Origin of the sequence: Aeromonas sp. SG16, assembly GCF_024436135.1 — a bacterium.
Lineage (GTDB): Bacteria > Pseudomonadota > Gammaproteobacteria > Enterobacterales > Aeromonadaceae > Aeromonas > Aeromonas jandaei.
In genome coordinates, this window is the sequence record NZ_JANFNW010000001.1 from 634707 (window position 1) to 749654 (window position 114948).

Below are 114948 nucleotides of genomic sequence, written 5' to 3' on the forward strand. Positions count from 1 at the left end.
TCTGCTGGTGGCCAACACCCACGACACCATTCTGTGCTTCTCTACCCGCGGCAAGGTCTACTGGCTCAAGGTTTACCAGCTGCCGGAGGCGTCCCGTGGCGCCCGTGGTCGTCCGATCATCAACCTTCTGCCGCTGGAAGAGGGTGAGCGCATCACCGCCATTCTGCCGGTCAAGGAATATGATGCCGAGAAGTATGTCTTCTTCGCGACCGCCAACGGTACCGTGAAGAAGACCAGCCTCTCCGACTTCAGCCGTCCGCTCTCCTCCGGTATCCGTGCCATCAACCTCAAAGAGGGTGATGAGCTGATCGGGGTGGATATCACCGACGGCAGCAACGAGATCATGCTCTTCTCCGATGCGGGCAAGGTTGTTCGCTTCGCTGAAGGCAGCGGTCGCGCCGATGCGGATGCCAGCGATGAGGTCGACACCGACGACGATGCCGGCAACGACGATGATGGCAGCGACAACGGCGAAGGCACTGAAAGCAAGGGTACCTTCAAGGGCGTGCGTCCGATGGGCCGTACCGCCGCCGGTGTCCGTGGTATCAAGCTGGCCGCCGGTGACAAGGTGGTTTCCCTCATCGTTCCGCGCGGTGAAGGTGCCATCCTCACCGCTACCGAGAACGGTTACGGCAAGCGTACCGCACTCGATGAGTACCCGACCAAGAGCCGTGGTACCCAGGGCGTTATCTCCATCAAGGTGGACGATCGCAACGGCAAGGTCATCGATGCCATCCAGGTTGAAGAGACCGATCAGATCATGCTGATCACCAACGGCGGCACTCTGGTGCGTACCCGTGTGGCCGAGGTGAGCATTATCGGTCGCAACACCGGTGGTGTGCGTCTGATCCGTACCGGTGAAGACGAAACCGTAGTCGGTTTGCAGCGCATCGCCGAAAGCGATGAAGACGAGAACGATGCAGTGGTTGCTGAGGGTGAGGTGTCCGAAGGCACTGATACCGCAGCTGACGCCGCCGGTTCCGTTGATGGCGAGGCGGGTGACGAGTAATCGTTCCTCCTTGCTGCAGCAGATAAAAAGAGCGACCTTGTGGTCGCTCTTTTATTTTCTTCGCCTGGGTATTTTTTTACCTGGGCCCGAGATGCCGGGGCATCATTACTCCTGCAGCCACATTCTGGCGCTGCGCGCAGGGATCGCCAGCCGTACCCACTGACTCTGCACATTGACTACCGCATTCTGATCGAGCACATCCCGGTAGTTGCGATACCAGTTCATCTCGTATCTGGTTGTATCGAGCCAGTACTCCTGCTCCTGCCCGCATTTGTTGATGCCAACCAGTCCCTGCTTGCCGCGTTTGAACAGTACAAAACAGTTATCGCTGCCGACCAACTGCATCGGTTGCCCTTGTACTGCATTGTGGAAGCGGATCATCCCCTTGAGATCGGCGCGCAGGTAGTAGTCCTGCCAGCGCAAGCCATCCTTGTCTCGGGTTTCGCCATGATCGGAGTAGACCAGTGGCGAGCCACCATCGCGCCCGAGCAGGTAGGCATAGGCCAGCGACTCGTCTGTCTGGTTCAGGATCTGGTAGCGGAAGCCGTCATTGGTGGGGATGTCGTGGGTGACCGCGAAGGTGACCGCACGGCTGCCAGGCAGTGCCTGCCCATAAGCACCCGGATCGGCCAGCAGGTTCATGCTGCCACCGTAACTGAAGGCGCCGCGCAGGGAAGCAAAGAGCGGGAAGTCGTAGGCGCCCTGACCGCTACTGTCGAGGTAGGGCTTGAGGAAGTTTTCATAGTCGCTGTTGCCGGCGCCCCCCGTGGTGATCACCTCGCCAAAGACGTGCATCCCCTGTTTGATTTCGGGAGTGAAGATGGCGTTGATCTGGTAATCACTCATGTGCTTGACCGCATCGACCCGAAAGCCTTTGATCCCCATCCCCTTGAGTGCCTGCAGGTAGGCCTGCTGCTGGCTCACCACCCAGTTGTTGGGGTCAAGATCCGGCAAGCCCTTGTCACCGGGTCCGCCGCACAGCCGCCAGTACTGGACATGGCCCGGATTGTTCCAGTCGGTGATGCACCCTTCCGGATGAAAATCCTGGCCGGAGAGGAAGTTTTGCCCCAGATCGCCAAACAGTTTTTGGAGCTCGAAGTAGCTGGGGTTGCTGGTGTAGCTCTGCAGCAGCTCGTTGCCGGGATAGTTGAGATCGCTGCGTTTCCAGCTTTCATTGGCCATGTGGTTGAGCACCACATCGGCGTAGACGGCGATACCTCGTGCCTTCATGGCGGCGATCAGCTGCTCGAGATCCTGCTTGTTGCCAAGGGGGGAGTCGACAAGGCGCAGATCCTGGGGTTGGTAACGGGCCCACCACTCGTTGCCCGAAGACTTCAGTGGCGGTGAGATGAGAACCTGTTTATAGCCGGCACTCTTGATGAGATCAGCTTTGGCAGTCACTTCACTGTACTTCCAGTTGAAGGCGTGCAGTATGACATCGGCGTGCGCCAAGGGGGTGATCAGCATACCTGCGATCGCCAGCATTCCCGCTGTGTGTTTCATTGTTATTTCCCTTTCTTGTTGTTGTCACTATGCCTGAAATGGGCAGAGCAGCTTTGGCACAATCAGGGTCAATCGCAATCGCATCCCGGTGGATTTGTGATGGATTTCAAGGTGAGTTCGCTGAAGTTGTGAGCAGTTTCAGATTTCGATGGTTCTGGTTGCTATGCTGCCGAGGTGACGTTTTTTAGTAATTTGTTTGTCACTGGCGTGTCATCACAGCGCGTTATCTTGTCCGGCGAGTGATGCATCCTGACATCACACTCAGCGTGGTTCACATTGACCGTACAGGAGCTGCATATGACCAGTTGGATAACCTGGGAGATCTGGTGGAGTCGGGTATGGGGTGAAGTGGAGTTGCCAACCCGTGGTAACGAGTCGCTGGAAGTGGCCCATGAGCCGTCACGACTCCCGGCAGAACTGTTGGAGCAGGGCAGGGATGAGCGCGCACCCTGAAGGCTTGCATGTTACATCGCAGCCTTTGGCTTTTTAGAAGAGTGTCAACTGTTCGCCCGGGCGGATAAAGAGATCCTCCCTTAATTGAACATGGCGCTTGCCAAGACCCAGCCGCTTGCTGATCAGGCGAAAGCGCTGGGACAACAGGTCGGCAAAGTGTCCCTCACCACGCATACGCGTGCCAAAGGCGGTACTGTTGAGCCCGCCACCGCGGCTGGCCCGCAGCTGGTTCAAAATTGCCTCCTTCTGGCCGGGATAGTGCTCATCCAGCCAGTCACTGAACAGCGGCGCCAGCTCGTGAGGCAAGCGCAGCAGGATATAGTCGGCGCAACAGGCGCCAGCGTTGGCTGCCGATTTGATGATCTGCTCCAGCTCCGGCTCATTGAGCCTCGGGATCATCGGGGCTGCCAGCACACCAACCCGTATCCCGGCGCTGGCCAGCTTCTCGACCACTTTCAAGCGCCCAGCGCCCGTGCTTGCGCGGGGCTCCAGCTGTCGCCGCAGGGTTTCATTCAAGGTTGTCACCGACACCATCACCTGACAGAGCCCCTCTCTGGCGAGTTCGCTCAGCAGGTCGAGATCGCGTAATATCATGGCGCTTTTGGTGATAAGCCCCACCGGATGGCGATGGGCCAACATCACTTCCAGCAGTTGACGGGTGAGACGATAGCGCTGCTCAACAGGCTGGTAGGGGTCGGTATTGGCGCCGATGACGATGCTCTGTGGCTGATACGCCGGTTTGGCAAACTCCCGGCGCAGCAATTCGGCTGCATTGAGCTTGGCAAACAGTTTGGTTTCGAAATCGAGGCCGGGGGATAGCTCCAGATAGGCGTGGCTGGGCCTTGCATAGCAGTAGATGCAGCCGTGTTCGCACCCCTGATAGGGGTTGATGGAGCGGCCAAAAGGCACATCCGGCGAGCTGTTGTAACTGATAATGCTGCGGGCCTCTATTTCGCGTACTTCTGTGCCGGGGGCAGAGGCTGTGAAGGCGGCATCCCAATCGGAAGAGTGCCAGCCATCGTCGACCGTCTCGATCCGCGGGCCGCTGAAACGGTGGTCGATATTGTGGTTGCTGCCTCGTCCGGCCATGAATTTTATCTTTACTGTATGTGTATACAGTTATTCTGTGATCATCGCTCACCAAAGACAAGTCTCTTTCTTACTACCCGACTTTAAATTGCATCGACAGGGCATCTCTGGCTTGATCCGGCGGCTACATTTCGTTTACATAAACAAAATGCGAACTGGATCACGGAAATCGATATGAGCCCAACCACGACTCGCTGGCTGTTCATTGCGCTGATCGCCCTGGTTATCTGGCGGCTTGTTCCGCTCACCACGGAGCAGGAGCTGGCATCGGCCAACCGTGCCTGGCGAACCGGCCATTTTGATGAGGCAACCCGGATCTGGTCGCCGCTGGCCGAGCAAGGGCAACCAAGGGCGCAGGCTCTCATGGGCTGGAGCCATGAAGTGGGGCAGGGGAGCGAGCAGGATATCAGTCGGGCCATCATGCTCTATCGTCAGTCGGCGCAGGCGGGCGATCCCTTTGGCCAATACCGGTTGGCGGATGCCTATTTGCGTGGTGCCGGGGTGAAGCGGGATCTGCGCGAAGCCTTTCACTGGATGGATCTTGCCGCCCGCAATGGCGATGTGCCGGCGATGCTGAAAGTCGGGGTGCTCCATCTGATGGGGGCGAGCGGGCGTGTCGATCTCTCACAGGGGAAACAGTGGCTCTATCAGGCGGCGCAAAAGGGCAACAAACTGGCGCTTCACGTGCTGCAGCAACTGGCCCTGGCCGAGGAGGGCGCCAGCGCTTTTGACTTCAACTGGCAGCCGCTGCTTGGTGAATAGTCGGCAAGCATCTCATTTAACTGTAGAAAATCTCATCAAACCCGATACAGCCACGGTTACTTCTGGTAGCATGGGGCCGTTTTGGCTTGGTTTGTCACCTTGAATCTTTCGTTCGGGTGGCGGGCCGTCTTCGCAAAGTGCTGTGGAGAACCAGAACATCACCTTTTTGAATCTCTTTTCCATCCCGCATGTGACCTTTGGTAGGGGTCACCACTGTATAAGGAAACATATAATGCCAATCATTACTCTGCCTGACGGCAGCCAACGTCAATTTGCCCACTCTGTTTCCGTCATGGATGTGGCTGCGGACATCGGTCCCGGTCTCGCCAAGGCGTGCATTGCCGGTCGGGTAAACGGTGAACTGGTGGATGCGTGCGAGCTGATCGAAGCCGATGCCTCGCTGGCCATCATCACTGCCAAAGACGAAGAAGGTCTGGACATTCTGCGCCACTCCTGCGCCCACTTGCTGGGTCACGCTATCAAGCAACTCTGGCCCCAGACCAAGATGGCCATCGGTCCTGTCATCGACAACGGCTTCTACTATGACGTTGATCTTGACCGTACCCTGACCGATGAAGATCTGGCTGCCCTGGAAGAGCGCATGCTGGCGCTGGTAGCCAAGGATTACGACGTTATCAAGAAAAAGGTCTCCTGGCAGGAAGCGCGCGACGTGTTCGCTGCCCGTGGCGAGACCTACAAGGTCGAAATCCTGGATCAGAACATTGCCCGTGATGACAAGCCCGGTCTTTATCATCACGAAGAGTACATCGACATGTGTCGTGGCCCGCACGTGCCCAACATGCGTCACTGCCACCACTTCAAGTTGCTGAAGATGTCCGGCGCCTACTGGCGTGGCGACTCCAACAACAAGATGCTGCAGCGTATCTACGGTACTGCCTGGGCTGACAAGAAGCAGCTCAAGGCCTATCTGCAGCGTCTGGAAGAGGCCGCCAAGCGCGACCACCGCAAGATCGGCAAGCAGCTCGACCTGTATCACATGCAGGAAGAAGCGCCGGGCATGGTGTTCTGGCACAACGATGGCTGGACCATCTTCCGCGAGCTGGAAACCTTCATCCGCGGCAAGCTCAAAGAGTACGACTATCAGGAAGTGAAAGGTCCGTTCATGATGGACCGCGTTCTGTGGGAGCGTTCAGGTCACTGGGAGAAATATGCCCAGGCCATGTTCACCACCCAGTCCGAGAACCGCGAGTACGCCATCAAGCCGATGAACTGCCCGGGTCACGTCCAGATCTTCAACCAGGGTCTGAAATCCTACCGCGATCTGCCGCTGCGTATGGCCGAGTTTGGCTCTTGCCACCGCAACGAGCCGTCAGGATCCCTGCACGGTCTGATGCGGGTGCGCGGCTTTACTCAGGATGACGCGCACATCTTCTGTACTGAAGAGCAGATCATGGAAGAGGTCTCCGGCTGTATTCGTATGGTCTATGACGTCTACGGTACTTTTGGCTTCGAGAACATCGTGGTCAAGCTCTCCACTCGTCCGGAACAGCGTATCGGCTCCGACGAAATGTGGGATCGTGCCGAGCAGGCACTGGCAGAAGCGCTGGAGCTCAACGGTCTGAAATACGATCTGCAACCGGGTGAAGGTGCCTTCTACGGTCCGAAGATCGAATTTACCCTGCACGATTGTCTTGATCGTGCGTGGCAGTGTGGTACCGTGCAGCTCGACTTTGCCCTGCCGGGCCGTCTGGGCGCCACCTATGTAGGTGAAAACAACGAGCGCCACGTGCCAGTCATGATCCACCGTGCGATTCTGGGCTCCATCGAGCGCTTTATCGGTATCCTGACTGAAGAGTACGCAGGCCTGTTCCCGGCCTGGCTGGCTCCGACCCAGGCAGTGGTCATGAATATCACCGACAATCAGGCCGAATATGCAGTGAAAGTAGCCAAAGCATTGAATGATGCGGGCCTTCGTGCAAAAGCGGACTTGAGAAATGAGAAGATTGGCTTTAAAATCCGCGAGCATACTTTGAAGCGAGTACCTTTCATGCTGGTCTGTGGCGATAAAGAAGTTGAAGCCGGCCAGATTGCAGTACGTACTCGTAAAGGGGCTGACCTGGGCACTTATCCTGTTGAAGAGTTCATCGCTCTGTTGACCCAGGAAGTTCAGACCCGCGGACAAAAGAAAGTGGAGGAATAAGCTATAAAAGGCGGAAAAAAACTGGGCAAGCAACCGCAAGCCCGCGCTCACCGGATCAATGAAGAGATCCGTCTGAAAGAAGTTCGTTTGGCTGGTCTGGATGGCGAAGCACTTGGCATCGTCTCTATCCAGGAAGCACTGAACTTGGCCGCTGAGGCCGAAGTGGATCTGGTCGAGATCAGTCCGAACGCTGAGCCGCCCGTTTGCCGGATCATGGATTACGGCAAATTCCTCTACGAAAAGAGCAAAACCACCAAAGAACAGAAGAAAAAGCAGAAAGTCGTCCAGGTTAAGGAAATCAAATTCCGTCCTGGCACTGACGAAGGCGACTATCAGGTAAAACTACGCAACCTGGTTCGCTTTCTGGAAGACGGGGACAAGGCTAAGGTCACCCTGCGCTTCCGTGGTCGTGAAATGGCACACCAGGAGCTTGGTATCAAGGTTCTGGAGCGCGTCAAGAACGATCTGGAAGAGTTGGCCGTAGTCGAATCGTTCCCGAAAGTCGAAGGCCGTCAAGCTGTGATGGTTCTCGCACCTAAGAAGAAATCTTAAGGCCCACAAGAAATTGACTCATGGGGCTAGCTCCATGAGTCGGTTCGCCTTGCGATTTTGTTGTCACTCACAATGCGGAGTATGAAATGCCGAAGATGAAAACCAACCGGGGCGCCGCAAAGCGCTTCAAGAAGACTGGCTCAGGTCGCTTCAAGTGCAAGCACAACCACCTGCGTCACATCCTGACCAAGAAGAGCAGTAAGCGTAAGCGTCAGCTGGGACCGAAGTTCTTTGTTTCCGCTGCCGACCACAAACGTGTTGTCGCTTGTCTGCCGTACGCATAAGGGGGGATGTGAAAAATGCCAAGAGTTAAACGTGGTGTGACTGCTCGTGCTCGTCACAAGAAAGTAATGAAAGCCGCCAAGGGTTACTACGGCGCCCGTTCCCGTGTTTACCGCGTAGCGGTACAAGCGGTAACCAAAGCTGGTCAGTATGCCTACCGTGACCGTCGCCAGAAAAAGCGTCAGTTCCGTCAACTGTGGATTGCGCGTATCAACGCTGCTGCCCGTCAGAACGGTCTGTCCTACAGCCGTCTGATCAACGGTCTGAAGAAGGCTTCTATCGAGATCGATCGCAAGATCCTGTCCGATATCGCCGTTCACGACAAGCTGGCTTTCACCGCCCTGGTTGAAAAAGCTAAAGCAGCTCTGGTCTAATCCCCAGCTCTGTTATAAAAAATAAAGGAGGCTCAGGCCTCCTTTTTTGTTGGTGTAATATTTAATTTCAGTGTTTATATATATTCACTAGTGAACTAAATCAAGATTGAAAATATTAATTCAAAATTATAAATAAAGTTTCATCTTATCTATCTAGCGTAATAATTTTTCCGAAACGTATAGTTACGCTGTCTTTGCGATTTTCCATCAATGTTTATCTTGGTGCCGCTTCTGGTTATATATAGTTTATATCTAAACTATTCTTTGCATTATTTAATAACTGCTAGGTGTGCAAGTCCAGATTCTACGGGAGCTCGGTATTATATTGTGACTGTAAATCTTTAATAAAAGAACATTGAGGTAAGAATAGATTTTCTATTTGTATTGCAACAGGGATAGATTTATTTTTATTATTATCCTCGTATGCAATAGTATTCTTGTGCAAGAGATGATGTTTGTTCAGCTTTTAGCAAGGTCGAAATTCCTATAATGAAATTTTTGTCTGACCATCAACTGGAAGTTTTATGAAAAAAATTCTTTTGATCCTTGCTGCTATCTTTATGCTTCCCTGCGCTAATGCGGCTCCAGAGTTCAAAGAGGGGGTCAACTATGATGTCCTCAAGCAAACAGCTACTGCTCAACCAGAGGTATTGGAGTTTTTCTCTTACTACTGCCCGCCATGTGCGAAATTTGAACCCATCGTTGAGCAGTTACAACATGACCTCCCCAAAGAGGTAGCTATCAAGAAGAATCCGGTCGCTTTTTTTGGGCGCGATATGGCCCAGGAGATGCAACGGGCTTATGCAACCGCAACACTACTTAATGTTGAAAGCAAGTTAACTCCATCACTCTTTCATAAAATCCAGGTACAGCGCCAAGCTCCACAAAATCGTGATGATATTAAAAAGCTCTTTGTAGAGAATGGCGTACAGGTAGAGGCATTTGATAACACGGTTGATAGCTTTGCAGTTTCATCCATGGTAAGCCAGTTCGATCGTAACACAGAGAAATATAATATTCGTAGTACCCCGACATTTATTGTCAACGGCAAGTATATGATAAAGATTGAGTCTATCAACTCACAAGAGCAGTTCACCCAATTGATCAAATATCTTTTGGCAAAGGATGCATAATTTAATTTACTCGGATATAACGAGAGTTATTAACTCGCTTTGTTATTTTAAATAAAACAATACAAGAGATGATGTTGTCATCGGCATCATCTCTTTTTATTGGAGGTAGATCTCATAGCGTCTCCGACAGATAATCAACGTTGATATTTTGTGGTTTATAGCAGGTCTTTCCCGTGATTGGATTGACGTAGCCAAACAGGGGAGGGGGGATTGATGCGCTTTATAAGCGATTATTGGGTTAACTGTCGGGTTGTATAGTATCTATCACCCTGTTTCGTCCTATGGAGACATCAGCAGTGACCCGCGCCAGCGTCAGAGCCGTGATACAAGACTGCAGATCAGATGTTGTTCACGTTGAGGGTAGTGGGGACTCTATTTGGTATGTGGAGCCTTTGTATTTCTTTGTGTTTGACGGCGATCCATTTGCTTCCACGCTCATGCTCATAAGGTCGGATGGACCTATACGACACGACTTCATAGGGTATACATATGCCAACAAACTTGGTGTTGATAACACTATTTAAAACAAGGGTAGGGGGAACTCGAGACTCACTTGATATAACAAAATGATTTCTAGGGAGAAAAGCGGGCCTTAACTATGGTCAGAGAAGGGGCTTTTTTTGTATTATTCCCCTCTTGACCTTATTTAGCCTAAAGGCTCCTGTACCGGGAGTGGTGACGAGGAAGACATGCAACAGCTTGAAGAAGTAGTCGGCCAAGCCAGAGCCGAAATTGAGGGCGTAAGCGACATCGCCGCCCTCGACGAAATCCGGGTCAAATATCTGGGTAAAAAGGGCTTTTTTACCGAGCAGATGAAGGGCCTGGGTGCCTTGTCTGCCGAAGAGCGTCCCGCCGCGGGCGCCGTGATCAACCAGGCCAAACAGCAGGTTCAGGATGCCCTGAACGAGCGTCGTGAAGCCCTCGAAATCGCTGTGCTGAATCAGAAGCTGGCTGCCGAGACCATCGACGTCAGCCTGCCGGGCCGCCGCATCGAGAATGGCGGTCTGCACCCGGTGACTCGCACCATCGAGCGTATCGAGCGCCTGTTTGGCGAGATGGGCTTCAAGGTTGCCCGTGGTCCCGAGATTGAAGATGGTTTCCACAACTTCGATGCGCTGAATATTCCGGCTCACCATCCGGCGCGTACCGATCACGATACCTTCTACTTCAATCCTGATCTGATGTTGCGTACCCACACCTCCGGTGTGCAGATCCGCACCATGGAGCATCAGCAGCCGCCGATCCGCATCATCGCGCCGGGCCGCGTCTATCGTAACGACTACGACATGACCCATACCCCGATGTTCCACCAAGTCGAAGGCCTGCTGGTCGACGAGCATGCCAGCTTTACCGAACTGAAGGGCATTCTGCACGACTTCCTGCGCAACTACTTCGAGGAAGATCTGACCATTCGCTTCCGTCCTTCCTATTTCCCGTTCACCGAGCCGAGCGCCGAAGTCGACGTGATGGGCAAGAACGGCAAGTGGCTGGAAGTGCTGGGCTGCGGCATGGTGCACCCGAATGTACTGCGTTCGGTTGGCATCGATCCGGAAAAATACTCCGGCTTTGCCTTCGGCATGGGCGTTGAGCGCCTGACCATGCTGCGTTACGGGGTCAACGACCTGCGTGCCTTCTTCGAAAACGACCTGCGCTTCCTCAAGCAGTTCAAGTAAGGGCGAGAGAACATGAAATTCAGTAAATCCTGGGTGATGGAGTGGGTCCGCACCGAGTTGAGTGACAATGCACTGGCCGAGCAGATCACCATGGCCGGTCTGGAAGTGGACGCCGTGGAAGCGGTGGCTGGCCAGTTCAACAATGTGGTCGTGGGTGAAGTGGTCGAGTGTGCCCAGCATCCGGATGCCGACAAACTGCGGGTGACCAAGGTCAACGTGGGCGAGGCCGAGCTGCTGGATATCGTCTGCGGCGCGCCGAACTGCCGTCAGGGCCTGAAAGTGTGCGTTGCCAAAGTAGGGGCGACCCTGCCGGGTGATTTCACCATCAAGAAAGCCAAGCTGCGCGGTCAGCCGTCCCACGGCATGCTCTGCTCCTTCAGCGAGCTGGGGATTGACGTCGAAGCCGATGGCATCATCGAGCTGCCGCTGGATGCGCCCATCGGGACCGATATCCGCGAATACCTTGCGCTCAATGACGTCAGCATCGATGTGGATCTGACCCCGAACCGTGCCGATTGCCTCGGCATCGCAGGCCTGGCCCGAGAAATCGGCGTGCTCAACAGCGTTGACGTGGTCGAGCCGACCTGGACACCAGCTGTTGCCACCATTGATGCAACTTTCCCGATCCGGGTTGAAGCGCCTGCCGATTGCCCCCGTTATCTGGGCCGAGTCATCAAGGGGCTGAACCTGCAGGCCCAGAGCCCGCTCTGGATGCAAGAGAAGCTGCGTCGTGGCGGCATTCGTTCCATCGATGCCATCGTCGACATCACCAACTACCTGCTGCTGGAATACGGGCAGCCGATGCATGCCTTCGATCTGGCAACGCTGGAAGGGGAACTGGTGGTGCGCCGTGCCCACGCTGATGAGCCGATGACCCTGCTCGACGGCAACGAGGTGAAGCTCAAAGAGACTACTCTGGTTATTGCCGATGCCAAAGGCCCTGCCTGTATGGCAGGTATTTTCGGTGGCAATCGCACCGGTGTCTCCGAGGCCACCACCGACATCCTGCTGGAGTGCGCCTTCTTCGCACCGCTCTCCATCACCGGCCGTGCCCGTGCCTACGGTCTGCACACCGATTCTTCCCACCGCTTCGAGCGCGGGGTGGATCCGGAGCTGCAGGCCAAGGTGATGGATCGTGCCACCCGCCTGCTGCTGGATATCTGCGGCGGCGAAGCGGGTCCGGTCATTGAGGTCAAATCCGATGCCCATCTGCCGAAAGCGGCACCCATCAAGCTGCGTCGCACCAAGCTCGACAAGGTGATCGGCATCAGCGTGGCGGATGCTCAGGTGGTCGAGATCCTGACCCGTCTGGGCATGCAGGTAACCGTTGAAGCTGACGGCTGGACTGCGCTGGCACCCTCCTGGCGTTTCGACATCGCCATCGAGGAAGACCTCATCGAGGAAGTGGCCCGTATCTACGGCTACAACAACATCCCTAACCTGAAACCAGCCGCCTCTCTGGCGATGGTAGAGCAGGCAGAAGGGCAGGTGACCTTGAAGCGCGTGCGCGACCTGCTGGTTGACCGAGGCTTCCAGGAAGCGATCACCTATAGCTTCGTCGATCCCAAGACCCAGCAAACCCTGTTCCCGCAGAGCGATGCCATCGTGCTGCCGAACCCGATTTCGGTCGAGATGTCCGCCATGCGTGTCTCTCTGTTCCCGGGTCTGGTGCAAGCCGTTGTTTATAACCAGAACCGTCAGCAGCCGCGGGTGCGTCTGTTCGAGCAGGGCCTGCGTTTCATCAAGGACGAAAATGCCGAGAACGGCATCCGTCAGGAGCCGATGCTGGCCGGTATCATCACCGGCAACCAGAGCGACGAGCACTGGGACATCAAAACCCGCGCAGCCGACTTCTTTGATTTGAAAGGGGATCTGGAAGCGGTGCTGGACTTGACCGCCGAAGGAGCCACCTTTACCTTCGAGCGTGCAGAGCACAGTGCCCTGCATCCGGGTCAGAGTGCCGCCATTCTGCGCAATGGCGTGGTGATTGGCCACATTGGCGTGATCCACCCGAGCCTCGAGAAGAAGTTGGGTCTGAAGAGCCGCGCCGTCATGTTCGAACTGGAGCTGGACAAGCTGACTCCGGCCAAAGTACCGGTTGCTGCCGAAGTATCCAAGTTCCCGGCTAACCGTCGTGACATCGCCGTGGTGGTTGATCGTCAGGTTCTGGCAGGGGATGTTCTGGCAGTAATTAAAAAAGTTGGCGGAAATCAGGTAGTTGGAATAAACTTGTTTGACGTATACCAGGGTGCTGGTATGGCTGAGGACAAGAAGAGCCTGGCCATCAGTCTTGTTCTGCAAGATACCCAGCGCACCCTGGAGGAGAAAGAGATTGCCGAGACCGTAGACAATGTCGTGCGGGCCCTTGGTGAAGAGTTGAATGCATCCTTGAGGGATTGATCTATGGCGCTTACCAAAGCCGACATTGCAGAGCACCTGTTCACCCAGCTCGGGATGAGCAAGCGTGAAGCCAAAGATATGGTGGAAGCCTTCTTTGAAGAGATCAGACAAGCGCTTGAGCGTGGTGAACAAGTCAAAATCTCAGGCTTCGGTAACTTTGACCTTCGTGAGAAGAATCAGCGTCCCGGACGTAACCCCAAGACTGGCGAAGATATTCCTATCAGTGCCCGTCGCGTGGTGACCTTCCGGCCTGGCCAGAAACTCAAGGCCAGGGTAGAAAATGTTGAACCCAACGAGTGATAAAAAGCCAGGCAAATGCCTGGCTTTTACTTATCGATGATAAAAAAATCTCTATTATTGCTGGGAGCCATGCTGGCCATGCCACTGCAGGCCATGATGCTTCCCCTCGATCCGGCAACCCAGGCTTACCTTCGCTCCATCAAAGAGCTCAAGGTGTGCTACCCGGCAGCACTTCCCCCGCCTTATGTCACCCCTGATGGTGGCTTGCTAAAAGATCGCCTGCTCCGTCTTGCCGATATGTTGCCTGTGCCATTGAAGCTCTCCGAGATGGCCGACTGGCAGGCTGCCCGCGCCGCCTTGCAGCGTGGTGCATGCGACATTATCCCCCATATCGGCACCCTGGGTAGAGAGGAGACCGGCCTGCTGGTAAGCCGTCCCATGATGGAGACGGACGCCGCCATTCTCTATCGGGGCGATCTTCGTCAGGCAACGTTTCTGGTCTCTTCCGCCACGGATACCCGCGCAATTTTGCGTGAATTGCATCCGGGGGCTGAGCTTAGAACCCTGAGGAGAGGGGAGAGTATCTACTCAGCTCTTGAGGGGGAGAAGAACTCCGCCTATCTGGGGGACTATCTCCAGCTGCGCTACCTGATGCGCGAATATCCTGCCGATGGCTTGCGTCTGCGCCGTCTGCTGGGTGATGAGCGGGTGGTCAGCTATCGCCTGATGATGCGCAACGATCCCGAGCTGGCCAAGTTTGTCGATACGCTTATTCGTTATATGCCCGCTGGTACCCTCTATACCGACCTGAGCCGCTACATGGATCAGGGGGCGCTCTATATCAACCGGCTCCATTTCAATGACGCCGAACAGGCCTGGCTTTCTGGCAGAAGGCGGGTTGTGCGTCTGGTGATGAACCCGCAGCTGATGCCCTACAGTGGCATCAACGATCAGGGCGAAGCAAAAGGGTGGAGCGCAGATATCCTGAATTGGGTAACTCAGGAGAGTGGCCTCAAATATATGCTGGTACCGGCAGCTACCAAGGCCGAGGCGATAGAGAAGCTGCGCAGCGGTGAGGCCGACATGATGGCCGGTTTGCCGGAGTCTCCCGAGCTTGCCGATGACTTTACTTTTAGCCGGATGATCTCCATCAACCGTTTTGCTCTGATCAGCAAGCACGCCATCAGCGCAGACAAATTCTCCCAGCTGGGCAAACAGCGGATCCTGGTGCCGGAATCGCTCTACGATCCCTCTCTGCTGGCACAGCTGGGTGATCAGGAATGGGTCCGCACCGATGACCTGAGCCAGGGCATCACGTTGCTGCAGCAAGGCAAGGCTGACGCCATGCTGAGCGAGCTGTACCAGTTGCAATATCCGCAGCGCACCCATCTGCTGGAAGGGCTTCAGATCAAGGAGCTGGATGATAGATTCGGACTCGGCTTTGCCATTCGCAAGGATCAGACCGAGCTGGCCGGCGTGATAGACAGAAACCTGATGGCTCTGACCAATACCCAGATCGACGAACTTAACCAGCGTTGGCGCCGTCTGGTGGTGATGCAGCAATCCGGAGTCAGTTATGGTGCCTGGTTTGGCTCCATCGCGCTGGCGCTGCTGATCAGTGGTATCGTGATCGGGGTGATCTGGCGTTCGCGCCAGCAGCTGGCCCGCGAGGTCGCCCAGCGGCAGGCGGCTGAAAAAGCGCTGGCGATCGAAAGTGAGCTGCGCGAAACCATGTTTCAGGCCCTTCCTGTTCCCGTCTATTTGCGTAATGAACAGGGAAGGGTGATCAAATCCAACAAGCAGGGGCACCGGCTTTCACTGCGTTACGGCACGGAACTGCTGTTGCCCGAGGTGCAATCACAAAAGAGCGAAGGGGAGTTGAGCCTTGGCGAGCAGGTGTTTGCCTATGTGCAGCATCCGCTGCGGCTGGAGAAGCAGGCGCCAGCAACCGATCTTATCGCCTTGTCCGATATCAGCGCCCTGCGCCAGCAGGCCCGCATCCTGCGTCAGGCTGAGCGACGGCTGCGTGCTTTGACCAATACCGTGCCCGGGGTGGTGCTGCAATTCCTTCTGGTTCAGGAGAACGTGGGCACCATCGAGTTCATCAGCCGTGGCTGTTACGAGTTGTTGGGGCTGGCCAGCCAGCAGATCCGCCGTGAACCGGCTCGGGTGCTTGACCTGCTGGAGCGCGAAGATTTGCAACTGGCGCGCAGTACCATGTTCGCCATGCTGCATGAGGGCAAGCCCTTCGTCTGTACCCTGCGCTATCACCATCCCGAGCAGGGTCTGCGCTGGTTGCAGCTCTCCGGGCGTGGTCGCAGCCAGCCGCAAGGGTGGCGCATCTATGCGGTGATGCAGGATGTGACGGCGCGGGTTGAACAGGAGCAGGCTCTGCAACTCTCGCATGAAGAGGCACAGCAGGCGGTGCAGGCCAAGGGACGTTTTCTGGCGGCCATCAGCCACGAGATCCGCACTCCGATGAACGCCATTCTCGGCCTGCTGGAGTGGCTCGCCAGCACCCCGCTCTCCCAGGAGCAGGGCTCTGCGCTGGCACGGATCCGTCAGGCCGGGGACGAGTTGCTCGGCCTGCTCAACGACGTGCTCGATTTCAGCCGCAATGAGAACAGCAAATTGTCGCTCTCGCCCCAGCCGACCGATTTCACCGAGCTGTGCGAACACGTGGCGGCGGTGCACTGGACCAAGGCCAGAGCCAAGCAGCTGCAATTGCGTTTGCAGCTTGATCCGGCGATGCCCGCCTTGCAGACCCTCGATCCCCATCGTATCCAGCAGGTTCTGCACAACCTGCTCTCCAATGCCATCAAGTTCAGTCACCGTGGCGAGGTGGTGCTGTGGGCCGAGAGTATGGGCTCGACCCTGCGTTTTGGCGTGGACGATCAGGGGCCGGGTATTACCGACGAGATGAGACCAACCCTCTTCATGCCGTTTGAACAGTTCGCGGTGGCGGGGCAGCTGAGGGCGCCGGGGACCGGCCTCGGGCTTGCCATCTGCAAGCAGCTTATCGAGCAGATGGGGGGGCTCATAGATGTCGAACCCAGAGCGGGAGGCGGCAGCCGCTTCTTCTGCGAGTTGCCGCTCAAACTGCTCAAACAGGCGCATCATTGGCAGCCCAAGGTGCGAGAGCTGGCGCTCTCACTGCCTCCCGATGAGGTGAAGCAACTTGCTCCCTGGTTGGCAAGATTCGGGGTTGAGGTATCTGGCACGGCAAACCGCAGGTTGCAGGCTCAGGTCGATGAGAAGGGATTCTATTACTGGGAGTGGCAGGGGGAACCCTGGGTGCCCGGAACCGTCATCAATCTGTTGCAACCCAGGCTGGATGCCGCAGAGCCCTCTTCGGCAACCCGCCCCGGTCTTGGTATGCGGGTGCTGCTGGTAGAAGATCACGATGTCAATCGGGAGCTGATCAAGCTGCAGCTGGGACAGCTGGGGGCCGAGGTACTGACCGCTGCCAATGGCCAGCTGGCACTCGATGTACTGGCCGATCACGAGGTGGATCTGGTGTTGACCGATCTGCAGATGCCGGTTATGAATGGCGCCGATCTCTGCCGCATGCTGCGTGGCTCGCCTTGCTGGCGCAATCTGCCTGCCTATGTGATTACTGCAGATCTCAGTGAACAGGCGGCTATCGAGCTGCAATCGTGCGGTTGCAACGGGCATCTCGACAAGCCTGTCGCGTTAAGGGAGCTGGCCGCCATGCTGCACCAGCTTGGCAAGAAAGAGGGAAGGATTGCCGAGCCTGCAGCTGCTTCATCGCTGCTCTCAAAAGAGCTGGCACAGCTCTATCTGGATACAACCAGAGCCGATCTGGCGGCTCTGGAGCAGTGTCTGGCAAATAAGGATGAGCAAGGGGTTAATGCCGCTTTACACAAATTGAAAGGGGCCGCCAGAATGGTAGGAGCAACCGCCATCGTCACTGTCATTGACGAGTGGCAGCAATCGAAGCACAGCGAATTGGCTGTCAGGTTAACCCGGGCGCTGGATGGGGTCAGCCAGCATTTGACCAAGAGGGCTGAAGATGATCATCACTGATGAAGAACTGCTGGCGCTGCTTAACTCGGAAGATCCCGGGTTGGCCGGTTTTCGTCCTATTGCGCTCTATGCTCTCGATTGCGCCTCTTACGAGATGGCCAAGCAGGCGACGCTGCCAAATTATGTGGCGCTGCACCGCACCCAGCCTGATGCCTGCTGGCAGTGGGAGGGGCTCTTCTCGGCAGGAGCCATCGCGCTCTATGATCCCGACTCGCACCGTACGGCGGATTACTTTCCTCAGCTCCAGTTGCATAACGGTATCTACGCCATCGAAGAGGATTGGCAGGGAGGTTTGCTATCAAGCTATCAGGCGTGGAGCAACTGGCTTGCTGCCAGCCGGATCCTGCTGCTGGAAGATCACCCGTTTCAGGGGATGCAGTTGCAGCAAACCATCGCCGGACTGGGGCTGACCTGTCACTGGGTGCAGGATGAGCAAGCCTGCCTTGCGGCGCTGGGTGAGGGGAGCACTCGTCTGCTCATCTGCGATCTCAGCCTGGTGGATCAGGATGCCATCAGCCTGCTGATGGGCCAGCCACAGTTGCAGTCAGACGGGCTGCCGATCATTTTGCTCTCCGCCCATGAGCAGACCCTGATCGATGGTGCTCGTCGCCTGCTGCACGATGCCGGCTTCAATATTCTGGCTGCGCTGGCCAAACCGCTCGATTGCGATGAACTGCTCAGGTTGCTGCGTGGTCTCTATCTTGGCCCGCTGCGCCAGCGCCGACTGAGCGGCCAGCGCCGCACCATCACGACCTGGCAGGGTCAGGTACTGGGACAACTCGGCCTGCTCTCTAGCCCCACCACTTCAGCACCGATCTGGCTGGCCGTGAGCGGCTTGCCCCCTCGTTGGGAGCGGCTCAAGGAGTGGCTGGCGGAGCAGTCGCGAACCCCGTCCGAGCTGACGCTGCTTATCCATCGCCGTGATCACCTGCTCAGCAATCCGGATCGTTTTGCGCTGGTGCTGCAGGCCAGTCTGGCGGGGAGCAAGCTGGCGCTACTGCTCGACAACAACCAGCATCTGCCGTTCGATCTGCTGGAGCGGCTGCCGCTGCAATCCTTGCTGCTGGGGCAGGGGATGCTCTCCGATATCGAGTCGTTGAGCGCCGATTCGCTGCTTGGCCGATTTATGGCGCGGGTGCGGGAACTCGGAGTCGACATCTATCTGGATGACCCCTACAACCTGCTTGATGTCGAGATGTGGCAAGAGCGCGGTATCGTGGGGCGCTGGTAGCCCATGCCCCGCTATCTCTGCTGGCCCATGCAGCGGGAGCGTCTGGCCAAAGGGCTGGAGGGGTGGCCTTATCCGGTGGCCCGCTCGGCCCTGCCGATTGAGATGAATCTCTCCGGGGAAGCCTGTCTGCTGCGCGAGCAGCTCGGGGTCGAGCCGGCGCAGATGCTGGCCGCCTATGAGGATCTCAGCGCCCAGAGCATCTATCTGCGCTTCATGCGGGCAAAGAGAACCCCCTCGCCAGAGCTGGTATCACACTTTCTCGACTACAACCCGGAGCAGCAGATTGCCCTGTTGCTGACGGATATGGCGGGACGTCCGCTGGCACAGGCCCAATCCATTCGTCGCCGCCTTCATCCTGATCGGGCTGAGTTTTCCTGTATCGTGGCGGATCACTTTCAGCATCGCGGGGCGGGGCGGCGGATCTTGCTGGCATTGGCGCTGCTGGCCAGAGCTGGGGGGATTGCCGAGTGGACGGCCGAAGTGCTGGCCCAGAATCGCCCCATGTTGCTGATGCTCAAGCGGTTGGGGCTGCCGCTGACTCTGGTGACCGGTCGCGAGATGGTCTTCGCTCGCCTCGATTTGAGCGTGCTGGACGAGTGGCTGCCAGCAGAGGTTGTCCACGCCATTACTAAGACCAAGGGCGAATAGAGCCACTTTTTACCATGTGCTAAGGTCACACCTAATGCGCAGGGAGAGACGGAGCATGTTATGGGGCAGACAATCAAAAATATCGTGATCCTCACCGGAGCGGGGATCTCTGCCGAGTCGGGGATCAAGACCTTCCGCGCCTGCGACGGTTTGTGGGAGGAGCACCGCGTCGAGGATGTGGCAACGCCGGAAGGGTATGCCAGAGATCCGGAACTGGTGCAGCGCTTTTACAACTCTCGCCGCAAACAGCTCCAGCAACCCCAGGTACACCCCAATCCCGCCCACTATGCGCTGGCTCGCCTCGAGCGTCTTTTTCCCGGCACCGTGACCCTGGTGACCCAGAATATCGACAACCTGCACGAGAGTGCAGGGAGCAAGAACCTTATCCACATGCATGGCGAACTGCTCAAGGCCCGCTGTCCCGAGTCCGGTCAGGTGATCGAGTGGCGTGGCGAGCTTCATCAGGAGGAGCTCTGCTCCTGCTGTCAGTTTCCCCAGCCGCTGCGCCCCCACGTGGTCTGGTTTGGCGAGATGCCGATCGGGCTTGATCGCATCTATAGTGCGCTGGCTCAGTGCGATCTCTTTATCTCCATCGGCACCTCGGGGGCTGTCTATCCGGCGGCCGGTTTTGTGCACGAGGCGGGGTTGAATGGTGCTCACACCATAGAGCTCAATCTCGAGCCGAGCGAGGTGGGCAGCCAGTTTGATGAAAAACGCTACGGGCCAGCCTCCCTGCTGGTGCCGGCCTACGTGGATGAGTTGCTTGAAGTGTGTGGCATCCATCAGCCCAGACAGATCGAGGGGCACAACTGGATGGAGATGCGCGACCGCTAGAGGCGGCGGCAAAGAGACAAGGCGACTATGAGTCGCCTTTTTGTTGCTGCTATCGAGCCTGTTACTGCGCCGGTGGCCAGGGGGCGCAGGATTGCCTGATCACCAGGTCAGGGTCAACCGTGATCAGGTGGTCAGCCACAGCTTCGCCGTTTATGCGGGCCAGCAGGCGGGTGACGGCGAGGCGCCCCAGCTCCTCTTTGGGCTGGTTGACGGTAGTGAGTGGCGGCGACATAAATTCAGCCAGCGCCACATTGTCGTAGCCGACAATGGAGAGGTCGCGCGGGATCACCAGCCCCGCCTGATGGGCGGCACTGATAGCCCCCATCGCCATCATGTCGTTGCAGACAAAGAGGGCGGTGGGGCGCTCGGGCAATGCCAGCAGACGGGTCATCGCCTGATGGCCGCTGGCACAGTCAAAGTCCCCCTCCTGAATCCAGTTGGGATTGACAGTGAGCCCGGCCTCCTGCAGCGCCTGCTCAAAGCCTGCCTGCCGCTGGTTGGCGGGGGCGCGGCTGTGGGGGCCAGTGATGCAACCGATGGCGGTGTGGCCGAGCTCAATCAGGTGGCGGGTTGCGAGATAACCGCCATGGAAGGAGTTGTCGGCGATAAGATCCACATCTTCGCTGACCAGCCCCCAATCCATCACCACCACCGGCAGGCTCTTGAGCCAGTCGAGCTGGTTGAACACCTCTTGTTGGCCTTCGCTACACATTATGAGCAGGCCATCGACCCGCTTGCGCAGCATCATCTTGAGGTAGGAGAGGGCGGTTTCCGCCTGACCTTCAGTGTTGCCCAGCATCAGGTTGTAGCCCTGCTCGAAGCAGTAACGCTCCACCCCGCGCACTACCTCGGCAAAGAAGGGGTTGCTGGAGGTGGTGACCAGCATGCCGATACTGTTGGTCTCCTTAACCTTGAGGCTGCGGGCCACCAAGCTCGGGGCATAGTTGAGCTCACGCATGGCCGCAAAGACCCGCTCACGGGTCTCCTCGGCCACAAAGCGGGTCTCGTTGATGACATGGGAGACGGTGGTGGTGGAGACCCCCGCCAGCGCTGCCACCTCCTTGATATTGGCCATCAGTGCCCCTGCGCAGTCTGCTCAAGCAGGAAGGTGTCGACCTCCTGCTTGCTCGGGATGGAACTCTGGGCGCCGAATCGGGTGACGGAGAGCGCCGCAGCCCCGTGGGCAAAGCGCACCGCGCTGTGGAAATCGGCACCGGCCAGTTCCGCCGCCAGCAGGGCGCCGTTGAAGGTATCGCCCGCGGCAGTGGTATCCACCGCCTTGACCCGAAAGCCCGGGATCAGCTGTTGCTGCTGTGCGTTGCTGCAATAGACCCCCTGCGACCCCAGGGTGATCATCACGTCCGCAATCCCCATCTGGTGGAAACGGGCAGCCGCCTCGCGGGCGCTGGCTTCGTCGGTGACTTTGACGCCGGTCAACAGCTCGGCCTCGGTCTGGTTGGGGGTGATAAGGTCGACCAGCGCCAGCAGTTCGCTTGAGAGCGGACGGGCAGGGGCGGGGTTGAGCACCACCCGGGTGCCGTGGGCGCGGGCCAGACGTGCAGCTTCGTGGACGCTCTCCAGCGGCACTTCCAGCTGCAACAGCAGGGTATGGGCGTCGGCGATCATCGCTTCGTGGTTTTTCACCACGGCAGGGGTGATGGCACCGTTCGCCTCTGCGGAGATACCTATGCTGTTCTCCCCCTCATCGCTCACATAGATGATGGCGATCCCGGTCGGGAGCTTGGGATCGAGCTCGACGGCGCTCACGTCAATACCGTCTTTGGCAAAACCGCTCTTCATCTGGTGGCCGATGGCGTCATCACCGATGCGGGCGATAAAGGAGACGGGGGCGCCAAGGCGGGCGGCAGCGACTGCCTGATTAGCCCCCTTGCCACCGGGCACCACCTGATAGCTGTGGCCGGTCAGGGTTTCACCCGGGCGAGGAAAGTGGGGAACGCGCAGCACGTGGTCTGCATTGACACTGCCCAGAACGACGAGACGATTCATGTTGACTACTCCTGATGCATCTTGGCTTGAACACAGTGATTGAGTGAGCACAAGCCGAGAGGCACCTGAACGAGAGGGAAAAGGGGAGGCGAACCTCCCCTCGAGCACTTACTTGCTGACTACTTGCAGCGGTACCGGAATGGATTTCTCGACCGGCTGACCTTTCAGCACCTTGTCGGCAGTCTCGACGCCGATGGCACCGATCAGGGCCGGTTGCTGGGCCACGGTGGCGGCCAGTTTACCCTTGGCAACGGCGGCTTTGCCATCGTCAGTGCCGTCGAAACCGACGATCATCACCTCTTTACCGGCAGCCTGCACCGCGCGGATAGCACCCAGCGCCATCTCGTCGTTCTGGGCGAACACGGCCTGTACGGTCGGATGGGCCGCCAGCAGGTTTTCCATGACGTTCAGACCCTTGGTGCGGTCAAAGTCGGCCGGCTGGGAAGCCAGTACCTGCAGCTTGTTGGCTGCCACGGCCAGGGCAAAACCTTCGCCACGGTCACGGGCGGCGGAGGTGCCGGCAATCCCTTCCAGCTGAATGACCTTGGCACCGGTACCCAGTTTTTCGGTGATGAAGTCACCGGCCAGCTTGCCGCCCGCCACGTTGTCGGAGGCGATATGGGCCTTGACCTCACCCTGCGCGGCGCCGCGGTCCAGAGTCAGTACAGGAATGTTGGCGCGGTTGGCCAGACGGATGGCGTTGCCCACCGCTTCGGAGTCGGTCGGGTTGATCAGGATGGCGTTGACCTTGCGCACGGTGAGATCTTCCATGTTGGAGAGCTCTTTGGCCGGGTCATTCTGGGAGTCCAGCACCACCAGCTCGTAGCCAAGCTCCTTGGCCTTGGCTTCGGCACCCTCCTTCATGGTGACGAAGAAGGGGTTGTTGAGGGTGGAGACCACCATCGCCAGGGTATGGTCAGCAGCCTGGGCGGTGCCCAGCACGGACATGATGGCGGCAGCGAGCAGGGTATTGAGCTTTTTCATCATTTCATTCCTTGTGTGTGGCGTGTTTTACGTTGTTATCGGGTACTTTTGTTGTCGACCATCACGGCAAGCAAGATCACGCTGGCCTTGGCGATCATCTGGTAATAGGAGCTGACATCGAGCAGGTTGAGGGCGTTGTTCAGGAAGCCGATGATCAGCGCACCAATCAGGGTGCCCATGATGCGGCCCTTGCCCCCCATCAGGCTGGTACCACCCAGCACGACGGCGGCGATGGCGTCCAGCTCGTAACCCATACCTGCCGTCGGCTGGGCTGAGGAGAGACGGGAGGTGACGATAAGACCCGCCAGCGCCGAGAGCGCACCGCACAGACCATACACCGCCAGCTTCACCCGATCCACATTGATGCCGGAGAGACGGGTAGCAGACTCGTTACCGCCCAGGGCATAGATGTAGCGACCGAGACGGGTGTGGTTGAGCATGAACCAGGCGAGCAGGAAGACGATGGCCATCAGCCAGATGGGCACCGGCAGACCGAGCAGATAGCCGGTACCCAGCCAGGCGAAGTGATCGGCGCCATCACTGAAACCGGTGGAGATGGGGCGACCCTCGGTATAGACCATGGTGATGCCGCGCAGAGCGGTCATGGTAACCAGCGTCGCGATAAACGCCTGCACCTTGCCCTTGGCAATGATGAGGCCGCTGACGCCGCCAAGCAGGGCGCCGGCACCCAGGGTGAGGGGGACTACCAGCCAGATGGGCAGCTCCATCGCTACCATGGTCGCCGCCAGCGCACCGCACAGGGCCAGCACCGAGCCAACCGACAGATCGATACCGGCGGTGAGGATAACCAGCGTCATGCCGACCGCCATGATGGCGTTGACCGAGGTCTGGCGCAGGATGTTGAGCAGGTTGTCGACGCTGAAGAAGTTGGGATTGAGCGCGGAGACGACACCAATCAGCACCAGCAGGGCGACCAGGGATTTGTTCTCGATCCACCAGGCCTTGTTCATGATGCCGCGGCGGGGAAGGGTTTGGGTTGTCATTGTGCTGCCTCTTGCTCTGCTTGCCACTGTTTACCGACTGCCGCCGCCATCAGCTTCTCCTGATTGGCATCGCGGGTGTTGAACTCTGCGCTGATGCGCCCTTCGTGCATCACCATGATGCGATCGCTCATGCCGAGCACTTCCGGCATCTCGGAGGAGACCAGAATGATGCTCATCCCCTCCTTCTTGAACTGGTTGATCAGCTGATAAATTTCCTTTTTCGCCCCCACGTCGACGCCGCGGGTCGGCTCGTCGAGGATCAGCACCTTGGGCCGGGTCAACAGCCCCTTGGCGATGGCCACCTTCTGCTGGTTGCCGCCGGAGAGCAGCTTTATCAGCTGATCCTGACTAGGGGTCTTGATGTTGAACAGGCGCACATAGTCGCTCACCGCCTGCCGTTCGGCCTTGCCGTCAATCTTGCCGTTGCTGATGAACTCGTCGAGGGCGCAGAGACTCATGTTTTCGCGCACCGACAGCTCCAGCACCAGCCCATCACCTTTGCGATCTTCGGAGATATAGGCGATGCCAGCGGCCAGGCCATCGGCCGGACTGGTTGGCACCAGCGCGTGGCCATCGACCGTGATTTCGCCGCTGCTGACGGGGCTGGCGCCGTAGATAAGCTTCATCAGCTCGGTACGGCCGGAGCCCATCAGGCCGCTAAAGCCCAGAATTTCCCCCTGACGCAGGGAGAAGCTCACCCCGCGCACGCCGGGACCGGCCAGATCTTTCACCTGCAGGCTGACAGGGCCAAGCTCGCGCTCAAGGCGCGGGTACTGCTCTTCCAGCCGGCGGCCCACCATCATCTCGATGATCTTGTCTTCATCGAGATCGCTCACCGCCTTCTCGCCGATCCACTTGCCATCGCGCAGTACGGTGACCCGATCGCAGATCTCGAAGATCTCCTTGAGGCGGTGGGAGATATAGACGATGCCGCAACCCTGCTCACGCAGCTCGCGGATAACCGCAAACAGCTGCTCGGTCTCGGTATCGGTCAGCGCATCGGTCGGTTCATCCATGATGATGACACTGGCATCGAACGACAGCGCCTTGGCGATCTCCACCATCTGCTGTTCGCCGATGGAGAGATCCCCGAGTCGGGTATCCGGCCCATGCTTGACGCCAAGTCGCGCCAGCAGGCCGCTCGCCCGCTCGCGCAGCTGTTTGTGGTCGATGCTGCCAAAACGGGTGCGCGGTTCGCGACCGAGGAAGATGTTGGCGGCAATCGACAACTCCGGCAGCAGGTTCAGCTCCTGATGGATGATGCTGATCCCCTGATCCTGAGAGTCGCGCGGCCCCTTGAAGTGAACCGGTTGACCGCGATAGCTGACGCTGCCCGTATCGGCCTGATAGATGCCGGTCAGCACCTTCATCAGGGTGGATTTGCCGGCGCCATTTTCACCGAGCAGGGCCATCACCTGGCCCGGATAGACCCGCAGACCCGCTTCATCGAGGGCGCGTACACCGGGGAAGGTCTTGACGATCCCGGTCAGCTCCAGAATGGGTGAGAGGGGGGAGGTTGTGCTCATTTGCAGCTTCCTTGAAGAGGCCTTCTTTGAAGGATTCAGAACGCCACACCGGCGCAGAGGATCAGGTTGGCGTAGGGAGTCACCTCGCCGCTGCGCACGATTGCCTTGCTCTGGCGGGAGCGGGTCTTGAACTCCTCGTGCAGGCAGTATTCGATGGCGATGGGTTTGCCCTGGGCGGCGGCGTGGGCCTCAAGCTGATCGACCAGCGCCTGATGGGCGGCGGGACTGATCTGCTTTATCTCGCTTGCCATGATCACCTTCTCCACCACCAGATCGGTGAGCAGGGCGGTCAGCACGGTTTCGAGGCTGGGGGTGCCCGCCATCAACGCCAGATCGATCCGCTCCGGCCCTGCCGGAATGGGCAAGCCTGCATCGCAGACGGTGATCTCGTCGGTGTGACCCATCTGTGCCACCAGAGCACTCAGGGGAGCATTGAGCAGTACGCCTCGTTTCATACAGCACCTCATCAGGCTTTCGCCATCGCAGTTTCTTATCAGGCAACCGGTTACGCAACCGGTTGCGTTATGGCGCAAAGATAGGCTTTTTAGGATGGAAGAGCCATGGCAAAACCACGGAAATGTGAAAACGATCTCAAAGGAGGGGGAGGAGAGAGAAAGAAGGGTGCCAGCAGAGCCTCGGCACCCTTTCTATTGATTTTTTACTTAGTTGGAGAGGGCTTTGTTCACGGCCGGACGGCTCAGCATCCGGCGATAATGATCGGCCACTTTGGGGAATTCACTGATCTCGACCCCATCGCTTTTCAGCCAGCCCGCGACCACGAACAGATAGATGTCCGCCACGCTGAACTGCTCACCCAGTACCCAGGGGCCAGCCAGATAGTGCTGCTCAATCTGGGCAAAGCCATCGCGCATATTGCTGGCAACTTTCTGCTGCATGGCGGCAATGGCCTGTTCGTCATCGGCCCAGCGGCTGCCACGGCGACCGTGGGCGTGGGAGACATGCACGGTGGAGGCGAGGAAGCTGTTGACCTCCTGCATGCGGGCCAGCAGGAACGGATTGTCCAGCGGCGCCAGCTTGGCTGCGGGGAAGCGTTGCGCCACATAGAGCAGCAGGGCTGGGGTCTCGGTCAGGGTGCCCTGCTCGGTGACAAGGGCAGGGACTCGCCCTTTGGGGTTGATGGCAAGGTATTCGGGCGAACGCTGCTCACCGGCAGTCAGATTGAGCTGGCGGGCAGTAAACGGGGCGCCGGTTTCCAGCAGTGCGATTTGGACAGCCATGGCGCAAGAGCCGGGGGCGAAGAAGAGGGTCAGATCGGACATGAATACTCCTGATTGGCTCAGGCCACCCGCGGTACAAGTGAAAAACGTGTTTCTCGTAGTACCACGAGCGGTCATGAAAAAAGAGAGGGGGCAAATTTTGCCCCCTCAACCAATCTACACCCCAGAGGGGCGATGAAAAAGCACAGAATTAATCGGCCTTGGCCACCATGGCTTTAAGCTGCAGGAAGTACTGCTCGTAGAGGCGGGAGGCATCACCCACATCAGACTGGAACTCGCCCTTGCGCTTGATCTCGTCGCTCGGGAAGACCATGGGGTTGTTGCGAAACGCCGGGGTGAGCAGGGGAATGGCATCCTTGACTGGGGTGGGGTAGCCAATCGCCTCGGCCACCTTGGCGGCCACATCGGGGCGCATCAGGAAGTTGATCAGAGCGTGGGCCTCTTTCACATGCTTGGCCTTGGCCGGGATGGCGAGGTTATCCATCCAGAGCACGGCGCCTTCTTCGGGGTAGGTCATCTGGATGGAGGGGTATTCGCGCTGGGCGCCGTAGGCCGAGCCGTTCCACAGCATGCCGATATTGACCTCACCGGCGATAAAGGGGTCGGCCGGGTTGTCGGAGTTGAACGCCTTGACGTTGGGCATCAGCTTTTTCAGGTATTCGAACGCTTCGGCAATTTGCGCCTTGTCCCGGGTGTTGGGGCTGTAGCCCAGCTGCACCAGCGCGATATGGAACACCTCGCGGGCATCGTCCATCAGCAGCAGGCTCTCTTTCCACTCCGGTGCCCAGAGTTGCTTCCAGCTGGTAACCGGCTGCTCGATGATGTCGGTGTTGGTGCCGATCCCGGTTGCACCCCAGATATAGGGGATGGAGTAGCGGTTGTCCGGGTCGTACTCGTGGTTGAGCAGGGTAGGGTCGAGATGCTTGAAGTTGGGCAGCTGGGCGCGATCCAGCGGCTGCAGCATTCCCTCTTTGGCCATTTTCGAGATGAAATAGGTGCTGGGCACCACCACGTCATAGCCGTCGCCATGGGTTTTCAGCTTGGCGTAGAGGGTCTCGTTGGCTTCGTAGGTGGAGTAGATCACCTTGATACCGGTCTCTTCTTGGAACTGCTCCAGCAGGCCGTCCGGCACATATTCCGACCAGTTGTAGAAGTAGACCACCTTGTCGTCGGCCGCGTGAGCGCTCTGGCTCAGCAGCGGGGTGGTGAGGGTGAGGGCGGCTGCCAGCAGGGCGCCGGCCTTGTGTTGGATTGTCATCAACAACTCCTTGGGGTTATGGGGCCTTGCGGCCCACCGTGACAGAGTTCGCCAAAGGTGGCGGGGACGAAACGGGCAGGGTCAACCCTGCCGTTTACGCAGTAACAGTTGTGCCAGCAGCACCATCCCGAGGGAGGCGACCAGCATCAGGGTGGCCAGGGCATTGACCTCGGGAGAGACCCCCACCTTGACCATGGAGTAGATCTTGAGCGGCAGGATCTCGTAGGCCGGGCCGGTCACAAAGGAGCTCACCACCACGTCGTCCAGCGACAGGGTAAAGGAGAGCAGCCAGCCCGCCATCACCGCCGGCAGGGCCAGCGGCAGTATGATGCGGCGCAGGATGATCCACTCGCCAGCCCCCAGATCCCGCGCGGCTTCCAGCATCCGCACATCAAAACCGCACAGCCGCGAGTAGACGGTGATCACCACGAACGGCAGGCAGAAGGTGATGTGGGCGATCAGCAGCGACCAGAAGCCCAGTGCAATGCCGGTTACCACGAATAGGGTCAGCAGGGAGATGGCCATCACGATATCGGGGGACATCATCACCACGAACAGCATGCCGCTGACGTACTGCTTGCCGCGAAAGCGGTAGCGAAACAACGCCACGGCGGTGAGGGTGCCGATCAGGGTGGCTGCGGTGGCGGTGAGGGCGGCGATGGTCAGGGAGTGCTGGGCCGCCTGCATCAGGCTGGCGCTGGCAAACAACTTCTCATACCAGCCAAGGGTAAAGCCGCGCCAGTCGATGCCATATTTCGACAGGTTGAAGGAGTTGGCGATCAGCACCCCGATGGGCACATAGAGATAGCCAAACACCAGCAGCAGGAACAGAGCTTTCAGTGCGCGCATCATGCCAGCTCCCCCTTCTTGCTGAGCAGCTTGCCTGCCCGCCAGTAGCAGTAGACCAACAGCGCCATCAGCACCGTCAACATCACGCTGATGGCGGCGCCAAAGGGCCAGTCACGGCTGTTGAGGAACTGGGTCTTGATCAGGTTGCCGATCAGCAGGTGCTTGGCGCCACCCAGCAAGTCGGAGACGTAGAACATCCCCATGGCGGGCAGGAACACCAGCAGACAACCGGCGATGATGCCGGGCAGGGTGAGGGGCAAAATGATCCGCACCAGCCGCTGCCAGCCATTGGCGCCAAGGTCTCGCGCCGCCTCCAGCAAACGGCCATCCAGCTTCTCGATGCTGGAGTAGAGCGGCAGCACCATAAAGGGGAGCAGTACATAGACCAGTCCGATGATGACGGCCACCTCGGTGTACATCATCTGCAGCGGCCGCTCGATAAGCCCCAGATCCAGCAGCCAGCCGTTGATCAGCCCCCGGGTGCCGAGCAGCACTTTCAGCGCATAGGTGCGGATCAGGGAGTTGGTCCAGAACGGCACCACCACCAGAAACAGCAGCAGTGGGCGGATACGCGCTGGCAGATGGGCCAGCAGCCAGGCAAAGGGGTAGCCCACCAGCAGGCAGATGGCGGTGGCGAGCAGCGCCAGCCAGAGGGAGTGGAGCAGCACCTCGAAATAGAGCGGGTCCAGCAGGCGGCCATAGTTGCTAAGGGTAAAGATCGGCGCGATAAGCTCGGACTCGTCACGGGTCAGGAAGCTGACGCCGATGATCATCAGGTTGGGCAGGAAGACGAACAGCGTCAGCCAGCCGAGGATCAGCGCGATGGCCGTATTGCGAAAGCCGTTGTGGGCAAAGCTGTGCGCTACCCGCAGATTAGTGAGGCTCATAGGGCAGCACCACCTCCCAGCTGTCGACCCAGTGGATCGCCACCTCCTGACCCAGACGGTAGTCAAAATCGGGGTCATCCTCGTCGAAGAACTCGGAGATAAGCAGCTGTTTGCCACTTTCGAGCTCGATCACCGAATCCAGCGTCGCCCCCTTGTAGTTGCGCTCGCGGATGTTGCCCCGCAGCGCACCACTCTGGTCGTCATCCTGATCGAGAATGCGCAGATCTTCCGGGCGCAGCAGCACAAGTACCTTGTCGTCTGGCTGGAACGGCAATGTGGTATGAAGCAGGCATTCACGCCCCTCTACCTCGGCCTGCCAGATACCGGACTCGCGCTGGCTGATCAGCTTGCCATCCATCACATTGATCTCGCCGATAAAGCGGGCCACGAACAGATTGGCTGGCGATTCGTAGATATCGCGCGGGGTGCCGCGCTGGATGATCTTGCCGCCCTCCATCACCAGAATGCGATCAGACATGGTGAGCGCCTCTTCCTGATCATGGGTGACGAAAACAAAGGTGATGCCAAGGCGACGCTGCAGCGCCTTGAGCTCGCTCTGCATCTGCTTGCGCAGCTTGTAGTCGAGCGCCGAGAGGGATTCGTCGAGCAGCAGCAGGCGGGGCTTGTTGACCACGGCGCGGGCGATGGCGACCCGTTGTTGCTGGCCGCCGGAGAGCTGATCCGGGCGGCGGTTGGCCAGCTCGGTGAGCTGCACCATGGCGAGGGTCTCCTCGACCCGCTGGCGGATCTCGCTGGCCGGCACTTTCTGCATCTCGAGGCCAAAGGCGACGTTTTCAAACACCGTCATATGGGGGAAGAGCGCATAGCTCTGGAACACGGTGTTGATGTGCCTGTGTTCGGCGGGGATATGGGTGATCTCGTCACCGGCCAGATGGATGGTGCCACCGTCGACCGATTCGAGCCCGGCCAGCAGGCGCAGCAAGGTGGTCTTGCCGCAGCCGGAGGGGCCCAGCAGGGTGAGAAACTCACCGTCATAGATCTCAAGGTCAAGGTCGCTCAATATCGCCTTGCCGTCATAAAGTTTGCTGATCTTGTTCAGCGCGACAATTACCTGTGGATTGTTCATCATCCGCCAGTCTCACCCCAGCCAGTGGCCATCATGTTGAAAGAGGGCCGCATTCTATGCAGCCAATCCATGAAATTAAAGGCTTTTTGGCCGCAAGTGGTCAGGAAAAACGACTACGAATAGCAGGCCAAGTCGCTATAATGTGCCACCTGATTTGGTCGTTTTCGATGTTGGATAGTCAATTGAGTAACAGAATGCGTATTGGCGGCTCGCTCGAGCAATCTTTGAACAAGGGTTATCGCCTGGACCTGAAAGGGGTCATTCAAGAGGGGTGGCAACAGACCCGCCGTACCGGATTTGGCCTGCTGCTGGCGATTGTCGGCGTCACGGCGATCTGGATCCTGCTCAGCAACATGGTGCTGGTGCCCTATATCGGCGATGACAGCCAGATGAATGTGGCGATGGTCCTGAGCCTGCTGATCACCGTCATCATGGCCCCCATGACCAGTGCCCTCGACATGCTCGGCTTACAGCAGTCGGTCGGCGTGCGCGCCCGGGCGAGTCAGGTGTTCGACTTCTTCCGCCACTTTGTGCGCCTTGGCATGCTGAGTCTGCTCGGCAGTCTGCTCACCAGTCTGTTTGGCCCGCTGTTCGAACTGATTGGGTTGCCGGTGATGTTTTCGTTTATTCCTTCCGCACTGATCGGCATGGGGCTGCTCTTTACCGTGCCGCTGGTGCTGGAGCGCGGCATGACGCCGCCGCAGGCCATTGTGGTCTCTCTCAAGATCTTCTTGCGCGGCTGGCCGAGCCTGGTGCTGTTTCACGGCGTGATGGCTGCGCTCTTCTTTGTGGCCCTGATCCCGATGGGGTTGGGTCTTATCTGGGTGGCACCGCTCTACTTCAACTGCAAGGGGATCCTCTATCGGGATCTCTGCGGGGTGGCGGTAGAGGTTAATGAGGTGGCTGAAGGACCCAACCATTTCAATGCATGATGCAAAAGGACGCTGAATGATCTGTCGATATGGAGTGATCTCTACCGTACGTCGTACCCTGCTGGCCAGCCTGCTGCTGCCGACACTGGCGATGGCTGAGCAACCTGTGCTGGAGCTGCAATATGGCGCCTTCTACAGCCAGATGAAGACCTTCGCCAAGGGCGAGTTTGGCCATGCCAGACTGGGGTTTTATCTGACCGATCCGCAAAATGGCAAGCGCTGTGCGATCGACTCTGCCCGGGTCTCGACGCAAGACAAGGATGTGAAGGGGGAGGTGACGATCGACAGCGAGCTGCGGCTGCCGTTCGATGACGACCTCAATCTCGACAAGGCGGTGGTTGCGGTCACCCTGAAAGAGCCGCACGCGACCTGCGATATGACGGTGCAGGTGATGGCCGACGCACCGGCCGTTCCCGACATGCCACTGGCAGATCTTGCCAAGCGTCAGCAGCAGATGCAGCAGTTGCTGGACAAGATGGCTGGCATGGTCGGCAAGTACTTCTTGCCGAAGATGGAGGGGATCCGGATCGCGCTGGTCGAGCCGCAGGGGACTGCCTACCTTGTCGATGGGGCCCGACAGGAGCCCGTTACGTGGCAGCATGGCCAGTTGCTCTTGAGCAATGCGCAGCTGAGTGCATTTGCGGGCGGTACCTTGCGTCTGCAGGGCGAGGTGCTGCGACTGACCCCCTGGTTGCACAAGGGCTGATGCCGATGGCGCTGCCACGTTGGTAACAGGCAGATCAAGAAAGCAAAAAAGGAGCGATTATCGCTCCTTTTTTATTGTGTGGCGTTTGCCCTGTGAGCGCGGTTTAGCGCACTTCAATCACATCCAGCATGTCCATCTCGTCGATGTCCAGCAGCGGCGCTTTTGGCATCTCGGGTGGATCAAAGGCCTTGTCACCACCATCGATGATGCCGGAGTCGCGGTTGATGCTCTTGAAGTCAAACAGCTTGTGGTCGAGCAGGTGGCTCGGGATCACATCCTGAATGGCGGTGAACATGGTCTCGATGCGACCCGGGAAGCGGCGATCCCAATCCTGCATCATCTGCTTGATGGCCTGACGCTGCAGATTCTCCTGCGAGCCACACAGGTTGCACGGAATGATGGGGAAGGCTTTGACATCGGCGTAGCGGATCAGGTCCTTCTCTTTGCAGTAGGCCAGCGGGCGGATCACCACGTTCTTGCCATCGTCGCTCACCAGTTTGGGCGGCATGGACTTGAGCTTGCCACCGTAGAACATGTTGAGGAACAGGGTCTCGAGGATGTCGTCACGGTGGTGGCCAAGGGCAATCTTGGTGCAACCCAGCTCCTGAGCGGTGCGGTAGAGAATACCGCGGCGCAGTCGTGAGCAGAGAGAACAGGTGGTTTTGCCTTCCGGCACCTTCTCCTTGACGATGGAGTAGGTATCCTCTTCGACAATCTTGTACTCGATGCCGAGGGAGTCAAGATACTCGGGCAGCACGTGCTCGGGGAAGCCGGGCTGCTTCTGATCCAGGTTGACGGCAACCAGATCGAAATGGATGGGGGCACTGGCTTTGAGGCTCATCAGTATGTCGAGCATACCGAAGCTGTCCTTGCCGCCGGAGAGGCAGACCATGACCTTGTCGCCCTCTTCAATCATGTTGAAGTCGGCAATGGCCTGACCTACGTTGCGCCGCAGGCGCTTTTGCAGTTTGTTGAAACTGTATTTTTCTTTGGCGTTCAGCTCTTCTAGCATGCTCGTAAAACCCGGGACACAAATAAGCGCGTTATTATAGCCATGTCCCGGGGGAGGGCAAGGTGCCAGGCACCTTATGATTGATTGCGACGGCTGTCGACCGGGCAGCTGTAGTCGGCCGGTTTGAGGATCAGCAGGTCGCAGGAGAGGCGGTCGATCACATGCTCGGCGGTATTGCCGAGCAAGGCAGCCGAAAGGCCGGTGCGGCCGACGCAGCCCATGATCATCAGATTGGCATCCAGCTCTTCAGCCATGTCCGGCAGCACCTCTTCCGGCAACCCTTCCGCTACCCGGGTCCAGAGATGGCCGATACCGAACTTGTCGGCATGGCTCAGCAGCAGGGTCTCGTGGTGTTTGCGGATAGCCTCGTTGTAGGCGTTGGGATCAAACTCCGGCAGCTCGATGGCCACATTGACCGGGGTTCCCGGATAGGTGTTGACCAGATAGAGGCTCGAGCCGAGCAGCTCGGCGATATCGCCACCTTCCTGGGTGATCCGCTCGTTGAGCAGCTTCTGATCCGGATCGTCGCTGGAGCAGTTGATGGCGGCGATGATATTGCCGCCCCGTTTCCAGTGCCCCTCTTTTACCAGCAGCACCGGACAGGGACACTTGCGCAGCAGATGCCAGTCGGTCGGCGTAAAGATGAAGGTTTGCAGGAAGCTGTGATGGTGGGTGGCCTTGACCACCAGATCGTGACGTTGTTCCAGCACCTCCTGGATGACGGATTCGAAGGGGCGGTTGTGCCAGATCACTTTGACTTCGCAAGCAATCCCTTGCGAGCGGTAGGGGGTGAGTATTTCGTCAAGCCACTCTCGCCGTTGGGAGATGACGCCGTTACGCATCTCTTCGCGCTCCTCGACGGAGAGCATGGCGGTCATTTCATACGAGAAGTCATAGATGGTGAGCAGCAGGGTCAGGCGGGCATTGTCGTCCAGCTCGGCGATCTTGACGGCCCGTTCGAGGGCGATTTGACGCTCCTCTTCTGGATTGATAACTACCAGAATATTCTGATATTTGACCATCTTCTCCTCCTTGGAAAAGTCCAATGACGGCAGAATCTTAGTCATTACAGCTTAGCGCAGGAGGAAGGGGGCTGGAACGTACCGGATCACATTCCAGAGGAAAGGATCCGGCCGGGAAAGCGGAATAAAAGCGGGGTTGTAAGGAGAAAAATCAGCCGCAGGGCGGACGGGTAGCTCCGGCCATCATGCCTAGTGCGACTTGATCCAGCACGGTAATGTATTTGCCTTTGACGCTGATGAGACCGGACTTCTGGAAGCGGCCGAGCAGACGGCTGATGGTCTCGACGGTCAGACCCAGATAGTTGCCGATATCGCCACGGGTCATGGCCAGACGGAACTCCTTGGCAGAGAAGCCGCGTTCGGAGAAGCGCACCGAGAGGTTGTGCAGGAAGGCGGCGAGGCGCTCTTCGGCATTCTTCTTGGAGAGCAGCAGGATCATCTCCTGATCGCCCATGATTTCACTGCTCATCAGGCGCATGATCTGCTGGCGCAGTTTGGGCATCTTGCCGGAGAGATCATCCAGCACTTCAAAGGGGATCTCGCACACCATGGCTGTTTCCAGCGCCTGAGCGAAGGAGGGGTGAGCCTGTTTGTTGATGGCGTCAAACCCGACCAAATCACCAGCCAGGTGGAAGGCTGTGATCTGCTCATCGCCCTGTTCGGTGATGGTGTAGGACTTGATGGTCCCGGAACGAATGGCGTAGAGCGACTTGAACTCATCACCGGCCTTGAACAGCTCCTCACCCTTCTGGATCGGCTTTTTGCGCTCGATGATGCTATCGAGCTGATCAAGCTCGTTGTCGTTCAGGGTGAAGGGGATACAGAGCTGACTGATGCTGCAATCCTGGCAATGAATTGCACAGCCACCGCTCTGGATACGTCTGCCAGGTTTCTTTTCCGGGATCATAGGCTCATACGAATAATTGATTTATATCAAACAAGTTTACCACCAACTCATCCGTTTTGGATAGGGTTTCAAAAGGCGGCTATGCCAACCCACAGGGTATGAACCCCGAACAAAATGAGTAACAGAGCGCCGCCAAGGCGCAAACTGCGCAGGGTTAACCAGTATCTGAGGCGGTCAGCAAGCCCCCCCAGTGCGAACAAGGTTGGCAGGGTACCGAGACCAAAAAAGAGCATGATCAGAGCTCCGCCGCTGGCCGAACCGGCCGCCGCGCTCCAGGTCAGCATGGAGTAGACGAGCCCGCAGGGGAGCCAGCCCCAGACCATGCCAAAGGGGAGTGCCTGCAGCGGCGAGGTGAAGGGGAGAAACTTGCCGGCAAGGGGTTTGATATGGGGCCAGAGTTTGGCGCCGAGGCGCTCCAGCAGCAGGATCCCCTGCCACCAGCCGGCCAGATAGAGACCAAGGGCGATCATCAGCAATGCGGCTACCAGACGCAGCCCTTCGATGGCATGTTTGCCTGCGCCCAGTTCACTGGTGGTGGCGAGTAGGCCGCCCACCAGCGCGCCTGCCAGCACATAGCTCAGGATCCGCCCCAGGTTGTAGTTGAGCAGGTAGCCAAGGCGTCCGCTGAAGTGCTGCTTGTCGGCCGGGATGGCCATGGAGAGGGCTGCAGAGACGCCACCGCACATGCCGATGCAGTGAGCCGAGCCTGCCAGTCCTACCAGCAGGGCACCCAGCAGATCAAGGTTGTGAGTCATGGGAGGAGGGCTTCACCGCTTTTTGTTGGGGTTCATCTTCATCGAACAGGATGTTGGAACCCTGGCGATCGAGATCTTCAAATTGTTCGGAGCGAATGGCCCAGAAAAAGACGACGCCGGCGATGACGACGAAGAGAATGGCGATGGGGATCAGGACAAAAATTATGTTCATGAGAGGTACCTTGACATTCATCCGTGGCAAGCGTTCTCCATGGTAACCCCGTTCGGGAGGAGGGCCAGCCGCTATCGGTCAAAAATGTGGCCTGCATCGGAGGCAGGCCACTATTTCAGCTATTTTCTTGCAGTTTGTTTATCTGTTGAGCCGCATCGAGTTGGTCACCACGATGAGTGAACTGAGCGACATGCCCGCGGCTGCCAGATAGGGAGGCAGCCAGCCACAGGCTGCCAGCGGCAGTACCAGCAGGTTGTAACCGATGGACCAGGTAAAGTTCTCGATGATGATCTTGCGGGTGCGCAGCGCGAGCCTTCTGGCATCGAGCAGACGACTGAGATCATCGGCCAGCAGAATGGCATCGGCGCTGTTTTTGGCCAGGTCAGTGCCGCCCGCCATGGCAAAGGAGGCGTGCGCTCCGGCCAGCACGGGGGCATCATTGATGCCATCACCCACCATGATGCTGATCTCGCCCTCTGCTTCACGGGCTTTGAGATATGCCAGCTTGCCATCCGGCGTCACCCCCTTGACCAGCTCGTCGACCCCAAGGGTTCGGGCAATCTCATCAGCCTGGGAAGAGCTGTCACCAGTCAGAATAGTCGTCTGCAGACCGGCAGCCTTGAACGCTTCGATCAACGCTTTGGCATCCGGGCGCAAGGTGTCATCCAGCTCGAAACGGGCGAGCAGTTGCTGTTCGTCGGCAAGGTAGATGGCAAGACCATGCTGGGTGTTATCGTCACCAAGCCAACTAGCGCTGCCGATACGATAGCGAACGCCGTCTACCAGCCCGGTAATGCCGTGACCGATGACTGGCGTGATTTCGCTTGCTTGCGGCAACTGCCCCACTTCATCGGCGGGTAGCCTGAAAGCACGGGCGATGGGGTGCTCGGACTGGGCCTCCAGCGCCCGTGCGATGCTCAAGCAGCGGTCTGCATCGAGCGTGCCGAGCGCTGTGGTTGCGGACAGGCGGATCTCACCGGTGGTGAGCGTGCCAGTCTTGTCCATCACGATCCGGTTGGCCTTGGTCAATATATCCAGCACATGGCCACGACGCAGCAGGATGCCGTTGCGGGTCAGATTGGCGGTCGCCGAGGTCAGCGCGGTCGGTGTTGCCAGCGAGAGCGCGCAGGGGCAGGTAGCCACCAGCACGGCCAGCGCGATCCAGAATGCCTGTTCCGGTTGGTGGAAGTGCCAGAAGGTCCAGACCGCCGCGGCAATGATAAGCAGCACCAGAATAAAGTGGCGCGACAGCTGATCCGCCATCTGGGCGATGGCCGGTTTGTCATCGAGGGCATGATCCTGCAGGCGCATGATCTGGGAGATGCGCGACTCTTCGATGCGGTGGGTCACCCGGATCTGCAGCGGCGCATCGGTGTTGATGGTGCCGGCATAGACCAGATCGCCGCACTGCTTGAACAGCGGCAGCTGCTCGCCAGTCAGCATCGCCTCGTTGAGGCTTGCCTCTCCCGCCACGATGACGCCATCCGCGGGCAGCGTCGCCCCTGCCAGTACTCGCACCCGATCGCCGACTTGCAGGGTCTTAGCTGCCACTTCACGCTCACCATCCTGGTCGATCAGAGTCGCCATGATGGGCACCAGCCGTGCCAGGTTGGAGCTTGATTCGGAGGCTTTGCGCCGGGCTCGCAGCTCAAGAAAGCGGCCGAGCAGCAGAAAGAAGACGAACATGGTGATGGAGTCGTAGTAGACCTCACCGGTATTGAACACGGTGGCCCACATGGAGGCGATAAACGCGCCGATCAATGCCAGCGATACCGAGACATCCATCGACAGGTGTCCCTGCTTCAGGCTACGCCAGGCGTTGATGTAAAAAGGCTGGGCCGAGTAGATCATGATGGGGGTAGAGAGCAGCAAGCTTATCCACTTGAAGTAGACCATGAACTCATCTTCGACGCTGATAAAGAGGTCCATGTAGAGCGCGACGGCGCACATCATCACCTGCATCGACCCCAGCCCCGCCAATGCCAGCCGGAACATGTAGCTGCGCACCTCTTTGGCGTAGAGGGCTTCCTGCTGATGGGTCTGGAAGGGGTAGGCGCGATAGCCAATCTTGGCGAAGCCCTTGAGAATGTCGCTCAGGGAGAGCTGGGCCGGATCCCATTTGATACGGGCGCGATGGGTCGTGGTGTTGACGTTGATGTAGCGCAGACCGCTTAACGTCATCAGATGGCGCTCGATAAGCCAGGCGCAGGCGGCGCAGGTCAATCCCTCTACCGTCAGCTGGATTTCACGCGTTGTCTCGCGACCCGTGCCGCTGTCGGTGACAAACTCCTGCTGCACTTCCGCCAGATCGTAGTGGGTGAGGGCAGCGAGCTCTTCGGGCACCAGTTCCCCCTTGATGCCGGGGGCGGTGCGGTGGTCGTAATAGCTGGCAAGGCCGCACTCCATGATGGTCTCTGCCACGACCTGACAGCCGGGGCAGCACATGGGCCTGACGATCCCCTTTATCTCGAGGGAATAGCCGCTATTGGCGGGAACCGGCTCGCCACAGTGAAAGCAAGGGGTCATGATTTATGTTCCCCTAAATGCAGAATGCAAGCAGCACGGTTGCTGGCGAGGACCAGCTCACCACAGTGAGAACAGCCGGTCATGACTTAGCGTCCTTTCGGATCGAGTTCGACAGGTGCCTGGGTGGGCAGTTGTACCGTCTCTTGCAGGCGCCACTCGTGGTTGAACGCATCCACCCGGATGTGCCATTTACCGGTGAGGGGCTTGTCGAAGTGGAGGCGATAGGTGCCGCTCGCATCGGCGGTGATCATGTGTTCGCTGTCCAGTCCCGCCAGAGTGGGGTGGAAGAGCGACAGATAGAGGGCCTGACCCGGCGGGATGTCACCGCTGACGGGCTTGAGGGTGAGCTCGTGGCTGTTGACCTCAAGGGCGAAGCGGATATTGAGGGCCTCGGAGCGATCGAACTTGCTCAGATCCTGATTGATCTCTTTCCCTTGTTTGTAATAGTCCTCGGCGACCAGATTGACCCCATCCTTGCTGGCAATGATGGCGGTAGATATGCTGCCGATAACGGCGGCAGTGGGGAGGGCGATGATAAACCAGGGCCAGAATTGGCGATACCAGGGTTTGAATACAGGTTGGGTCATGATGCTACTGCCGTGAAACGAATGATTAACGAGTAAGAGAGCTTTTCTGCAACACAAGATAACAAAAAGCCTCGAGGAGTCGAGGCTTTTTGCTGTGTAATCACGTGTTTATCACATGTTACGACTTATGTAAGCGACCTTTATTTAGCAGGCTGATGGGACAGGCTGTAAACGTAGGAGGCCAGCAGGTGTACCTTGTCTTCACCCAGGATGTCTTTCCAGGCCGGCATCACGCCGTGGCGACCGTGGGTGATGGTCTGCACCACCACTTCGCGGGAACCGCCGTAGAGCCAGGTGTTGTTGGTCAGGTCCGGTGCACCAACGGCGATACCGCCCTTGGCATCAGGGCCGTGGCACGCAGCACAGATGGTGAAGCGTGCTTCGCCCTTCTTGGCTTCGACCAGATCGACCTTGCGACCGGAGAGGCTCAGCACATAGGACGCCACCTCTTGCACACCGTCTTTACCGAGGATTTCACCCCAGGCTGCCATGATCCCCTGACGACCGCCCATGATGGTGGTCTTGATTTGATCAGGTTGACCACCCCATTGCCATTCGCTGTCGGTCAGGTTCGGGAAACCGCGACCGCCGCGGGCGTCAGAGCCGTGGCACTGGGAGCAGTTCTGCAGGAACAGACGCTGACCCACTTTCAGGGCTTCCGGATCTTTGGCGATTTCGGTAATGGCGCGGTAGGTCTTGCCATCAGCCTCATAGGTCAGTTCACGGAACTTGGCGCCATAGATCTCGTCAGCCTTGGCGACCTCACGGTCGTACTCCACGGCGCGACCTTCAGCCTTGGCCGATGCGGTTGCGGCCTTGGATTCGGCCAGCGAGCGCACGTCCTGGTTGGAACTTTGCCAGCCCAGCAGGCCTTTGAAGTTGCCAAGACCCGGGAAAGCGACCAGATAGACCAGACCGGTGACGATGAAGAAGAGGAACATGTAGGTCCACCACTTCGGCAACGGGTTGTTGATCTCCTCGATACCATCGAAGGAGTGGCCCATCGGCTTGCCTTCTTCAACGCCCATCTTGTCCTTGAGGCACCACATCAGCAGCAAGAAGCAGCCAAGGATGGTCCCCAGGGTGATGACGGTTACGAAAATACTAAACAGAGTGCTCATTCTTGTTTCGCTCCTGCGTTCTTTTTATCAGCACCGGCTTGCTCATCATCGGCAAACACCAGATTGGCGGCCTCATCAAAAGAGGTCTTGCGGCGTTTGCTGTAGGCCCAGACGATGATGCCAATCATGATGGCCATCAACAGCAGGGTATACAGACCGCGAAATGTGCCGTAATCCATCTCAGGCTCCTTATTTCAGGGCATGGCCCAGTGATTGGAGATAGGCGATGAGGGCTTCCAGCTCGGTCTTGCCTTTAACTGCTTCCCCTGCACCCTGAATATCCGCATCGGTATATGGCACACCGAAGTGATCGCGGAACAGCGCCAGTTTTTTGCCAGTCATTTCGCCGGTCAGCACATTGGTGTCGAGCCAGGGATAGGCAGGCATGTTGGACTCGGGAACCACATCACGCGGGTTGATGAGGTGAGCATGGTGCCATGCATCGGAGTAGCGACCACCTACGCGGGCCAGATCCGGGCCGGTACGCTTGGAGCCCCACAGGAAGGGGTGCTCCCACACGCTCTCGCCGGCAACCGAGTAGTGACCGTAACGCTCGGTTTCGGCACGGAACGGACGGATCATCTGGCTATGGCAGTTGGTGCAGCCTTCGCGAATGAAGATATCGCGTCCTTCCATCTGCAGTGCGGTATAGGGCTTGAGGCCCTCCACCGGCTCGGTGGTCTGCTTCTGGAAGAAGAGCGGGGTAATTTCAACCAGGCCCCCCAGGCTGATGGCGAAGATAATGGCCACCACCAGCAGAGGAACGTTCTTTTCAAGGATCTCGTGACGGTTATTGTTGCTCATTCTTGGACCTCTTCAATCATGCTGGCTGGGCGACAGGTTCCAGGGAACCTTTGGGCGCAGTGATGGTGCGATAGGCGTTGTAGGCCAACAGCAGCATACCGGTGACGAAGAAGCAGCCACCCAGGAAGCGCACGAAGTAGAAGGGATAGGAGGCCTGCAGCGCTTCTACGAAGCTGTAGGTCAAAGTGCCGTCTTCGTTGACTGCGCGCCACATCAGGCCTTGCATCACGCCGGAAATCCACATGGCAACGATGTAGAGCACGGTGCCCACAGTCGCCAGCCAGAAGTGGACGTTGATGAGCTTGATGCTGTACATGCGGCCCTGACCGAACAGGTTCGGGATCAGGTGATACACCGCACCGATGGAGACCATGGCTACCCAGCCCAGCGCGCCGGAGTGAACGTGGCCTACGGTCCAGTCGGTGTAGTGGGAGAGAGCGTTGACAGTCTTGATCGCCATCATCGGGCCTTCGAAGGTCGACATGCCGTAGAACGACAGGGAGACGATCAGGAAGCGCAGGATGGGGTCATAACGCAGCTTGTGCCAAGCACCGGAGAGGGTCATGATGCCGTTGATCATGCCGCCCCAGGAGGGCACGAACAGGATCAGGGACATAACCATGCCGAGGGACTGGGCCCAATCAGGCAGCGCAGTGTAGTGCAGGTGGTGCGGACCGGCCCAGATATAGAGGGAGATCAGCGCCCAGAAGTGGACGATAGAGAGACGGTAGGAGTAAACCGGGCGTCCAGCCTGCTTGGGCACGAAGTAGTACATCATCCCGAGGAAGCCTGCTGTCAGCAGGAAGCCTACCGCGTTGTGGCCGTACCACCACTGCACCATGGCGTCCATGGCGCCGGAGTACATGGAGTAGGACTTCATGGCACTGAGCGGCACTTCCATGTTGTTGACGATGTGCAGCACGGCGACCGTGATGATGAAGGCGCCGAAGAACCAGTTCGCCACATAGATGTGGGAAGTGGTGCGCTTGATTAACGTACCGAAGAAGACAATGGCGTAGGCGACCCACACCACAGTGATGGCCAGGTCAATCGGCCACTCCAGCTCGGCATACTCCTTGGCGGAGGTGTAACCCAGCGGCAGGGAGATGGCAGCCGACAGGATGATCGCTTGCCAGCCCCAGAAGACGAAGGTCGCCAGCGGGCCACCAAACAGCCGGGTTTGACAGGTGCGCTGAACAACGTAGAACGACGTTGCCATCAGAGCGCTGACGCCAAAGGCAAAAATCACCGCGTTGGTATGGAGGGGCCGCAGACGACTGTAGGTCAGCCACGGAGTGTCGAAGTTAAGAGCAGGCCAGATAAGCTGGGCTGCGATCAGTACGCCAACCGACATGCCGACAATTCCCCAGACAATCGTCATGACGGTAAACTGGCGAACAACGGTGTAGTTGTACTCAGGATGGTTAGTTGTATGGCTCATCGTTATATTCCGCTTCCGATGCTGCTGTTGTTTGGTTTTTTGTCCGGCAAACCGGACGGACTTCATCGCGCTATCTTCAACCACTTGTTAACACCTGTTAACGAAAGGAAAAGTAAAAGATGGCTAAATGAAAACTCCATGGGAATGATACTGAACTGACAGGTAAAATAACAGTATAAACAGTGATATATTTGGCTCCGCCCGGTCTCGTTGACACGCTTGTTTTACCTTGTGCGAGATCAAAAAAAGACCATTTTTATTACATCTTTACAGGGTGTTTTTGATGAAAGAGAGACTGACTGCACAGAAAGTAACGCATCTTGTGCTAGTGCTGGCCGTTCTGGTGGCGCTGGTGAGCTATCGCACCTGGTTTGCAGCCGATAATTCACAAAATCCCGAGCCAAAAAAAGATCAAATTTGTGATCTTTCCCACAGCAGTTGTGACCTATTAATTGGTGAAAAGTCGATGGCAATTGCTATTTCACAATTACCTGTGCGGGCCGAACGCGATTTTATTATTCGGTTGGAGGGCGGGGACCCCGGGATTAAACCGATCAAAGCCTGGCTCGAGGGGCGAGATATGTTTATGGGCACCATCCCTGTCAATTTTGAATCAAGTGGCAATGGCTGGCAGGCAAATGCGCTGGTAGGAAGCTGCACATCCCCCATGATGGTCTGGTTGCTCAATATTGAGTGGAGCAATGGCCAGCGCCAACAGCTGGCACTTTCAGTCGCTCGGGAATAGTGATGTCGTGGCAGGGAAGGGGGACTCTGGAAAAAATATTTGAAATTTTTGTCTCAGAGGTTACCTTCCCTTCAGTCTACAGGGAGTGAAGTGCATTTAATCATGAGTGACAAGAACGCCTTTTATCGTACCCTCAACCGGCAAGCGCAGGCGCTGCTGGAAGGGGAGCCAGATCTGATCGCCAAACTCGCCAACCTCTCCGCCTTGCTCAATCAGGAGTTGACTGGTATCAACTGGGTCGGTTTTTATCTGTTGCAAGGGGATACTCTGGTGCTTGGCCCCTTCCAGGGCAAGCCGGCCTGTGTCCGGATCCCGGTTGGCCGTGGTGTCTGCGGTACGGCTGTTGCCCAAGGCAAGACCCAGTTGGTGGATGATGTGCACCAGTTCGAGGGACATATTGCCTGTGACGGTGCCAGCAACGCTGAAATTGTGATTCCGCTGCGTCGGGGTCACGAGATCATCGGGGTGCTGGATATCGACAGTCCGATTTTTAACCGTTTCGACCAGGAAGACCGGATTGGTCTTGAAGAAACGGTGCAAATTTTGGAAAGCATGCTTTAAGTCATTGCTAGATGGTTCGCAAAAGGCCCCAAGCTCTCTATAATGGGGCCTTTGTTGTGCTCGGGAAGTGCCCGTGCGTTTATTGAAAGCCAAGGTTATACATGGAAAACACTGAGAAGCTGAAGAACAGTAAAGAGATCGTTGCCTACCTGGTCGAGAAATTCCCGGCCTGCTTCGTTGCTGAAGGAGAGGCCAAGCCGCTCAAGATTGGCATCTTCCAGGATTTGGCCGAGCGTCTTGCTGACGATGCCAGAGTCTCCAAGACCATGCTGCGTTCCGCACTGCGTCAATACACCTCCAGCTGGCGCTACCTGCATGGCCTCAAAGCCGGTCAGGCTCGCGTTGATCTGGATGGTAACCCGGGCGAACTGCTGACCGAAGAGCACATCGAGCACGCCAAGCAGGCTCTGAAAGAGAGCAAAGAGCGCGTCTTTGCCAGCCGTCGCACCAATACCAAAGAGAAGGATGAAAAGGCCAAGAAGCCGCGTCGTCCTGCTCCCCGCAAAACCGAAAAAGCTGATGTAGCTGCCAAGCCGAAAGCGCAGGAGAAAGCACCGGTCGCTGAAGCTCCGCTGGTAAAAGTGGATGCCGCTACGCTGAAAGTGGGTCAGGGTGTGCGCGTTGTTATGGGTAAATCCCCGGTTGCGGCCACCATCAAGGAAGTGACCAAAGATGATGTACAGGTCCAACTGCAGACCGGCATGATGCTGCGGGTCAAATCAGAGCACTTGGTTCTCTAAGGAGACAAATGTTGAAGCATGGCGTAATTCGTTTTTCCCTCGTTGCCTGTAGCCTGGCGTTTGTCGGGCTTGCACAGGCCATCGAGCCGGTGCTCAAGGAGAGTGATTTGCCTGTGTTGGCTCAAGAGAGCCAACATGCTACGGCCAGCAAGCGAATTACCAATCTGTTTACCCGCTCGCACTACAAACAGTTCAAGCTGGATGATGCCTTCTCCTCCGTGATCTTCGACAAGTATCTGGAGAACCTGGATTACAGCCGCAACCTGTTTTTGGCCTCTGATATCAGCCGTTTTGAAAAGTACCGTAACGGTTTTGACACCGACCTTGAAAGAGGCCGTCTGGCGCCCGCCTACGAGATGTTCAACCTGAGTCAGCAGCGACGTTATGAGCGGTACGAATACGCCCTCAAACTGCTCGATACTCCTTTTGATTTCACCCAGAACGACAACTATGTGTTTGATCGGGAAGGGGCGGCTTGGCCAAAAGATGAGGCTGAACTCAATGAGTTGTGGCGTCAGCGGGTCAAGTTCGATGCCCTGAGCCTCAAGCTCAGCGGCAAGGAGTGGCCCGAGATCAAGGAGCTGCTTGGCAAGCGTTACAACAACGCCATCAAGCGGATGTCCCAGACCGAGAGCGAGGATGTGTTCCAGCTCTTCATGAACTCCTTCGCTCGTGCCATCGAACCGCACACCAGTTATCTCTCTCCGCGCAGTGCCGATCGTTTCAATACCGAGATGAACCTCTCGCTCGAGGGGATTGGTGCCGTGTTGCAGGCTGAGGATGATTTCACCGTCATTCGCTCGCTGGTTCCCGGCGGCCCGGCTGCCAAGTCCAACCGCCTCAAGCCCGATGACAAGATCACCGGGGTAGGGCAGGACGATGGCAAGATTGTCGATGTGATCGGCTGGCGTCTTGATGACGTGGTCGAGCTCATCAAGGGGCCCAAGGGGAGCAAGGTCAAGCTGGAGATCCAGCGTGGCAAGGGGGCTACCGCCAAGACCGAGCTGATCGATCTGACCCGCGACAAGGTGCGCCTCGAAGATCGCGCGGCCAAGTCAAAGGTGATCACGGCCGAAGGCAAGAAGATCGGTGTCATCGAGATCCCGAGCTTCTACGTCAATCTGCACGATGACGTGATCAAGGAGCTCTCCACCCTCAACAAGCAGAAGATCGACGGCCTCATCATCGATCTGCGCGGTAACGGCGGTGGTGCCCTGACCGAAGCGTCTGCCCTGAGCGGCCTCTTCTTCGGCAGTGGTCCGGTGGTTCAGATCCGTGATCACATGGGTCGTATCACGGTCAATGGCGACGATGATGGCAACGTCTATTACGGCGGTCCCATGACTGTGCTGATCGACCGCTACAGCGCGTCGGCTTCCGAGATCTTCGCAGCAGCCATGCAGGATTACGGCCGGGCCCTGATCTTGGGTGAAAACTCGTTCGGCAAGGGGACGGTGCAGCAGCATCGCAGCCTCGCCAAGGTCTACGACTTCTACGAGCAGCCGCTGGGTCACGTGCAGTACACCATCGCTAAGTTCTACCGGATCAACGGTGGCAGTACCCAGAACAAGGGGGTTGCACCGGATATCAGCTTCCCGACACCGGTTGCACCGGAAGAGACGGGTGAGAGCCGCGAGTTCAATGCTCTGCCTTGGGACAAGATCGCGTCGGCCAAGTATGACAAGCTCGGCAACTTTGCCAGCTTGCTGCCCAAGCTGAAGTCGGCCCACGATGCACGCATCGCCAAGGATCCCGAGTTTGCCTACGTGATGCAGGACATTGCCGACTACAAAGAGGAGAAGGACAAGAAGTCAGTCTCCCTCAATGAAGCGGTACGTCTGGCAGAGCAGGCCAAGCAGGATGAGAAAGCGCTCAAGCGTACCAATGAGCGACTGGCTCGCCTTGGCAAACCGCCGGTGAAGAGCCTGGATGAACTGCCTGCCGATTTTGAGGCCCCTGACGAATATCTGGTCGAAGCGGCCAATATTACGGCAGATCTGGCCAAGACCGGCAAACGCAGCTGATCTGACTGAGATAACGAGAAAGGGCGACGCAAGTCGCCCTTTCTTTTTGTCTGCTGCAAATTGTTTGACCCTGCCAGTTGGTTGTGACAGCCTCTTTCTCGCCTTTAACAAGCGTGGAAGCAGACAATAATGAACGATCACTCCCAGGCCATGACGGCCAAATATCGTCAGGACTATCAGGCACCGCTCTACTGGATCGACACCATCGACCTCGATTTCCAGCTGCTGGAGCCACAGACCCGGGTCACTGCCATTACCCGCATCCGCCGCAACGGCGAGCACAATGCGCCGCTGGTACTGGATGGTGAGCAGCTGACGCTGGAGAGCATCGCCATCGATGGCATCCCCTGCGAACACTACGAGCAGGGCGAAAGCTCCCTGACCATCTTCAATCTGCCCGCCGAGTGCGTGCTGACCATCGTCACCCTGCTGGATCCGGCCGCCAACACCGCGCTGGAAGGGCTCTACAAATCGGGTGATGCCTACTGTACCCAGTGCGAAGCGGAGGGCTTTCGCCGCATTACCTACTATCTGGATCGCCCCGACATTCTGGCGCGCTACAGCACCCGCATCACCGCCGACAAAGCCAAATATCCCTTCCTGCTCTCCAACGGCAACAAGGTAGATAGCGGCGATCTGGGCGACGGCCGCCATTTCGTGCAGTGGCAGGATCCGTTCCCCAAGCCCAGCTACCTGTTTGCGCTGGTGGCCGGTGATTTCGACGTGGAACGCAACCATTACGTCACCAAAAGCGGTCGCAAGGTGGCTCTCGAGATCTTCGTCGACAAAGGCAATCTGGATCGTGCCGGTTTCGCCATGGATAGCCTCATCAACTCCATGCGCTGGGACGAACAGCGCTTTGGTCTCGAGTATGATCTCGACATCTACATGATCGTGGCGGTCGACTTCTTCAACATGGGGGCCATGGAGAACAAGGGGCTGAATATCTTCAACTCCCGTTTCGTACTGGCCAACCCGGCGACCGCCACCGACAACGACTACAACGATATCGAACGGGTGATCGGTCACGAATATTTCCATAACTGGACCGGCAACCGCGTCACTTGCCGCGACTGGTTCCAGCTCAGCCTGAAAGAGGGGCTGACGGTGTTCCGTGATCAGGAGTTCTCCTCCGACCTGGGCTCTCGTGGCGTCAACCGCATCGACAACGTGCGCACCATGCGCGGGCCGCAGTTTGCCGAAGACGCGGGTCCCATGGCGCACCCCATCCGTCCGGATGTGGTGATCGAGATGAACAACTTCTACACCCTGACCGTCTATGAGAAAGGGTCGGAAGTGATCCGCATGATGCACACCCTGCTGGGTGAGACCGCCTTTCAGGCGGGTATGCGCCTCTACTTCGAGCGTCACGATGGTTCGGCGGCCACCTGCGATGATTTCGTGCAGGCAATGGAGGATGCCTCCGGGGTTGATCTCGGCCGTTTCCGCCGCTGGTACAGCCAGTCCGGCACCCCGGAACTCACCGTGACCGACGAATACGATGTTGCGAGCGGTGTTTACCGTCTGCACGTGAGCCAGCACACGCCGCCGACTCAGGATCAACCGCAAAAGCTGCCGCTGCACATTCCGCTCGACATCGAACTCTATGACGAGCAGGGCGCTGTCATCCCGCTGCAGTATCAGGGCAAGGCCATCGGCAACGTGCTCGACGTGCTGGAGTCAGAGCAGACCTTCGTGTTCGATCTGGTGCCGGTCAAGCCGGTTCCCTCCCTGCTGCGGGACTTCTCCGCGCCGGTCAAGCTGCACTTTGATTACAGCGATGAGGCGCTGGCCTTCCTGATGCGCCATGCCCGCAACGAATTTGCCCGCTGGGATGCGGCGCAGATGCTGATCAACAAGGCGGTTATCGACGGGGTAGCCCGGGTCCAGCATGGACAGGGGGTTGAGCTCTCCCAAACCCTGCTGGCAGCCTTTATCGCCATTCTGGAAGATGCCGAACTCGATCCGGCGCTCAAGGCGGAGATCCTGACCCTGCCGGGCGAAGCGACCCTGGCCGAACTGTTTGAGGTGGCGGATATCGATGCCATCCATCAGGTGCGTAACGAGATCACCACCTCGCTGGCGCAAGCCTTTGGCGCCCAGCTGCTGGTGACCTACGAGAGCCTTCATCTGCCGGGTTATCAGGTGGTGCATGCCGACATGGCCAAACGCGCGCTCAAGAGCGTGGTGCTCGGCTATCTGGCGGCCCTCGATGCTGGCAGTGCCGACCTGCTGGTGCGCCAGCAATATGCCGCCGCCGACAACATGACCGACACTCTGGCGGCGTTGCAGGTCGCCAACAGCTATCTGTTACCGTGCCGCTCCGAGCTGCTTGCCGATTTCGAAGGCAAGTGGGCCAAGGATGGTCTGGTGCTGGATAACTGGCTGCGTCTGGTGGGTAGCAAGCCGGCGGAAGATGTGCTGAGCGAGGTGCAGCAGGCGATGGCTCACCCGACCTTCAGTATTCGCAACCCGAACCGTCTGCGCGCACTGGTCGGCAGCTTTGCCATGAACAACCAGGTGCAGTTCCACGCCATCGATGGTCGCGGCTATCGCTTCCTGACCGATCTGCTGATCGAGCTCAACGAGGTCAACCCGCAGGTCGCTTCCCGCCTCATCACCCCGCTTATCCAGTTCAAGCGGCTCGATGAGGGGCGCAAGGCACTGATCCGTGCCGAGCTGACTCGTCTGGCCAACCTCGAGGGGTTGGCGCGGGATCTGTTCGAAAAAGTGAGCAAGGCGCTGCAGCAGTAACATCGACGGGGCAGGGGAGTATCATCCTTTGCCCCGTTTTTTGATCCTCTCTGCTTGCCAGCGGGGTAAAAAAGGCATTTATCGGGAGTAAACGTGAAGCAATTTACCTTTCGGCTGTCGCTGAGCAGTGACGAGGTGATGTTGATGTATCAGGGGCTCGCCAGACGGCTGGTAGTGCGCAGTGAACAGGGGCTGACCATCGAGCTTGGCATCGATAAAATCCGGCCTTTTGTCGCTATCAGCGGGGTACATGGCTATTTTCGTCTCAAAACGCAGGACGATTATCGCTTTATCAGCCTCGAACGCATAAGTTAACAAAAAACGAACAGTTTACCGACTGATTATCTGATTATGCTCACTATCTATCCGGAAAAGTGGCACAAAGGCAGTGGGAATTTCTGTTTTTTTGTCTATTGGCAAAATATCTCACAGTTTAAGCCGTGATCTGCACCTTGTTTTTAACAGTCCGTTAGCATCTTCTCTCGCCTTCCTTGATCCAAGCCATTACACTTCGCAACAACTCTGCACCAGCGGGTAACCAGGGTGGTTGCCTCTGCGTCGGTGGTTAATGTCGTCCGATAAGGAATATAAAAATGGCATTGAAAGACGCCCCTACCTCAGTTCTGCTCGAAAACGTTCTCGGCCTGATCCATCAAAAACTGCCCAAGAAGAGTGCCTCTCTGGTCGAATGCTTCGTGGCCAAGTTTTACGGCAACATGGCGAGCTCCGACATGCATGATCGCAACGACAGCGATCTCTACGGCGCGGCGCTTAGCCTCTGGAATGCCCTCAATCAGCGTAGCGGTACCGAACCCTATATCCGGGTCTACAACCCCGAGCTGACCCGCCATGGCTGGCAGTCCCCCCACACTATCGTCGAGGTGATCCTGCAGGATTCCCCCTTCCTGGTGGACTCCATCCGGATGGCGCTCAAGCGTCTCAATATCACCGCCCACATGATGCTGCACCAGCCGCTGCACCTGATCCGCGGCGAAGAGGGCAAGATCAGCGCCATTCTGGATCTCGACAATACCGACGGGCAGACATCGGTCGAGACCGCTTTCCTCATCGAAATCGATCACCTTACCAGCGAAGCGCAGATGGAAGCGCTGGCAGCCGAACTGAAATCCGTGGCTGGCGAAGTTGCGCTGGCGGTCGGTGACTGGCAGCCGATGCTGGCCAAGCTCAATGAAATCATCGACGAGCTGCCCAAGCGCAACCATCCGGTGAGCCAGGAGGAGGTCAACTCCTGCATCGCGTTTCTAAAATGGGTAGCGGCCCATAACTTCACCCTGATGGGTTATCGCCGCTACGACGTCAAGGCGGTGGAGGGGGATCACGAGATCCTGCCGCAGGCCAGTTCCAGCCTCGGACTGATGAAGAACTCCATCAAGGATGAGGGGCAGCGTCTTGGCAATATGCCGGCCAGCGCCCGTCACGCCGCCCTCAGTCAGGATCTGCTGATCCTCACCAAATCCAACAGCAAATCCCGAGTTCATCGCCCGGCTTATGTGGATTACATCGGCATCAAGCGCTTCGACGAGCATGGCAAGGTGGTGGGGGAAGATCGCTTTATCGGTCTGTATGCCTCCTCCATCTACAACACCAGTGCAACCCAGATCCCGCTCATCAGCCACCGTCTCGAGCGCATCATGGCCTCCTCCGGCCATGAGAAGGGCTCCCACGCCTACAAGGCGCTGCTGAACGTGCTGGAAACCTATCCCCGTGACGAGCTGATCCAGGCCCGCGAAGAGGAGCTGCTGGCTACCGGTCTGGGTGTGCTGGAGATGCAGGAGCGGGACATGCTGCGCCTGTTCGTGCGCCGCGATGTCTATGGCCGCTTCTTCTCCTGCATGGTTTATGTCACCAAGGAGCGCTACAACACCGCGCTGCGGATCAAGACCCAGCAGATCCTGCAACAATATTTCGGCAGCAGCGAAGAGGTGGAGTTCAACGTCTACTTCACCGAGGGCGTGCTGGCACGGACTCACTACATAGTGCGGGTTAACAACAACAACGTGGATGTGGATGTGAACGAAGTACAGAACAACCTGATTGAAGCGGCCCGCAGCTGGGACGACAGACTCGACTCCGTGCTGCTCTCCCACTATGGCGAGGCCCGTGGCAACGAGTTGCGCCGTCGTTTCTGCACCGCCTTCCCCCGCGCTTACAAGGAAGATGTGCTGCCGGGCTCTGCCGTGGCCGACATCATGGCGCTGGACAACCTGAGTGAAGCCGAGCCACTCGGCATGCTGTTCTACCGCGCTCAGGAAGAGGAGAACGATCGCCGGGTTCGCCTCAAGCTGTTCCACCGCACCGAACCTATCCATCTCTCCGACGTGTTGCCGATGCTGGAGAACATGGGGCTGCGGGTTATTGGCGAGACCCCCTATCAGGTGCGTACTCCGGCGGGCGAGCTGTTCTGGATCCTCGACTTCTCCATGCTGCTGCACAGCGATCAGCCGTTCGATCTGGAGCAGAGCCAGCAGCGCTTCCAGGAAGCCTTCGCGGCCATCTGGAACAAGCAGCTGGAAGATGATGGCTTCAACCGACTGGTGCTGGGGGCGGGTCTCACTGGCCGTCAGGTCTCGGTGCTGCGCGCCTATGCCAAATATATGCGCCAGACCGGCGTATCCTTCAGCCAGTCCTATATCGAAGAGACCCTGACCCGCTATCCCGATATCGCTGGCCTGCTGTTTGGACTGTTCGAGCAGCGTCTCAATCCGGCCATGACCCGCAATGCGGAAACCGGGGCCAGACTGCACGAGGAGCTTGCCGCCAAGCTGGATCTGGTGGCCAACCTCGATGACGATCGCATCATTCGCCGCTATGTGGAGATGATTGACGCCACCCTGCGCACCAACTACTACCAGCTGGACAAGGCGAGCAACATCAAGCCCTACATCTCCTTCAAGCTGGCGCCGTCCAGCATCACCGACATGCCGCTGCCGCTGCCGAAATTCGAAATCTTTGTCTACTCACCGCGGGTGGAAGGGGTGCATCTGCGCTGGGGCAAGGTAGCCCGTGGCGGCCTGCGCTGGTCCGATCGCAAAGAAGACTTCCGCACTGAAGTGCTGGGTTTGGTCAAAGCCCAGCAGGTGAAGAACACCGTCATCGTGCCGGTGGGGGCCAAGGGCGGCTTCTACTGCAAGCAGATGCCGGCGGGGGCCCCTCGCGCCGTTATTCAGGAAGAGGGCAAGGCCTGCTATCGCCTGTTTATCCGCGGTCTGCTCGATGTGACCGACAACATCATCGCAGGTGAGGTGATCCCGCCCAAGGATGTGGTGCGTCACGACGAGGATGACTACTACCTGGTGGTAGCTGCCGACAAGGGGACGGCTACCTTCTCCGATATCGCCAACGAAATCAGCCTGGAGTATGGCCACTGGCTGGGTGACGCGTTCGCCTCCGGCGGTTCGGTCGGTTATGACCACAAGAAGATGGGCATCACAGCGCGTGGCGCCTGGGAGTCGGTCAAGCGCCACTTCCGCGAGCTGGGTATCAACTGTCAGACCACCGATTTTACCTGCGTCGGGATCGGCGATATGGCCGGTGACGTGTTTGGCAACGGCATGCTGCTCTCCGAGCACACCCGACTGGTGGGCGCCTTCAACCACATGCACATCTTCGTCGACCCCAATCCGGATTCGGCCAGGAGCTTTGTCGAGCGCAAGCGTCTGTTCGAGCTGCCAACCTCGACCTGGGATGACTACGACAAGAGCCTGATCTCGGCAGGGGGGGGTATCTTCCTGCGCTCGGCCAAGTCCATCAAGCTCAGCCCCGAGATGCAGACCCTGCTCGGTACCGACAAGGGCAGCATGGCGCCGAACGAGCTGATCAAGGCACTGCTTTGCCTGAATGTCGACCTGCTGTGGAACGGCGGTATCGGCACCTATGTGAAGAGCGCCCGCGAGAGCGACGCCGAGGTCGGTGATCGCAGCAACGATGCTCTGCGGGTCAATGGCCGCGATCTGCGGGCCCGCATCGTGGGTGAGGGCGGTAATCTCGGCTTTACCCAGCTTGGCCGGGTGGAGTACGCCAGTCAGGGCGGTCGCATCAATACCGATTTTACCGACAACGTGGGTGGTGTGGACTGCTCCGATAACGAGGTGAACATCAAGATCCTGCTGAACCAGTTGGTGGCAGCCGGGGATATGACCCTCAAGCAGCGTAACCAGATGCTCTTTGATATGACCGACGATGTGGCGCAGATCGTCATCACCAACGCCTATCGCCAGTCCCAGTCCATCTCGGTCACCAGCTTCCGCGGCTCTGAACAACTCAAAGAGCAGCAGCGCTTTATTCAGGGGCTGGAGCGGGAAGGCAAGCTCGACCGTGCTTTGGAGTTCCTGCCATCCGATGAGGAGCTCTCCGAGCGGATGGCGGCAGGGCAGGGGCTGACCCGACCCGAGCTGGCGGTGCTGGTGGCGTACGGCAAGATGGTTCTGAAAGAGCAGCTCAACTGCCCGGAAGTGACCGACGAGCCGTTCCTCGCCAACATGCTGGTGACCAGCTTCCCGCCCAAACTGCAGCAGCAGTTCGGTGCGGCACTGGCCCAGCATCCGCTGCGTGGCGAGATCATTGCGACCCGGGTAGCCAACATGCTGGTCAACGACATGGGGCTCAACTTCGCCAGCCGGATGAAGGACGAGACTGGAGCCTCGGTCGCCGAAGTGGCCTGCTGCTTTGCCATGGCCCGCGAGGTGTTTGGCATGAACCGGCTGTGGCGCGACATCGAAGGGTGCGACAACCAGGTGGGGGCAGAGACCCAGCTCGAGCTGATGTTCTACAGCCGCCGCATTGTGCGCCGCGCCACCCGCTGGTTCCTGCGTGCCCGCAACCGCAGCTGGAGCATCAGCGAGAACATCGCCTTCTTCCGTCCGGCCTTCGAAACCTTGAGTCAGCACCTCTATGAGGTCATGGATGAGAGCGAAGTAGCCGAGCACAAGCTGGCAGTGCAGAAGCTGGTGGAGAAACAGGTGCCGGAGGCCATCGCCCGTCAGGTCGCCCATATGAGCAGCCTCTTCTCGACTCTGGATCTGGCGCAGATTGCCGCGGAGCACAAGACCGACATCCTGCGCGCCGCCAATGTCTACTACCGCCTTGGCGCCAAGCTGGACCTGCACTGGTTCCTCGACCAGATCAACCATCAGCCGGTGGGCAACCACTGGCAGGCGATGGCGCGGGCCTCCTTCCGCGAAGATCTGGACTGGCAGCAGCGCAGTCTCACTTCCGTGGTACTGGAAGGGTGCAAAGATCAGGGAGAATGCGCTACCATACTGGCCGACTGGATTTCGGAGCATGAACAACTCTTGTCCCGTTGGACCCATATGTTGGCCGACTTCAAGACCACCAGCACTCACGAGTTCGCCAAGTTCTCGGTGGCCTTGCGAGAGTTGAACCTGCTCCAGTTGAATTGCCGATCACTGTAATTGCCTGAAAGCATAACAGCGGCATAACACCCAAAGCCCCGGCCAGTTGCCGGGGCTTTCTTTAAGGAGCAAAGATGTTGTACCCCATCGCCAGGCATTTCCTGTTCAAACTCAATCCGGAACAGGCTCACGATCTCTCCATGAAATATTTGCCCCGCCTTCTCGGTACGCCACTCGATTGTTTCTTCCGCCAGAATTTGCCGAAACGCCCCGTCACTGTCATGGGGCTTTCTTTTGCCAATCCGGTGGGGTTGGCGGCCGGTCTGGATAAAGATGGGGAGTGTATTGATGCATTGGGGGCCATGGGATTTGGCTTTATCGAGGTAGGTACCGTTACCCCCAGACCGCAAAGCGGCAATGACAAACCGCGTCTGTTCCGGGTTATTCCGGCAGAGGGGATCATCAACCGGATGGGATTCAACAACAAGGGGGTTGATCATCTGGTGGCGCGGGTCAAAGAGGCCAAATATCAGGGGGTAATTGGCATCAATATCGGCAAAAACAAAGATACCCCCATCGAGCAGGGCAAGGATGATTACCTCTTCTGCATGGACAAGGTGTATGACCATGCCGGTTATATCGCCGTCAATATCTCTTCTCCCAACACCCCGGGTTTGCGTTCGCTGCAATATGGCGAGGCGCTCGATGAATTGCTCGCCGCGCTGAAAACCCGCCAGCAGGAACTTGCCGCCCAATATAAAAAATATGTGCCGTTGGCGGTAAAAATTGCGCCGGATTTGAGCTTCGAGGAAATAGATCAGGTTGCCGCTTCGCTGGTTCGCAATGGTATTGATGGTGTCATCGCCACCAATACCACCCTCGAGCGCGAGATGATTTACGACATGCCTCATGCCGGTGAAGCGGGTGGCCTGAGTGGTCGTCCGCTGCAGCACAAGAGCACCGAGGTGATCCGTCATCTGGCCAAAGCGCTTGATGGGGCTCTGCCAATTATCGGGGTCGGTGGTATTGATAGTGCCATGGCGGCGCGTGAAAAATTGGCTGCCGGAGCCAGTCTGGTACAAATTTATAGCGGTTTTATTTATAAAGGGCCGGGTCTGGTCAAAGAGATTGTGACCAATATTTAAGAAATAGTTGGGGAGCCCTTTATTTGACGTTGCTGATTTCCTGCATATGGAATAAAGTCAACTGGTAATTATCAAGTAAGGGCTCCCGCATGCTTATCCAACCGACCGATAGCTGGCAATGGCACTATGATGCCCAGAATGACCGTCTGATGTTGGACCTGTCTGATAACATGCTATTTGCCACCGAATATAAAGGGCGGCAATTGGTACCCAGTTCATTTACCACCCAGCCTTTTTGTGTCGATGATGCGGCGCTCTATTATCAATTGATGGATAAAGCGGCAGAACTGGCGTGGAGTATTCCTCATCAGGTTCAGTTGGTGCTTAATGCCATCGCAGTGAGCCGTTTTTATAAACCCCTGATGCCACAAAGCTGGTTTTTTGGTGAGCAGCACCCGGTTATATCGCCACAAAATGGCGATCTGGTCTGGATGAATACGCCCCACGGCAGAGGGGAATTTATGGTCATTGAAGCGGGTGATCAGGCGAGTGTCTGCATGAACCTGACCCAAGATTTTGTACTGACAACCAGCAAAACCTTGTCCCGTTTTGGCGTTATCAAGGTGATGAATAACCGGATGACCCCTCGTATTGTCCTGACCGAGCAATATCGTCAGGTCAGCTAAAAGCGGCGCCCTGTCGCCGCTATTTTCAGTTCCATTTATCTGCCTCTATTTCCTCACAGTGTTACCCCGTTATTTGCTTATATTTCAGTTTTCCCGGAGAGTGATGCCGCCGTTGTTTGGCAAATGGCTGGATTGCGTGTCTGGTAATCGAGACGGGCCGTTACCCTGAGTGAAGTTGAAATAAAAAAGTGGCGGGATTGCCCGCCACTTTGCATCTGATCCTGTTTTGAGCCCGTTTTACACCTTGAAGAAGCGGATCCCCTCGTCGAGCTGTTTGATGATATCGGTCAGCTGGGAGGCATCGTGGTTGACGCTCTCGGCGGCCGAGACGTTTTCCAGCGACATCTGGGTGATCTCCTCGACCGACTGGGCGATCAACTGGCTGGCCGCCGCCTGTTCATGCAGCATGGAGCTGATCTCCTGAATAAGGCCCACCACCTTGCGGGAGCTCTGATCTACCTGCGCCATGGTGTGGCTGGAGTTGTCGGTGGTTTCGCGTACCGTGCCCATGCTGTCGGAGCAGGCGTTCATTCCCTTGACCGCGCCGGTTGCTCCCTGCTGGATTGACTGGAGCATCTCGTTGATCTCCTGGGTGGCTTGTGTGGTGCGGGCCGCCAGCGTACGCACCTCATCGGCAACGACCGCAAAGCCGCGGCCCATGTCGCCAGCCCGGGCTGCCTCGATAGCCGCGTTGAGCGCCAGCAGGTTGGTCTGATCGGCGACCCCCTGGATCATCACCGAGATCTGGCTGATGCGAGTGATGTCATCAAACAATCCCTGCACCTGCTTGGCGGAATCGTTGACCGCATTGGTCACGCGCACCACCTCCTGCGACGCCCGCTTGACCTGCTCCTCACCGGCATGAGCGATTTCACCGGACTCCATGACCACGCTGTTGGCCTGATTGGCAAAGGAGGAGAGCTGGGAGACCGATGTGGTCAGCTCTTCAACTGATGCGGCTGTGTTGGCGGTCGCCAGCGATTGCTGCTGGGAGCTGGTGTTGACTTGCTGCGCTGCGGCAACCAGTTGGGAGGAGCTGGCGCTGAGCCCTTCGGCGGCATGCTGCATGGTGGATACGATGTTGCGCAGGCTGCGGCGGGCGTTGCCCATGGAGATCTGCATCTGGGTGATCTCGTCTTGCCCGTCACGATTATCACTGCCAGTGAGATAACCGGCGGCCAATTGTTTCAATTCTTCCATGATGTTGCCAAGCGGCAGGTTGATGCTCTGGCTAAGCAGCCAGCCAAGCACTACCGAGAGGGCGACTGATATTGTGATGACGGTGTAGGTTGCAGTGGAGATATCGGCAACAATCACGTCGCTATCGTCATAGGCTTGTTTAGCCAGCCCCTGGTTGATATCCACCAGCTTGCTGAGCAGGTCATCGGCGACCTGAAACGTCGCGGCTGCTTCCCCCTTCATCAATTTGACGGCGGTGTCGTTATCATTGGCGTAGCTGGCTGCCATCGCTTTTTTGGCCGCCTCTTTGTAAAGGGGCCAGGCGCGATCAAAATCGGCCAGCACCACTTTTTCCGGCTCGGTCAGTTCGGTCGCCCGGTATTGGTTGAGCAGCTCGTTCATCTTCTGCTCGTAGCCATCCATTTTATGAGAGATGGCATCCATGCCCGGTTTGGTTGGCTCAATCACATAATCAAACAGGGAGCGGTTGTGATAAATAGCCTGCATATTGGCGTTGGATAGATCCTTTATCGGGACCAGCATGTTGAGATACATGTCATTCAACATGTCGTTGACGGTTGCAGTATTTTGCTTGCCGTAAAATCCCACCCCGATCAGGATCAGGTTGACGAGCAAAAAGGCGAGCATCAGTCGCATTTTTATCGATACAAGACGGATCAGATTTATCATATAGAGCCTCATGCTGATGTATTTGCATTCCATGCCGAAATTACACGACACCTTAAATTTAAGTTATTTTCCCAATCAGGGTTGGTCTTCCGGATAAATAGCGTTTTTTGCCTGCCATTCGCCGAACCAGTGTGCAATCTGTTCAACCGGCAGCGGGCGACTGATGTAATAGCCCTGGGCTAAATCACACCCCAGCAAGGCCAGCTGATCCCAATCCTCTTCGCTCTCAACTCCCTCAGCGACGGTTTTGAGCCCCAGTTTTTGGCTCATCACAATGGCGGAGGTGAGGATGGCCAGCTTCTTGGGGCTGGTATGGGCATCGTGGACAAACTCCTTGTCTATCTTGATTTCGGTAAACGGGCAGCGGGACAGCTGTTTCATCGAGGAGTAGCCGGTGCCGTAATCGTCCATTGCCACACCGAAGCCACGCAGTCGCAGGCGGGCGAGGGTACCGAGCGACACGGCGAGGTTGGACATGAAGGTGGTCTCGGTGACTTCGATGATAATCGCCTGACAGGGCAGGCGATGGCCCTGCACGACCTCTACCATGGTTTCCACCAGCTTGTCGGTCGTCAGCAGCGAGACCGGCAGGTTGATGGAGCAGCTGAGCTGGCCGGTTTGCAGAGTGAGTTTGTTGAGTGCCTCGCAGGTGGCATGCAGGAAGGCGTAGAAAAAATCGAGCGCCAGCGGCCCCTCTTCCAGATGATGAACAAAACAGACCGGGGGCAGGGTGCCATGCTCGGGGTGATGCCAGCGCACCAGCGCCTCGAAGCCATAGAGGCTGGCATCGCTCATGGTGATCTTGGGCTGCAAAAAGGGAACCAGCTGGCCTTGCTCCAGAGCATGGCGGACATCGTCGCTGGTGAAGGTGAGCTGCATCCATTTGTTGCTCTCCCGATGGACCCGCGGATCGCAGTGCTGCAACATGTTGCGCAGATCCTGGGCTCTGAGCGGTTTGGCCAGTACGCCGATCACCTCCAGCGTGCCGGCATCGGCGATGGAGTGGATAACATCCAGCACATCCCGATCCACGGCGCTCATCACGGCGACAAACATCTGATAGCAGGTGTGCTTCTCCAGCTGGCTGATGAGCTCGACCCCATCCATGCCCGGCATGTTGAGATCGGTCAGCAGCAGATCGACATGCTCCAGTTGCTGCAGCTTGTTGAGGGCATCCTGACCATCGTTGGCCAGATGGATCTGGCCAAAGCCCAGCTCTTGCAGCAGACAGGTCACCTCATACTGCTGGGTACGGGAGTCATCGACCACCAGGGCGCTGCGGCCCTGCCATTGTTCTAGGGACATGGTGGTTCCTCTCAATCGGGACGGCCAAGCGTCTGGGTTATCTGGGCAAGGGACATCACTTCATCGATCCCGCCATGGGCGATTGCCTCTTTGGGCATGCCAAAGACCACACAGCTCGCCTCATCCTGTGCGATGGTGCGAGCGCCGGTGTCATGCAATTCGCGCATACCGCGGGCGCCATCATCCCCCATGCCGGTCATGATGACGCCAAGGGCGTTATGACCGGCACTGACCGCCACCGAGCGAAACAGCACATCGACCGAGGGACAGTGACGAGAGACGGGGGGACCCTCTTTCACCTCAGCCAGATATTGGGTGCCGCTGCGCTGGATCAGCAGATGTTTGCCACCGGGTGCGATCAGCGCCACCCCGGGCAGCAGGCGATCGCCGGTGGCCGCCTCTTTGACTTCGATCTTGGAAAGGCCGTTCAAGCGCTCCGCAAACGAGGCAGTAAAGCGCCCCGGCATATGCTGCACGATGGCAAGCCCCGGGCAGGTGACCGGAAGTCTGGTCAGCAGATATTCAAGGGCCTGGGTGCCGCCGGTGGAGGTGCCAAGGGCGATGATCCGGTCGGTAGTGCGAAATTTGACCCGCTCCGGCGGGGGCGAGAGCATGGCATCGGCGGTGCGTTTGGGAGGGGGAGTAAAACCGGGCTGCTGGTGGTCTGGCAGCAGGTTGCGCAGCTTGGCGTTGACGGCGGTACGGATCTCCTGAATCAATTCGTTGGCCGATTGCTGCAGGAAGCTTTTGATGCCGACCGCGGGCTTGGTGATGATGGAGATGGCTCCGGCAGCCATGGCATCCAGGGTAATGGCAGCCCCCTCTTCGGTCAGGGAAGAGCAGATGATGACCGGCGTCGGGCGCTCGCTCATGATCTTGCGCAGGAAGGTGAGGCCATCCATACGAGGCATTTCGATATCGAGAATGATCACATCCGGCCAGCTCTTCTTCATCTGCTGCATGGCGAAGATGGGATCGAATGCCGCCCCCATCACTTCGATATCGGCGGCCTTGCCCAGCATCTGGGTCAGCACTTCCCGCACCAGTGCCGAGTCGTCCACGATCAATACCCGTATGGTCATGTTTCATCCTTGAAAAGCTGAGGTTGGCAGCGATAGCGCGAAGGGGCCTCCTGCACCAGTGGCAGATCCTGCTGACGGATGATCTCCGAATGGCCGACCAGCAGATAACCACCGGGCCTGAGCAGCTCACACAATTGGGAGAGCACCTGGCCTTTGGTCTCTTCGTTGAAGTAGATAAGCACATTGCGCAAAAAGATGACGTCGAACTCCCGCTCGATAAAGTTGCCGCAGGTGAGCAGGTTGAGGTTGGAGAATGACACTTTTCTCGCCAGCTCGGGTCTCACCCGAACCTTGCCCGCATATTCGTCGTGACCGCGCTGGAAATAGCGCATCCAGAGGTGGGGCGGGACATGCTGGGCCCGCTCCACGGCATAGATGGCACGTTGGGCAAAGGGGATCACCCGGGTATTGATGTCGGTGCCGTAGATCCGCCAGCGCTCGTTGATGCCGAGCTGTTCGGCCAGCACCATGGCGGCGGAGTAGGCCTCCTCACCGGTGGAGCAGGCGGCAGACCAGACTCGCAGTGGTTGATGGCGGCTAGCGAACAGTTGTTCGGCATGGTGTTTCAGCCAGCTGAAGTGCTGTGCCTCGCGGAAAAAATAGGTTTCGTTGGTAGAGAGCAGATTGATGGCGAGCTGTCGCTCCTGCACATTCTGTGGCTGGTTGATCCGTTCCCAGTAGCCGTAGTAGCTGGTGAGATTGAGCGCCCTCAGCCGCTTGGCGAGGCGGGATTGCACCAGCGCCCGCTTGCAGGGGGCGAGATCGATGCCGGCGGCGGTGAAGATAAAGCGCCGGAACAGTTCGAACTCTCTTTGGGTGAGCACCGGCCCCTGCTCCGGGGTGGTGAGGGATGCCGCCACTAATAGCCCCCTTGCTCGCTGTTGAAGAGCTGGCTGGTGGTGGCCTCGGCCATGGCGCTCAGCTCGGCAATAGAGAGAGCCTTGTGCATGTCGAGCAAAATGGCGAACTGCTGAGCGATGGTGACCACCCCCTGGATGAAGTCGCCGCGAATATGGGCGCCAAAGGTCGGGGCCGGCTCTATGGTGTCGGTGGCAATCTCCAGCACCTCGCAGACGGAGTCGAGCAGCATGCCGATCTCCTGCTCTTCGCCATTGCTGTTGGGCAGCGAAAGGATCGCGACACAGGTGGTGGGCTGGATCGGGGTCTGCCCCCGGCCAAAGCGGATCGAGAGGTCGATGACCGGCACCACGGCGCCCCGCAGGTTGATGATCCCCCTGACAAAGCGCGGCATCATGGGCACCGGCGTCATCCCCTCGAACTCGATGATCTCGCGGATGCAGCCGATATCGACCCCGTAGAGCTCCCCTCCCAGCATGAAGGTCACGCAGTGGAAGTGGGAGGTGACAGTATCAGGGGCATGTGTTGTGCGCATTGGGCTGCTCCTAATAGTTGCTGAACTTGCCATCGTCCACTTCCCGCTCCAGATCGTCGTCATGGTGCAGGTGCTGGCTCAGCGTGCTCTTTTTCGGGATGACCGGTCTGGCACTGTAACCGGCGGCATGAAACTGGGTGGACTGACGGTTATTGCCGCCGCGCAGGGTGAACTGCTGCATCAACTCCTGCAGCTGCAAAGCGGTGGAGCTCAGCTCTTCCGAGGTCGAACTCAGCTCCTCGGCCGAGGCAGCGGAGGCCTGCATGCCATCACTGATCTGGGTCACCGCAATATTGATTTGGGAGACGCTGGCTCGCTGTTCACGGGAGGCCGATGCGATCTCCTGCACCAGAGTGGCAGTCTGATCGATCCCCGGCAGCATCTCCCGCAGCAGGGTGCCAGCCTGTTCGGCAACGCTGACCGAGCGGCCAGCCAGCTCGCCAATCTCCTTGGCGGCATTTTGCGAGCGCTCCGCCAGTTTGCGCACCTCGGCCGCCACGGTGGCAAAACCCTTGCCGTGTTCACCGGCGCGCGCCGCTTCAATGGCGGCGTTGATGGCCAGCAGGTCGGTCTTGTTGGCGATGTCGTTGATGACGGTGATGCGCGAGGCGATCTCCTTCATGGCGTGAACCATCTCGCCCACCGCCTTGCCGCTTTCGGTGGCACTGCTGGCCGCCTTGGTGGAGATATTCTCGGTGACCTTGGCATTGTCGGCGTTCTGGCTGACGGTGGCCGCCATCTCCTCGACGGAGGCGCTGGTCTGCTCGACGCTGGAGGCCAGTTCGGAGGAAGTTTGCGACAGCGAGTTGGCGGTGGCGGCGACCTGTTCAGAGGCCGAGCCGATGGCTTCCGACATGGCGCCCACCTCGTTGAGAATATCGGAGAGGCGGTGGGCCATGCTCTTGATGGCAAAGAGCAGGCTGCTGCTGTCATCGCTGCGCAGCTTGACCGGGGTCGAGAGATCCCCGGCGGCAACACGGGAAACCACCTGAACGGTATAGGAGGGATCGCCCCCCAGCTGGCGCAGGATGCTGCGAGTGACCAGCATAGCCAGCACCAGACAGATTACGAAGGCAGAGCAGGAAATGAGGATCAGCAGGCTCAGGTTGTCCTGATAGATATCTTCACTCTCTTGCAACGACTGGGTGGCGAGGCGGTCATTGATATTGACCAGCTCGGTCAGCAGATCATCTGACTTGTCAAAGGCTGGACGGCCTTGCTCGGCCATGATCTGGGCGGCCTTCTGGTTGTTGACATTGTCGCCGGTGTCCGACTGCGCGGTGCGCATGATGATATCGGCATAGGACTTGTAGGTGACCCAGGATTGATCGAAGCGGGCCAGCGCATCGATTTCCGGTTGGGTCAGATAGGTTTTGCGATAGGCATCGAGCAGTTTGTTGAGCTGACTCTCGTAACGCAGGATGTTGCCTGCGTTGAGCTTTCTGCTCTCCTCCTTGGTCTCCAGCACGTAGCGATAGAGAGCCCGGTTCATGTAGATCGCCTGCATGTTGGCGTTGGCCAGATCCCGAATGGGCACCAGTTGGTTGGCATGCATGCTTCTGACAAGCAGTGCCATCGTTTTGGTGGAGTAGTAGCTGGTGACGGTCAAGGTCACCAGCAGCACCATCAAAACGGAAAATGAGAGCACCAGTTTTGTTCTGACTTGCAAGTTGTGAAACCAGTCCATGGTTTTGACTCCGTTAAAGCGGTTGATAACAGTATGTGGTCAATCAGGTTCGGTTGCCGGAGAGGGCATCGGCATGCCGGTGGATCAAGTGCAACTCCCGTCGTCTGGCCAGCTCGATAAGCTGTGGCACATCAAGAATGAGGGCCGGCTGGCCATTGCCCAAAATGGTTGAACCGCTGACATATCGCAGCGTCCTGAACAGCTCTCCGAGTGGTTTGATCACCGCCTGCACTTCACCAATCAGACGATCCACCACAATGCCGGCGCGGTTGTCGGCATAGTCGACGATAACGACAAACTCGGGCTCGTCGGCGGGGGGAAGGGCAAACAGTTCGCGCAGTACGATAAAGGGCACCCACTCGCCGCGGATATTGATCTGGCGCGAGGGGGTATCGAGGGCATCCGGCGGCAGGTCAATGCACTCGAGCATCATGTCGAGGGGGATCACCAGAGAGGAGTGATCCACCTCGATGCGAAAACCGTCGATGATGGCGAGGGTTAACGGGAGCCGCAGGCGAAACGTTGTGCCGCGGCCAGGATGGCTCTCGATAGTGGTCTCGCCCCGCAGGGACTCCAGATTGCGTTTAACTACATCGAGCCCGACACCGCGACCCGAAAGATCGCTGACACCGCTGGCGGTTGAGAAGCCGGGGTGGAACAGGAACTGGAATATCTCCTGCTCGCTCAGGACTTTTCCCTCCTGAGCCATGCCCATCGTCTGGGCCTTGGCCAGGATCTTGTCGCGATCGATGCCGCGACCATCGTCGCTCACTTCAACCACTACGGCGCCTGCGTCGTGATAAGCGTTCAGGGTGATCACGCCGCCAGCCGCCTTGCCAGCCTCAAGGCGCTGCGCCTCATCCTCGATGCCGTGATCGACGGCGTTGCGCACCAGATGCATCAGGGGGTCGGTCAGCTTCTCGACCATGGATTTGTCGATATCGGTTTCGGCGTTGTTGATGTGCAGGCTGATGTTCTTGCCGGTCTGCTGGGAGAGTTCGTGTACCAGCCTCGGAAAGCGGTTGAAGATCTCGTTGATGGGCACCATGCGCAGGGTAAGGGCGTCGTCGCGGATCCCCTCGACCAGGGTATTGACTGCGGCCACCGACTCGACCAGCTCGGCATCTCCTCGCAATCTGGCCTGCAGGGTTGTCGCGGAGGTGGCGATCACCAGTTCGCCGACCCGGTTGATCAGCCTGTCCAGTTTCGCGGCCTCAATGCGAATGTAGTGTCCCTCACTGCGCAGCGGGGCGGGCTTGGGCTGAGGTGTTACCGGCAGTTCCGACTCTGGCTGCGCAGGTTGTGACACTGATGCTGAAGGGGCGGCGGATGCGTTGTCTGGTTCGCTGGGTTGGCCACGGCGATAGTCGCCCCGTTCAATGGCGGCCGCCTCTTCACGGGTCAGGACGTCGGCTGCCTCCCAGCGGGCAAGCTGGGCCGTCAGTGGTTCGTTGCGCCACTGGGCCAGTCGTTCACCTTGCGCAGCAAACTCGGCGAGATCCTGATGAGGCGTCAGCAGGCAGATGATGCTGGCATGAGCCACAAAATCGAAGGTACTGCGGATCCGCTCGGGGGATTCAGCACTGCGCAGGCCAATTTCATAGCCCAGGAAACATTCGGTCGGATCGAGCAATTGAAGGGGGGGCCATTCGTGCCAAACCGGTTCGATGAAGACGATCTCGCCCAGATTGCCGAGATAGCGGATAAAGGCCAGCAGGTCGAAGCCATCTTGATAGAGCGAGGGATAAAAACGTACAGAGAGATGCCAGCGCTTGAGATCCAGCGAAGAAGTTACGTTCTGTGGCGGTACTACGACCGGTTGGGTTGGCAAACTTTGATGGCCCTGCAGTTGGGAAAGCAGGGCCAGGATCTGTTGGGTTTCGGTTTGTGGAAGCTCGGGGTTGTGCTCGGCCCCCTGCAACAGGTCGCGTAGCTGATCATTGCAGGCCAGCAGCAGGTTGATCAGATGCTCATCGAGCTGCAACTCGCCGCTGCGAAGCCGTGCCAGCATGTTCTCCATGGCATGGGCGAAGCGTACCAGCATGGTGAGGCCCAGCATGCTGGCTGAACCCTTGATGGTATGGGCGGTACGAAACATCAGATTGTAGGTTTCGGGATTGGCCGGGTAGCTTTCGCGATCAAGGAGCGCCTGCTCCAGATGATCACACTGCTCGTAGGCCTCCTCGAAAAAGAGGGTGCGCGCTTTATTGACGTCCATCTGGCCCCTCCGCTCTGGTGAGGGAAGACAGCAACCCGAGCTGACCCAGCGCCAGTTCGGCTTCACTGCCATCTCCCGTCTTGATCCGCAGCCGCTTGCCCTGAGAATTGGCCTCTTGCTGGAGGAGGGCGACAAGCTGGGCACCGCAGCTATCGAGCGCCTCAAGCTGGCTCAAATCCAGCATGGCAACAGGAAAGTTGAGCAGGCCGAAGAGATCGTCTTGCAACTCTGCCACCGTCATGATGGTGAACTCCCCCGTGAGAATGGCGGTTGGGGGCGCGTGCATAATATCCAGTTCAAAACTCATACCTTGTGCTCCCGTATCATGGTTGCACCACCTTGTAGACATCATCGATAAGCTTCAGCGGCTCGAATGGCTTGGTCAGCCAGACACGGGCGCCGGCATCGAACCCCTCCTGGCGGATCTCGGGCGAGTCTTCCGTCGTCAGCATGATGAACGGGATATAACGGGTGGTTGCCTGTGCCTTGAGATGGCGCAGCAGTGTCATCCCGTCCATGCCCGGCATGTTGAGATCGGAGATGATGAGATGTACCCGCTGGCCATCGAGGCGGGAGAGGGCCGCGTTGCCATCATCTGCTTCAATCACGCTAAAACCGGCGCTTTGCAGCGTCATGGTAATGGTGGCTCTGATACTGGCGGAGTCTTCCACAACAAGGATGGTTTTGGTCATAAGGGTGACTCGTTCACTGGCGTTATTTGTATCCGGGTGACATGGGTCGAGGCTTTCTAATTGTTGTCCAATAAGTTGATGTGTGTGGATTTTTTAAAACTGGATCGACGTGTGCAGGAGAAAAATCGGGGAAGGGGGGGACTGGCGGTTTTTAAGGTTCTACGGAAAGGGTTCAATAGGCGCTTATTACACCGTATCTCCTGTCATTGTCAGCCACTTTTGCATGCTCAGAGTGACCTGATGAGGTATAATGCGGGACTATTTTTATGGGTTCCCCGTGAGCGTGATGAAAGAATTTTTTGCAACCTGCCCCAAGGGGCTGGAAAACCTGTTGGCCGACGAGCTGACCAATCTGGGTGCAGAGCAGGTCCGTGAGACCGTGGCTGGCGTCCACTTCAAAGGCGAACTGGCGGTGGGCTACAAGGCCTGTCTCTGGAGCCGTCTGGCTTCCCGCATCGTACTGGTGCTCTCCGAATTCCAGATGAACGACGATCTGGATCTCTATCTGGGCGCGCATACCATCCCCTGGGAAGAGCACTTCTCCGGCACCGCCACCATTGCGGTGGACTTTACCGGTACCAACGCCTCCATTCGCAATACCCAATATGGCGCGTTGAAGATCAAGGATGCCATCGTCGATCGCTTTACCAAGCGCGGTCATGTGCGCCCGGACGTGGACAAGAAATCCCCGGATATTCGCATCATGGCGCATCTGGGCAAAGGCAAGGCCAATATCACGCTGGACTTGTCAGGCCCGGCGCTGCATCAGCGTTTCTATCGTCAGGGCACAGGTGAAGCACCGCTCAAAGAGAACCTGGCGGTCGCCATGATTGCTCGTAGCGGTTGGGCAGGCGAGCCCATGATGGACCCGATGTGCGGCTCCGGTACGCTGCTGATTGAAGCGGCCTTTATCGCAGCCGACATGGCTCCGGCCCTGCGCCGTGAGCGCTTCGGTTTTGATCGCTGGCTGCAGCATGATAGCGAGCTGTGGCAAAGCTTGATGATGGAAGCACAAGTACGTGCCAAACGTGGCATGCAGCGCTGCGAGGTGAAACTGTTCGGTTGTGATGCCGATTCGCGCGTGCTGCTCAAAGCCCGTGATAACGCCAAAGCCGCCGGTGTTGCCCATCTCATCACCTTCAAGCAGGCCGATGTCACCAAGCTGGAAAACCCGCTGCCGATGCCGGCTGTGGAAGGGGAGGCTCGTCAGGTCGGTATGCTGATCTCCAACCCGCCCTACGGCGAGCGTCTTGGCGAATTTCCGGCCCTGCTGGAAGTGCATCAAGCCCTCGGCGATGCCCTGCGTCGCAGCTTCCAGGGGTGGAGAGTCTCCATTCTGTCCGCATCTCCCGAGCTGCTCAGCTGTCTGCGCCTGCGCGCGGACAAGCAATATCGCCTGTTCAACGGTGCCCTTGAGTGTCAGCTGCGTAACTACCAGATCGCGCTCGATGCCGTCGCCTCGCAAAAAGAGGTGGCGCAGGACTTTGCCAACCGTCTGCGCAAGAATCTGAAAGCGCTCGAGAAGTGGGCCAAGAAAGAGAATCTCGACTGCTACCGTCTCTACGATGCCGACCTGCCTGAGTACAACGCCGCCATCGACCGCTATCAGGACTATCTGGTGGTGCAGGAGTACGCGGCGCCCAAGGATATCCCTGCCCAGAAGACCCGTCAGCGTCTGCTCGACATGGTGCAGGCCGCCATCAAGGTGACCGGGATGGACGGCGAGAAGGTGATCCTGAAAGTGCGCGAGCGTCAGGAGGGCAAGCAGCAGTACCAGAAGCTCTCCGAAGAGCAGCACCGGATGGAAGTGCAGGAGTATGGGGCCCGTCTGTGGGTCAACCTCTACGACTACCTCGATACCGGTCTGTTCCTTGACCACCGTCAGACCCGCCGCATGCTGGGTCAGATGGCCAAGGGCAAGCGCTTCCTGAACCTGTTTGCCTACACCGGCAGTGCCACCGTGCACGCGGGTCTTGGCGGTGCAAGCGAGACCACCACAGTGGATATGTCGCGCACCTACCTCAACTGGGCACAGGACAACATGCGCCTCAACTCGCTGGTGGGCCGTCAGCACAAGTTTGTCCAGGCCGACTGCCTGAAGTGGCTGTCGGAAGCGGACGAGCAGTACGACCTCATCTTTATCGATCCGCCCACCTTCTCCAACTCCAAGCGGATGGACGAGAGCTTCGACGTGCAGCGTGATCACCTGCTGCTGATGCAGCACCTGAAGCGGTTGCTGGCCGCTGGTGGCACCCTGGTGTTCTCCAACAACAAGCGCCACTTCAAGATGGATCTGGCCGGTCTCGAGGCCATCGGTCTCAAGGCGCAGAACATCACTGGCAAGACTCGACCCAAGGATTTCGAGCGCAACCAGCACATTCACAACTGCTGGATCATCACCCATGCCGATAGCGGGGCAGATGCCTGATGCTGACCCTGTTTCATACCGACGGTTGCCATCTGTGTGAACAGGCGTGGGCGCTGGTGGAGGAGGCGGGGGCAGGCGATGTGACCCGCCGCTGCGACATCATGGATGATGCAGGCTGGCTTGAGGCCTATCGGGTGCGTATTCCGGTGCTGCGGGACGAGGCTGGCCGCGAGCTGGGCTGGCCCTTCACGCTGGTGGAGCTCAAGGGCTGGCTCGCTCGTCAGGGTTGATTTGTGATTTGACGATGAAACGGGGGCAGACCCAGTCTGTTGCCCGTTTTTTCATATGAGATAAGGAACGAACATGGCTCTTTTAACATTGCACGGCGGATGTCTGTCGTTCAGTGATTTTCCGTTGCTCGACAAGGCCGAGCTGACCATCGAGCGAGGCGAGCGCCTCTGTCTGGTGGGCCGAAACGGGGCGGGCAAGTCCACCCTGATGAAGGTGATTGCCGGCGAATTGCCGCTCGATGATGGCCGTCTGGTGTTGCAGCAGGATCTGAAAGTGACTCGTCTTGAGCAGGATCCGCCCACTTCGAGCGAGCTCACCGTGTTTGACTACGCCGCCGAAGGGCTGGCCGGCGTTGGTGAGCTGCTCAAGCAGTATCACCACGTCTCCATGGCGCTGGCGAGTGACCCGTCCGATGCCAACATTCGCAAGATGAGCCAGCTGCAGGAGCAGCTCGATTATCAGAATGGCTGGCAGTACGAGACCCGCATCAATCAGGTGTTGACCCTGCTTGGTCTTGATCCTGACGTGACCCTCGACAGTCTCTCCGGTGGCTGGCTGCGCAAGGTGGCGCTGGCCCGTGCATTGGCCTGTGATCCCGATCTGCTGCTGCTGGACGAACCGACCAACCACCTGGATATCGAGGCCATCAACTGGCTGGAAGAGTTCCTCAAGGATTTCCGTGGCGCCATCGTGTTTATCTCCCACGACCGTGAGTTTATCCATAAGCTGGCGACCCGGATCATCGATCTGGATCGCGGCGTGATCACCTCCTGGCCGGGTAACTATGACGAGTACCAGCAGGGGAAAGAGGAGTGGCTGCGGGTCGAAGAGCTGAAAAATGCCGAGTTCGATCGCAAGCTGGCTCAGGAAGAGGTGTGGGTACGCCAGGGGATCAAGGCGCGCCGTACCCGTAACGAGGGCCGAGTGCGCGCTCTCAAGGCGATGCGCATGGAGCGAACCCAGCGTCGCGAACTGCAGGGCAAAGCCAAGCTGCAACTCGATGAGGCGAGCCGCTCCGGCAAGCTGGTATTTGAGGCGGAAGGGCTGGGGCTCGACTTTGGTGATCGCACCCTGTTCGAAGGGCTGGATCTGCAGGTGCTGCGTGGCGACAAGATTGCGCTGGTCGGCCCCAACGGTTGCGGCAAGTCGACCCTGATCAAGCTGTTGCTGGGCCAGCTAGATGCCACTCGTGGCTCGGTGCGTCAGGGCACCAATCTGGAAGTGGCCTACTTCGATCAGTACCGCGAGCAGCTCGATCCCGAGCAGACCGTGGTGGACAACGTCGGGGAGGGCAAGCAGGAGGTGATGGTGCGCGGTCGTTCCCGCCACATCCTTGGCTACCTGCAGGACTTCCTGTTCGAGCCCAAGCGGGCCAGAACGCCGGTCAAGGCGCTCTCTGGCGGCGAGAAGAACCGTCTGCTGCTGGCCAAGCTGTTCCTTAAACCCAGCAACCTGCTGATCCTCGATGAACCGACCAACGACCTCGACGTCGAGACTCTGGAACTGCTGGAAGAGCTGCTGGCTGACTATCCGGGCACTCTGCTGCTGGTAAGTCACGATCGTCGCTTCATCGACAATACGGTAACCGGTTGTTGGCTATTTGAAGGGGATGGCCGCATCAGTGACTACGTGGGCGGCTATGCCGACATGATGGCGACCCGCGAGCAGCAGCGTGCTCAGCAACAGGCCAAGAGCACACCGGTGAAGGCTCCCGAGCCGGTCGTTGCCGTTGCGCCCGAAGCGCCGAAGAAAGGCAAAAAACTCTCCTACAAGCTACAGCTTGAACTGGATGGTTTGCCGGCGCGTCTTGAGCAGCTGGAAGCGGAACTTGACGCGCTGCAAGGGGAGATCAACCAGGCCGGTTTCTTCTCCCTGCCAAGCGAGCAGACCCAGCCCAAACTGGCCGCATTGAGTGCCGCCGAGACAGCGCTGGAGGAGGCATTTGCTCGCTGGGAAGAGCTGGAAGGACTCAAAAATCAGGAATAAGTTTCCTGTAATTTAAATTTAATTGAGTTCAGTGCCTTATGTCACAGAGGGGGGTTAGCATGGAAATTTTTGTTTGACCCTCCCTCCCTGCTGGGGTAAAGATGAAAGCGACCGATGAAGAATTGGTCGCTTTTTTTGTTCCACGAAGAGGGTCGTAGATGATGAAGAGACAGAAACGGGACCGTCTGGAAAGAGCTCGTGCTCGTGGTTATCAGGCTGGCGTGGTCGGCAAACAGAAAGAAGCGTGTCCGTATCAATGTCTGGATGCCCGTGGGCACTGGCTTGGTGGTTGGCGAGATGCCATGGAAGGGCGGGGCTCAGGCCTCTTCATGAAGTAAGTTACTTCATTACACTCATTACAAAAGGAAAGGGGCCGTCGTGGCCCCTTTGCGTTGTGGCTTTCGCCACATTCAGGTTCGCATCAATCAGAATGCGGTGGTGTCCTGGAACAGGCCCACTTTCAGGTCAGTTGCGCTATAGATGGGGCGACCGTCAACTTCAACGACACCATCGGCAATGCCCATCACCAGTTTGCGATTGATGACCCGCTTGAAAGTGATCTTGTAGGTCACTTTCTTGGCGGTCGGCAGGATCTGGCCGGTAAATTTCACTTCACCGACACCCAGCGCACGGCCTTTGCCCGGGCCGCCTTTCCAGCCGAGGAAGAAGCCAACCAGCTGCCACATGGCATCCAGACCGAGACAGCCCGGCATCACGGGATCACCCGGGAAGTGGCAATCGAAGAACCAGAGATCGGGGGTAATGTCGAGCTCTGCCAGGATCTCGCCCTTGCCGTGCTCGCCACCGTTGTCATTGATCTTGACGATGCGATCCATCATCAACATGTTAGGGGCGGGCAGCTGACTGTTACCCTCACCAAAGAGTTCGCCACGGCTGCAAGCCAGCAGCTCTTCACGGGTAAAAGAGTTCTTGCCCTGTTCACACAGGGAAAGGCGGGCTTCCAGGGTCGAATTGTCTACGGTCACGCTGAGTTTCCTTCAAATGAGTAAAGCTGCGCCAATTTAGCGTACAGATGTGCGCTAAACAACTCCGATCACTTCATTAGCGGCCAAACAGCCGATCAAGAAGGGCGCGCAGCAGCCCGACTTTCGCCGTGCTGCCGTTCAGCTCATCCAGTCGCTCCTGAATGCGGCCGAACAGGGTATCGGGCATGTCAGGCTCACCAGCCACACAGCCAGTTAGCAGCTCGATAGCCTCTTCCACATGATCCACCGGGTGGATATGGAACTGACCCGCTTCGACGGCGGCGATCACCTCATCAGAGAGGTTAAGCTGTTGGGCGTTGGTGCCGGGCAGCAGGATGCCTTGTTTGCCGGTCAGACCGTGGATCTTGCACACCCGGAAGAAGCCTTCGATCTTCTCGTTGACGCCGCCAACGGCCTGTACATTGCCAAACTGGTCGACCGCACCCGTTACCGCAAAGTGCTGGTAAATGGGCTGGCGGGCGAGGGCAGAGAGCAGGGCACACAGACCGGTCAGCGAAGCGCTGTCGCCATCAATTTCGTGATAGGACTGCTCGAACACCAGGTTGGCAGAGAGAGGAGAGGGGTTCTCGGCGCCAAACTTGTTGGAGAGGTAGCCGTGAATGATCATCATCGCCTTGGCATGGATGTGGCCGGCCAGTTCTGCCTTGCGTTCGATATCCGCCACATCGCCATCACCCAGGTGAACGGTGGCGGTCAGGCGTACCGGTTCGCCAAAGTCATAGGGGTGACCGGAAACCTGAATGACCGAGAGGCCGTTGATCTGGCCAATCTCTTCACCATCGGTCTGCAGCAGGATCTGCCCATCGATAACCCCCTGATCGGACTGTTCGACCAGATAGTTGAGGCGGTAATCCTGCTCCTCAAGCGCGCCGCGGATATGCTCGTCGGTGACGACGTCAGCTTCCAGTTCGCGTGCCAGACTATCAGCCATCCGCATGATGGCGGAGAGCTGCACCTCGGAGAGGGAGAGCCACTCCTGATGATCGCACAGACGGCTGGCGTGACGGCATAGCGCGGCGAGGGCGGCAGGAGTGAAATCCAGCAGTTCCCAACGTTCGCGCAGCCAGGCGAGATATTGCAAAAACTCCTGCAGATCTTCTTCGATGTTCACTTCAGAGACCAGGTCTGCGCGCAGGAAGATACGCTCGGACATATCCCGATCCAGCATCTGGAACTCGGCCACATCGAGACGATCACCCACCAGAATGAGCTTGAGCTTGATGGGGGTCGCTTCCGGCGTGAAGAAGGGAGTCAGCGTCTTGCCTTCCTGATAGGCGTTCCAGTCCAGCTCGCCTTTTTGCATGGCGTTTTTGAGCTTGAACCAGAGATGGGGCTGATCGAGCAGTTCATCCAGTTGCAGGATCAGATAACCGCCGTTGGCCTGACGTAGCAAGCCGGGCTCCAATAGGTGCTGGTTGGCATAGACTGAGCCTTGCTCGGTCTGGTAGTTGATGGAGCCAAACAGGGTATCCCAGTTGAGGTCACGGCCGTAGATCACCGGCGCTTCCTGCTCTTCGTGATGAATGAGCAGATTGATCAGCACCGGATGCTGGAACTCCAGACCCAGAGCGACATGGGCGGACAGATCGGAGAGGAAGTCATCGATCTTGGGATCGTTGTTCTGCTTGCGCATGATGCGGGTCACTAGACGCTCGGCATCAAGGTGGTGGCTCATCAGCTTGAGCAATTCGCCAACCATCTCGCAGAACTCGATACCAGTGCCTGGTTGCAGGCGCAGCCAGATCGGTTTGAAGGGGTTGTTGAGGTTCTCGGTGTAGCAGAGGTCGAACAGATCGCCATCCTTGCCGTTGGAGGCGGCAATCAGGGTACGGCAGACATCTTCGTAATCGGCGCCGGGGAACCCGTTGAGCAGCATGACCGGGCAGTCACCATCAAAACTGGCTAACCGTTTGATGGCAGAAATGGCTCTGGGTTGCAGCGCAGCAAACGGAATGGGTTCTAGCTCGCTGAGGGTTGGAAACTGTTCAATCGCAAAAGCAGGTTTTAATTGTTCTGATGTTAATTCAGCCACTTAAGACATCCGGTCGGAGAGAGGATCAATTGTTGCCATTATACACAGTTCACTTAGTGGGAACAGAAAACAAGATATTGAATTTAACATAATATACATTATGCGCAGTCACAGAAGGCTCTGAATCAAGACTTCCCATCATCACGCAAGCCACGGCCAGAGCGGCCCCCGTGCTTGCGCAGTACTTTTTTAGAATGCCGTACCATGTCTCGCGCATCTCTGGAGTCTTGGCTCTGACAGCGTTTAGGGAAATGATGACTTCGAAAGGATCAAGGCCAGCACCTTCCGCAAGAAATTTTGCTGTTTCATCAGTGAATTGCGCGCGTCCTTTGTTGATGCCAGCGATGTATGCACTGCTAAAACCGAGGTCTTGGCACACTTGCGCGTAACTGGTGTAGTTTTTGGCCCTCATGTAGGCCTCCATCAGCGTTTTAGAGTCCATTTGTCTATCCTCATGTGTTTGTCAAACAAATCTTACCACAGCAATTCTGCTCACATTCCATACGTTGTAATAAGTTAGCTCCTCACATATAAATCACTCGAACTTACCACTTAGTGAGCGAGTGCCATGGAAGCGCAGACCCTACAGCAACAAGTACCGGTTTACCACGTGTGCCAACAGTGTAACGGCGCAGGCTGTCAGGCTTGCTCTGACCTGTTGATTCTCGATGGTGATATCCAGCTCGACCCCGAGTGGGTAGACGAACTGCCCGAGCCATCGCCGATAAATGGGGTTATCGGCATCACCTCTGGCGTGGAGTGCTGAACCATGCATCCGTCCTATGTTGATGTTCTCAAAGCTGCTGCCGTGATACTCGTTTTCGCTTTCGTTTGTTTTGCGATTGCTTCCTGTGACTCAGAGGTGTATTTGAGGATGCGCCAATGATCACCGTCCGCAACGGCCCTATTGCCTCCGGCATGATCTTCAGCGGTTATGCAGACCGCCGCACCATGAGCGGTTCCCGCAAGGCCAAGACTCCCCTCGCCCTGCTGGCCGCTCCGGTGCAAACTGCCGACGAGCTGACCCCCGAAGAGTATCTGGAAAAGCTCCAGAACGAGCGCGGCCTCTGCGAAGATGATGTAGCCATTCTGCACCGTGTTTACTCAGATGGGTATCAGGCCACAACTGTAGCACTTGAGCGGCCCATCTCTGCCCTGCCCTTCAATCCCGTGCCGTTCAGCCCTGAGGCTCAAGCGGACAAGTTCGCGGCCCTGCCTATCGGTGGTGCCGAAGATGCCAAACTGCGGGAGCGCGTAATCCTGCGTCACCCTGCTTGCACTGGGTGGTTCACACATGTCTATCAATCGCGTAATGCGTTACTGGGTATACAAGCTGCTAATGCAGCAGCCCTTGAGCTTGATGCTTCTCTTTGCGTACGGGGTGATCTTGGAGAGTTCCGCTTTTCAGCTGACGATGAGTCTGTTGACACTTTCTCCGTACGCTTTTCAGAACACGTGGGCCGCCTGGTTGCTACTCGGGCTCATGACGTGGCCCTGTGCCTTGTTCTTGAGCTTGCCCATCACTATGGTCTTTCTCCGGTGGCTACAGTCACCCAGTCGCAGAGGCAAGACCCGTATCCCACGCTTAATCGTTGGGCCGATGCTCAATGGGTTCGTCGTGTCGTACGCCGCGTTTCATCTCGCCGCCTATATGACGCCGCTCGCAGATTCGGGCTTGTCAGTGCAAGACTGGCAGCTTATACGACCGACCTCTCTGTTGCTCGCAGGGCTTTCCGCAGGGCTCGTAATGATGAAACCCTGTCAGCACTTGTGGCACACAATGCAAAGGATGTGTTCGATGCGGTAAGCATGAAAGACGCCGTAGACGCCAGCGTCAGCAACCCGACCAACCGTCGGGCCGAGCTGATGACCCGCTTGTCCGGCTTCGAGCAGTGCGCCAAAGAGCAACGTCATGTTGCAATCTTCCTTACCTTTACGTGTCCCAGCCGTTTCCACTCCGTCCACCGCAATGGCCAGCAAAACCAGAAGTGGATCGAGGCGGGCCGCCCGTCCGTCCGTGACGCCCAAGCATGGCTGACCAACTGCTGGAACAACATCCGCAAGCGCGCCGGAGAGGCTGAAATCAAGCCGTACGGCTTCCGGTTCGCCGAGCCCCATCACGATGGTACGCCCCACTGGCACGCCGTGCTGTTCATGACCACCCAACAGGCCAAACAGTACATCGCCATCTGCCGCGCCCAGATGCTGGCCGACTCCGGCAACGAGCCAGGCGCCAAGCAACATCGCTTCAAAGTGGTCTTCATCGACCCGCGCAAGGGCTCCGCTGTGGGCTACTGCTCCAAGTACGTGGCTAAGAACATCGACGGCTTCGCCGTTGGCCGTGACCACGAAGCCGGAAAACGAGCCAAGGCCGTTGACACCGCCGCCCGCGTTGACGCGTGGAAATCCGATAACCGCATCCGCCAGTTCCAACAGATTGGCGGCCCCTCAGTCACTGCATGGCGCGAGTTCCGCACCATCCGCGACGAACTCGATATGGAAGACCCTATGTTCCAACAACTCACCAAAGAGCAGCACTTCGCGCTCGAAAACGTCCGCAAAGCCGCTGACGCGGGAGACTGGGCCGCGTTCTGTTGCGCCATGGGCGGCGTTCAGGTTCGTCGCAATGACCAGACCGTGCGCGTTCATTACGGCATCCCCGAGACCATGAAGCTGCTGTGCGACGAGGACGGTGTTGCCCTGCATACCCCGCGCAGCAAGACCCAGTACGGCGACGATGCGCCCGCCCGCGCCATGGGGTTGATGTACGCGAACATCTTCATGCTCACCCGCGCCAAAGAGTGGCTCGTGACCTCCAAGGAGAAATGGGAGGCGGCCTGCCGGAAGACCATGGAAGGCGTCCGCGACCAGTTCGAGGTCATGCGCGACGAGAAGGCTTACGCCTACATGGAATACGAAGAGTATGAGGCCCTCCGCCAGATGGCCATTTGTGATTATCAGTCCCGCGCATGGCTCCTCTTTTCCGATGACGAGCGCCTCGCGGGGCCCCCTCAGGGGTGCGAGCCGCTCGGCGGCGGCTTGGACCCGTGTCATTAACTGTCCTGTCTTTACCAAAACCCAAACAACCGGAGATAACGAATATGGAAATTGTAGGAACCATCCTCGATGCCGACGACATCACCCTGAAAACTCGCACCCGTAGCGGCGTCGAGTCACAGGTTGGCTCTGTCAAATTCACTACCACCAAACCGACGGCGGTTATCGAGTTCAGCCTCAGTGAGGATCAAGTTAAGTCCAACTATCACGTGGAGCTGTCCTCCATGGTTGGACGCCGTATCACTCTGCAACTCGAATACGTGGACAACAGCTTTGCCGGCGACGGCGGTATGCACAAAACCTTCAACGGTTTTCGTCTGTTCGCCATTCCCTCCCCTGCTGAGAAGAAGGGTAACTAATGCGCTGCGTCCAGGTAACGGCTGACGGCTTCTTGCAAGTCGCCAATGTGGCGCTTGACCAGTGCCAAGGCGCGTATCTGGTCGAGCAACATGACATAGCATCCATCGCCGCATGGCTGGATCCCGCGACGGTGGGCTATGGAGCTTTGGGGGCCATTCTGGCCGCCTCTTGTACGGGTGTCATATCTGTGTACTACGCCTCATGGGCGTGGGCCAGATTGCGCTCAATCACTGGAATGAGATAAGGAAAGTCACATGAAAAACATGATCCGTAATGCCCCGAAAATGACCATCATCGCCTCCATGCTGTTGGCCGCTGGTGCCGCTCATGCAGCTGGTGAAGGTCTGGATGTAACCGGTGTTCAAACTGCCGTTCTGGCCGCTGTTACTGCCCTGCTCGGGTTCGTGGCTGCTGTCGGTCTGGCCAAGGCGGGTTTGGCGGCGGCCATCTGGGGCTGGCGTAAAATCCAAGGGCTTGCAGGCAGCAAGTAACATCATGTTGCAACCACAAGGGGCGGCCATCGCTGCCCCTTTTTCATTGGAGAGGACGCCATGATTTGGGCTCCCATAATGTTCATCACAGGGTTGGTGCTGGCATATGCGATCATATCGGGAAACAATTCGCGCCATTAACTGGCGCTGGATAACCAAGAAGACCCTCAAGGCATTGATGTACTGCATCAACCCGCTGAATTTCTTTAAGCTCATTCTCCGCCTGTTCAAGTGGGCCATCTATATCGTGTTCGGTGCTATCGCGCTGGGAATGCTTACGCTGGCCATTGGCAATTATGCCCACGCGGCGGAATGGGTTCCTGCTGAAATTAAACAGGTTCCATCGGAAAATCTGCCCGGTCAATGTAAACGACATGCCAACGTGGGTTTTGTTTCTGCATCATCCTTTCAGGATTGTGTCGCAAAAACTATTGATTACTTGCTTTCCTATGCTGGTGACAAATATGTTTTCGAGTCTTCGTACACGGGGCCTTTTGATGCAAATCAGATGAAAATTGTTGGCGTTCTAAAGAATGGCGGTTATGTCAAAGAAGCTATTTTTGTTACTCCAAATTTCTCTAGCCAGCCAGTCTGCCCTCCAGCAGGAAAACCAGAGTTTACGTTTGGCCCGAAGGTCACAAATAATGGCACTGTATGTGAAAAGAAACCTGTTCAATGTCTCCTTGGTTCGGTCAAAGACACCAACGCAATAACCGGAAAAGAATTCTGCCGTCCGATATGTGAAGGCATTGCCGGTAATACCTATGGTGAACCAGACCAGCCTGTCAGTTTTTTCACAAGCACGTTTGGCTCAGTCAAGATCCAGTGTTATGGCCAATGTTCAGTTCAGACTGTAGGTGGTGCCATCAACTTGGGTTCAAATCCAAACATCTGGAGTGGTGTAATCAAGTTCACTGGTGAGAACTGCCCGATACAGACCAGCGGTAACTCCGAGGATTCATCAACTGCCGGAGCTAACACCCCAGTAACTCCCCCAGATTCATCAGCCGCAACAAACAACGCCCAGAACGAGCTCCAGAACGCGGCCAGTAGCGCCGTTAGTAACCCTACGTCAGGTGCGTCGGGCACCGCCACGCTGAACACGGTCGTGGACAAGATAGCCGAGACTAGTAACAAAGAGATTAAGGCTACCAGCGAGCAGAACGCCGCGCTTGGTAAGGTCATCCAGCAGACGGGTAAGGACATACAGTCATCAATCAAAGAGGCTCAGTTGTCGGCCTCACAAGGTGGTGCGGGTGCCAGCATGGGCCAGATACAGACGGCCAACGCCATCAAGGACGGTAACGCCCAAATGGGCACCAAACTTGACGCCATCAAGGACGCCATCGAGAAACAAGATGAAGGTGAAGGCGACAAGCCATTGCCCCCAGGTGACACCAACATCAAGACCGACCCCAAGTCAGTCAACCCTAATCCCAACGACTGGGGCCAACGTAACTACGGCACCGTGATGCAACATCATGTTACAGCCATGAATCAGTTGCCTCTGTTCTCGTCCATCGGTGACTTCTTCAAGGTCGATATGGGCGCGGGTACGTGTCCCCAGTTCAGTATCGATGTGCCGGAAATTGGCGGCGTAGGTGGTGGAAGTCTGGTGTTCGATGTGTTCTGTAATGCCGACCTGCAAAAGATATTCGAGATAATCGCGCTGTGCGTGAAGCTATTAGGGCTTTATGCCGCGTTTAGAATTGCCCTTCTGGACTAAGGATACAATCCATGGAATTGCTTAATTCGTTCAGGAACTGGCTCAAGGATATGATTGAGAGCTTCATCATGTGGGTGGTGAAGTTCTTTCAGGCCATATTCCAGTGGTTCGAGGATATTCTGCTGACCACGTTGGAAAAGATACTTGAGGGGATACGGTTCGTTATATCAAGTATCCCCATGCCGGATTTCTTGCAATACAGCTTGCAGGATCTCTTTAACTACATTCCCTCGGATGTTGTCTACTTCCTGAATATGTCGGGGATAGCGCAGGCGTTTTTGTTTATATCAATGGGTGTCGCCTTCCGGCTGGTTCGTAAAGTGGCCACGTTGTTCCAATGGTAATAACTGCGTGACGCGATTATTTATGTTAAATGGAGTCTTAACATGCTGATATTTCACGAGGGATTGCCGGGCTCCGGTAAAAGCTATGAAGCATTGGTTTCTCATATTATTCCGCGACTCAAGGATGGTCGCACCGTGGATGCCTATATCGAGGGTCTGAACTTCGAGAAGATAGCCGAGCTGGCCGAGATAACGCTGGAGGAATGCCAGGAACAGCTCAAGCAGATCACCCGTGAGCAGGTGCCGGCCATCCACGAGCACGTTCGCGACAAAAGCCTCGTTATCATCGATGAGAGCCAGAACTTCTGGCCGTCTGGTCGGCAAAAATTACCTGACCCGATCATCCAATTGATAACAGAACACCGCCACCGCGGCCTTGATATCGTGTTGATGGGGCAGAACCTCAACGACGTTCACAGCATGTGGCGTAACCGTATCGACAAGAAGTTCGTCTTCAAGAAGCTCGACGCCGTAGGCCAAGCCAAACGCTACTCTTGGACCGCCTACAGTGGTTCCCTAAGGGCAGACGGCCAGCGTAGCCGTATCGAGTTCGAGAAGCTCACAGGCGGTATCCGGCAGTATGACCCCAAGTATTTCGGCAGCTACGCCAGCACCACGTCAGAAGACAATGAAATGGGGGTCTATGAAGATGACCGGACCAACATCTTCAAGTCTGCCAAGTTCAAGTACGGGCTTCCTATCGCTGCCCTGCTGTTCATCGGTGGCCTCTGGTTCGCCGTCGATACCATGCTCAACTTCAACAGCAAGACGGGGGCCGAAGACTTGGCCAAGCAGGAACAAGAGCAACATCAAGTTGCATCACCCAGTTCACCTGGGCAACCAGCACCAAGGCCGGAGCCGCCCCCAAAGCCCAAGATTGATGATCTCTTCACTCAGACCCTTGAATCCGGCAAGCCTGTCCTGACCTCTCAGACCATCGTCAATGGCCAGCTGCTCGACGCATGGATTGAGGTGTGGGACGACAAGGACAACAACATAACGACATGGCGTTCGGCAGACCTCACCCAGTTGGGCTGGACTGTCGTCATGAAGTCCTACGGCTTGGTTATTACCAAAGGCAAAGTGACCATGCTCATCCGTGAGCGCAACACCATACCGTCAGGCAAGAAGGATAGTTTGACCGCAGGCGTCGCGGGATCAGTGGAAAAGGCTTTGTAGCATTCACCCCGTCCAAGTGTGACGCGTCCCTCCAACGCGTCCCCTGGCTTCTCAGCACGATTTCATTTTGCCAGTGGCCGGAGGCCCGCCGCCGCGCGGGCCAGCAGCACCACCGCTGGCGTTTCCCCGCGCAGCGGCGCTCCCCGAGGACACCCTCCCCCAAAATAAATCGCCTCGTGTAGCGTTGCTCCCGCCCGTAGCCAAAACACGGACATTCAAAAAGAAAGTGCAACATGATGTTGCATTACAACCAGCTCAAACTATAATCAAAGCATGCAACATGATGTTGCACCAACAAGGAGGAAACATGGACGATTTGAGCTTGAGCGCCGTAGAACTGAAAGACATACGCGCCCGCCTTGAGTGGTCACAACAGCGCATGGCTGACGAGCTGGCCGTTGCCCGCAACACCGTTGTGCGCATGGAGAATGGGCAGATGGCCATAGAGCGCCGCACGGCCTTAGCCGTCAGGTATCTGGCTTGGCATCACGCGATGATCGAGAAGGTATCACGCCAACAGCCAGGGCAACCCGCAACTGCGTCCCCTGCCCCAGAACGCGGCGATGCAGAGAAACAGGTCGCTCTTCCTTTGCCGGAACCAAAACAAGAATTGCCAGATCCCGATTTGTCTCCTGCCCAGCAGGCATGGGCGGTCTATATGCCGCTGTTGACTCAGTACAAGGGCTATGCGGATTTCAAGAAGCGTTTTTTGAAGTTTTCGGACTTTGATGGCGGGTATTCGTATCTCTTCATGTTGCAGCTGTTGGAGCGTCTCGCCAAGATGGCGCAAGACCCAGAGCACGTACCATACGAGTGGACCAGCACCAACGCCCTCCGTGAATTTGCTCGCAAGCTCTACAAAGCCAATCCCCAATGGCACTGATGTCCGGACATCAAAGAACAGGGGCGCCAGCCCCTACAAGCCGCCCACTGATGCCGATAGATCTGCCAGTCGGTGAGCGGCGGAACACGCCCATCTAGCCCAGAGGCTGGATCCCCCTCCTCCCTGCTAAACCGGCTTTTAAGGCTCTCAGCGTTCTGAGGTAGGTAAACGCCTCAGCGCCGCGTTGTCTTTCAGCGCCTTGAGGTCTTCACTCCCGAACGACTCGATGATTTCCAGACGCTGGCGGGTCAGATAGGTGCCAGCAGGGGTGATTAAGTGATGTCCGGACATACGCCAGCCATCCCAATAGCGGGTAAAAACGGTTGGCAGCTCCCGTCCAACTGCCATCCTCATGACTCGTTTGCATACAGGCGGTATGGGTTTTCCCTCATCCCAGAGTGTGACCTCTGTCACGGAAACAAAACAAAGTTTCGCCGTTTCCTCTGGACTCAAACCGCACTCAAACCATCGAAAAATAAAGTTTTTTGTTATATCCCTGCGCATTATTCGCGTACCGCTTGAATCCGACAACATTGTCAGGACGCACGGCATCGGCGGCTTTAACGTAATCATGAATTATGCGCAGTCAGGCCTGTAGGTAGAACAAAGGGGCCTGAGGCCCCTTGATAGATTGTTTCGCCTGAATTCCACTCAGGCTGTGACGCCAAGAATCTCTTTCGCCTTGTTAATGAAGTACATACGAAGATTGTCATCCGAAACAAGCTCGCGTGCCCGTACAATCACTTCATCCATTGAGCGATACTCATCTTTAGCTAGCAAATCTCTTAAGAAGGCATCAGCTTCAGTCACATTTTCAATTTTGAAACGCTCAATCATATTCACATCCTCAATGTAGAGTTCGGCACCTAGCGCCCATCTCGATAAGGCTGGATAAACTTGCACCTTGAGTTCTGACTAGCAAAATACGCAGCGGTATATTTTGGGATTTAGCAATTATGTCTGCTTTAGGCGCACCTGATGCAATCATGGCATGCCATTCTTCCCGAAGAGAGACCTCTAATGCCTCAAGGTGTTCTGACTTTTCAATATGATCGACTGTCATATGGATTTCCTTTTTTTCAAAGTGTTGGGTTTCCTCCTGACTATCTGTACACAGAGCAAACGGCTTAATGCCGATAACTAGCTTTATCGGCATTAAATGAAAGTTGGGGCAATTGCTGTTAAACCAAGCCCTTACTGACAAAAAACCTACTTCGTAAGAGATAACCCCCCTCGCCCGTGCATGGTGTGAGCATGGTTCTCTGGGAATTCCCCCCGTATTACTGATCGGGGTGATATGTAGAGATGAAATGGCTATCTACTTTGTGCTGAAGCGCCAAGCCATTTCTCTCGGTTACCACGAAATAGCAATCACCCAACCCCCTCCCCTTGGTCGATATTCTGAAACCACAAATGCCGTATTTTGAGACAAGTGTTCACTATCAAAAGGCTTGAGCAATATGTGTATTGGACTCCCCTTTTCACTGTGGGCAACCATTGCGCTCGCGCCGATTGACAGGAATATGCCGTAAAAATTACGGTACCTTGGTAGTCCTATCTCCGATTTTTACCTCTTGTTATCTCTCACTCGTCCGGGGCTTTATCGCAACCTGTCGAGCGGCTTTTGCTGGGCGCTCTCATGACGTTCGCTCTGGCTGGTGTGCAGGTATTTGGAGGTGGTGTCGATACTGTCGTGGCCCGCATCGGCTTGTACGTGGGAAAGTGGTCGACCGTTGAGGTTGATGTCGTGGGTGATCCCGGTATGGCGAATGGCGTGGGGGGTCAGTTGCCGCATTTCGGCACCATCCTGATAAAAGCCATCCAGCTCGGCCAGCTCGGCACCCTTGGTTATCACTGCCTGCACCAGTTCGCGCAGCTGACGGATCCCCAGATTGGCATTCAGTTCTCCCTGTTCCCGGCCGTGGGCTGCCGCTTTATGACGGATAAAGAGCGGGGTCTGCTCGTTGGGGGCCGGCAAGGGCGAGAGTCCCAGAAACGCACGGTAGCGTTCGAGGGCGTGGAGCAGTGCCTGTGAGACGGCGACGGTACGACGTTTCCCCCCCTTGCTGCTCGGTATGTAGTAACCCCAGACGCCGGTTTTGCTGTCGCGACGAAACTGCCCCATCACGGGGGTAAAGCCGGGCCTGGCCGCCACTTCCGAGATCCGCAGATAACAGGCATACATCAGGATGACGAGAAACCGGCTGCGCTCATGTTGTTCCGGATTATCTTGTGCCAGTGTTTCGGCGGCCTGCAGCACGTAGGACCATTGCAGTTCGCTGAAGGCTTGCACCTTATCGTCAGCCTCCTGTGCAAGGGGCTTTTTCACCCGTTGCAGTAACAGTGCCGGGTTTCTATCCATGTACTCCTCCTGAATAAGGAACTGGAAGAAGGCTGACAGGATAGCGAGCTTGGTCTTCATCGCCTGTTCGCTCAAGCGGTATGGCAGTGGCTGGCCCAGTTCCTTTTTACCAAGAAATGGACGCCATTGGGGATTGGGTAACCGCTCTCCCCACTCTTTGTCCTGTACAAACTGGGCGACGTTGCGATAGGCGATGAGCGGCGCCGGTGGTGATTGGCAGTAGTCGAGGTAGCGCATCATGATGCGCCGGGTCAGCGCCTTTGGGCTGATGGCGACTTCGCAAAAACACCAGTGCAAAAAGGTGGTCAGCTCGCTGCGGTAGGTCTTGTAGTTGTTCTCGCTATGGCGCTGTTCAAGCAGCCAGTCGACCGCCAGCTCATAGACCAGACCTGCATCAGGCACTGTGTTGAGGCTGAGGTTGGCGAGGTAGTGGTTAACCTGAGCATTGCCCTCTTCCAGATAGGTGAGATTGTCAAAAAGTGGCATGGCCGGCGGCAAGGGAATGGGTTGATGAGTCATGGTCTTGCTTGGTTAAAAAAGAAGAGAAATGGCCGGTGATATCGACCGAAAGACAGGGCCAGGCCCGGTTTGTCAAAGGTGTGATTGGCTGGTTACCAGCCAGAAACAGGATCTTGGTTTTGAATTACCTTATGCAATCAATATGCACCTTTGTTAAAAAATTCTCGGGGTAAACATCCTGAAAAATTATGATAAATGCAATTTAAGTGAATGATGTTCAAGCCGTTACCCCGATAGGCCACCAAGAAACTGCTTATGCCACCTGTTTGAGCGCCTTCTCCTTGCGCTTGGCTGCGGGCTCTTCCTCCTTGTTGCCAGTTGCCGCTACCTTGCCACCACGCAGCAGGTTTTGCAGCTGATCACGCTGCTCGGCGAGGTAAAACGCCAGGCTCTCCTGCTGCTCCGGGGTCATCTCGACAGGGGCACCGGCGAGCAGTGCCATCAGCTCATCGGCGGTATCCAGCAGTTTGTCATAGGCGTCCGCCTCTTTCTTGCTGGCAAAAGTCATTTTTTCCACTCCCCCACGAACCACAACATATTTGATTTCAACAGCCATGATGGCCTCCTCTTGGTAATGATGAGACAAGTATATGTATGGATATACAGTATTGCAAATAACCTGACACGGAAATGAGAAAGGGCTATGTCGAGGCAAGCGTGACGGGGCCTGCAGGGTAGAAAAGCGTCATTTGACTTCTATGGCTATGTCGCCGGATCATGGGGGCATGACGATCGTACGACACCTGTTTATTCTGCTGATGGTTGAGGTGCTGCTCATTGGGAGCATCGCCCATCTGGTACTGGATTTTTCATGGCTGGTCACTCTGCTGTTCGTGATCCTGGCTCTGCTCACCCTGCGTTGCCTGGTGGTACTCGGTAGCTGGCTATTTACCCGCTTTTACCCCTCCCCGGCCATCGGCATGTCGGCGAGAGTGAAGATGATGGCACGAGAGATGCTCGCCTACCTCTACACCTTTACCTGGCTGCTCCCCTTCGAGCCGCTGCTGATGGTGCCAGACAGGCTGCCTCCCGGCACACGGCCGGTACTGCTGGTGCATGGTTATGGTTGCAGCCGCGGCATCTGGCGAACCCAGCGTGCTCGGCTTGAAGCTGCGGGTCATGTGGTCGCTACCATTACCCTGACGCCGCCATTTGGTCATATCGACGAGATGGTGCCGCTGCTGGCCAAGCGAATTGACGATGTGCTCGCAGCAACCGGTGCCAGCCAGCTGGTGCTGATCGGCCACAGCATGGGGGGGTTGGTCTGCCGCGACTATCTGGCGGTCCATGGCGGCGACAAGGTAGCGAGCCTTATCACGCTGGCAACGCCCCATCAGGGAAGCCAGCTGGCGATGCTGGGGGTGGGTGCCAATGCGCGGGAGATGGAGCCGGGTTCCGGCTGGTTGCAGCGCTTTGCCTCTGTGCCTCTCTGCGTTCCCGGGATCTCGGTACGTACCAGCCACGATAACGTGGTGATGCCACAGGAGTGCCAGCGTCTGGCCGGCATGGAAGATATCGAGCTGGCGGGGATTGGTCACCTCACCCTGCTCTACTCGCGCCGTACCACGGCGCTGCTGCTTACGCTGCTGGCTCGCAATTAGGCCATAGGCAATCAGCTCACAATAAAAGAGCGGGCCCGAATGTTCGGGCCCGCTCTGTTTTTATCTTCCTTTCAGCTGCGCTGGCTTAGAAGTGGATCCCCTTGATGAAGGTGGAGACGGCAACCTGATCGGCGGTGGCCTTGGACTTGTCGCCATCCTTGGGATCGGCAAAGGTGCGGAAGCTGGTGTTCATGATGACCTGAGCGACACGCGGTGCCAGGGCATGAACCACCTGACCAAATACCCCGAGGCGAGTGGCCAGACGAACATGCTTGTTGATGATGGTATCGCATACCAGATCGGCCGCTTCTTCCGGCGTCATCATCGGTACCTGCTCATAGACCTTGGTCGGTGCGACCATCGGCGTTTTCACCAGCGGCATATTGATGATGGAGAAGCTCACCCCTTTATCGGCAAACTCGGAGGCGGCGGTACGCACCCAAGCATCGAGGGCTGACTTGGAGGCAACATAGGCGGAGAAGCGCGGCGCATTGGTCAACACCCCGATGGAGGAGATGTTGATGATGTGGCCTTTCTTCTTCTCGATCATGGTGGGCAGCACCCCCATGATCACCTTGAGCGCGCCGAAGTAGTTGAGCTGCATGGTGCGTTCTAAATCGTGGAAGCGATCGAAGGAGTCCTCGATGGAGCGGCGGATGGAGCGGCCGGCATTGTTGACCAGAATATCGACGCCGCCGTGATCGGCCACGATGCGAGCGGTGATCTCCTCGGCCTGCGCCAGATTGGAGAGATCCCCCTGATAGATCTCGATGGTCAGCCCCAGCTCGGCAAACTCGGCTTTAGTCTCGGCAATCTTCTGCTCGTCGCGGGCGATGGTAACGACATTGGCCCCCGCCCCCGCCAGCTTGCGTGCGGTTGCACGGCCAATGCCGGAGGTGGCCCCGGTCACCAGCACCACCTTGCCCTCTACCCGACCACGCAGAGAGCGATCGATGAAGAGCTCCGGGTCAAGGTGGCGCTCCCAGTAATCCCACAGCCGCCAGGCGTAGCTGTGCAGCGGCGGCACTTCGATACCGGTCCCTTTCAGTACCCGTTGGGTTTCGCGACTGTCGAAACGGGTGGGATAGCTGATAAGACGGAACACATCCTTGGGCAGACCCAGATCGGCGATGGCGGCATCGCGAATGCGGCGCACCGGCGCCATGGTCATCAGCATGGCGGTCAGGTGGCGGGGAATGAAGTTAAAGAGAGAGGCGTTGATGCGGATCGCGGGCTCCGGCGCATGGGCGGCGCGGGAGAAGGTGCTCAGCATGTCGCCAACCCGCATCGGGTTGGGGTCGGTCAGATGGAAGGTTTTGTTCTCCTCTCCCTCCTGATGGGCGATATGTACCATGGCATCGACCACAAAGTTGACCGGCACTATGTTGATGCGCCCGCCCTCAACCCCGATGGCCGGCATCCAGGGCGGCAGTAGACGGCGCAGCTTCTGGATGGTCTTGAAGAAGTAGTAAGGGCCGTCGATCTTGTCCATCTCGCCGGTATTGGAGTCACCGACAACGATGCCCGGGCGGTAGACCCGCCACGGAATGCTGCACTCGTTGCGCACAATCCCTTCCGCTTCGTGCTTGGTCTGGAAATAAGGCATGTCGAGGTGTTCGGCTTCATCGAACATATCCTCGCGAAACAGACCATCAAAGAGACCGGCGGCAGCAATAGAGCTGCAGTGGTGGAACTGGCGGGCCGAGAGTCGTTCGGCCAGCTGCACGGACTGACGGGTTCCTTCGGTGTTGACCTGCTGCTGGATCCCCGCCTTGGCGTTGAGATCATAGATGGCAGCCAGATGGAAGAAGTGGTCGATCTTGCCGATCAACTGCTCCTGTATCTCGACCGATACCCCCAACAGCGGTTGCGTCATGTCGCCAAAAACCGGGACCGCGCGCGATTCATCCACATTCCAGAATGAGAACAGCTCTGGCAATTTTTCCTGATGAGAAGAGCGCATCAGAAAATAGACGGTACAGTCGGGATGCTGTTGGAATAACTTTTTGATCAATCGACGCCCGATAAAACCACTACCGCCGGTAATGAAATAGTTCATAAAGAGAATCCTGCTACTGATTAGGGTGTTACTAGGTTGTTAGATATATCACGATTCATATGGAAATCCGCAATTTGATTGTCGGTTCGTGAGCAAACCCTAATTTCGGTGGTGTGCCTGTTCCGTTATTAGGTAGAACCCTCTATTTTTTGTCCCTAGACTGAAGTTGAAAAATCAGTAATGCCACAACCCGATTGCAGTTTCGTTGTCGCCATTACATTTATCTGTCGTTATTCAAGGAGAAGATCATGGCTAAAAAACTTAAAGCGCTGGCAGGTTCAGTGACCGACAACCAACTCACCTCCACCATCAAAGAGTCCACCCAGCAGATCTGGTTGGCCGGCCTGGGCGCCTATGCCAAGGCGCAGGAAGAGGGCGGCAAGATTTTTGAAGCGCTGGTGCAGGAAGGTGAAGCGCTGCAAGCCAAAACCCGTCAAAGTGCTGACGAGAAGATTGCTGCGGTAGCTGACAAGACTGCCGGTACCTGGGGCCGTCTGGAGCAGGTGTTCGAAGATCGCGTTGCCCGCGCTGTAGCCAGTCTCGGTATCCCGACTCGCAAGGACATCGACAAGCTCTCCAAGCGCATGGCCGAGCTGACCGAAGTGGTGCAGCAGTTGCTGGATGCCCAGGACGAAGAGGCTCCGGCCGCTGAAGCCAAACCGGCAGCCCCGAAGAAAGCGCCGGTCAAGAAAGCGCCGGTAAAGAAGGCGCCGGTCGCCAAGGCTAAAGAGGCTGTGGTTGAGCAGGCAGCTGACCTCCTCTCCGCTGCAGAAGATGCAGTCAAAGAGGTGAAGGCCAAGGCCGAGAGCGTTCTGCCGTAATCCGTCTCGATGGCAAAGAGTGAGCATCACCGGCCCATGCCCAGCGCTGGGCCGGTTTTCTATGGATAGGGAGGAGGCTCTATGAGTACGGTAGCAATCGCCCTTGCCGGTGGCGGGCCGCTCGGTGGCATCTACGAGATCGGTGCCTGCGCCGCCCTCTCCGACAGCATCAGCGGCCTGCGCCTTGAACATGCCGATATTTATGTCGGCGTCAGCTCGGGCGCCGTGGTGGCATCGGCGCTGGCCAACGGCATCTCGGCAGAAAAACTGGTGCGCATACTGCTCAGCGATGACTCCGGTGAGATGTTTGATCCCGCCACCCTGCTGCGTCCCGCCTTTCGTGAATACGCTTTGCGACTCGGCTCCATCCCGCCTCTGGCGCTGGAGTGCCTGATGCGCTATCTGGCTGCCCCCTGGAAACGCAGCCTGTTTGAATCGCTGCAAGGTCTCTCCAGGGCGATCCCGACCGGGCTGTTCGACAATCGCGGGGTGGATCGCATCCTGACCCAGTTCTTCTCCCGTCCCGGTCGCAGCAATGATTTTCGCCAGCTAAACCGCCGTCTGTTCGTGGTGGCGACCGAGCTGGATACCGGCCATCCGGTCGCCTTTGGCGGGCCGGGGCTCGACGATGTGCCCATTTCGGCTGCCGTGCAGGCCTCTGCGGCCCTGCCCGGCCTCTTTCCTCCCTCCTTGATCAATGGCCGTTACTATGTCGATGGCGCCCTGATCAAGACGCTGCACGCCTCGGTGGCGCTGCAGGAGGGGGCAGATCTGGTCTTCTGCATCAATCCGCTGGTGCCCTTCGATGCAGGGATGGCAGCCGGAGAGCCCACCAATCTGGTGGATAGCGGTTTGCCGGTGGTGCTGGCCCAGACCTTCCGCGCCATCATCCACTCGCGGATGCATGTGGGGATGGATCGCTATCGCCACCAATACCCCAACGCCGACGCACTGCTGTTTGAACCATCCCCTGCCGATGGCGAGATGTTTTTTACCAATGTGTTCAGCTATCGGGATCGTCGCCGCCTGTGCGAACACGCCTTCCAACACACCCGTCGCGATCTCTGGCAGCGTCGCCACGAGCTTGCCCCCATCCTGGCCAAGCATGGCTTCGAGCTCAATCTGAAGGCGCTCGCCGACCCCGATCGCACCCTGCTGGCCCCCAGCAGCGGCTCGGTTGCGGCTCTCGACAAGTCGCTGGAACAGCTGCAACACTGGCTCGCCAGGCGTTATCGCCGTGGCGTACGTCGTCCACACGTGAAGGAGTAGCATGGATCGCAAGCCCAAACGCCGTACCCGGGAACGGATCCTGACCACTGCCCTCGCCCGCTTCAATCTGCTGGGCGAACCCAGCGTTACCACCTCGGCCATTGCGGCCGAGATGGAGATAAGCCAGGGAAATCTCTACTACCACTTCCACAACAAGGAGGAGATCGTCAATGCCCTGTTCGACGAGTTCGAGCAGGAGATGGAGCGCCTGCTCGATGCGGTCAGCGCCCCGTCCGATGAGCCCGAGGATATCTGGCTCTTCCTCCACCTGATGTTTGAAGCCATCTGGAAATACCGTTTCTTCTACTACGATATCTCCACCCTGATGAATGGCTACCATCGGGTCGAGCAGCGCTTCTCCGCCCTGCTGCGCCGCAAGGAGCAGACAGCCATCACCATCTGCACTCACCTGCAGACGGTCGGCCTGATGGAGGGAAGTCCCCAACAGCTGCGTTCACTGGCTGCCAACGTGGCGCTGGTGGGCACATTCTGGATCTCGTACCAGCGGGCACTGCACCCCCGGAACGACGCCGATATTGCATTGGGCGTCTTTCAGGTGATGCAGCTGGTCGCCCCCTATCTGCGGGACGATGCCCGTGTTCATCTGGGCGCTCTCGCCCACCACTACACCGAAAAGGTTTGACTCAAATGCTACAGGGAGAACAAGCATGACCACCTCACAACTCGAATTTGTCCCCTTCCCCTACGCGGATGCGGCCTATGATTATGCTGGCCAGAAGCTGGCCGATAACTGGGAACGTCTCCATCAGGGGGATGCCGAGCCATGGCCGGAAGATGAGCAGGTACAGGATGCCTGGCGGGCCTACCACGCAGGGGATTTTGCCCAGGCCGTCGCCCTTGGCGAAGCGGCCGGTGAGGCAGGTCTCAATGTGGCGAACAAGGCGCTGGTGATCCACGCCAGCTACCTGCTGGAAGACAAGTATGCCAAGCGTGCCGCTTTCGAGCGGGCGGCCAACCATGCCGAGAAGCTGCAAAAACGCCAGCCTGACAATGCCAACGCCTGGTACTTCCATGCTCTGGCCCTTGGCCGTTACAGCCAGGTGATTTCCATCTCCAAAGCCCTCTCTCAGGGCATTGGTGACAAGATCAAGGCAAGCCTGGAGAAGGCACTGGAGATCGAACCCGACCACGCCGAAGCCCATATCGCCTTTGGCGCATGGCACGCCGAGATCGTCGACAAGCTGGGCGCCATGATCGGCGGCCTCACCTATGGTGCCAAGAAGGAGGAGTCCGAGCGTCACTTCAAGGAGGCGCTGGCACTGATCCCCGATTCCGCCATCGCGCGGATGGAGTATGCCAATGCCCAGGTGATGCTGCATGGCAAGAGCCGCTTGAAAGCGGCCGAAGCTCTCTATGCCGAAGCGGCCGAGTGCGAGCCGATGGATGCGATGGAGCGCCTCGATGTGGAGGCGGCGCGCGAAGAGCTGGAGGATTAATCCCCTGCCTTACGCAGCTGCGTCAGGCAACAGATAGCAAAGAGGCCAACCCGCGGGTTGGCCTCTTTTTATCGGGGTTTTTATGTGCTGGATCAGCCCAGCAGCGCATCAAGGCCGTTCGGGTCGAACAGCAGCTCCGGCTCCAGCAACACCAGCAGTAGCAGTTGTTCAAACTCCACCGCGAAGCGGTCGACAACCTGATCAGGATCCGGTACCAGCTTCTTGTCGGTGATAAGCCCCAGCTGCACGCCGTGATCGTAGGAGAGGATGGAGACGCCGACGCCGATATCCCCGGCCTGTGGCACCCAGAACAGCGGCTGGCGCAGGCGCGCACCGGCCAGATAGAGGGTCTGCTGCGGCCCCGGCACATTGGTGATCACCGCGCTGGCTTTGGCCGCCAGCAGATCGACCGCCTGCTGTTGTACCGCTTTGGGCGCCATGCCAAGACCATGGAGCAGATTGAGCACCACAACCGGCTGCAGCGAGCTGCGCAGCGCCTGCATTCGATCTCGCACCGCATAGAGGCGTTGCAGCGGATGGGCGATATCGAGCGGCAGATCGAGGGCCACCAGCCCGAAACGGTTGCCAAGGGCACCGTCATCGTCTGGGGATCGCATATTGACCGGCACCAGGGCGCGAATTTCGATGTTGTCGACATCGTCACCCTTCTCTTCCAGGTAGTGACGGAACGCGCCGGCGGTGGCGGCGATCAGCAGGTCGTTGACCGAGCAGCCCAGCACCTTGCCTACCGCCTTGATGTCGGGCAGCGGGATCTGTTCCGACCAGGCAACCCGCTTGCTGCTGCCCGTCTTGCCCTTGAGGCGGGAGGGTGAATCATCGCCCAGCGTCGCAATGTTGCACAGCTCGCTGGCCACATCGCGACCGGCTTTGAGGTAATCCACCGCCTTGGTGGGATGGGTCAGCACCTCGACATATTTGGACCAGAGGGTGCCGGTCAGCTTGAGGCCCGCCTTGACCAGCCTGCTGCCGTGGGGCGTGTCGTCATCGTCCTCCTCATCGGCGGGCTCCGGCGCCGCCTTGGGACGGATGGGAGTGACTGGTTGCGGGGAGTTGTCCATCATGGTGAGCATGGCCCGCACCAGCGAGAAGCCATCCCCCATAGCGTGGTGGATGCGCACCACCAGCGCCTGACCGCCCAGCGAGGTGTCGGTCAGGTGCATGTCCCACAGGGGACGCTGGTGGTTGAGCGGGGTCGAGGCGAGATCGGCCACCAGCTTCTCCAGCTCGATTTTGCCCGCCTTGCCGGGCAGGATCACGCGCTTGAGGTGCTGGTCGAGATCGAAGTCGGGATCATGGCGCCAGCAGTAGGATCCCCCCTCCAGCACGGCCCGCTGGTGGAAGCGGGGCTGTACCGAAATGGTGTGGCGCAACCCGTTGCGCAGACGCTCTTCATCAAGCAGCCCTTCAAACATCAGAACGCCGATGATCTGCATCAGGTTGTTGGGTCTGTCCATGCGTAGCCATGCGGTATCAACGCAAGAGATAAATTCACTCGTTGGCATGCTGTTTCCCTGCAAAATGAAATAGTCGAGACAGCCAGAAACCTTCTCTCTTCATCTCGCAATGAGCGGAAAACGTAATTAAAGATGAGGTAGTCAGGCCGGCTCGAAATATTAAGTACGAAAAGTGATGGCTATATTAAAAATCCAAAATGCATTGCTAAACATTCACCGAACAATAAGCAGAGAGTCGAGCAGAAATAGCCTGTTCAATACATGTCTTACTCTCTTCCCCGCTATTTAAAATGGCGGGTGAAATTGGTTTCATACCCGTTTCGGGCAGGGTAATCGATTCTCCACATAATCGAGGATCTCCTGCTCCAGCACACTGCGTACGGGCAGCAGCATCAGGCCAAGATGAACATCGAGCTGCAAATTCTCCTCATCGAGAATGAGCGAACCATGAACGCCCGAGCCACGAAACCGCAATTCGGTCTCCTCTTCATCCGCCCATTCACAATCCAGTTGATAGTTTTCGCACATGTCCTGGGCAATGGCTTCTGCGGCCACCCGGGCACCGGCCAGCCCCAGCGGGTGCTGTCGGCTGATCTGGATGGTTGAGAGCCCGCGACTGCCAGCGAGCGAATCGTATAGAAACATGATGAGTACTCAGGGTAATGACATATCTGTTGATATTAAACACATGTTCACAACAAGTGAAAGAGTCATTTACATAAATGGGACTCACTTAACAGTGTCTGCCGTCATGGCAAGGGCTGGCGTGGCGCAGGATTTATTCCCGGCCACCTTCAGGCTACACTTGGCAGTGAAGAAGGTGTAAAAACTGTTTGTTTTTCATTCGGTTGTCTATTTCGAATCTATAACTCCGTCCAGTCCCACACAATCAGAGAGCTGTCGATGACCCATCAATCCCACTCCCCCGATGACGAGAGCACCCTTGGTCAGCTCTATCGCCAGCTCAATCGGGTGGCGGCTTTGCGCGAGCAGATGCGCTGCCATCCGCAAGATATGCAGGATCGGGACTGCTTGCGTCAGTGGCAGGCCGACCGGCTGGGGCGCACCCACAGGGATTTGCTGGAGAGCGACCGTTATGGGCCGGCCGCCCGCTTCTTTCTGACCGATCTCTACGGGCCGGGTGACAGCGCTCGCCGCGATGCCGACGTGATGCGGGTGATGCCAACTGCAGAGCGGCTGTTGCCCGAATCCGGCCACAAGGTGCTGGCACAGGCGATCGAGCTCGACGCCCTCTCCGAAGAGCTCGATTACCTGATGGTGGTGGCGCTGCGCCGCATTGGCGGGCTCAATCCCATTACTGCCGAACACTACACCATCGCCTATCGCGCCGTGGGTGAGCAGGCGCGTCGGGAGCATCAGATTGCGCTGGTGAGCCAGCTGGGTATGACGCTGGATCGGCTGGCGAGAAAACCGCTGCTGGGGGCAACCCTCAAGCTGGTCTCGGGCCCGGCCCATCTGGCGGGGCTTGGCGAGCTCTTCTCCTTTGTCGAGCGGGGCTATCAGGTGTGCCATCACATGGGACGTGCCAACGAGTTTCTTGAAACCATCGCCAGTCGCGAGACGGCCATCATGACGGCGCTCTTTAGCGGTGATAGCAGCGTTCTGGCTTAAGCTCGGTAGACGAAGATTGTTGCAAATAAATCGAGTTGAAATTGATCATTGTTGCGTCAGTGAAACAGCGCGCGGGAAGCGGATCGTTGCCGTGGTAGTGGCACGATAAAACGCGAGGCCCGATCGTTGGTAACAGACAGAAGCAGCAACGTCTGAACGTCTGATTGTGCAAGAGGTTGCCAGATAACCCTTGCCAGACGACAAAGCGGGCCGATGGGCCCGCTTTTCGTTTATCGCTGTTTGCCGGTAGATATCGGTCAGATCACCAACAGATCCATAAAGGCGTGTACCGGGGTGGCGGCAAGCCGCGGCCCATCCTGACAGAGGGCAAGGATGTCGCTGACCCGTTTCGCCGGGAAGCGGGTGGCCAGGTTGTGCTGGAATTTCTCCACCAGCAGCGGGATCCCCTCCTCCCGGCGGCGACGATGGCCGACCGGGTACTCCACCTCCACCTTGGCGGTGTGAGTACCGTCCTTGAAGAAGATCTGGATGGCGTTGGCAATGGAGCGCTTGTCTGCCTCCAGATATTCGCGGCTGTAACGCTTGTCCTCCTGCACCACCATCTTGCTGCGCAGCCCATCGATGCGGGGATCGGCGGCAACATCGTCCTCGTAATCCTCAGCGATGAGTCGACCGAAGATCAGCGGAACCGCCACCATGTACTGCAGACAGTGATCCCGATCGGCCGGGTTGTTGAGGGCGCCGACCTTGCTGATGATGCGAATGGCCGACTCATGAGTGGTGAGCTCGATACGATCTATCTCGTCGAGCCGCCCCTTCACCTGACCATGCAACTTCATGGCGCACTCCACCGCGGTCTGGGCATGGAACTCGGCAGGATAGGAGATCTTGAACAGCACGTTCTCCATCACATAGCTGCCGTACCCCTGATGCAGGGCGAACTGGTTGCCCTTGAACAGCACATCGTAGAAGCCCCACTTGGGGGCGCTCAGCACACCGGGATAGCCCATCTCGCCGCTCATGGTGATAAGGGCGAGGCGCACTGCACGGGAGGTGGCATCCCCCGCAGCCCAGCTTTTGCGCGACCCTGCATTGGGGGCATGACGGTAGGTCCGCAGGCTCTGGCCATCGACCCAGGCCTGGGAGACCGCATCGATCACCTGATCGCGGGTGCCCCCCAGCATATGAGTCACCACGGCGGTGCTGGCGACCTTGACCAGTACCACGTGATCGAGACCGACCCGATTGAAGGAGTTCTCCAGCGCCAGCACCCCCTGAATTTCGTGGGCTTTGACCATGGCCACCAGCACATCGGCCATGGTGAGCGGCGCCTTGCCCTCGGCCACGCGAGTACGGGAGAGCCAGTCGGCCGTGGCGAGAATACCGCCCAGATTGTCGGATGGGTGACCCCACTCGGCAGCCAGCCAGGTGTCGTTGTAATCGAGCCAGCGGATGATGGCGCCGATGTCCCAGGCCGCCTTGACCGGATCGAGGCAGAGTTGGGTACCGGGCACCCGGGCACCATGGGGCACGACAGTACCGGGTACGATGGGGCCAAGGTGCTTGGTGCACTCGGGGAAGCGCAGGGCCAGCAGGCCACAGCCGAGCGTATCCATCAGGCAGTAGCGGGCGGTGTCGAGGGCCGCCTTGCTGGTAATGGGGTGGTTGCAGACATAATCGGCAATATCGACCAGCACCTGATCGGGGTCTGGTCTGTGGTTGACGTCGACGTTGGCGGACATCGTGACTTCCTTATCGTTGTTGTAGAGAGACAAAGTGACGGGGGGCCGGGCCGACATAATCGGCGCTCGGGCGGATGATCCGGTTGTGCTCGCGCTGCTCCATCACGTGGGCGCACCAGCCGGTGACCCGTGAGCAGACGAAGATGGGGGTGAACAGCTTGGTCGGGATCCCCATGTAGTGATAGGCGCTGGCGTGGAAGAAGTCGGCGTTGGGAAAAAGCTCTTTCTCCTCCCACATTACTTTCTCCGCCTCGCAGGAGACTCGATAGAGGCGATCATCACCCACCGCCTCGGCGAGCTTGGCCGACCACTCCTTGATGATGACGTTGCGCGGATCCGAGGTGCGGTAAATGGCGTGGCCAAAGCCCATGATCTTCTCCTTGGCCGCCAGCTTGGCCAGCAGTTCGCGCCTTGCCTGCGTCTCGTCTTGCCAATCTTCGATCATCGCCATGGCGGCCTCGTTGGCCCCGCCATGGAGCGGGCCGCGCAGGGTACCGATGGCGGCGGTGATGCAGGAGAACATGTCGGAAAGAGTTGAGGCACAGACTCGCGCGGCAAAGGTGGAGGCGTTGAACTCATGCTCGGCGTAGAGGATGAGAGAGACATGCATCACCCGACGCTCCAGCTCGCTTGGCGCTTTCTGGTGCAGCAGGGCCAGAAAGTGGCCGCCGATACACTCCTCGTCGCTGTCGAGGGCGATGCGAACTCCTTCGTGACTGAACTTGTACCAGTAGATCAGGATACCCGGGAAGGCGGCCAGCAGCCGATCCGCCACTTCATGTTCATGCTCGAAACCATCTTCCGGCTCCAGATCGCCGAGCATGGAGCAGCCGGTGCGCAGCACATCCATCGGATGAGCATCGGCGGGAATGCGCTCCAGCACCTCCAGCAGCGCGGCCGGCAGTGTGCGCAAGCGGCGCAGATCGCGTTTGTAGTCGGCCAGTTGCTGGTTACTCGGCAATTCTCCCTTGAGCAGCAGATAGGCGACTTCCTCGAACTGGGCGCTGTCGGCCAGCTCCTTGATGTCGTAACCGCGATAGGTAAGCCCGGTGCCGCTCTTGCCCACGGTGCAGATACTGGTCTCCCCTGCGCTTTGGCCGCGCAGACCAGCCCCGCCCAACGGTTTCTGTTGTCCCATAAGCTGCCTCCTATTCCTTGGCTGAAAACAGACGATCCAGTGTCTGCTCGTAGTGGTGATATCCGAGAAAGTCGTAGAGCGACTCCCGGGTCTGCATGGTCTCCACGACGGCACGTTGATGGCCATCCTGGCGAATATGTTGATAGACGTTGAGTGCGGCCTGATTGGCGGCGCGGTTGGCACTCAATGGATAGAGCACCATGTCGACCCCGTGGGCGGCGAGCTGCTCCTTGTCAAACAGCTCGGTTTTGCCGAACTCGGTCATGTTGGCAAGGATCGGCACTTGGGCCGCCTGCTTGAACTGGTCGTATTGGGCCAGTTCGGTCACCGCCTCGGCGAAGATCATGTCGGCCCCAGCGGCCACATAGGCGGCGGTGCGCTCAAGAGCAGATTCCATCCCCTCCACCGCCAGCGCATCGGTGCGAGCCATGATGACGAACTCGCCATTCTCGCGAGCATCTACTGCCGCCTTGATCCGATCACACATCTCCTCCAGCGACACCACCGCCTTATTGGGGCGATGACCGCAGCGCTTTTGGGCCACCTGATCTTCCATATGGACGGCGGCGACACCGGCCCGCTCGAACGCGCGAATGGTGCGGGCGATGTTGAACGCCCCGCCCCAGCCGGTATCGATATCGACCAGCAGCGGCACTCGGGTTGCTGCGGTGATCCGTTCGGCATCAATCAGCACGTCGTTGAGGGAGGTCATGCCGAGATCCGGCAATCCGTAGGAGGCGTTGGCGACGCCGGCGCCCGAGAGGTAGATCGCCTGAAAGCCGCTGCGCTCGGCCATCATTGCCATATAGGCGTTGATGGTGCCGACGATCTGTAGTGGCTTTTCATTGGCAAGGGCGGTACGAAAACGTAGCCCTGCCGAGGGGGGCAAACTGGACATCATGACTCCTTTCATCTGTCTGGTTTGACCATCTAATATCACGTTTACGTTAACGTCAATTATACTTTCGTAACATTAAGGAGGCAGGCAAGACAGGGAACCGGTTTTAGGGTAAATTTCACCAATTGCTTCAACAGGTTGAATTGTATGATGGAGCCCGGTTCCGTGATCGTCTGTCCGGCGTGCGACTTGCTTATCCAGCGCAAGGCGCTGCCGCTGCGTCGTCATGCCCACTGCCCTCGCTGTCACCAGCATCTCTATGGCCGTTATGCTTTTCGTCCCTCCCAATTGATGGCGCTGACCATCACCGGATTTCTGCTGCTCCCCTCCGCCTTTTTCGAGCCCCTCATCTATCTGCGGCTGGCTGGCGTCAACTCCGATGCCAACTTGTTGCACGGGATTTTTGTGCTGTTTGGCGAGGGGGAGTTCTGGGTTGCCTCTCTGGTGCTCTGGTGCGCCGTGCTGGCCCCCATCGGTCTGTTGACCGGGATCTTTGCGCTGGCATCTGGCCTTGCCAAACGCTGGCATCTCCTTGCGCCAACATTGAAGGCTGTCGAAGTGTTTCGTCACTGGGCCATGCTGGAGGTCTATATCGTCAGCCTGCTGGTTGCCCTGTTCAAACTGATCGATATCGCCGATGTCAGGCTGGGTGGCGGGCTGCTCAGCCTCGGCATTCTGATGCTGCTCAACATGAGTTTGCTGATCCTCTTTGATCCATCTCCCTATTGGGATCGGATCCCGCTCAAGGAGAAAGGCGATGACCAGCGCCCGTGAAATGGGGCTCTGCCGCTGCCATACCTGCGGCCTGCTGGTGCGTTATCAGGCGGGATGCGTCTGTCCACGTTGCGATAGCAAGCTGCAGGTGCGGATCCCTCATTCGCTTGCCTGGTCGTGGGGCTTGCTGGCACTGGCCACCTTTATGCTGCTTCCCGCCAACCTGCTGCCCATTACCCACTTCTACAACAAGGGGCTATTGCAGTCGGATACCATCTTCAGCGGGATCCTGATGCTCTATCGCAGCAAGATGAGCGGGATTGCCACCATAGTACTCACCGCCAGCATACTGGTACCGGTGGGTAAGATAATCGGGTTGGCGTGGATCTGCTGGCAGCTGCAACGGGCCAAACCGGTGCGGCGCAAGCGCCAGCTCTTGATGTATCGGGTGATCGACTTTATCGGCCGCTGGTCGATGCTGGATCTGTTTGTCATTTCGCTGATGGTGGCGCTGGTCGATCGCGGCGTCATGCTGAGCGTCCGCGCTGGCCCGGGTGCCACCGCCTTTGCGGGCGTGGTGGTGTTGACCATGATGTCGGCCCGCATGCTCGATACCAGGCTGCTTTGGGACAAGGCGGCCCGTTGATGCGTTTTCTGTTTCTGTCTGATGGGCGGCTGCGCCCGGTCAATAAGGAGTCACTATGATCGGGGCTGAACCCGTCATCGAAAAGCGCCGCTGGCTATCGCCAGTCTGGTTGTTACCACTCATCGCCCTGCTGCTGGCTGGCGGCTTTCTCTATCAACAGATAGCGAGCCGCGGCCAGCTTATCCAGATCAACTTCGCTCAGGGTAACGGCATCTTGCCGGGCAAGACCCAGATCCGTTATCAGGGGGTTGCCATCGGGGTGGTGCAGGAGCTGGAGCTGGCCGAGGATGGCCGCCGTATTGCGGTGCTGGCCAAGATTGACAGCCGTGCCCGCCCGCTTATTCGCAAGGGATCCGACTTCTGGCTGGTGAGCCCCAAGGCATCGCTGACCGAGATCTCCGGTCTCGATACCCTGGTTTCCGGCAACTACATCAATCTGCAACCGGGACGCGAGAGCAATCCGCTGCAGGAGAAGTTTGATGCCCTCGACGGCCCACCCCCCGGTTATCAGGCGCAGGGGCGGATGCTGCACCTCACCGCCGATTCGCTGGGCTCGGTCGGTATCGGTGCCAAGCTCTATTTCCGCGGCATCGAGGTGGGCAGCGTCATCAATACCCGTCTGGGTCAGGACAACCAGAACGTCATTCTGGATCTGGTGATCGAGCCTCGTTTTGAACATCTGGTCAAAGCCGATACCCGCTTCTGGAATATCAGCGGTATCAAGGGCTCTTTCAGTCTGGCGGGTGTCAGCGTTGAGGCTGGCAGCCTCACTTCCATTCTGAGCGGCGGCATCGCCTTTGACTCCCCCAAAGCATCTCCCGAGTCGGAGAAAGGACAAACCTTCGTCCTCTACAAGGGGCTGGCAGAAGCGGCGCGCGGCAAGCGCATCGATATCGTGGCGGGCGATCTGCCCATCAAGGAGGGGATGCCCATTCTCTTCGAAGGGATCGAGATTGGTCGCGTTGATCCCATCCATCTCACCGACAAGGGGCGGGTGGTAACAGCACTGATCAATCCGGAGCAGGCATATCGCATCACCGACAAGAGTCAGCTGGTATGGGAGAGCGTTTCTCTCTCCCCGACCGGTGTGAAGAATGCCGATCGGCTGCTCTCCGGCCCAGCCATTCGCCTTGACTATGTGGCGGGCAAAGAAGTGGCCAGGATGGCGCTGACCGACCGGGCGCCACAAGATGGCCTCAAGGTGACATTGCAAGCGGACGATCTGGCCGGTCTTAATCAGGATGCCCCCATCTTGTACAAGGGGCTGCAGGTTGGTCGCATCAGCCAGCTTGATCTCGATGGGCGCGGCAATGCCAGCGTGGCCCTGCAGATCCAGCCCGCTTACGCCCATCTGTTGAACCGTGCCCGTTTCTATCGCGCTGCGCCGCTGCAAATAGATGCCGATCTGAGCGGTATCAAGGTCGAGGCCAGTCCGGCCAGTGCCTGGTTGAGCGGTGGCATCAAGCTGGTGCAGGCGAGCAGCGGCGAGCGGATAAACCGCCTCTACCCCAATCAGGAGCTGGCGTTGCTCGGTACCCGCGATGCCAAGCCCCAGCGCTGGTTGCTCAAGGCGGATCAGGCGGACGGCATCGGCATCGGCTCTCCGGTGCTCTATCTGGGGTTGGAAGCGGGCAAGGTGAAACAGCTGCGCGCCGCCAAAGAGGGAGTGGAGATAGAGCTCGAGATTGACGGCATCTATGCCCCTCTCCTCGCCCGCCAGCCACAATTCTGGAAAAAACCGGCTATCGACACCCGGGTACGGGTCGATGGTGTGCAGGTAAAAGTTGGCAATCTTGGTACCCTGCTGCGCGGTGCCATCGAGTTCGACTATCTGGCCAATGGCCGCAACAGCCATCAATTGTTTGATTCCAAGGAGCAAGCCAAGGCGAAGGTGCGCCAGCTGTCACTGGTGGCAGAGAGTAATCCTGGGCTCGGGATTGGCAGCCCGATCCGCTATCGCGGGGTGGATATCGGCAAAATTGAAGAGATCGAGCTGGAGCCGACCCTGGGACAGGTGATCTTCAAAGCCGAGCTGGATGGCCAGTACGCCGAGCGTTTCCTGCAATCCGGCGCGCGCTTTACCCTGGTGCAAGCCAAGCTGGGTCTGGGTGGTGTGGCCCATCTCGATACCCTGATCAAGGGGGCCTTTGTCGAGGCCGAGCCCGGTAAAGGGGCGGGCCGAAGCAACTTCCCCCTGAGCCAGAGCGGCCCTGCCGGTTTGGCCCTCACCCTGAAAAGCCCGTCGGTGAATGGCCTCTCGGTTGGCAGCCCGCTGCTGTTTCGCAAGATGGTGGTCGGCAGCGTTACCAAGGTGGCACTGGCCCGCGATGGCAGCGAGGTGGTGATCGACGTCAATGTGGAGCAGGAGTACGCCCATCTAGTGCGCGCCAACTCCCGCTTCTGGAATGTCTCCGGGGTCAAGGCGGACATTGGCCTGACCGGTGGCACTATTGAGGTCGAGACGGTGCAGAGCCTGCTTGCCGGCGGCATTGCCTTCAATACGCCGGAAAAAGAGATGGGGCCGACCGTCAAGGCCGGTCACAGCTATCCCCTCTACGGCAAGGCCGAGAAAGAGTGGCAGGAGTGGAGCCCCCGCATCAAGCCATGAGCCCTCCCCTCACGTAGCTACCCAAGCCCGGCATTTGGCCGGGCTTGTTCATTTTTACCTGCTGCACTTTAAGAATATTCCTAGCCCTGTGATAAGATGTCGCCCCTCTTTTTCGGTCAACGAGACGGCACAGTGCACGACAATACCTATCTACCCGATCACTTTTTACGCCATATAGCGGCCATCATGCCTGCGCATCTCTCCATGGATGAGTTCGTTGCAAGTTGCCGGCGACCGCTGCGCCGCAGTATCCGGGTCAACACGCTCAAAATTGCCGTCTCTGACTTCATTGAAAAGATGCAGCCACAAGGCTGGCAGTTCGATCCCGTGCCCTGGTGCGAGACCGGCTTCTGGCTGAGCCGCACTGATGAGAGCGTGCCATTAGGCAACACGGCCGAGCATTTGAGCGGCCTCTTCTACATTCAGGAAGCGAGCTCCATGCTGCCGGTGACGGTGCTGTTTGCCAGCGACAAGATCAAAGCGGATGGCATGTTGCTGGATGCAGCGGCCGCCCCCGGCTCCAAGACTACCCAGATCGCCGCCCTGATGAACAATCAGGGGATGCTGGTTGCCAACGAGTTTTCCAGCAGTCGGCTCAAGGTGCTGAGCGCCAATATTCAGCGCTGCGGGGTGACCAATGTGGGGATGACTCACTTTGATGCCAAGGTGTTTGGGCAGTGGCTGCCTGAGACCTTCGATGCCATCCTGCTCGATGCCCCCTGCTCCGGTGAAGGAACCGTGCGCAAGGATGAAGATGCGCTGCGCAACTGGAGCATCGAGAGCATTGACGAGATTGCGGCGGTGCAGCAGGGGCTGCTGGAGAGTGCCTTCCATGCCTTGAAACCGGGTGGCGTACTGGTCTACTCCACCTGCACGCTCAGTTTGCAGGAGAACCAGGAGGTCTGTCAGTCACTGCTGGAGAAGTTTGGCGATGCCTTGAGTTTTGACTCGCTGGCTGATCTGTTCCCCCATGCAGAGCAGGCCTGCACATCCGAAGGATACCTGCACGTTTGGCCCCAGATCTTCGACAGTGAAGGCTTTTTCGTTGCCAGATTGCGTAAGCACCACTCGGTGCCCAACACCATGTTCAAACCGGGTAAGCTCGGCAAATTCCCCTTCCTGCCATTGGCAGCGAAAGAGTCTGAGCCCATGCTGCGCGAGATTGAAGCCAATTTTGGTGTGGCGCCACAAGGTCAACTGTTTGGCCGCAATGATGAGATCTGGCTATTTCCTCATCTGTTTGAACAGGTTCAGGGCAAGCTGCGCTTCGATCGCATCGGCATCAAGTTGGCCGAGACGTTCAAGAAAGGCTATCGCCTCACCCATGAGTGGGCGCTCGCCTATGGTGATAAAGCGAGCAAGGGCGTGGTCGAACTGGACAGCGCCAACGCGCGGGAATTCATGATGGGGCGGGACGTCTGGCCAGAACAGGATGCTGGCTCTGGCGAGGTGATCGTTCGTTATCAGGGCCATACCCTGGGAATGGGGAAATGGGTAGGTAGCCGGATCAAGAATGCCCTGCCCCGGGAGCTGGTGCGCGACAACAATCTGTTTGGCTGATTTTAACTGAACGAGGAAAGGTGACTCGATGCTGTTCGAGTCTGCAAAACCCACACTCTGGTTGAAATTTTATCGGGTTCTTGAAAAGCCTTGAGCCTTGTCTAAGCTTAAGGCAATCCGAACACCAGTTAGCGCACGGCTCTGCAAGGAGCCAATTCCCCTATGCCAGGTACACGGAATTCGTACCTGGCTTTTTTTATCTCTTCTGAGCCAAGTTCATCGCTACTCGACACTCTCTTCCAACAGATCTATCTCCACTTTCTCTGGGTGAGGTTCGCTCCCCAGCTCATGGTGATAGAGCAGATCGATCGCCTGTTCGATGAGCGATGCCTGGCTATCTTCAAGATGCAAGCCGAGTGCCGCCAACCGTTCGGCATGGCGATTACTGATCCAGCATTGCAACCGGGTATGACTCTCTTGTTTGCGTTTTACATGCTGACGCTGGCGCTTGGCGTTGTTCTGCGAGGCGGTCTCTTTTGCCTCAAGCTCGTTGATTTCCTGGCTCATATGACCTTGCAATACTTGTTTTTATAACTGGTTATCTCTCACATCTCTTCGCATAGTGGTAAAAGATGGGGCGTCCCCTACCCTCTGCCAGCTGACTACGAAGCCAACCAAATATACCACCAGATCAATGGGATATCATTTAACATAAAAAATGCAGTGACGCATTTATGTTAAAGCAGTCCATCCAGCGCGTGATCAGAGAATTTATGGGCATCGTCAAAGTACTCTTGCAGGGTGCGCATATCCTTGTGACGGGTAACCTCGATGATCTTGTTCATCGGTTTGCCGGCAGTGACGGCCGAGGTGATAAATCCGCGACGCAAACTGTGGCCACTGACATAGAGGTCATCGATAGCCTGACCGGTGCGCCGCTTGATCATCAGGTTGATACCCTGCGGTCCCAGAGGGTCTGCTGTGAGTTGGCCCCAGCGATTCATCCGCCGAAAGAGCGGCCCTTCATTGATCCTGCTCTTCTTGAGCCAGTTGCCAATCGCTGCAACCGGACAATAGTGCTTGCCGGGGATAAGGGCGATCTCGGTCTCATGGAGTTGATGCTTGCTAGGTTTGAGGCGAAGTCGGATCCCCTGCCCCACAAAATCGAGGTCTCTCACCTCAATCCTGGCTGCTTCCGAGCGGCGTAAGGCACCACTGAACATCAACAGCAACAGGGTATGATCGCGAAGTCCTGCCAGATCATTGGTATCGATGCCATCCAACACTTGGGTCAATGGCTGCAGCGTCAGGGCGCCCGTTTTGCGCTTGCGGTTATCTCCAAGACGGACAATACCGCGCATCATCTCTTTGATTTCAGGGTGTTCGGTCGGCATCGGGTGAATGCCTTTTTGTTTGAAGGCGTAGCGGATCCCGGCGAGCCTTCGTACCAGAGTTGCCGGTTTGCGCGGTTCACCATTACGCAGCTCCCCTCTCCCCTCCTCTTTATTGAGCCATACCCAGTCAGCCAGTACCCCGTCGGCCTGATCTGCCAGAAAATTCATGATGTCGTGATGGGTCGTTTGCAGTGGATCCAGACCATGCAACTGGCACCAGAAGACAAAAATCCGGGTATCCGCCTGATAGGCATTGAGGGTCGAATCAGCTTTGGCACTGCGCAAGAAGCGGCGAGCACGGCTATTTAGCTGGGCATCAAAGACAGTTTGCAATGACTGATGAGCTGAGCCTGAAATGGATGGATGTGACACGGAACATCATGATTCATATGAAGTTTAGGATGATCTTACAGGATCCTTCAGCTTCATCAAGTATCGATAATGAATATTATCGATACTAATGAGTGTCTGTTTAACCCCCCAATCCAGCATCTCCGTTTTCTCTAAACTGATGTCGTATTCATGTCCGGTTTACAGGTTGAGTCATTGCGCTGATGGCAATTCAATGTTGCGATAGTGAGAGATAACGGCTTGGTGAGTTGCGTCTTGCTTTACCGCCATATACGGGTTACTGAAAGTAAAACGCCCCGTAATACGGAGCGTCGGCTCTTATTTCCGGGCTAGTTTGAACAACTCAAAGAAGTTGCGACTGGTAGCTTCGGCCAGTTCGCTGAGCGGTATTTGGCGCAAGTCGGCAATAAATTGGGCAACGTCGCGCACGAAGGCGGGTTCGTTTTCCCTCCCCCGATGTGGAACCGGGGCAAGATAGGGCGCATCCGTTTCGACCAGCAGTCGATCGAGAGGCAATGCCTTCACCACCTCCTGCAACGCAGTGGCATTCTTGAACGTAGCGATCCCCGAGATGGAGATATAGAACCCCATCGCCATTGCCGCTTCTGCCATCTCGAGAGACTCGGTGAAACAGTGCAACACGCCGCCAACCTGATCCGCCCCCTCTTCACGCATGATCTGCAAAGTATCCTGCTGGGCATCACGAGTGTGAATGATCAGCGGTTTGTTCAGCGCACGGGCGACCCGGATATGTTCACGGAAGGAGGCTTGCTGAACCTCTTTGTTCTCGGGTGAGTAGAAGTAATCGAGACCGGTCTCACCGATGGCCACCACACGTGGGTCGGCAGCTTGCTTGAGCAGCAACTCGGCATCGACACCGGGTTCCTGATTCAGGGGATGCACCCCGCAGGAGGCAAACACCTGGGGATAAGGGGCAATCGCCGTCATCATGGTCGGAAATTGTTCTTGCGTCACGCTGACACAGAGAAAGTATCCCACCTCCTGCGCTGCCGCTTTGGCCAGCACATCAGCCATATTGCTCTGTTTGCTGCCATAGCTGAGACGATCGAGGTGACAGTGGGAGTCAACGAGTAACATACAAAACCTTTATTGCTAATGACGTTCTATAACCAGCGACTGAGCCAGTTCATCAGATGAATGGTGGGATTGGATAGCTGTCCCGGCTGACAGGCCGCTTTCAGGGCGACCAGTTGCTGCTCGGCATCCAGCAGTTTTTCACTGGAATACAGCCCGGCGAACTGCTGGCTCAAGGTAACCAGATCTGGCATCGCCAGTTGATGGTGACCGCATCCCGCCTGAGTTTTCAGAGCATCGCACAAAAAGAGCTGTAGCCAATGCAGACGAACTTGTGTCTCCTGACCGAGCTGGCTGCACAATGTGGTCGCCTTGATCGGGGACTTGGCGAGGGCGACCAGATCCTCGAGCAGCTCACGGCGAGCACCATCTTGCAGCTGCTCGATGTAGTCGAGCACCCGCAGCGGCGCCCCCTGACAGATCCGCACCTGAGCCAGAGTTGCCTGATGTCCCTGTTCAGCAAGCCAGCGCACCGTTTCACCCTCACTTGGCAACTGACACACGTGTTTGTGACAACGGCTGAGAATGGTCGGCAGCAGACGGGAAACCTGGGAGGCGATGAGGATGAGCAGGCTGTCACCGGCAGGCTCCTCCAGGGTTTTCAGCAGCGCATTGGCTGCCGATTCGGTCATCCGCTCCGCATCAGGAATGATCACAACTTTGCCGCGGCCGAGCTGGGCCGAGCCTTGCAGTCGGTTGCAGATATCACGGATCGCTTCGACCCCGATGGTCTTGCTCTCACGACTGATGGTGCCGAGATCCGGATGATGGCCTTTGTCAAAAAGCTGGCAGGAGTGGCAATGACCGCATGGCTCTCCGCGATCCGGTTGTTGGCAAAGGTGCAAACGCGCCAACCGTTCAGCCAACTGCTCCTTGCCAAGACCGGGATCGCCAAGCAACAACCAGGCATGACCCAGTCTGCCGGCCGCTGCCGTCTGGCTCAGTGCCTGCCAGTCGGGGATCAACCAGGGATACATAGGCGAGCATCCAGCGCAGCTTCAATCGCCGCTTTTACCTGATCCGGGGTTTGTCCCGCATCGATCACTACAATGGAGTCATCCTTGGCGGCGAGTTCGAGATAACGGGTGCGGGTGCGCTCGAAAAAGCTGAGCTGCTCCAGCTCGATCCGATCCAGCTCGCCACGATGGCGGGCGCGTTGCAGACCGAGTGCGGGATCGATATCGAGATAGAGGGTGAGATCCGGTTTGAAATTGCCGAGTACCGCCTGCTTGATGGCTCGGATCAGAGCAGCATCGATACCACGGCCACCCCCCTGATAGGCCTGGGAGGAGAGATCGTGGCGATCCCCCACCACCCAGACACCATCAGACAGTGCCGGCTTGATGCGGGTCTCCACCAATTGCACCCGGGAGGCGTACATCAGCAGCAGTTCGGCTTCGATGGTAAGACGTTCGTCATGCACCTCTTTGACGATGGCTCGCATCCGCTCGGCCAGCGGCGTACCGCCCGGCTCGCGGGTACATTCGATCCGCTCGATGCCATGGTGATGCAGATAGTCGGTGACGTAACGGACGGCAGAGCTCTTCCCTGCCCCTTCCAAACCTTCAATAACGATAAATTTAGACATCAGGATTTCTTCAATATGTATTCGCGAACCGCCCGATTGTGTTCATCGAGGGTCCTGGAGAAGTAGTGAGCACCACCGCCCTTGGCAACAAAATAGAGATAGTCGGTCGACTTGGGGTTGAGTGCCGCTTCGATGGATGCCTTGCCCGGCATGGCAATGGGCGTCGGCGGCAGACCATCGATCACATAAGTGTTGTAGGGGTTCTTGTCGGTCAGATCGCTGCGGCGAATGTTGCCGTCATAACGGTCTTTCACCCCGTAGATCACGGTGGGGTCGGTCTGCAACTTCATACCGAGACGCAGACGATTGACGAACACCGAGGCAATTTGTGCCCGCTCTTCAGGCAGACCGGTCTCTTTTTCGATGATCGAGGCCATGATGAGCGCTTCATAGGGGGTCTTGTAAGGCAGATTGGCCTGACGCTTGTCCCAGCTCTGCTGCAGGAATGTCTCCATGTCCTGGTGAGCACGACGCAAAATGGAGAGATCGCTGGCATGAGTGGTATAGGCGTAGGTTTCCGGCAAAAACCACCCCTCCAGCTTGCCATTCTCGATACCCAACTCCTTGGCCAGATCAGCCTCGGGCAACTCGACCGTGAGTCGTTCCAGATAAGGTGCACTGGATAACTGCTTCAACCAATCCTCAAAGCGGGAACCCTCGACGAAGGTGAGGCTGAAGTGAAACTCCTTGCCCGAAGCAAAGAGCGAGAGGGTTTCCTTAAGCAGGGCCCCCTCCTTGATTTCATACGTGCCCGACTTGATGGCAACCAGCTCGGGATGACCGCGCAGCCAGAGGCGCACCGCCCACGGACTAGGTTCACCATCACCCAACTCGGCGATCAAGCGAGCGGCATGAGCCCCCTTCTCCACCGTAAAGAGGCGAGTCGGCCCCTTGTTGGTGAGCGTCTCCACCTGCTGCCATTTGTAATGCACATAGCCCCCGGCGACGGCCACAGTCAGTGCAGCCCCCGCGAGCAGGGTGTAAAGCCGATTAAACTTCAATGACCAAACGCTCCTGTAAACGGCGGCTCAATACCGGGGCAGGATACTGTTTATCCTCGATGCCGATGACCGGCACCACCCCCATCAGGGTATTGGTGAGCCACACCTCTTCCGCCTGCCATAGTGACTCCAACGGAGCCTCTACTACACGCAACTCAATACTCATCTGTTTCAGCATCGCCATGACCTGACGGCGCATGATGCCGTCAACCCCGCAACGGGCCAGATCGGGCGTAAACACCGTCTTGCCCCGACGCCAAAACAGATTGGCACTGACCCCTTCGACCAGCACGCCACGGCTGCTGAGCACTACTCCTTCGACTGCACCACGGCTGACAAGTTCGCTCTTGAGCAGCACCTGCTCCAACCGGTTGAGGGTCTTGAGCCCGGCCAGCATGGGGGCATCACCAATTCGCTGACGGCACACCAGCAAGTTGATCCCCTCTTGTCGCCACTGGGCATACTGGGCAGGAAAAGGCGCCAGCGAAAGAATACGGGTCGTCTGCTGACACTCGCTGCCATCATAACCACGGCCCCCCTCCCCCCGAGTCAGCATCACCTTGGCAACACACTGTTGTTCACCGGAAACCAGGGTCTCTAGTTCCCGAGTCAACAATTCCCAGTCCGGCTCAACCATTCCCAGCCGGCTATTGGTCTGTTGCAGTCGAGCCAGATGCGCTGGCCACTGCAATACCTTTCCTTCTCTCACCGCCATAGTGGTGAAATGGCCATCGCCATAGGCCAGGCCACGGTCGCGGGCCGAGATGGTATCGAGCTTCAATCCATTGATCAGCAAAGAGATCTCTCCGATAAAAAAGGCCCGATACCGGCAGTATCGGGCCTCTGTCATTGCCCGCAGGCAATTATACGCGTTTGAAGATCAGGGAACCATTGGTACCGCCGAAACCAAACGAGTTGGAGAGGGCGTACTCGAAGTTACCGGGCTTGGCCACATGGGGCACCAGATCCAGATCGCACTCATCATCCGGATTGTCCAGGTTGATGGTGGGCGGCGCAATCTGATCGCGCAGGGCCAGCACAGTGATGATCGCCTCGATGGCACCGGCGGCACCCAGCAGGTGACCGGTCATCGACTTGGTAGAGCTGACCATCAGTGACTTGGCGTGCTCACCAAAGACGGCCTTCATGCCGCGCAGTTCGGCCACATCGCCCAGCGGGGTCGAGGTTCCGTGGGCATTGATGTAACCCACCTGCTCGGGGGCAATACCGGCATCCTTGATGGCATTCTTCATGGCGCGAGCGCCACCGTTGCCATCAGCAGGAGGTGCCGTCATGTGGTAAGCGTCACCACTCATGCCAAAACCGACCAGTTCGGCGTAGATCTTGGCGCCGCGGGCCTTGGCGTGCTCGTACTCTTCCAGCACCAGTACCCCGGCACCGTCACCCAGCACGAAACCGTCGCGATCCTTATCCCACGGACGGCTCGCTTTCTGCGGTTCGTCGTTGCGGTTGGAGAGCGCCTTGGCAGCTGCAAAACCGCCCATCCCCATTGGGGTGGAAGCCTTCTCGGCACCGCCGGCGACCATCACGTCGGCATCGCCGTAAGCGATCATCCGGCCAGCCATGCCGATGGCATGGGTACCAGTGGTGCAGGCGGTGGTTACAGCGATGTTTGGACCTTGCAATCCCTTCATGATGGAGAGATGACCGGACACCATATTGATGATGGTGGAGGGCACGAAGAAGGGGCTGATCTTGCGCGGGCCGCCGTTCACGAGGCTGTCGTGGTTCTGTTCAATCAGACCCAGACCGCCAATCCCGGAACCGATCGCCACACCGACGCGCTCGGCATTGTCGTCGTTGATGACGAGGCCGGAATCATCCAGTGCCTGCATACCGGCAGCAATACCGTATTGAATGAAGAGATCCATCTTGCGAGCGTCTTTACGGTTGATACCGTACTGCTCGGGATCGAAGTCCTTGACCAGACCTGCAAAACGGGTTGCAAACTCGCTGGCATCGAAATGGTCGATAAGGGAAATGCCGCTCTGCCCGTTGAGCAGGGCTTGCCAGCTGGATTCGGCTGTGTTGCCTACCGGGGAAAGCATCCCCAAGCCGGTCACCACGACTCTGCGTTTTGACACTGAGGTAGTCTCCGAGAGGTGATTTGAAAGGAAACAAATACAAAAGAAGCGGCCCTTGGGCCGCTTCTTTCAGAACAGGAACTTATTCCTGATTAGCGGTGATGTAGTCGATAGCCGCTTGAACAGTGGTGATCTTCTCGGCTTCTTCATCAGGAATTTCGGTATCGAATTCTTCTTCCAGCGCCATTACCAGTTCAACGGTATCCAAAGAGTCAGCGCCCAGGTCGTCGACGAAGGAGGCAGCGTTCTTAACGTCTTCTTCTTTAACACCCAGTTGTTCAATGATGATTTTCTTTACGCGTTCTTCGATGTTGCTCATGACCTGAATTTTCCTTTAAAAATACGCTATTGCGTCTGGTTGGGGTAGTTTATTCAATTGACGTGAGTTTGCAAGTAGCTTGCCGCTGGTCAAACCACGAAATTCGCCAAACTTCGGCGTACTATCGCAAATTTGAACAGAACTCACGACAAATTGATTACACCATGTACATCCCGCCATTAACATGCAGGGTTTCACCGGTGATATAGGCTGCTTCATCGGAAGCCAAGAATACCACAGCGGCGGCAATCTCTTTCGGATCACCCAGACGAGCGGCAGGAACCTGGCTCATGATGCCGGCACGTTGCTCTTCGTTCAGGGCGCGAGTCATGTCGGTTTCGATGAAACCGGGGGCAACCGCGTTGACCGTGATACCACGGGAGGCCACTTCACGCGCCAGCGATTTGGTAAAACCAACCAGACCCGCCTTGGCGGCAGCATAGTTGACCTGACCCGCATTACCCATGGTACCAACGACGGAACCGATGCTGATGATGCGACCATTGCGCTTCTTCATCATCGCCCGCAGAACCGGTTTGCTCAGACGGTAGAGCGAGGTCAGGTTGGTATCGATGATCTCGTTCCACTCGTCATCTTTCATCCGCATCAACAGGTTGTCGCGGGTGATACCGGCGTTGTTGATCAGGATGTCGATATCACCGAAACGCGCCTTGATGGCAGCGAAAACGGCTTCGATGGATTCCTGGCTGGTCACGTTCAGTGCCATGCCGCAACCATTGTCGCCCAAGTAAGCGCTGATTGCCTCGGCACCGCTCTCGCTGGTCGCTGTGCCGACGACTTTGGCGCCACGGGCCGCGAAAGTTTCGGCAATTGCACGGCCGATGCCACGACTGGCACCGGTCACCAACACAACCTTATCGGTAAAGCTCATTACTTGCTCCTGTTTACTTGATCTGGGCCAGTGCCTGCTCGAAAGAGGCTGCATCGTTGGCGTGAATACCTTCCACGCGCTTGTCGATGCGCTTGGCGAGCCCGGTCAATACTTTGCCCGGTCCCATCTCGATTTCGAGGGTAACGCCCTCATTGGCCATCCGCTCGACAGTCTCGGTCCAACGAACCGGGCTGAACAGCTGACGCACCAGTGCTTGCTTGATGGCGGCCGGATCCTGTTCACAGGATACGTCGACATTATTGATGACAGCGATGGCAGGAACCTTGATCTCGATCCCGTCCAGCGCAGCTGCCAGTTTTTCTGCGGCAGGTTTCATCAGCGCGCAGTGGGACGGCACGGAAACTGGCAGCGGCAGCGCACGCTTGGCGCCCGACTCTTTCATCAGCACGTTGGCGCGTTCGACAGCCTCTTTGTGGCCAGCGATAACCACCTGGCCCGGAGAGTTGAAGTTGACGGGAGAAACCACCTGCCCCTCTGCCGCTTTTTCGCAGTTGGCAGCGATGGCGTCGTTGTCCAGACCGATGATGGCAGCCATGGCACCAGTACCTTCCGGTACCGCTTCCTGCATGGCCAGACCACGCAGCTCGACCAGTTTGACAGCATCGGTAAAGGCCAGCGCACCGCTGC

General features: G+C 57.6%; 107 protein-coding genes (2 of these 107 running past the window's edge). 49 read left to right on the forward strand and 58 right to left on the reverse strand.

Annotation, left to right across the window (positions count from 1 at the left end):
* On the forward strand, positions 1-1009 hold the 3' end of the coding sequence (gyrA, locus tag NOM67_RS02925) for a DNA topoisomerase (ATP-hydrolyzing) subunit A (RefSeq protein ID WP_201966501.1). It extends 1739 nt beyond the left edge of the window; the window shows 1009 of its 2748 coding nt (coding positions 1740-2748); its start codon lies off the left edge, out of view; it ends in the stop codon at positions 1007-1009.
* A 105-nt stretch (positions 1010-1114) separates the two neighbouring features.
* Here gyrA and NOM67_RS02930 read toward each other — a convergent pair whose 3' ends face one another.
* Positions 1115-2512, reverse strand: coding sequence for an alpha-amylase family protein (locus tag NOM67_RS02930; protein ID WP_255933665.1), 1398 nt, complete (start codon positions 2510-2512; stop codon positions 1115-1117).
* A 297-nt stretch (positions 2513-2809) separates the two neighbouring features.
* Between NOM67_RS02930 and NOM67_RS02935 the strand changes: the two genes are divergently transcribed.
* A complete protein-coding gene (locus tag NOM67_RS02935; RefSeq protein WP_255933667.1) occupies positions 2810-2965 on the forward strand; it encodes a hypothetical protein in 156 nt (51 codons plus the stop codon).
* Positions 2966-2998: 33 nt separating this feature from the next.
* On the opposite strand, the gene NOM67_RS02940 is transcribed toward NOM67_RS02935, so the two are convergent.
* Positions 2999-4054 (reverse strand): PA0069 family radical SAM protein, encoded by a 1056-nt coding sequence (locus NOM67_RS02940; protein ID WP_156852821.1) that lies wholly within the window; start codon positions 4052-4054, stop codon positions 2999-3001.
* Between the two features lie 174 nt (positions 4055-4228).
* Between NOM67_RS02940 and NOM67_RS02945 the strand changes: the two genes are divergently transcribed.
* The 13 genes from NOM67_RS02945 to cobB all read left to right on the forward strand — a co-directional run bounded on the left by NOM67_RS02945 (position 4229) and on the right by cobB (position 20391).
* Positions 4229-4816, forward strand: a complete 588-nt coding sequence (locus NOM67_RS02945) for a tetratricopeptide repeat protein (protein ID WP_156852820.1) — start codon at positions 4229-4231, stop codon at positions 4814-4816.
* Positions 4817-5048: 232 nt separating this feature from the next.
* Entirely contained in the window at positions 5049-6977 is a 1929-nt protein-coding gene (gene thrS, locus NOM67_RS02950; protein ID WP_033112468.1) for a threonine--tRNA ligase, read from the forward strand.
* 21 nt (positions 6978-6998) lie between these two features.
* Positions 6999-7529, forward strand: a complete 531-nt coding sequence (gene infC, locus NOM67_RS02955; RefSeq protein WP_156852818.1) for a translation initiation factor IF-3 — start codon at positions 6999-7001, stop codon at positions 7527-7529.
* Between the two features lie 86 nt (positions 7530-7615).
* Positions 7616-7813, forward strand: coding sequence for a 50S ribosomal protein L35 (rpmI, locus tag NOM67_RS02960; protein ID WP_005300673.1), 198 nt, complete (start codon positions 7616-7618; stop codon positions 7811-7813).
* A 15-nt stretch (positions 7814-7828) separates the two neighbouring features.
* A complete protein-coding gene (gene rplT / locus NOM67_RS02965) occupies positions 7829-8185 on the forward strand; it encodes a 50S ribosomal protein L20 (protein ID WP_005300683.1) in 357 nt (118 codons plus the stop codon).
* Between the two features lie 524 nt (positions 8186-8709).
* Positions 8710-9318: a thiol:disulfide interchange protein DsbA/DsbL gene (locus NOM67_RS02970; protein WP_156852817.1), complete on the forward strand. Its 609-nt coding sequence runs from the start codon at positions 8710-8712 to the stop codon at positions 9316-9318.
* A 689-nt stretch (positions 9319-10007) separates the two neighbouring features.
* On the forward strand, positions 10008-10991 hold the full coding sequence (gene pheS, locus NOM67_RS02975; protein ID WP_011706167.1) for a phenylalanine--tRNA ligase subunit alpha: 984 nt from the start codon (positions 10008-10010) through the stop codon (positions 10989-10991).
* A gap of 12 nt (positions 10992-11003) precedes the next feature.
* Positions 11004-13391, forward strand: coding sequence for a phenylalanine--tRNA ligase subunit beta (pheT, locus tag NOM67_RS02980; RefSeq protein ID WP_156852816.1), 2388 nt, complete (start codon positions 11004-11006; stop codon positions 13389-13391).
* Positions 13392-13394: 3 nt separating this feature from the next.
* Complete coding sequence (gene ihfA, locus NOM67_RS02985) at positions 13395-13691, forward strand: integration host factor subunit alpha (protein ID WP_005300715.1); 297 nt, start codon at positions 13395-13397, stop codon at positions 13689-13691.
* A 15-nt stretch (positions 13692-13706) separates the two neighbouring features.
* Positions 13707-17678, forward strand: a complete 3972-nt coding sequence (locus NOM67_RS02990) for a transporter substrate-binding domain-containing protein (RefSeq protein ID WP_255933725.1) — start codon at positions 13707-13709, stop codon at positions 17676-17678.
* On the forward strand, positions 17665-18909 hold the full coding sequence (locus NOM67_RS02995) for a response regulator (RefSeq protein ID WP_156852814.1): 1245 nt from the start codon (positions 17665-17667) through the stop codon (positions 18907-18909). Before NOM67_RS02990 ends, NOM67_RS02995 begins: the two co-directional genes overlap by 14 nt.
* Before the next feature lie 3 nt (positions 18910-18912).
* Entirely contained in the window at positions 18913-19557 is a 645-nt protein-coding gene (locus NOM67_RS03000) for a GNAT family N-acetyltransferase (protein WP_156852813.1), read from the forward strand.
* A 60-nt stretch (positions 19558-19617) separates the two neighbouring features.
* Positions 19618-20391, forward strand: a complete 774-nt coding sequence (cobB, locus tag NOM67_RS03005) for a Sir2 family NAD+-dependent deacetylase (protein WP_156852812.1) — start codon at positions 19618-19620, stop codon at positions 20389-20391.
* Between the two features lie 61 nt (positions 20392-20452).
* On the opposite strand, the gene NOM67_RS03010 is transcribed toward cobB, so the two are convergent.
* The 11 genes from NOM67_RS03010 to potA all read right to left on the reverse strand — a co-directional run bounded on the left by NOM67_RS03010 (position 20453) and on the right by potA (position 31234).
* Positions 20453-21466 (reverse strand): substrate-binding domain-containing protein, encoded by a 1014-nt coding sequence (locus NOM67_RS03010; RefSeq protein ID WP_255933729.1) that lies wholly within the window; start codon positions 21464-21466, stop codon positions 20453-20455.
* Positions 21466-22398 (reverse strand): ribokinase, encoded by a 933-nt coding sequence (gene rbsK / locus NOM67_RS03015; protein ID WP_043820134.1) that lies wholly within the window; start codon positions 22396-22398, stop codon positions 21466-21468. Before rbsK ends, NOM67_RS03010 begins: the two co-directional genes overlap by 1 nt.
* A gap of 108 nt (positions 22399-22506) precedes the next feature.
* The gene (rbsB, locus tag NOM67_RS03020; protein WP_041207819.1) at positions 22507-23382 is read right to left on the reverse strand and encodes a ribose ABC transporter substrate-binding protein RbsB; all 876 of its coding nucleotides are present in this window, start codon (positions 23380-23382) and stop codon (positions 22507-22509) included.
* A 35-nt stretch (positions 23383-23417) separates the two neighbouring features.
* Positions 23418-24386: a ribose ABC transporter permease gene (rbsC, locus tag NOM67_RS03025; protein ID WP_041207818.1), complete on the reverse strand. Its 969-nt coding sequence runs from the start codon at positions 24384-24386 to the stop codon at positions 23418-23420.
* A complete protein-coding gene (gene rbsA / locus NOM67_RS03030; protein ID WP_203119145.1) occupies positions 24383-25912 on the reverse strand; it encodes a ribose ABC transporter ATP-binding protein RbsA in 1530 nt (509 codons plus the stop codon). Before rbsA ends, rbsC begins: the two co-directional genes overlap by 4 nt.
* Before the next feature lie 35 nt (positions 25913-25947).
* Positions 25948-26367, reverse strand: a complete 420-nt coding sequence (gene rbsD / locus NOM67_RS03035) for a D-ribose pyranase (protein ID WP_058052594.1) — start codon at positions 26365-26367, stop codon at positions 25948-25950.
* Positions 26368-26574: 207 nt separating this feature from the next.
* Positions 26575-27192: a glutathione S-transferase family protein gene (locus tag NOM67_RS03040; protein WP_104014838.1), complete on the reverse strand. Its 618-nt coding sequence runs from the start codon at positions 27190-27192 to the stop codon at positions 26575-26577.
* Between the two features lie 148 nt (positions 27193-27340).
* Positions 27341-28408, reverse strand: coding sequence for an extracellular solute-binding protein (locus NOM67_RS03045; protein ID WP_255933738.1), 1068 nt, complete (start codon positions 28406-28408; stop codon positions 27341-27343).
* Between the two features lie 81 nt (positions 28409-28489).
* The gene (gene potC / locus NOM67_RS03050) at positions 28490-29260 is read right to left on the reverse strand and encodes a spermidine/putrescine ABC transporter permease PotC (RefSeq protein WP_005336644.1); all 771 of its coding nucleotides are present in this window, start codon (positions 29258-29260) and stop codon (positions 28490-28492) included.
* The gene (potB, locus tag NOM67_RS03055) at positions 29257-30144 is read right to left on the reverse strand and encodes a spermidine/putrescine ABC transporter permease PotB (protein ID WP_255933747.1); all 888 of its coding nucleotides are present in this window, start codon (positions 30142-30144) and stop codon (positions 29257-29259) included. Before potB ends, potC begins: the two co-directional genes overlap by 4 nt.
* Positions 30131-31234 carry a spermidine/putrescine ABC transporter ATP-binding protein PotA gene (gene potA / locus NOM67_RS03060; RefSeq protein ID WP_201913531.1) on the reverse strand — a complete coding sequence of 368 codons (1104 nt, stop codon included), beginning with the start codon at positions 31232-31234 and terminating at the stop codon, positions 30131-30133. The genes potB and potA overlap by 14 nt, the downstream gene beginning before the upstream one ends.
* A 191-nt stretch (positions 31235-31425) precedes the next feature.
* Between potA and NOM67_RS03065 the strand changes: the two genes are divergently transcribed.
* Together NOM67_RS03065 and NOM67_RS03070 are read left to right on the forward strand one after the other, a co-directional pair.
* Positions 31426-32163, forward strand: a complete 738-nt coding sequence (locus NOM67_RS03065) for a hypothetical protein (protein ID WP_043850773.1) — start codon at positions 31426-31428, stop codon at positions 32161-32163.
* A gap of 16 nt (positions 32164-32179) precedes the next feature.
* A complete protein-coding gene (locus NOM67_RS03070; protein ID WP_156852802.1) occupies positions 32180-32869 on the forward strand; it encodes a DUF2987 domain-containing protein in 690 nt (229 codons plus the stop codon).
* 103 nt (positions 32870-32972) lie between these two features.
* On the opposite strand, the gene ttcA is transcribed toward NOM67_RS03070, so the two are convergent.
* The 11 genes from ttcA to ccoN all read right to left on the reverse strand — a co-directional run bounded on the left by ttcA (position 32973) and on the right by ccoN (position 43216).
* On the reverse strand, positions 32973-33881 hold the full coding sequence (ttcA, locus tag NOM67_RS03075; RefSeq protein ID WP_005336634.1) for a tRNA 2-thiocytidine(32) synthetase TtcA: 909 nt from the start codon (positions 33879-33881) through the stop codon (positions 32973-32975).
* 74 nt (positions 33882-33955) lie between these two features.
* On the reverse strand, positions 33956-34903 hold the full coding sequence (gene uspE / locus NOM67_RS03080; RefSeq protein WP_042031012.1) for a universal stress protein UspE: 948 nt from the start codon (positions 34901-34903) through the stop codon (positions 33956-33958).
* Between the two features lie 151 nt (positions 34904-35054).
* Positions 35055-35810, reverse strand: a complete 756-nt coding sequence (locus NOM67_RS03085; RefSeq protein ID WP_033113524.1) for an FNR family transcription factor — start codon at positions 35808-35810, stop codon at positions 35055-35057.
* Between the two features lie 68 nt (positions 35811-35878).
* A complete protein-coding gene (locus NOM67_RS03090) occupies positions 35879-36565 on the reverse strand; it encodes a sulfite exporter TauE/SafE family protein (RefSeq protein WP_255933749.1) in 687 nt (228 codons plus the stop codon).
* Positions 36549-36737 carry a cbb3-type cytochrome oxidase assembly protein CcoS gene (gene ccoS / locus NOM67_RS03095; protein WP_033113556.1) on the reverse strand — a complete coding sequence of 63 codons (189 nt, stop codon included), beginning with the start codon at positions 36735-36737 and terminating at the stop codon, positions 36549-36551. Before ccoS ends, NOM67_RS03090 begins: the two co-directional genes overlap by 17 nt.
* A gap of 138 nt (positions 36738-36875) precedes the next feature.
* The gene (locus NOM67_RS03100) at positions 36876-39263 is read right to left on the reverse strand and encodes a heavy metal translocating P-type ATPase (protein ID WP_255933750.1); all 2388 of its coding nucleotides are present in this window, start codon (positions 39261-39263) and stop codon (positions 36876-36878) included.
* Positions 39264-39349: 86 nt separating this feature from the next.
* On the reverse strand, positions 39350-39850 hold the full coding sequence (locus tag NOM67_RS03105; RefSeq protein WP_255933751.1) for a FixH family protein: 501 nt from the start codon (positions 39848-39850) through the stop codon (positions 39350-39352).
* A 140-nt stretch (positions 39851-39990) separates the two neighbouring features.
* Positions 39991-40971, reverse strand: a complete 981-nt coding sequence (ccoP, locus tag NOM67_RS03110; protein WP_104014828.1) for a cytochrome-c oxidase, cbb3-type subunit III — start codon at positions 40969-40971, stop codon at positions 39991-39993.
* Positions 40968-41150, reverse strand: coding sequence for a CcoQ/FixQ family Cbb3-type cytochrome c oxidase assembly chaperone (locus NOM67_RS03115; RefSeq protein WP_041207797.1), 183 nt, complete (start codon positions 41148-41150; stop codon positions 40968-40970). Before NOM67_RS03115 ends, ccoP begins: the two co-directional genes overlap by 4 nt.
* A 10-nt stretch (positions 41151-41160) precedes the next feature.
* A complete protein-coding gene (gene ccoO / locus NOM67_RS03120; RefSeq protein WP_041207796.1) occupies positions 41161-41775 on the reverse strand; it encodes a cytochrome-c oxidase, cbb3-type subunit II in 615 nt (204 codons plus the stop codon).
* Between the two features lie 16 nt (positions 41776-41791).
* Positions 41792-43216 carry a cytochrome-c oxidase, cbb3-type subunit I gene (ccoN, locus tag NOM67_RS03125; RefSeq protein ID WP_041207795.1) on the reverse strand — a complete coding sequence of 475 codons (1425 nt, stop codon included), beginning with the start codon at positions 43214-43216 and terminating at the stop codon, positions 41792-41794.
* Between ccoN and NOM67_RS03130 the strand changes: the two genes are divergently transcribed.
* The 10 genes from NOM67_RS03130 (at position 43208) to NOM67_RS03175 (ending at position 57183) form a co-directional block, all read left to right on the forward strand.
* A complete protein-coding gene (locus NOM67_RS03130) occupies positions 43208-43375 on the forward strand; it encodes a hypothetical protein (RefSeq protein WP_156033901.1) in 168 nt (55 codons plus the stop codon). The two genes, ccoN and NOM67_RS03130, sit on opposite strands and share 9 nt — an antisense overlap.
* Before the next feature lie 124 nt (positions 43376-43499).
* A complete protein-coding gene (locus NOM67_RS03135; protein ID WP_255933752.1) occupies positions 43500-43961 on the forward strand; it encodes a hypothetical protein in 462 nt (153 codons plus the stop codon).
* A 102-nt stretch (positions 43962-44063) separates the two neighbouring features.
* Positions 44064-44522 (forward strand): GAF domain-containing protein, encoded by a 459-nt coding sequence (locus NOM67_RS03140; RefSeq protein ID WP_033113533.1) that lies wholly within the window; start codon positions 44064-44066, stop codon positions 44520-44522.
* Between the two features lie 101 nt (positions 44523-44623).
* Complete coding sequence (gene proQ / locus NOM67_RS03145) at positions 44624-45262, forward strand: RNA chaperone ProQ (RefSeq protein WP_033113534.1); 639 nt, start codon at positions 44624-44626, stop codon at positions 45260-45262.
* A gap of 8 nt (positions 45263-45270) precedes the next feature.
* Positions 45271-47286, forward strand: coding sequence for a carboxy terminal-processing peptidase (gene prc / locus NOM67_RS03150; protein ID WP_033113535.1), 2016 nt, complete (start codon positions 45271-45273; stop codon positions 47284-47286).
* Between the two features lie 129 nt (positions 47287-47415).
* Positions 47416-50040: an aminopeptidase N gene (gene pepN / locus NOM67_RS03155; protein WP_255933754.1), complete on the forward strand. Its 2625-nt coding sequence runs from the start codon at positions 47416-47418 to the stop codon at positions 50038-50040.
* A 93-nt stretch (positions 50041-50133) separates the two neighbouring features.
* Entirely contained in the window at positions 50134-50355 is a 222-nt protein-coding gene (locus NOM67_RS03160) for a DUF2835 family protein (protein ID WP_255933756.1), read from the forward strand.
* Between the two features lie 278 nt (positions 50356-50633).
* Complete coding sequence (locus NOM67_RS03165) at positions 50634-55472, forward strand: NAD-glutamate dehydrogenase (RefSeq protein ID WP_255933758.1); 4839 nt, start codon at positions 50634-50636, stop codon at positions 55470-55472.
* A 74-nt stretch (positions 55473-55546) separates the two neighbouring features.
* Positions 55547-56557, forward strand: a complete 1011-nt coding sequence (pyrD, locus tag NOM67_RS03170) for a quinone-dependent dihydroorotate dehydrogenase (RefSeq protein ID WP_033113539.1) — start codon at positions 55547-55549, stop codon at positions 56555-56557.
* A gap of 89 nt (positions 56558-56646) precedes the next feature.
* Complete coding sequence (locus NOM67_RS03175; protein WP_041207787.1) at positions 56647-57183, forward strand: cell division protein ZapC; 537 nt, start codon at positions 56647-56649, stop codon at positions 57181-57183.
* A gap of 237 nt (positions 57184-57420) precedes the next feature.
* On the opposite strand, the gene NOM67_RS03180 is transcribed toward NOM67_RS03175, so the two are convergent.
* The 9 genes from NOM67_RS03180 to NOM67_RS03225 all read right to left on the reverse strand — a co-directional run bounded on the left by NOM67_RS03180 (position 57421) and on the right by NOM67_RS03225 (position 67429).
* Positions 57421-59052, reverse strand: coding sequence for a methyl-accepting chemotaxis protein (locus tag NOM67_RS03180; RefSeq protein ID WP_255933759.1), 1632 nt, complete (start codon positions 59050-59052; stop codon positions 57421-57423).
* A 75-nt stretch (positions 59053-59127) separates the two neighbouring features.
* Complete coding sequence (locus NOM67_RS03185; RefSeq protein WP_305121609.1) at positions 59128-60357, reverse strand: EAL domain-containing protein; 1230 nt, start codon at positions 60355-60357, stop codon at positions 59128-59130.
* Between the two features lie 11 nt (positions 60358-60368).
* On the reverse strand, positions 60369-61439 hold the full coding sequence (locus NOM67_RS03195; protein WP_156852793.1) for a chemotaxis response regulator protein-glutamate methylesterase: 1071 nt from the start codon (positions 61437-61439) through the stop codon (positions 60369-60371).
* A complete protein-coding gene (locus NOM67_RS03200; RefSeq protein WP_255933760.1) occupies positions 61436-62299 on the reverse strand; it encodes a protein-glutamate O-methyltransferase CheR in 864 nt (287 codons plus the stop codon). Before NOM67_RS03200 ends, NOM67_RS03195 begins: the two co-directional genes overlap by 4 nt.
* Positions 62299-62832 carry a chemotaxis protein CheW gene (locus tag NOM67_RS03205; protein ID WP_033113544.1) on the reverse strand — a complete coding sequence of 178 codons (534 nt, stop codon included), beginning with the start codon at positions 62830-62832 and terminating at the stop codon, positions 62299-62301. Before NOM67_RS03205 ends, NOM67_RS03200 begins: the two co-directional genes overlap by 1 nt.
* 10 nt (positions 62833-62842) lie before the next feature.
* Entirely contained in the window at positions 62843-64519 is a 1677-nt protein-coding gene (locus NOM67_RS03210) for a methyl-accepting chemotaxis protein (RefSeq protein WP_255933761.1), read from the reverse strand.
* A 43-nt stretch (positions 64520-64562) separates the two neighbouring features.
* Positions 64563-66737, reverse strand: a complete 2175-nt coding sequence (locus tag NOM67_RS03215; RefSeq protein WP_255933762.1) for a chemotaxis protein CheA — start codon at positions 66735-66737, stop codon at positions 64563-64565.
* On the reverse strand, positions 66724-67044 hold the full coding sequence (locus NOM67_RS03220) for a lipid asymmetry maintenance protein MlaB (RefSeq protein ID WP_203131473.1): 321 nt from the start codon (positions 67042-67044) through the stop codon (positions 66724-66726). Before NOM67_RS03220 ends, NOM67_RS03215 begins: the two co-directional genes overlap by 14 nt.
* 16 nt (positions 67045-67060) lie before the next feature.
* Positions 67061-67429 (reverse strand): response regulator, encoded by a 369-nt coding sequence (locus NOM67_RS03225; RefSeq protein ID WP_041207780.1) that lies wholly within the window; start codon positions 67427-67429, stop codon positions 67061-67063.
* A gap of 250 nt (positions 67430-67679) precedes the next feature.
* On the opposite strand from NOM67_RS03225, the gene rlmKL reads away from it, so the two are divergent.
* From rlmKL to rmf, 4 genes are all read left to right on the forward strand, one after another.
* Positions 67680-69857 (forward strand): bifunctional 23S rRNA (guanine(2069)-N(7))-methyltransferase RlmK/23S rRNA (guanine(2445)-N(2))-methyltransferase RlmL, encoded by a 2178-nt coding sequence (gene rlmKL, locus NOM67_RS03230; RefSeq protein WP_255933763.1) that lies wholly within the window; start codon positions 67680-67682, stop codon positions 69855-69857.
* Positions 69857-70087 (forward strand): glutaredoxin family protein, encoded by a 231-nt coding sequence (locus NOM67_RS03235; RefSeq protein WP_041207778.1) that lies wholly within the window; start codon positions 69857-69859, stop codon positions 70085-70087. The genes rlmKL and NOM67_RS03235 overlap by 1 nt, the downstream gene beginning before the upstream one ends.
* Before the next feature lie 73 nt (positions 70088-70160).
* Complete coding sequence (locus NOM67_RS03240; protein ID WP_255933766.1) at positions 70161-72074, forward strand: ABC transporter ATP-binding protein; 1914 nt, start codon at positions 70161-70163, stop codon at positions 72072-72074.
* A gap of 158 nt (positions 72075-72232) precedes the next feature.
* The gene (gene rmf / locus NOM67_RS03245) at positions 72233-72412 is read left to right on the forward strand and encodes a ribosome modulation factor (RefSeq protein ID WP_005315693.1); all 180 of its coding nucleotides are present in this window, start codon (positions 72233-72235) and stop codon (positions 72410-72412) included.
* A gap of 87 nt (positions 72413-72499) precedes the next feature.
* On the opposite strand, the gene fabA is transcribed toward rmf, so the two are convergent.
* The 3 genes from fabA to NOM67_RS03260 all read right to left on the reverse strand — a co-directional run bounded on the left by fabA (position 72500) and on the right by NOM67_RS03260 (position 75555).
* Positions 72500-73060: a 3-hydroxyacyl-[acyl-carrier-protein] dehydratase FabA gene (gene fabA, locus NOM67_RS03250; protein ID WP_033113552.1), complete on the reverse strand. Its 561-nt coding sequence runs from the start codon at positions 73058-73060 to the stop codon at positions 72500-72502.
* Positions 73061-73136: 76 nt separating this feature from the next.
* Positions 73137-75113, reverse strand: coding sequence for a Lon protease family protein (locus NOM67_RS03255; protein WP_201929857.1), 1977 nt, complete (start codon positions 75111-75113; stop codon positions 73137-73139).
* A gap of 49 nt (positions 75114-75162) precedes the next feature.
* The gene (locus NOM67_RS03260) at positions 75163-75555 is read right to left on the reverse strand and encodes a transcriptional regulator (RefSeq protein ID WP_255933768.1); all 393 of its coding nucleotides are present in this window, start codon (positions 75553-75555) and stop codon (positions 75163-75165) included.
* Positions 75556-75681: 126 nt separating this feature from the next.
* Here NOM67_RS03260 and NOM67_RS03265 point away from each other — a divergent pair, with 126 nt between their 5' ends.
* From NOM67_RS03265 to NOM67_RS03300, 8 genes are all read left to right on the forward strand, one after another.
* Positions 75682-75879, forward strand: a complete 198-nt coding sequence (locus NOM67_RS03265; protein WP_255933771.1) for a hypothetical protein — start codon at positions 75682-75684, stop codon at positions 75877-75879.
* Positions 75880-75995: 116 nt separating this feature from the next.
* Positions 75996-78170, forward strand: a complete 2175-nt coding sequence (locus tag NOM67_RS03270) for a replication endonuclease (RefSeq protein ID WP_255933773.1) — start codon at positions 75996-75998, stop codon at positions 78168-78170.
* Between the two features lie 44 nt (positions 78171-78214).
* A complete protein-coding gene (locus NOM67_RS03275) occupies positions 78215-78529 on the forward strand; it encodes a hypothetical protein (protein ID WP_139494324.1) in 315 nt (104 codons plus the stop codon).
* A 255-nt stretch (positions 78530-78784) separates the two neighbouring features.
* The gene (locus tag NOM67_RS03280) at positions 78785-79021 is read left to right on the forward strand and encodes a hypothetical protein (RefSeq protein ID WP_040065549.1); all 237 of its coding nucleotides are present in this window, start codon (positions 78785-78787) and stop codon (positions 79019-79021) included.
* A gap of 106 nt (positions 79022-79127) precedes the next feature.
* Positions 79128-80747, forward strand: coding sequence for a hypothetical protein (locus NOM67_RS03285; protein WP_255933777.1), 1620 nt, complete (start codon positions 79128-79130; stop codon positions 80745-80747).
* 11 nt (positions 80748-80758) lie between these two features.
* Entirely contained in the window at positions 80759-81091 is a 333-nt protein-coding gene (locus NOM67_RS03290) for a DUF2523 family protein (RefSeq protein WP_255933778.1), read from the forward strand.
* Positions 81092-81133: 42 nt separating this feature from the next.
* The gene (locus NOM67_RS03295) at positions 81134-82270 is read left to right on the forward strand and encodes a zonular occludens toxin family protein (protein ID WP_255933779.1); all 1137 of its coding nucleotides are present in this window, start codon (positions 81134-81136) and stop codon (positions 82268-82270) included.
* A gap of 307 nt (positions 82271-82577) precedes the next feature.
* Positions 82578-83153, forward strand: a complete 576-nt coding sequence (locus NOM67_RS03300; RefSeq protein WP_255933780.1) for a helix-turn-helix transcriptional regulator — start codon at positions 82578-82580, stop codon at positions 83151-83153.
* Positions 83154-83300: 147 nt separating this feature from the next.
* Here the strand turns inward: NOM67_RS03300 and NOM67_RS03305 are convergent, their stop codons facing one another.
* The 5 genes from NOM67_RS03305 to NOM67_RS03325 form a co-directional block, all read right to left on the reverse strand.
* Entirely contained in the window at positions 83301-83501 is a 201-nt protein-coding gene (locus NOM67_RS03305) for a DUF3653 domain-containing protein (protein ID WP_255933781.1), read from the reverse strand.
* A 303-nt stretch (positions 83502-83804) separates the two neighbouring features.
* Positions 83805-83990 carry a hypothetical protein gene (locus NOM67_RS03310; protein ID WP_156852782.1) on the reverse strand — a complete coding sequence of 62 codons (186 nt, stop codon included), beginning with the start codon at positions 83988-83990 and terminating at the stop codon, positions 83805-83807.
* A gap of 10 nt (positions 83991-84000) precedes the next feature.
* On the reverse strand, positions 84001-84216 hold the full coding sequence (locus tag NOM67_RS03315; protein ID WP_156852781.1) for a hypothetical protein: 216 nt from the start codon (positions 84214-84216) through the stop codon (positions 84001-84003).
* A 537-nt stretch (positions 84217-84753) separates the two neighbouring features.
* Positions 84754-86001, reverse strand: coding sequence for a tyrosine-type recombinase/integrase (locus NOM67_RS03320; RefSeq protein ID WP_370689156.1), 1248 nt, complete (start codon positions 85999-86001; stop codon positions 84754-84756).
* A 286-nt stretch (positions 86002-86287) separates the two neighbouring features.
* Positions 86288-86590 (reverse strand): YebG family protein, encoded by a 303-nt coding sequence (locus NOM67_RS03325; RefSeq protein WP_042030978.1) that lies wholly within the window; start codon positions 86588-86590, stop codon positions 86288-86290.
* 169 nt (positions 86591-86759) lie between these two features.
* On the opposite strand from NOM67_RS03325, the gene NOM67_RS03330 reads away from it, so the two are divergent.
* Complete coding sequence (locus tag NOM67_RS03330; protein WP_156852779.1) at positions 86760-87635, forward strand: triacylglycerol lipase; 876 nt, start codon at positions 86760-86762, stop codon at positions 87633-87635.
* Positions 87636-87720: 85 nt separating this feature from the next.
* On the opposite strand, the gene NOM67_RS03335 is transcribed toward NOM67_RS03330, so the two are convergent.
* Positions 87721-89694: an SDR family oxidoreductase gene (locus tag NOM67_RS03335; protein WP_255933783.1), complete on the reverse strand. Its 1974-nt coding sequence runs from the start codon at positions 89692-89694 to the stop codon at positions 87721-87723.
* Between the two features lie 248 nt (positions 89695-89942).
* Here NOM67_RS03335 and NOM67_RS03340 point away from each other — a divergent pair, with 248 nt between their 5' ends.
* The 4 genes from NOM67_RS03340 to NOM67_RS03355 all read left to right on the forward strand — a co-directional run bounded on the left by NOM67_RS03340 (position 89943) and on the right by NOM67_RS03355 (position 93241).
* Positions 89943-90515 carry a phasin family protein gene (locus NOM67_RS03340; RefSeq protein ID WP_042030972.1) on the forward strand — a complete coding sequence of 191 codons (573 nt, stop codon included), beginning with the start codon at positions 89943-89945 and terminating at the stop codon, positions 90513-90515.
* A gap of 81 nt (positions 90516-90596) precedes the next feature.
* The gene (locus NOM67_RS03345) at positions 90597-91784 is read left to right on the forward strand and encodes a patatin-like phospholipase family protein (protein WP_255933788.1); all 1188 of its coding nucleotides are present in this window, start codon (positions 90597-90599) and stop codon (positions 91782-91784) included.
* A 1-nt stretch (position 91785) separates the two neighbouring features.
* A complete protein-coding gene (locus NOM67_RS03350) occupies positions 91786-92427 on the forward strand; it encodes a TetR/AcrR family transcriptional regulator (RefSeq protein WP_201959392.1) in 642 nt (213 codons plus the stop codon).
* A 25-nt stretch (positions 92428-92452) separates the two neighbouring features.
* Positions 92453-93241, forward strand: a complete 789-nt coding sequence (locus NOM67_RS03355; RefSeq protein ID WP_255933790.1) for a hypothetical protein — start codon at positions 92453-92455, stop codon at positions 93239-93241.
* 92 nt (positions 93242-93333) lie between these two features.
* On the opposite strand, the gene NOM67_RS03360 is transcribed toward NOM67_RS03355, so the two are convergent.
* Together NOM67_RS03360 and NOM67_RS03365 are read right to left on the reverse strand one after the other, a co-directional pair.
* Entirely contained in the window at positions 93334-94764 is a 1431-nt protein-coding gene (locus NOM67_RS03360; protein WP_255933792.1) for a wax ester/triacylglycerol synthase family O-acyltransferase, read from the reverse strand.
* A 261-nt stretch (positions 94765-95025) separates the two neighbouring features.
* A complete protein-coding gene (locus tag NOM67_RS03365) occupies positions 95026-95361 on the reverse strand; it encodes a polyhydroxyalkanoic acid system family protein (protein ID WP_042030967.1) in 336 nt (111 codons plus the stop codon).
* Between the two features lie 258 nt (positions 95362-95619).
* On the opposite strand from NOM67_RS03365, the gene NOM67_RS03370 reads away from it, so the two are divergent.
* A complete protein-coding gene (locus tag NOM67_RS03370; RefSeq protein ID WP_255933794.1) occupies positions 95620-96348 on the forward strand; it encodes a hypothetical protein in 729 nt (242 codons plus the stop codon).
* 257 nt (positions 96349-96605) lie between these two features.
* Here NOM67_RS03370 and NOM67_RS03375 read toward each other — a convergent pair whose 3' ends face one another.
* The 3 genes from NOM67_RS03375 to prpB are packed head-to-tail and all read right to left on the reverse strand — an operon-like array spanning position 96606 to position 100087.
* Positions 96606-98051, reverse strand: a complete 1446-nt coding sequence (locus NOM67_RS03375) for a bifunctional 2-methylcitrate dehydratase/aconitate hydratase (protein ID WP_255933796.1) — start codon at positions 98049-98051, stop codon at positions 96606-96608.
* Positions 98052-98061: 10 nt separating this feature from the next.
* Positions 98062-99189, reverse strand: coding sequence for a 2-methylcitrate synthase (gene prpC / locus NOM67_RS03380; RefSeq protein WP_156852773.1), 1128 nt, complete (start codon positions 99187-99189; stop codon positions 98062-98064).
* A 10-nt stretch (positions 99190-99199) separates the two neighbouring features.
* Positions 99200-100087 (reverse strand): methylisocitrate lyase, encoded by an 888-nt coding sequence (gene prpB, locus NOM67_RS03385; RefSeq protein WP_156853021.1) that lies wholly within the window; start codon positions 100085-100087, stop codon positions 99200-99202.
* A gap of 147 nt (positions 100088-100234) precedes the next feature.
* On the opposite strand from prpB, the gene NOM67_RS03390 reads away from it, so the two are divergent.
* The 4 genes from NOM67_RS03390 to rsmF all read left to right on the forward strand — a co-directional run bounded on the left by NOM67_RS03390 (position 100235) and on the right by rsmF (position 105615).
* On the forward strand, positions 100235-100861 hold the full coding sequence (locus tag NOM67_RS03390) for a paraquat-inducible protein A (RefSeq protein ID WP_156852772.1): 627 nt from the start codon (positions 100235-100237) through the stop codon (positions 100859-100861).
* The gene (locus tag NOM67_RS03395) at positions 100845-101447 is read left to right on the forward strand and encodes a paraquat-inducible protein A (RefSeq protein WP_033113812.1); all 603 of its coding nucleotides are present in this window, start codon (positions 100845-100847) and stop codon (positions 101445-101447) included. Before NOM67_RS03390 ends, NOM67_RS03395 begins: the two co-directional genes overlap by 17 nt.
* 55 nt (positions 101448-101502) lie before the next feature.
* A complete protein-coding gene (locus NOM67_RS03400) occupies positions 101503-104055 on the forward strand; it encodes an MlaD family protein (protein WP_156852771.1) in 2553 nt (850 codons plus the stop codon).
* Between the two features lie 132 nt (positions 104056-104187).
* Complete coding sequence (gene rsmF / locus NOM67_RS03405; RefSeq protein ID WP_255933800.1) at positions 104188-105615, forward strand: 16S rRNA (cytosine(1407)-C(5))-methyltransferase RsmF; 1428 nt, start codon at positions 104188-104190, stop codon at positions 105613-105615.
* A 222-nt stretch (positions 105616-105837) separates the two neighbouring features.
* Here the strand turns inward: rsmF and NOM67_RS03410 are convergent, their stop codons facing one another.
* The 11 genes from NOM67_RS03410 to fabD form a co-directional block, all read right to left on the reverse strand.
* On the reverse strand, positions 105838-106122 hold the full coding sequence (locus tag NOM67_RS03410; protein ID WP_255933801.1) for a hypothetical protein: 285 nt from the start codon (positions 106120-106122) through the stop codon (positions 105838-105840).
* A 170-nt stretch (positions 106123-106292) separates the two neighbouring features.
* Positions 106293-107321 (reverse strand): site-specific integrase, encoded by a 1029-nt coding sequence (locus NOM67_RS03415; RefSeq protein ID WP_370689128.1) that lies wholly within the window; start codon positions 107319-107321, stop codon positions 106293-106295.
* A 297-nt stretch (positions 107322-107618) separates the two neighbouring features.
* Positions 107619-108398, reverse strand: coding sequence for a TatD family hydrolase (locus NOM67_RS03420; protein ID WP_255933802.1), 780 nt, complete (start codon positions 108396-108398; stop codon positions 107619-107621).
* A gap of 26 nt (positions 108399-108424) precedes the next feature.
* A complete protein-coding gene (gene holB, locus NOM67_RS03425; RefSeq protein WP_255933803.1) occupies positions 108425-109372 on the reverse strand; it encodes a DNA polymerase III subunit delta' in 948 nt (315 codons plus the stop codon).
* Positions 109357-109983 carry a dTMP kinase gene (gene tmk, locus NOM67_RS03430; protein ID WP_156852766.1) on the reverse strand — a complete coding sequence of 209 codons (627 nt, stop codon included), beginning with the start codon at positions 109981-109983 and terminating at the stop codon, positions 109357-109359. The genes holB and tmk overlap by 16 nt, the downstream gene beginning before the upstream one ends.
* Positions 109983-110984 (reverse strand): endolytic transglycosylase MltG, encoded by a 1002-nt coding sequence (mltG, locus tag NOM67_RS03435; RefSeq protein WP_198037948.1) that lies wholly within the window; start codon positions 110982-110984, stop codon positions 109983-109985. Before mltG ends, tmk begins: the two co-directional genes overlap by 1 nt.
* Positions 110974-111780: an aminodeoxychorismate lyase gene (pabC, locus tag NOM67_RS03440; protein WP_232354335.1), complete on the reverse strand. Its 807-nt coding sequence runs from the start codon at positions 111778-111780 to the stop codon at positions 110974-110976. Before pabC ends, mltG begins: the two co-directional genes overlap by 11 nt.
* Before the next feature lie 67 nt (positions 111781-111847).
* Positions 111848-113089, reverse strand: coding sequence for a beta-ketoacyl-ACP synthase II (gene fabF / locus NOM67_RS03445; protein WP_041207727.1), 1242 nt, complete (start codon positions 113087-113089; stop codon positions 111848-111850).
* An 82-nt stretch (positions 113090-113171) separates the two neighbouring features.
* Entirely contained in the window at positions 113172-113408 is a 237-nt protein-coding gene (gene acpP, locus NOM67_RS03450) for an acyl carrier protein (RefSeq protein ID WP_005300909.1), read from the reverse strand.
* A 157-nt stretch (positions 113409-113565) separates the two neighbouring features.
* On the reverse strand, positions 113566-114300 hold the full coding sequence (gene fabG / locus NOM67_RS03455) for a 3-oxoacyl-ACP reductase FabG (protein ID WP_042030949.1): 735 nt from the start codon (positions 114298-114300) through the stop codon (positions 113566-113568).
* Between the two features lie 13 nt (positions 114301-114313).
* A protein-coding gene (fabD, locus tag NOM67_RS03460; protein WP_156853017.1) for an ACP S-malonyltransferase crosses the window boundary here: on the reverse strand, positions 114314-114948 show its 3' portion. The gene runs 301 nt beyond the window's last position; only the last 635 of its 936 coding nucleotides appear in the window; the start codon falls outside the window, past its right edge; it ends in the stop codon at positions 114314-114316.

What these genes read in the sequence shown, in the direction of transcription:
- NOM67_RS02930 (WP_255933665.1), bottom strand. Translation starts at nt 2,512, where the DNA reads ATGAAACACACAGCGGGAATGCTGGCGATCGCAGGTATGCTGATCACC.
- NOM67_RS02935 (WP_255933667.1), top strand. Translation starts at nt 2,810, where the DNA reads ATGACCAGTTGGATAACCTGGGAGATCTGGTGGAGTCGGGTATGGGGT.
- NOM67_RS02940 (WP_156852821.1), bottom strand. Translation starts at nt 4,054, where the DNA reads ATGGCCGGACGAGGCAGCAACCACAATATCGACCACCGTTTCAGCGGC.
- NOM67_RS02945 (WP_156852820.1), top strand. Translation starts at nt 4,229, where the DNA reads ATGAGCCCAACCACGACTCGCTGGCTGTTCATTGCGCTGATCGCCCTG.
- thrS (WP_033112468.1), top strand. Translation starts at nt 5,049, where the DNA reads ATGCCAATCATTACTCTGCCTGACGGCAGCCAACGTCAATTTGCCCAC.
- rpmI (WP_005300673.1), top strand. Translation starts at nt 7,616, where the DNA reads ATGCCGAAGATGAAAACCAACCGGGGCGCCGCAAAGCGCTTCAAGAAG.
- rplT (WP_005300683.1), top strand. Translation starts at nt 7,829, where the DNA reads ATGCCAAGAGTTAAACGTGGTGTGACTGCTCGTGCTCGTCACAAGAAA.
- NOM67_RS02970 (WP_156852817.1), top strand. Translation starts at nt 8,710, where the DNA reads ATGAAAAAAATTCTTTTGATCCTTGCTGCTATCTTTATGCTTCCCTGC.
- pheS (WP_011706167.1), top strand. Translation starts at nt 10,008, where the DNA reads ATGCAACAGCTTGAAGAAGTAGTCGGCCAAGCCAGAGCCGAAATTGAG.
- pheT (WP_156852816.1), top strand. Translation starts at nt 11,004, where the DNA reads ATGAAATTCAGTAAATCCTGGGTGATGGAGTGGGTCCGCACCGAGTTG.
- ihfA (WP_005300715.1), top strand. Translation starts at nt 13,395, where the DNA reads ATGGCGCTTACCAAAGCCGACATTGCAGAGCACCTGTTCACCCAGCTC.
- NOM67_RS02990 (WP_255933725.1), top strand. Translation starts at nt 13,707, where the DNA reads ATGCCTGGCTTTTACTTATCGATGATAAAAAAATCTCTATTATTGCTG.
- NOM67_RS02995 (WP_156852814.1), top strand. Translation starts at nt 17,665, where the DNA reads ATGATCATCACTGATGAAGAACTGCTGGCGCTGCTTAACTCGGAAGAT.
- NOM67_RS03000 (WP_156852813.1), top strand. Translation starts at nt 18,913, where the DNA reads ATGCCCCGCTATCTCTGCTGGCCCATGCAGCGGGAGCGTCTGGCCAAA.
- cobB (WP_156852812.1), top strand. Translation starts at nt 19,618, where the DNA reads ATGGGGCAGACAATCAAAAATATCGTGATCCTCACCGGAGCGGGGATC.
- NOM67_RS03010 (WP_255933729.1), bottom strand. Translation starts at nt 21,466, where the DNA reads ATGGCCAATATCAAGGAGGTGGCAGCGCTGGCGGGGGTCTCCACCACC.
- rbsK (WP_043820134.1), bottom strand. Translation starts at nt 22,398, where the DNA reads ATGAATCGTCTCGTCGTTCTGGGCAGTGTCAATGCAGACCACGTGCTG.
- rbsB (WP_041207819.1), bottom strand. Translation starts at nt 23,382, where the DNA reads ATGAAAAAGCTCAATACCCTGCTCGCTGCCGCCATCATGTCCGTGCTG.
- rbsC (WP_041207818.1), bottom strand. Translation starts at nt 24,386, where the DNA reads ATGACAACCCAAACCCTTCCCCGCCGCGGCATCATGAACAAGGCCTGG.
- rbsA (WP_203119145.1), bottom strand. Translation starts at nt 25,912, where the DNA reads ATGAGCACAACCTCCCCCCTCTCACCCATTCTGGAGCTGACCGGGATC.
- rbsD (WP_058052594.1), bottom strand. Translation starts at nt 26,367, where the DNA reads ATGAAACGAGGCGTACTGCTCAATGCTCCCCTGAGTGCTCTGGTGGCA.
- NOM67_RS03040 (WP_104014838.1), bottom strand. Translation starts at nt 27,192, where the DNA reads ATGTCCGATCTGACCCTCTTCTTCGCCCCCGGCTCTTGCGCCATGGCT.
- NOM67_RS03045 (WP_255933738.1), bottom strand. Translation starts at nt 28,408, where the DNA reads ATGACAATCCAACACAAGGCCGGCGCCCTGCTGGCAGCCGCCCTCACC.
- potC (WP_005336644.1), bottom strand. Translation starts at nt 29,260, where the DNA reads ATGATGCGCGCACTGAAAGCTCTGTTCCTGCTGCTGGTGTTTGGCTAT.
- potB (WP_255933747.1), bottom strand. Translation starts at nt 30,144, where the DNA reads ATGAGCCTCACTAATCTGCGGGTAGCGCACAGCTTTGCCCACAACGGC.
- potA (WP_201913531.1), bottom strand. Translation starts at nt 31,234, where the DNA reads ATGATGAACAATCCACAGGTAATTGTCGCGCTGAACAAGATCAGCAAA.
- NOM67_RS03065 (WP_043850773.1), top strand. Translation starts at nt 31,426, where the DNA reads ATGCGTATTGGCGGCTCGCTCGAGCAATCTTTGAACAAGGGTTATCGC.
- NOM67_RS03070 (WP_156852802.1), top strand. Translation starts at nt 32,180, where the DNA reads ATGATCTGTCGATATGGAGTGATCTCTACCGTACGTCGTACCCTGCTG.
- ttcA (WP_005336634.1), bottom strand. Translation starts at nt 33,881, where the DNA reads ATGCTAGAAGAGCTGAACGCCAAAGAAAAATACAGTTTCAACAAACTG.
- uspE (WP_042031012.1), bottom strand. Translation starts at nt 34,903, where the DNA reads ATGGTCAAATATCAGAATATTCTGGTAGTTATCAATCCAGAAGAGGAG.
- NOM67_RS03085 (WP_033113524.1), bottom strand. Translation starts at nt 35,810, where the DNA reads ATGATCCCGGAAAAGAAACCTGGCAGACGTATCCAGAGCGGTGGCTGT.
- NOM67_RS03090 (WP_255933749.1), bottom strand. Translation starts at nt 36,565, where the DNA reads ATGACTCACAACCTTGATCTGCTGGGTGCCCTGCTGGTAGGACTGGCA.
- ccoS (WP_033113556.1), bottom strand. Translation starts at nt 36,737, where the DNA reads ATGAACATAATTTTTGTCCTGATCCCCATCGCCATTCTCTTCGTCGTC.
- NOM67_RS03100 (WP_255933750.1), bottom strand. Translation starts at nt 39,263, where the DNA reads ATGACCCCTTGCTTTCACTGTGGCGAGCCGGTTCCCGCCAATAGCGGC.
- NOM67_RS03105 (WP_255933751.1), bottom strand. Translation starts at nt 39,850, where the DNA reads ATGACCCAACCTGTATTCAAACCCTGGTATCGCCAATTCTGGCCCTGG.
- ccoP (WP_104014828.1), bottom strand. Translation starts at nt 40,971, where the DNA reads ATGAGCACTCTGTTTAGTATTTTCGTAACCGTCATCACCCTGGGGACC.
- NOM67_RS03115 (WP_041207797.1), bottom strand. Translation starts at nt 41,150, where the DNA reads ATGGATTACGGCACATTTCGCGGTCTGTATACCCTGCTGTTGATGGCC.
- ccoO (WP_041207796.1), bottom strand. Translation starts at nt 41,775, where the DNA reads ATGAGCAACAATAACCGTCACGAGATCCTTGAAAAGAACGTTCCTCTG.
- NOM67_RS03130 (WP_156033901.1), top strand. Translation starts at nt 43,208, where the DNA reads ATGGCTCATCGTTATATTCCGCTTCCGATGCTGCTGTTGTTTGGTTTT.
- ccoN (WP_041207795.1), bottom strand. Translation starts at nt 43,216, where the DNA reads ATGAGCCATACAACTAACCATCCTGAGTACAACTACACCGTTGTTCGC.
- NOM67_RS03135 (WP_255933752.1), top strand. Translation starts at nt 43,500, where the DNA reads ATGAAAGAGAGACTGACTGCACAGAAAGTAACGCATCTTGTGCTAGTG.
- NOM67_RS03140 (WP_033113533.1), top strand. Translation starts at nt 44,064, where the DNA reads ATGAGTGACAAGAACGCCTTTTATCGTACCCTCAACCGGCAAGCGCAG.
- proQ (WP_033113534.1), top strand. Translation starts at nt 44,624, where the DNA reads ATGGAAAACACTGAGAAGCTGAAGAACAGTAAAGAGATCGTTGCCTAC.
- prc (WP_033113535.1), top strand. Translation starts at nt 45,271, where the DNA reads ATGTTGAAGCATGGCGTAATTCGTTTTTCCCTCGTTGCCTGTAGCCTG.
- pepN (WP_255933754.1), top strand. Translation starts at nt 47,416, where the DNA reads ATGAACGATCACTCCCAGGCCATGACGGCCAAATATCGTCAGGACTAT.
- NOM67_RS03165 (WP_255933758.1), top strand. Translation starts at nt 50,634, where the DNA reads ATGGCATTGAAAGACGCCCCTACCTCAGTTCTGCTCGAAAACGTTCTC.
- pyrD (WP_033113539.1), top strand. Translation starts at nt 55,547, where the DNA reads ATGTTGTACCCCATCGCCAGGCATTTCCTGTTCAAACTCAATCCGGAA.
- NOM67_RS03175 (WP_041207787.1), top strand. Translation starts at nt 56,647, where the DNA reads ATGCTTATCCAACCGACCGATAGCTGGCAATGGCACTATGATGCCCAG.
- NOM67_RS03180 (WP_255933759.1), bottom strand. Translation starts at nt 59,052, where the DNA reads ATGATAAATCTGATCCGTCTTGTATCGATAAAAATGCGACTGATGCTC.
- NOM67_RS03185 (WP_305121609.1), bottom strand. Translation starts at nt 60,357, where the DNA reads ATGTCCCTAGAACAATGGCAGGGCCGCAGCGCCCTGGTGGTCGATGAC.
- NOM67_RS03195 (WP_156852793.1), bottom strand. Translation starts at nt 61,439, where the DNA reads ATGACCATACGGGTATTGATCGTGGACGACTCGGCACTGGTGCGGGAA.
- NOM67_RS03205 (WP_033113544.1), bottom strand. Translation starts at nt 62,832, where the DNA reads ATGCGCACAACACATGCCCCTGATACTGTCACCTCCCACTTCCACTGC.
- NOM67_RS03210 (WP_255933761.1), bottom strand. Translation starts at nt 64,519, where the DNA reads ATGGACTGGTTTCACAACTTGCAAGTCAGAACAAAACTGGTGCTCTCA.
- NOM67_RS03215 (WP_255933762.1), bottom strand. Translation starts at nt 66,737, where the DNA reads ATGGACGTCAATAAAGCGCGCACCCTCTTTTTCGAGGAGGCCTACGAG.
- NOM67_RS03220 (WP_203131473.1), bottom strand. Translation starts at nt 67,044, where the DNA reads ATGAGTTTTGAACTGGATATTATGCACGCGCCCCCAACCGCCATTCTC.
- NOM67_RS03225 (WP_041207780.1), bottom strand. Translation starts at nt 67,429, where the DNA reads ATGACCAAAACCATCCTTGTTGTGGAAGACTCCGCCAGTATCAGAGCC.
- rlmKL (WP_255933763.1), top strand. Translation starts at nt 67,680, where the DNA reads ATGCGGGACTATTTTTATGGGTTCCCCGTGAGCGTGATGAAAGAATTT.
- NOM67_RS03235 (WP_041207778.1), top strand. Translation starts at nt 69,857, where the DNA reads ATGCTGACCCTGTTTCATACCGACGGTTGCCATCTGTGTGAACAGGCG.
- NOM67_RS03240 (WP_255933766.1), top strand. Translation starts at nt 70,161, where the DNA reads ATGGCTCTTTTAACATTGCACGGCGGATGTCTGTCGTTCAGTGATTTT.
- rmf (WP_005315693.1), top strand. Translation starts at nt 72,233, where the DNA reads ATGATGAAGAGACAGAAACGGGACCGTCTGGAAAGAGCTCGTGCTCGT.
- NOM67_RS03260 (WP_255933768.1), bottom strand. Translation starts at nt 75,555, where the DNA reads ATGGACTCTAAAACGCTGATGGAGGCCTACATGAGGGCCAAAAACTAC.
- NOM67_RS03265 (WP_255933771.1), top strand. Translation starts at nt 75,682, where the DNA reads ATGGAAGCGCAGACCCTACAGCAACAAGTACCGGTTTACCACGTGTGC.
- NOM67_RS03270 (WP_255933773.1), top strand. Translation starts at nt 75,996, where the DNA reads ATGATCACCGTCCGCAACGGCCCTATTGCCTCCGGCATGATCTTCAGC.
- NOM67_RS03275 (WP_139494324.1), top strand. Translation starts at nt 78,215, where the DNA reads ATGGAAATTGTAGGAACCATCCTCGATGCCGACGACATCACCCTGAAA.
- NOM67_RS03280 (WP_040065549.1), top strand. Translation starts at nt 78,785, where the DNA reads ATGAAAAACATGATCCGTAATGCCCCGAAAATGACCATCATCGCCTCC.
- NOM67_RS03285 (WP_255933777.1), top strand. Translation starts at nt 79,128, where the DNA reads ATGCGATCATATCGGGAAACAATTCGCGCCATTAACTGGCGCTGGATA.
- NOM67_RS03290 (WP_255933778.1), top strand. Translation starts at nt 80,759, where the DNA reads ATGGAATTGCTTAATTCGTTCAGGAACTGGCTCAAGGATATGATTGAG.
- NOM67_RS03295 (WP_255933779.1), top strand. Translation starts at nt 81,134, where the DNA reads ATGCTGATATTTCACGAGGGATTGCCGGGCTCCGGTAAAAGCTATGAA.
- NOM67_RS03300 (WP_255933780.1), top strand. Translation starts at nt 82,578, where the DNA reads ATGGACGATTTGAGCTTGAGCGCCGTAGAACTGAAAGACATACGCGCC.
- NOM67_RS03305 (WP_255933781.1), bottom strand. Translation starts at nt 83,501, where the DNA reads ATGGCAGTTGGACGGGAGCTGCCAACCGTTTTTACCCGCTATTGGGAT.
- NOM67_RS03310 (WP_156852782.1), bottom strand. Translation starts at nt 83,990, where the DNA reads ATGATTGAGCGTTTCAAAATTGAAAATGTGACTGAAGCTGATGCCTTC.
- NOM67_RS03315 (WP_156852781.1), bottom strand. Translation starts at nt 84,216, where the DNA reads ATGACAGTCGATCATATTGAAAAGTCAGAACACCTTGAGGCATTAGAG.
- NOM67_RS03320 (WP_370689156.1), bottom strand. Translation starts at nt 86,001, where the DNA reads ATGCCACTTTTTGACAATCTCACCTATCTGGAAGAGGGCAATGCTCAG.
- NOM67_RS03325 (WP_042030978.1), bottom strand. Translation starts at nt 86,590, where the DNA reads ATGGCTGTTGAAATCAAATATGTTGTGGTTCGTGGGGGAGTGGAAAAA.
- NOM67_RS03330 (WP_156852779.1), top strand. Translation starts at nt 86,760, where the DNA reads ATGACGATCGTACGACACCTGTTTATTCTGCTGATGGTTGAGGTGCTG.
- NOM67_RS03335 (WP_255933783.1), bottom strand. Translation starts at nt 89,694, where the DNA reads ATGAACTATTTCATTACCGGCGGTAGTGGTTTTATCGGGCGTCGATTG.
- NOM67_RS03340 (WP_042030972.1), top strand. Translation starts at nt 89,943, where the DNA reads ATGGCTAAAAAACTTAAAGCGCTGGCAGGTTCAGTGACCGACAACCAA.
- NOM67_RS03345 (WP_255933788.1), top strand. Translation starts at nt 90,597, where the DNA reads ATGAGTACGGTAGCAATCGCCCTTGCCGGTGGCGGGCCGCTCGGTGGC.
- NOM67_RS03350 (WP_201959392.1), top strand. Translation starts at nt 91,786, where the DNA reads ATGGATCGCAAGCCCAAACGCCGTACCCGGGAACGGATCCTGACCACT.
- NOM67_RS03355 (WP_255933790.1), top strand. Translation starts at nt 92,453, where the DNA reads ATGACCACCTCACAACTCGAATTTGTCCCCTTCCCCTACGCGGATGCG.
- NOM67_RS03360 (WP_255933792.1), bottom strand. Translation starts at nt 94,764, where the DNA reads ATGCCAACGAGTGAATTTATCTCTTGCGTTGATACCGCATGGCTACGC.
- NOM67_RS03365 (WP_042030967.1), bottom strand. Translation starts at nt 95,361, where the DNA reads ATGTTTCTATACGATTCGCTCGCTGGCAGTCGCGGGCTCTCAACCATC.
- NOM67_RS03370 (WP_255933794.1), top strand. Translation starts at nt 95,620, where the DNA reads ATGACCCATCAATCCCACTCCCCCGATGACGAGAGCACCCTTGGTCAG.
- NOM67_RS03375 (WP_255933796.1), bottom strand. Translation starts at nt 98,051, where the DNA reads ATGTCCGCCAACGTCGACGTCAACCACAGACCAGACCCCGATCAGGTG.
- prpC (WP_156852773.1), bottom strand. Translation starts at nt 99,189, where the DNA reads ATGGGACAACAGAAACCGTTGGGCGGGGCTGGTCTGCGCGGCCAAAGC.
- prpB (WP_156853021.1), bottom strand. Translation starts at nt 100,087, where the DNA reads ATGTCCAGTTTGCCCCCCTCGGCAGGGCTACGTTTTCGTACCGCCCTT.
- NOM67_RS03390 (WP_156852772.1), top strand. Translation starts at nt 100,235, where the DNA reads ATGATGGAGCCCGGTTCCGTGATCGTCTGTCCGGCGTGCGACTTGCTT.
- NOM67_RS03395 (WP_033113812.1), top strand. Translation starts at nt 100,845, where the DNA reads ATGACCAGCGCCCGTGAAATGGGGCTCTGCCGCTGCCATACCTGCGGC.
- NOM67_RS03400 (WP_156852771.1), top strand. Translation starts at nt 101,503, where the DNA reads ATGATCGGGGCTGAACCCGTCATCGAAAAGCGCCGCTGGCTATCGCCA.
- NOM67_RS03410 (WP_255933801.1), bottom strand. Translation starts at nt 106,122, where the DNA reads ATGAGCCAGGAAATCAACGAGCTTGAGGCAAAAGAGACCGCCTCGCAG.
- NOM67_RS03420 (WP_255933802.1), bottom strand. Translation starts at nt 108,398, where the DNA reads ATGTTACTCGTTGACTCCCACTGTCACCTCGATCGTCTCAGCTATGGC.
- holB (WP_255933803.1), bottom strand. Translation starts at nt 109,372, where the DNA reads ATGTATCCCTGGTTGATCCCCGACTGGCAGGCACTGAGCCAGACGGCA.
- tmk (WP_156852766.1), bottom strand. Translation starts at nt 109,983, where the DNA reads ATGTCTAAATTTATCGTTATTGAAGGTTTGGAAGGGGCAGGGAAGAGC.
- acpP (WP_005300909.1), bottom strand. Translation starts at nt 113,408, where the DNA reads ATGAGCAACATCGAAGAACGCGTAAAGAAAATCATCATTGAACAACTG.
- fabG (WP_042030949.1), bottom strand. Translation starts at nt 114,300, where the DNA reads ATGAGCTTTACCGATAAGGTTGTGTTGGTGACCGGTGCCAGTCGTGGC.